The following is a 115,343-nucleotide window of genomic DNA, read 5'->3' as shown; positions in this document are numbered from 1 at the left end:
TTGATGTGCCCACACAGTCAGAACCTGTATCACCACCACCGATAACCACAATGTGCTTATCTTTAGCGTGAAGCTCTTCTGTTTTAAGATCTAAGTCGTTGGCACGGCGGTTGTTTTGACCAAGGAATTCCATGGCAAAATGAACGCCTTTAAGCTCACGACCTGGGATTGGTAAGTCGCGTGGAACCGTAGAACCACCCGTTAGCAATACCACATCAAACTCTTGGCGTAGCTGTTGAGCATTAACATCAACACCGATATGTTGGTTTACTTTAAACTCAACGCCAGCTTCAGCCATTAGGTTGATCTTACGATCAATTACGTCCATCCCCAGTTTGAAATCTGGGATACCGAAGCGAAGTAGACCACCGACTTTCTCGTCACGTTCAAATACCGTTACCGAGTGACCAGCGCTGTTTAGCTGTTCAGCGGCGGCTAAGCCAGCAGGACCTGAACCGATAACCGCGACAGTTTTACCTGTGCGAGAGCGTGGTGTCTTAGGCTTTGCGTACCCTTCACGGTACGCAGTTTCTACAATCGTTTTCTCGATATTACAGATAGTGATTGGGTCTTGGTTGATGCCAAGAACACAGGCACTTTCACAAGGAGCAGGACAAACACGACCTGTAAACTCAGGGAAGTTGTTGGTAGAGCTTAGAATGTTCCAAGCCTCTTCCCAGCTGTCACGGTAAACCGCATCATTGAATTCTGGGATGATGTTACCAATCGGACAGCCGTTGTGACAGAAAGGTACGCCACAGTCCATACAACGAGATGCTTGAGTACTGATCTTTTCACCAAACTCTTCGTTAAGTACGAACTCTTTGTTGTCTTCAATTCGAACTGACGGATCGAGCTTTTTTGGAAGCTCACGACCGTGTTCTAAAAATCCAGTAGGCTTACCCATTATACTGCCTCCACTTCTTCCGTTTGTGCCTGTTGTGCTTCAGCTTTACGCTTCTCCAGAACTGCTTTGTAGTCGCGTGGCATTACTTTAACTAGTGATGCGACACTTACTTCAAAGTTGTCTAGGAAAGACTGAGCAACTTCACTTCCTGTGAATTCAACATGCTTCGTTAGCATATCTAGTAGAAGATCTTTATCTTCTTGTTCAATTGGATCTAAGTCTACAAGTTCTGCGTTGAGCTTGGTTTCGAAGTCGCCTGCTTTATCCCAAACATAAGCGACACCGCCACTCATACCTGCAGCAAAGTTACGCCCCGTTGAGCCAAGGATAATTGCCGCGCCACCTGTCATGTATTCACAACCGTGGTCACCAACACCTTCAACTACAACCTTCGCACCTGAGTTACGAACACAGAAACGTTCGCCAGCCATACCGCGAATGAAAGATTCACCAGAAGTGGCACCGTAGAAACATACGTTACCGACCACGATATTATCTTCCGCAACGATAGATGATTTCGCATCTGGGTACAGTACCAAGGTACCGCCAGACAGACCTTTACCCCAGTAATCGTTCGCGTCGCCTTCTACTTCGAATTTTACGCCTTTCGCAAGGAACGCACCGAAAGATTGACCAGCACTACCGTAGAACTTAACGTTCATTGGTTGTGGTAAACCTTGATCTTTGTAAACTTTCGAAATTTCATTCGATAGCATCGTACCCGCAGAGCGGTCCGTGTTGATTATAGGGAAGGTCGCATTCACGGCTTCGCCTTTCTCAAGAGCTGGAATGGCAGCTTGAATCAGTTTACGGTCAAGAACATCTTCTAGGTTGTGGTTTTGTTGTCTCTGGTTGTAGATACCGTCGTCTTCACGCGCCTGCTCAATGTGCAGTACAGGTGTTAGGTCGAGGTTCTTGTACTTCCAGTGACCGATGTCATCACGAACTTTAAGTTTGTGCGATTGACCAACCATTTCGTCGATAGAACGGAAGCCAAGTTCAGCCATTACTTCTCGTAGGCCTTCTGCCATGTATTGGAAGAACGTTACTACGTCTTCTACGCGGCCGTCGAAACGCTCACGCAGGGTTTTGTTCTGTGTTGCGATACCAACAGGACATGTATTCTTGTGACACTTACGCATCATGATACAGCCTTCAACCACTAGAGCTGCTGTTGCTACGCCCCATTCTTCAGCGCCAAGTAACGTTGCGACTGCAAGGTCACGTGGTGTTTTCATCTGACCATCAGACTGAACAACGATACGGTTACGTAGGCCGTTTTTCAGTAGTGTTTGGTGCGTTTCCGCTAGACCCAGTTCCCAAGGCAGACCAGTGTGACGGATAGAAGACATCGGAGATGCACCCGTACCACCATCAAAACCTGCGATAAGTACCACATCAGCTTTCGCTTTTGCTACACCTGATGCAATCGTACCTACGCCTGCTTCTGATACTAGCTTCACGTTGACACGGCCGTTACGGTTCGCGTTTTTCAGATCGTAGATCAGCTGAGCCAAATCTTCGATTGAGTAGATATCGTGGTGTGGCGGTGGAGAGATAAGACCTACGCCCGGAGTCGAGTGACGTGTTGCACCGATCCAATCATCTACCTTATCACCAGGTAGTTGACCACCTTCGCCAGGTTTCGCACCTTGAGCCATCTTGATTTGCAGCTCATCAGCGTTAGATAGGTAGTAAGACGTTACACCAAAGCGACCAGAAGCCACCTGTTTGATTGCTGAACGTTCCCAGTCACCGTTTTCTTTACGTTCGAAACGAGCTGGATCTTCACCACCTTCGCCTGAGTTTGATTTCGCGCCAATGCGGTTCATTGCAACAGCCAGTGTTGAGTGAGCCTCATGTGAGATTGAACCAAAGCTCATTGCGCCTGTTGCGAAACGCTTAAGGATGTTCTCGATGGGTTCTACTTCTGCAAGAGGAATGGAACCAGCAGGGTTCTTGATGAAGTCCAGTTGGCTACGTAGCGTTGCTGCGTTGTCGCCTTGGTCATCGACTGCTTTTGCGTACTTCTTGAACTGACCGTAATCTTTATTACGCGTCGATTCTTGAAGTAGAGAAATCGTTTCAGGGTTGAATAGGTGCTTCTCACCACGTTGCTTCCACTGGTAAACACCGCCAACATCAAGGATCTGAGCTGGGATTTCACGAGCTGGGTAACCAACTCGGTGACGAACCAGCACTTCTCGTGCGATATCATCGATCGTTAGACCTTGGATACGAGAAACAGTACCCGTGAAGTATTTTTCAACCACTGACTTGCTTACACCAAGTGCTTCAAAGATTTGTGCACCGTGGTAAGACTGTAGCGTAGAGATCCCCATCTTAGAGAAGATCTTCAGTAAACCGCCGTTGACACCTTTACGGTAGTTATCGAATAACTCACGCGGGTGTACGTTTGGATCTAGCTTCTTCGTACGTTGCAGTTCAACAATCGTTTCAATAACTAGGTATGGGTTAACTGCGTTCGCACCGTAGCCGATAAGCGTTGCAAAGTGGTGTGTCTCGCGAGCATCGCCCGTTTCAACCACGATGTCACACTTAGCACGTAGTCCTTTACGGATTAGGTGATGGTGAACCGCGCCAACTGCCAGCATTGCTGGAATAGCGGCGTGGGTAGAGTTAACCGCACGGTCTGTCAGTAGGATGATAGAGTAGCCATCAATCACGGCGTCTTCTGCGTATTGGCAGATACGCTTAAGTGCGCGCTCTAACTTGCCATTGTCTCCGTTTGCTTGGAATACGATATCCAGCGTCTTCGCTTGAAGGTGCTCGTTATCGATTGCACGTAGCTTCTCTAATTCTGAGTTAGATAGCACAGGAGATTCAAGTTCTACTTTTTGACAGTGTTCAGGTGTTTCAGCAAGTAGGTTCTGATCTTTACCTAGGTAAGTGTTCAGAGACATAACCATACGCTCACGAATCGGATCGATTGGCGGGTTAGTTACTTGTGCAAATAATTGCTTGAAGTAGTTTGAAAGGTGCTGCGATTGATGAGAAAGAATCGCTAGCGGCCAGTCAGCACCCATTGCGGAAAGTGGCTCGTAGCCTGTTTTCGCTAGAGGTAGAATGATTTCGTTTACTTCTTCAGAGCTCACACCAAACGATTGTTGTTTGTGAAGTAACTTTTCTGGAGAAGGTTGGTTAAATTCGTTGTTCGCATCCGGTAGCTTTTTCAAGCTCAGAAGGTTCTCTTCAACCCACTTCTCGTAGGGCTGTGCTTTAGCAATACCGTCTTTCACTTCTTCGTCAGAAATGATGCGGCCTTGTTCAAGGTCAGCAACGAATATACGACCTGGTTGTAAACGACCACGGTATTCAACGTTTTCGGGAGCGATCTCAACAACACCAGACTCAGACGCCATCACTAGGAAGTCGTCTTTCGTTACTGTATAGCGAGAAGGACGTAGACCGTTACGGTCAAGTGTTGCACCAACTTGAACTCCATCAGTGAAGCAGACAGAAGCTGGGCCATCCCATGGTTCCATTACGTTCGCGTGGTACTGGTAGAACGCACGACGAGTTGGATCCATGTTTTTGTTTTCTTGCCATGCTTCAGGGATCATCATCATTAATGCGTGTGGCAGAGTACGACCTGAAAGAACAAGTAGCTCAAGCGCCATATCGAAGTTTGATGAATCCGAGCTGCCTTCCTGACAGATAGGAAGCAGCATGTCGATTTCAGCTTGTGTAAACAGATCCGACTCTAGGATTGCTTCACGTGCTTTCATCCAGTTTAGATTGCCGCGAACCGTATTGATTTCGCCATTATGAGCGATGTAACGGAAAGGCTGAGCCAGACGCCAACGAGGGAATGTATTGGTAGAGAAACGAGAGTGTACAAGTGCTAGAGCTGTCACCATAGTTGGGTTTTGCAGGTCTAGGAAGTACTGAGGAACTTGTTCTGTTGTTAGCTGACCTTTGTACACTAATGTCTTGTAAGACATAGAGTTGATGTAGAAGTCGTCACCGATGTTTGACACGCTTTCTAGGCATACACGAACCGTGTAGTTACGTAGAACATACAGTTTACGCTCAAGCTCTTCTGGTGTGATACCAGGGCCGCCAGAAATAAATACGTGTTCAAATTGAGGTTCAGTGCTTAGTGGGTCAGCACCAATCATTGAATTGTCAGTTGGAAGTTCACGGTAACCGATAACTTCTAACTCAAGGCGCTGTGCATTGCGTTCTAGAATGTCACGACACTGTGCACGTTTGTATTCATCCTTAGGGAAAAGTACAACACCAACACCATATTTTTCAAAAGATGGCAGTTTAATTCCAAGCTTTACGGCTTCTTCTAGTAAGAATTCGTGTGGCTTCTGTAGCAGGATACCTGCACCATCACCAGAACACGGATCACAGCCTTGGCCGCCACGGTGTTCCATACGTGCAAGCATATCGAGTGCTTGAGTTACTACATCATGAGATTTACGATTCTTTAGATGCGCAACAAAACCGATACCACAAGCGTCATGCTCCAATTCAGGAGTATACAGACCCTGTGAGTTCTGCTCTTGATCTACCATAGATACATCCTTCCAGTTAAATCTAGGCGCAACTTTTTTGTATAAAGTCAGCCTTGTCCTTTTATATTTATGAGTCTAAACCTGCCTGTGTTGGCGGTTTGAATCCTTTCCGTATCTCGCAGGAAAAGTATTGCGAGAAAAACAATCCTTAGTGATATCCGTTTATTTTTTACCACAAACTAGTGGTTTATATAGGTGGGGTATGGATATCACCGACTTATTGGCAAGTTTTCGATGTAAGTAAACACTCAGAATTAGCCAATATGTGTAAGTATCCTACAATTTTGTCTAGGCGAATTGCAATGAAAGTTAACCGATGTAGACCATTTTTTTCGTTTTGTTTTGAATTTAATGCCTAACAAATGTGCAACATTAGGCAAATAGAGCTTATTTTTTGCATGTTTATTGATATTTGATAGGTTGCTCGCAAAAATCCTTGAGTAAACTAATTGGTCGAATTTTGCAGGGATGTAATTTTTTTTCAAAAAAAAAGACTGATATTCATTCTTATTTACTTGAGTGCTTTGAAAATATGCAATTACACGAGTTAGTTAATACTATCGGCCAAGATCTCCAACGCCGTTATGGCGAAAAGGTCCACAAGCTAACGCTTCACGGTGGATTTAGTTGCCCAAACCGAGACGGGACAATTGGCCGTGGCGGTTGTACCTTCTGCAACGTCGCTTCTTTTGCTGATGAACAAACTCAAGTTCAAAGTATTGCTGATCAATTAACTGCTCGTGCGGGTGAAATCGCTCGTGCCAAGAAGTATCTTGCTTATTTTCAGGCGTACACCAGTACTTACGCTGAGGTGCAGGTACTCAAGAATATGTATGAAGAGGCTCTAAAAGCACCCGGAGCAGAGATTGTTGGCCTTTGTGTTGGCACGAGACCAGACTGCGTGCCGGATGCGGTACTCGATCTGCTCGCGGAATACGTTAAGCAAGGCTACGAAATTTGGCTAGAGCTCGGTCTGCAAACAGCCAATGATAAAACCCTCAAGCGAATTAACCGCGGACACGATTTTACTGTGTATGAAACGATCACCCAGCGCGCACGTGCTTTAGGAATCAAGGTATGTACTCACCTTATTGTCGGCCTGCCCAAAGAAACCAAAGCGGATAACCTTGAAACTCTAGATAAGGTATTAGCGGCTGGCACTGATGGTATCAAGCTTCACGGGCTTCATATTGTTGAAGGCAGTACCATGGCTAAAGCCTGGAAGGTAGGAAAGCTAGAAGCACCAAGCCTTGAGGAGTACATTGACATCGCGAGTGAGATCATTCAACGCACACCAGCGGACGTGGTTTATCATCGTGTATCTTCTGCGGCGAGACGCCCGACATTACTCTCCCCTTTATGGTGTGAGAACCGCTGGTTGGCGATGACTGAGATTGGTCGTTCGCTTGACAAAACCGGCGCACAAGGCATTAAAACAGGCTTTGCATTCGAGTACACACAACCTGTTTTAAACGCGACCAATTGATAGGAATGGGTGACTGTAGGTAACAGCAGATAAAACCAACAAATAGTGGTAACATTTCCCTCACAGAATTTATAAGTATAGATTGAGAGCTGATGGAACTGGTAATGACTTGGTTATGGGATAGGGCGTATGGCTACGGTATATATATCGTTGTTCTATTGCTGATAGGTCTTATCTGCTGGCATTTTTATTTACGTTACCAGTCACATATTGAACAGCTTCTTCTCGCTACGCCTTCACCGCTTTATTTTGTTGACATCCGAAGTGGCGAGATCTTGTACGCCAATCGCCAAGCCATGCAGTTGCTTGGCATCCGCCAAATCGGTACTCACTTTCGTTTTCCTACAGTGGAAGCTGAGAATAGTTTTCGTCATTACCTCACTGATCACATCAACTCTCGAACGTTTGAGTATCTCTCGTCCTGGGTTCTTTCTGAATTTGAATCTTTTAAGATCAACTTGGTGGGTCGTAAGATCCACTTTAGAAGTAGGAAGGCTTGGATGATACATGCTTCTCCTTATAAAAGTACCAACGAAGAGCTTTCCCAAGAGGTTCGTGATCTCAATGTTGCTCGTACCGCTTTGGATTCATTATCTGAGTTGGTCTATGTCATCGATCAAAAGGGTGAATTGGTCGCGAGTAATCGTGCGTTTAAAAAGTTTTGGCATGGTCGTCCTGAAGAGGGCACTTTAAGTGTGTCTAGTGGTGCCTTAAAAGGCCGCGTCAGTGAGCGATCATGGACCACAGACCAAGATGGTAAGGGGTGTCTCCTTGAAACTTATCAAAGTGTCTTGCTCTCGCAAAGTGGGGAAACCATAGGTACGCTCTCGATAAGTCACGATGTGACGGATTGGCATGACATGCAGCAACAACTGCGTGGGGAAATGGAAAAGCGTAAAGATACTGAAGTTGCACTTGCACAACGTGACACCATTTTACAAAACATCTTGGAAGCGAGCCCTGACTCGATTGGTATCTTCAACGAAAATATGGTTTACCAGGCGTGTAATAAGCCATTTGTGGCAGCGTTGGGTATTTCTGAAGTCAGTGACTTAGTGGGTAAACGTCTACAAGACGTAGTACCAAATAGTATTTATATGCGCGTCTCAGAGACTGATCACCAAGTGCTTCATCAAGGTAACTCGTTGCGTTACATCGACAAACTGGTTTCAAGTGATGGAGAGTTTACTTGGTATGACGTAGTCAAATCACCCTTTAGGGATCCTGCATCGAGTACCAATGGTGTATTGATCATGGCGCGTGATATCACCGAACGTTACCTCGCAGAACAGAAGCTTGAAGAAGCTAACCTTGAACTTGAGCGTCTCAGTTTTATGGACAGTTTAACTCAGGTGTCCAATCGACGTCGCTTCGATGAGCAGCTGTCTACATTGTGGCATCATCACGTACGTGAGAAATTGCCGTTGACGATCATGCTGTGTGACATCGATTTCTTTAAAGGCTATAACGACTTTTATGGACACCAACAAGGTGACGATGCCCTGATTCAGGTTTCTCAGGCATTCAAGCAGGTGCTTAACCGTTCATCTGATTGTGTGGCTCGATATGGTGGTGAAGAGTTTGGCTTTATTCTCCCGAACACAACCACAGAAGGTGCGCTTATGGTGGCTCAACGAATTCATGATGAAGTGCAAAAACTAGGACTCGCTCATGAGAAGTCTACTGTGTCTGACTCCATCACGGTGAGTATTGGTATTGTCTCTTATATACCAACGCCTGATGACGAAATGGAGTCTGCTGTTGCCTTGGCTGACAGTGCGTTATATCAAGCGAAATCTGATGGTCGAAATCGTTCGATAGTGCATCCATACTCTATTCACTAACTTTATAGAATGGGTAATTTAGTGACTCCGTCTTTTTCTTGTTTAGCATTGATATTACTTGGTTAATATTTATGTGGTTTGGCTAGTATTGATATTGCTTGGCTAGTATAAATATTGGCTGATTAACCTTCGATATTACCGCGAATCTCTTGCTGCGTGTGATGTAGCTAGCTTACCTACTATCTTCAAACAGGGTAGAATGTAGCTAGTCTTATCGCATGGAGCGCTAAATGAAACCCATGAAAAATCTCGCTCAGTATTACGTGGATCTACTCGTAAAACTGGGGATTGTCCGCTTTTCTATCTTACTCGCCTTAGCGCTTGTTGCTCTCGCTGTTGTTGTGCAAGTCGGTATTACCCTCGCACTCAAAGGCAATGTTGATGACATCGACATTGTTCGTTCGGTTTTCTTCGGTTTAGTCATCACGCCTTGGGCGGTTTATTTTCTATCAGTGGTCGTTGATCAGCTGGAAGAGTCTCGTCAAAGGTTGGCGAAACTGGTCTCTAAGCTTGGCGACATGCGAGAGCGAGATCAAGAACTCAACAATCAACTGCAGCTCAATATTGAAAAACTGAATCAAGAAATTGAAGATCGCGAAAAAGCGGAAGAAGCGCGTGCAGAAGCAATGCATGATCTTGAGAATGAAGTGTTCCAGCGTGAACGAACTCAGCTTGAACTCGCAGAGCGTACGGCGCTGCTGCGCTCGTTTATCGACGCCTCGCCTGACCTCATTTATTATCGCAATGAAGATGGTGTGTTTTCTGGTTGCAACCGAGCGGTTGAAGAACTCACGGGCAAAACAGAAAAAGAGCTAGTCGGTTTGACGCCTTGGGATGTTTACAGCAAAGAGGTCGCTCAACAAGTTGTTGAAACTGATAAGAAAGTCTTTGCTGACAACCAAGCTTTGACCTATGACCAATGGCTTGAATACCCAGATGGACGTAAGAGTTACTTCGAACTGCGTAAGGTGCCTTTCTACAGTAAAGATGGTCGCCACCTTGGCTTGGTTGGTTTTGGTCGTGATATTACCGAGCGTAAAGAGCACCAAGAATCACTAGAGAAAGCCAGCCGCGATAAGACCACCTTTATCTCAACCATTAGCCACGAGCTAAGAACACCGCTCAATGGCATCATCGGCTTGAGCCGCATGTTATTGGATAGCCAGCTGACGACAGAGCAGCGTAAGCAGATGCAAACCATCAAGGTGAGCGCGGTAACATTGGGTAATATTTTTAACGATATTATCGACATGGATAAGTTCGACCGCCGTAAGCTTGAGCTATTCCCAACCCCTATCAATTTTGAAGATTTCGTTGTTGAGATCGAAAGCATTTCTGCGTTAATGGCAGAGCAGAAAGGGTTGAGGTTTGATCTAGAAAGATTGTCCGATCTCCCATCTGCAGTTGAGGTGGATGGTACTCGTCTTAGACAGGTATTGTGGAATCTTGTAAGCAATGCGATGAAGTTCACCAAAGATGGTGGTGTCGTGATGACGGTCAGCGCTGAAATTGATGGCGATTTTGCTAACATCACGATGGAAGTAGAAGATACCGGGATTGGTATCCCTGAAAGTGAAATCGAGAAGATCTTCGCGATGTACTATCAGGTGAAATCGGGAACAGACAATTTACACGCTGTCGGTACCGGAATTGGTCTTGCTGTATCTCAACAGCTGATCAATATGATGGATGGTCACATTGAAGTCACCAGTGAAGAGGGTTTTGGTAGTACCTTTACGGTTTCGATTCGAGTTCCAGTTAATCACGATACTCAGGCTTTGATCAAAACGCCAAGAAAGCAGTCCAACCTTAAGATTTTCATGGTCGAAGACATTGAGCTCAATATCACAGTAGCTCGTTCTTTACTTGAAAGCCTAGGGCATGAAGTGACAGTCGTCATGACGGGTAAAGAGGCACAAATCGTTTTCAACCCGAAAGATTATGACTTGGTATTACTGGATATCCAGTTACCAGATATGACTGGTTTCGACATTGCCCAATACTACCGCGAGAAATATAGCCAATTGCCGCCTTTGGTGGCATTAACCGCGAATGTATTAAACAATAAGCAAGAGTATTTCCAGAAAGGTATGGATGAAGCGATCAGTAAACCACTGTCGGTTCGTGCAATCCAGGATGTCATCAGCGAGTTGATTGAGGATGCCCCAGAGGTTATTGAGAAAGCCGAGGGCATTGATACAGTAAAGGATGTTGAAAAAGTAGCAGGTGTTGAGAAAGTAACAGCGAGTAAGCCGGCTCTTTCAACGATTGATACCACTTTGCTTGATATTGATATGCTAGAGTCTTATGTTGACATTGTCGGGTCGAAACCTGTTTTGGATAGTATCGTGATGTTTGAAGATATGATGCCGGAATATATGGAAATATTGAATTCCAATATGGTTGCGAAAGATCAAGACAGTATCGTTTCTGAGGCACACAAGATTAAAGGTGCAGCAGGTTCCATTGGCCTGAAACGCATACAGCAAGTTGCTCAGAAAGCTCAATCTCCAGATATGCCTGCGTGGTGGGAGAACATTTCAGATTGGGTTGATGAAATAAATAACGAATACCAAAATGATATTGAAGTCTTAAAGAGTTGGTTAAATCAAAGGTAGAAGAATAATGAAAAAATTAGCATTCGCCGCATGCGTTGTGGCATTAGCGGGTTGTTCTGCACCACAAGTTGAATGGCAGCAAGACAATCAAGTCGAAGTATCTGCAGCGACAGTCACAATGAAAAGCAACCTGTGGCACAACAAAATGCCTACGATTGGGGAGGCTCAAGATAAGACTCTACATGGTGCTATCTACCTAGAATCTGACTCACAATTACCAGCAACACTTGCGGTTGAGAGTGTGACGGTTAAACAGGGTGCAGATACCTTGTTGGTAACAGCTGACGATCTAGATTTAAGAACACACAGTGAAACGCAGTGGGAAGTTGCTTTTGTATGGCAGTTAGAGATCGACAGTGATAAGCCTGTTGATGTTGCGATTGAACTCAAAGATGGCGAAACCGTGAAGTGGTTAGTCGAGAAAGACGTTAAGGTAGATACGGTTTACTAAAGCCTTAGCGAACAATGAACAATAAAAAAGGGAGAATGCGTTGGCATTCTCCCTTTTTAATAACGATTGATCACGCTTCGATTGCTAGAAGTACTAACTGGTTAGAAGTGCTATCGGTTTAGAAGTGCTAATCGACGGCAAGAACTAAACGGCCAGAAGCGCGAATCGAATTAGTCTTCTAGGTCACCACAAAAGCGGTAGCCTTCACCGTGAATCGTCGCGATGATTTCTGGCGTACCAGAAACAGATTCAAAGTGCTTACGAATACGACGGATTGTTACGTCTACAGTACGATCGTGTGGCTTAAGCTCACGGCCAGTCATCTTCTTAAGAAGGTCTGCACGTGTTTGGATCTTACCTGGGTTCTCACAGAAGTGAAGTAGAGCACGGAACTCTGAACGAGGTAGCTTGTAGCCTTCGCCATCTGGGCTAACCAGAGAACGACTGTTGATATCTAGTACCCAACCATTGAACTCGTACTTCTCAACGCTACGCTTTTCTTCTTGAACAGAGCTTGTGCTCATTGAACGGTTAAGAAGGTTACGTGCACGAATAGTCAGTTCACGAGGGTTGAAAGGCTTAGTGATGTAGTCATCTGCGCCGATTTCTAGGCCAAGGATCTTATCAACTTCATTATCACGACCAGTTAAGAACATAAGCGCTACATTTGCTTGCTCACGTAGTTCACGCGCAAGTAGTAGGCCATTCTTACCTGGAAGGTTGATGTCCATAATTACAAGGTTAACTTGGTTGTCAGATAGCACTTGGTGCATCTCTTCACCGTCGCTAGCCTCAAAAACAGCATATCCCTCTGCTTCAAAAATACTCTTTAGAGTGTTACGAGTTACTTGCTCATCTTCAACGATAAGAATCTGCGGGGTTTGCATTTGGCGGTACCTAAATTTGTGACGAAACTGTGCTAATAGAATAAATTCTAGGCAAAAACATAACATACAGGTAATGTAATTTTGATGATAACTTAAAGTTTTCAAAAAAACACTTACTTCCAGCTATCTGCCTTCCTTGAAGTATTGCCCAATAACGTAGATCCAGTACGCCTTTCAATCATTCTTTTAGTGATTTAAGAGGATTCTATAATGTTAACAGCATGCTAACAACGCGAGAATGTTAATTCCATTCACTTTGTTGATTTACATCAATTGCCGTATCGCAACAAACTTTAATAGTATGGCTACAACTTAACCAATGTTATGGTGACTATTTAGCACCAAAATAAGAATGATTATTCGAGATGTTTCGCACATCTTGCTTGCTAAAGACCGGACTATGAACCAAGGAAGCTGAAAGCTATCCTTAGAGTCTAGTAGATAAATATGCTCAATCAACTTTTATTTCGTATTAAATTGGGCATAGAGCAATGAAAACAAAGGATTAATTTTAATAATATATAAAAGCATAGAGGCTCACCTGACTTAATAGGTTTGCCTTACTCACGGAGGATATATGCACGATATAACACCTGACTTATGTGATGAGTTTGAAAGCAAAGTCACGCTACTGAATATGCCATTACAGAACTTCGGCCAGCGTGGTGCGTTCTGGGGGAAAATTGTAACAGTTCGTTGTTATCACGATAATTCCAAGGTTCGTGAGGTTTTAGAGACCGATGGCTGCGGCAAAGTACTCGTTGTAGACGGTAATGGCTCGTGTCAAAAAGCGTTACTTGGCGACCAATTGGCTATTCTAGCCATCGAAAATGGTTGGGAAGGCGTCATTGTGAATGGTGCGGTGCGTGATGTTGCGATGATGGCGCAGATGGATCTTGGTATTCAAGCTCTCGGAGCCTCTCCATTTAAAACCGAGAAGCACGGTGTTGGGCAAGTGAATGTGACGCTCTCTATACACAATCAACTGATTCAGCCCGGTGATTACATTTATGCCGATTGGAATGGTGTGTTAATTTCAACGGAATTGTTGATTGAATCTTAACGGGCTCATCGATAAAGAAGTGGGATAGATTAGAAGCGAAACCCTAATCCTACCTCAACACCTTGTTGCCACTCTTCATAATCAAGGGTGGCATGCATATCTAGATTGTCGGTTAGCTGCACGCGGCTGGAAAGCTCTGCGGCTACCGATTTATCACTGTCTTCTGTTTCATTGTTATAGGTGTGTAGAGAGCTGTTGAAAGAGACTCTTTCGGAAAACTGATAACTAACACCACTCAAGAATCCACTCTCATATTTCAGTGCAGCAGTGTTGATTCGTGTACCGACATAAAGATCCACATCAGAAAACAAGCTATAAGAATAACCACTGTCTACTGTCCAAGTATCAAAGCTTTCACTCGATGTACTTTGCGTGGAGATAAAAAACTTATGGGCAGAGCTATCGATTTGACTTGGGAGCAAAGGCAAACTGCTCAGTAGCGGTAAACTGTTAGCTGAACAAACAACAGGCATAGCAAAGACTAAAAGAATAACTAATCTCTTCATTTCCCACTCCTGATGTCATTATTATTGTTTTTCGAACGTTATTGTTCAATTAAAGCACAGGACTTGTATGTTCGCTGTACTATCGATAGAGCATTTTGTTATGACTATATATGCAACTGATTACTTCTGTTTGTTTGATGAGTTAATCCAGTCTCTGAATGGCAGGTTGATGCAGGGTGTTTTATCTCTTAAATGAAGGTTTGCTCTGAAAAACGGTGTGAATGTAAAAAAAACGCAACTTTTCATTGACGCATAGTAGTAAAAATTGATACACGTAGAGTAAAGCACAAGCAGAGAATTTGATATGCAGCATGTAAGCCACATAGTAATGACCACCACCATTATTATTACCGACATTCACATTGTTGGGGCAGGCTGCTAAGTAACGGATTTTAAAAAAAAGGCCTGTATCCAACAAGATACAGGCCTTTTTTTGTACCATTTTTATGACTTATGGAGAAAGGGATGCGCGTTTTAAAGTTTGGAGGTTCATCATTAGCTGATGCAGATCGTTTTTTACGAGCGGCTGATATCATCGCTAATAATGCCCAGCAAGAAGAGCTAGCCGTTGTACTATCGGCTCCAGGAAAAACAACCAATAAGTTGGTCGCTGTTATTGAAGCTGCACTAAAAAACGGTGAAGCTGACACACAGATTTCAGAGATCGAATCATCATTTTCTGCGCTGTTTGCAGAGATTCAAGCGGTATTGCCGTCAGTAGATGGCTCTGCGTTTCAAGAGCAAGTCGATACCTCTCTTGCTCAACTTAAGCAGTTCGTGAATGGTATTAACCTACTGGGCATGTGTCCGAATCACGTAAATGCTCGCATCATTAGTAAAGGTGAGCGAGTTTCAATCCAGCTAATGAAAGCGGTGCTGGAAGCGAAAGGCCAACCAGCAAGCCTGATTGACCCTGTGGAATACCTCTATGCTCAAGGTGATCATCTTGAAGCTATGGTGGATGTGGACATTTCAACTCAGAACTTCCGCCAATCACCGCTTCCTAAAGGTCACGTAAATATCATGCCGGGCTTTACTGCTGGTAATGAAAAAGGCGAGCTAGTAACGCTTGGCCGTAACGGCTCTGACTACTCAGCTGCAGTTCTAGCGGCATGTCTACGTGCTGATTGCTGTGAGATTTGGACTGACGTCGATGGTGTTTACAACTGTGATCCTCGCTTAGTGGATGATGCCCGTCTTCTTAAATCACTTAGCTACCAAGAAGCGATGGAGCTTTCTTACTTCGGTGCTTCAGTTCTACACCCGAAAACAATCGCACCTATCGCACAATTCCATATTCCATGCTTGATCAAAAATAGCTTCAACCCACAGGGTGCAGGCACTTTGATTGGCCAAGACACTGGGGAAGATAACCTAGCGATCAAAGGTATCACTACGCTAAGTGACCTAACGATGGTTAACGTATCAGGCCCGGGCATGAAGGGCATGGTAGGCATGGCGAGTCGTGTATTCGGCGCGATGTCTTCTGCAGGCGTTTCTATTGTCCTTATTACTCAATCTTCTTCTGAGTACAGCATCAGCTTCTGTATTGAATCGGCTGACAAAGTGAAAGCGAAGCAAGTGTTGTCAGACGCGTTTGAACTTGAACTTAAAGATGGCCTATTAGAGCCAGTTGAGTTCATGGATGATGTTGCGATTGTGACGCTGGTGGGTGACGGTATGCGTACTTCACGTGGTGTCGCTTCTCAGTTCTTCTCTTCTTTGGCTGAAGTGAATGTTAACATCGTCGCTATTGCTCAAGGCTCTTCAGAGCGCGCTATCTCTGCGGTTATCCCGGAAGATAAAATCTCAGAAGCAATCAAAGCGTGTCACGAAAACCTATTCAATTCTAAGCACTTCCTTGACGTCTTCGTTGTCGGTGTTGGCGGTGTTGGTGGTGAGCTTGTTGACCAGATCCAACGTCAACAAGGCAAACTGGCTGAAAAAGGCATCGTGATTCGCGTATGTGGTTTAGCAAACAGCAAAGGCTTGCTGCTAGACAGCGACGGTCTACCGCTAGAACAGTGGCGTGATCGTATGTCGAGTGCGACAGAAGAGTTTAGCCTAGCGCGTTTAGCGGCACTTGTTCAACGTAACCACATCATCAACCCTGTGTTGGTTGATTGTACGTCTAGCGAAGGTATTGCGGGGCAATACGCTGATTTCCTAGCGGCTGGTTTCCATGTTGTAACACCAAACAAAAAAGCCAACACGGCAAGCATGGCTTACTACCATCAGCTTCGTGAAGTGGCACGTAACTCTCGTCGTAAGTTGATGTACGAGACAACAGTAGGCGCAGGTCTACCCGTAATCGAAAACTTACAGAACCTAATCTCTGCAGGTGATGAGCTTGAGAAGTTCAACGGCATTCTTTCTGGTTCACTGTCTTACATTTTCGGTAAGCTTGATGAGGGTATGACACTCAGCCAAGCAACCAACATTGCTAAAGATAACGGCTTCACTGAGCCGGATCCTCGTGATGATCTGTCTGGTATGGACGTTGCGCGTAAGCTGCTTATTCTTGCTCGTGAAGCGGGTATGGCACTTGAGCTTGAAGATGTTGAAGTTGACCAAGCATTGCCACCGGGTTTTGATGATTCAGGTACGGTTGACGAGTTCATGGCTCGCTTGCCAGAAGCGGATGCATACTTCAAAGAGCAGTCAGCTATCGCAGCAGAAGAAGGCAAAGTACTTCGTTATGTGGGTGAGATCGCTGAAGGTAAATGTAAGGTTCGTATCGCAGCTGTTGATGGCGATGACCCAATGTTTAAGATTAAAGATGGCGAGAACGCTCTGGCATTCTACAGCCGTTACTACCAGCCAATCCCACTCGTTCTGCGTGGCTACGGTGCAGGTACTGAAGTTACAGCAGCAGGCGTATTCTCTGATGTGATGCGTACTCTTGGTTGGAAATTAGGAGTTTAGGAATGAGTTCAAGTGATATGGATGTTGTCGTTTATGCTCCTGCATCAATCGGCAATGTCAGTGTAGGTTTTGATGTGCTGGGGGCCGCTGTGTCTCCAGTGGATGGCACATTGCTTGGTGACCGAGTAATGGTTAAAGCCGGTGATGAACCATTCTCGCTAAAAACAGCAGGCAGCTTTGTTTCTAAGCTGCCAACTGAAACCAAAGAAAATATTGTCTACGACTGCTGGGTTGTGTTCTCTCGCGAGTTAGACAAGAAAGGTATCTCAGTTAAGTCTCTAGAGATGACGCTAGAGAAGAACATGCCTATCGGCTCTGGTTTAGGATCAAGTGCATGTTCAATTGTCGCGGCGCTTGATGCCTTGAACCGTTTTCATGGCCAACCGTTGAATGAAACTGAACTGCTTGCTCTGATGGGTGAAATGGAAGGTAAGATTTCAGGTGGTATCCACTACGATAACGTTGCGCCATGTTACCTTGGTGGTGTGCAGCTTATGCTTGAAGAATTAGGAATTATTAGCCAAGAGGTTCCATGTTTTGACGATTGGTATTGGGTAATGGCTTACCCGGGCATCAAGGTTTCAACGGCCGAAGCGCGAGAGATCTTGCCTTCTCAGTATCGCCGTCAAGATGTGATTGCCCATGGTCGTCATTTAGCGGGCTTTATTCATGCTTGTCACTCTGGTCAGCCGGAGCTAGCCGCTAAGATGATCAAAGACGTGATTGCTGAACCATATCGTGAGAAACTGCTTCCAGGGTTTGCTGATGCACGTAAATATGCAACGTCAGCAGGAGCATTAGCTACTGGAATTTCTGGTAGTGGCCCTACGCTATTTAGCATTTGCAAAGAACAAGATGTCGCCGAGCGTGTTGCACGCTGGTTAGAACAAAATTACGTACAAAATGAAGAAGGATTCGTCCACGTTTGTCGCTTAGATAAACAAGGTTCGATCGTTACAGGAAGTGAGTTATGAAGCTGTACAACATCAAAGAAAACGATGAGCAAGTCTCTTTTGGCCAAGCCGTTCGTCAAGGTCTAGGCCGTAACCAAGGTCTATTTTTCCCATCAGAGCTGCCTAAGTTCGATGACATCGATGCACTACTTGCAGAGGACTTTGTCCCTCGTAGTTCAAAGATTCTTTCTGCCCTAATTGGTGATGAGTTACCAAAAGAGCAGATTGATCAACTAGTGGATGCGGCATTCCAATTCCCAGCACCGATCAACCAAGTGAAAGACGGCGTTTACGCACTTGAACTGTTTCACGGTCCAACGTTAGCATTTAAAGATTTCGGTGGCCGTTTTATGGCTCAATCTTTGGCTGCGGTTTCTGATGGCGGTCAAATCACTATCTTAACGGCTACATCGGGTGATACTGGCGCTGCGGTTGCACACGCATTCTACGGCATGGAAAACATCAACGTTGTTATCCTATATCCGAAAGGCAAGATCAGCCCACTGCAAGAAAAGCTATTCTGTACGTTAGGTAAGAACATTCATACTGTAGCGATTGATGGCGATTTTGATGCGTGTCAGGCACTAGTAAAAGACGCGTTTGACGACGCTGAACTGCGCAAAGAGATTGGCTTGAACTCAGCAAACTCAATCAACATCAGCCGTTTGATGGCTCAGATCTGTTACTACTTTGAGGCGGCTTCTCAGCTAACCAAAGAGCAACGTGAAAATCTGGTTATCTCTGTACCAAGTGGTAACTTTGGTAACCTAACTGCGGGTCTATTAGCGAAAGCGCTAGGCTTACCAGTTAAACGCTTCATTGCAGCTACCAACGAAAATGACACGGTTCCTCGTTACCTAGAAACAGGTCAATGGGATCCAAAACCAACGGTTGCGACAACATCGAACGCGATGGATGTGAGCCAACCAAACAACTGGCCACGTATCGAAGAGCTTTGCCAACTGAAAGGTTGGGGACTGGATACTTTGGGTAAAGGTAAAGTATCTGATGAGCAGAGTGCTGAATCAGTACGTGATCTAAAAGCTCAAGGTTACCTATGTGAACCTCATGGTGCGATTGCTTACCGTCTATTGGAAGAGCAACTGCAAGAGAACGAGACAGGCCTGTTCTTATGTACGGCACACCCTGCGAAATTCAAAGAAGTGGTTGATGACATCTTAGGTACTGACATTGAACTTCCTGGTCCGCTAGCAAAACACGCGGTGATGGAGTTGTTGTCTGAAGATCTAGATAACGATTTTGAAGCGCTAAAAGCAGTGCTTCGTCGAGTTCAACCGTAACGTACGTCGGTATTGTTGAACAAATAAAAACGGCGCTCAATGAGCGCCGTTTTTGTATTCTAATTCAAGCTCTAAAAATTATAGAGACTCAGTGAACGTACGTGCGATAACGTCACGTTGCTGTTCAGTTGTTAGAGAGTTGAAACGTACAGCGTAACCCGATACACGGATAGTTAGCTGTGGGTAGTTCTCTGGGTGAGCAACTGCATCTTCTAGTGTTTCACGCTTAAGAACGTTAACGTTTAGGTGTTGACCACCTTCGATGCGTGGTGCTGCTTCGATAGCAACTTCACGGCTTTCGTATTCGCCTAGGTCTGCTGCTGAGATAACTTGGTCTGCTTCAAAACCAGATGTAGCAACAACACAACGAGCTTCGTTCTTCTCGTTGTCTAGTAGCCAGATTGAGTTTAGTAGGTCGTCGTTTGCTGCTTTAGTAATTTGAATACCTTGGATCATAACTATCTCCTAGTCCACTTTATGTGGTTTGATTATGGTGTTAACTTTCGAATTTTATTGAGCTGAGTAATATATACCTAGTTTGTGGTAGTTTAATATTGATTTAAGTCAAAAAACAACCAAAAACCTCAATTTTTTCAAGGTGATTACTTTGAGTTAAATCAATAAAACCTTTGAAAACAAAGTAATTACAAAATATTTTAAAGTATAAAAAATATTTAACAGTCGTATTTGTTGTAAATTTACTACATTTGTTGTGTTTTTATTGACCAGAAAGCGATACGACCCTTTATTTATTAAGCATCCTGAAAGTGTAAAGTGATTTAATGACAAACAATAATTCATCTTCAAAACCTGAAGCCAATATTAAGCTTATTGGTGCTCATGTGTCTGCTGCGGGCGGTGTTGATCAGGCGCCAATGCGTGCTCGTGAGATTGGCGCCAATGCGTTCGCACTGTTTACCAAAAACCAAAGGCAGTGGGCAGCAAAGCCGTTAGAAGCCAAAACCATCAGTGCCTTTAAAGCCAATTGCAAAGTGTTGGGCTTTAGTGCTGAACACATTCTTCCTCATGATTCCTACCTTATTAACCTAGGAGCACCAGAAGAAGAGAAGCTAGAGAAATCACGTGCGGCTTTTATTGATGAAATGGAGCGTTGTAATCAACTAGGACTCACGCTTTTGAATTTTCATCCTGGGAGTCATTTGAAGAAAATCTCAGAAAGCGACTGTTTGGCCAAGATCGCTGAGTCGATCAACTTGGCTCATCAAGCGGTACCTGATGTGATTGCGGTGATTGAGAATACCTCAGGGCAGGGCACGAACCTTGGCTGGAAGTTTGAGCACCTAGCAGAGATCATCGACCAAGTAGAAGATAAGTCACGCGTCGGCGTGTGTTTAGATACCTGCCATACTTTTACTGCCGGTTACGACCTACGAACAAAAGAAGCGTGTGAGCATACTTTTGCAGAGTTCGACCGCATTGTCGGCATGCACTATCTAAGAGCAATGCACATCAATGATTCAAAAGCTGAGTTTGCGAGCCGAGTCGATCGACACCATTCTTTAGGTAAAGGCGAGATTGGCTGGGATTGTTTTGAGTATATAGCCTCGGATTCTCGCTTTAATGGTATTCCTCTTATCTTGGAAACCATTGATTCGACGATCTGGAAAGAGGAAATTCAACAACTTAGAATGTTTCATCGATCAGCAACGCTAGCGTGCGAAGAAGCGTAATAATAGAAGGGAAAATTTATTTCCGTCTATTTCTAATAATTGGCACCTTTCTTTCATAGTATTAAAGTGAATATGTAGTTCACGATGTCTTAGAGGAGGTGCCTTTATGTATTCACAAGCCCAAACTTCAACTTCAACTTCAACTTCAACTTCAACTGTAGCTGTCGCCAGTCGTTTACCGACACCAAACCGTCACGTGCATAGCCACGGCCATTATCGTACACCGCAAAAAAGTGGTTAATCGAGATAAACACAACTTGAACTGATTATTATGATTCATCAACAAGTGAACCCTACACATCATGTTTATTGATAGCTGTATGAGGTATAACTAGAGCCTTATTTAGGACAGTTAGCCGATACAGCTATTTTTTTGTCTGGCGAAAGCCGCTAGAAACCTTGATGATTGGGAAGTAAAACGATGAGCGCACCAAAGAATTGGGAATCCATTATTAATGATGAACGTGAGAAAGCGTACTTTCAGAGTGTCCTCACGTTTGTTGAACAGCAGCGTAATAGTGGGAAAACCATCTACCCGCCACAAGAGCAGGTGTTCAGTGCCTTCGATATGACGCCTTTCGAGTCTGTGCGCGTGGTTATCCTAGGGCAAGACCCTTATCACGGTGCCAACCAAGCTCATGGCTTAGCATTCTCTGTGTTACCTGGCGTAAAAATTCCGCCCTCTTTGCGTAATATGTACAAAGAGCTTGTACAAGATATAGAGGGTTTTGAGATCCCTAGTCATGGCTTTCTTGAATCTTGGGCATCGCAAGGGGTGTTGATGTTGAATACGGTACTAACCGTAGAAGAAGCAAAAGCTCACTCACATGCTAAGTGTGGTTGGGAAACCTTTACTGATGTCATCATTGCTGAGTTGAATCAGCGTTCTGAACCGATCATCTTCTTACTTTGGGGAGCGCATGCTCAGAAGAAAGGCCAAGCGATCGATTCAGACAAACATCATGTGTTGGTCGCACCTCATCCATCGCCATTATCCGCCCGTCGTGGTTTCTTCGGTTGTCAGCATTTCTCGATGACTAACGAGCTACTCTCTTCTACTAATCAACAGCCTATCGATTGGACATTACCACTGGCACTGTAGATTGGTGTTTTTCTGAGCAGGTTCAAACCACAAATAGCCATCTTCATATACACTTGTAAATAGTAGGTGTAATGGAGTGCAATGCTATGATGATTGAAAGGATAAGACGAGAGCATGGCTATATGGCTCGCTTGCTCGCGATACTCAACAATAAGTTAGAGCTTCTAAAGCAAGAGCGAGAAATAAACTATAGCCTGATCGCAGAGGTGGTTCATTACCTCATGGATCATTCAGACAAGGTGCATCACCCTAAAGAAGATGTTATTTATCGTTACTACCTTAAGCAATATGGCAGTGATCAAGTGATTGAAGACTTGGAACTGGAACATCAATTGCTTTCTGAGAAAACGGCGGACTTTTTAGGTGTGGTCGATATGATCCTTCAAGATGCAGTGGTTCCTCAACAAGTGTTTATTGATCAGCTTGAAGCTTTTGTTAAAGCTCAACGAAAGCACATGGAATATGAAGAGAAGCATGTGTTACCAATGATTGTTGAGTCGTTCACTGTTAAAGATTGGCAAGAGGTGGAGTCTCAATGGCTTCAACCGGAAGGCGATCCTGTGTTCGGAGAGACAATTGCTGATGAGTACCGCCAACTCGCAGATCGTGTTCGACAGAATGAACAAGAGTGCGTTTAGCCAGTTGTCATGTTGAAGCGTGACTATTTTAGATGCTCTCTATATTAGATGGCTAGTTCCCAAATGACGCTTTGAGCGGATTAAATACCTCATAAAATAAAAAAGCACCTATATAGGTGCTTTTTGCTATCTGATTTCTTGTCGTGCTGATTAAAGCTTTATATCGTCAAGGCTAAAATCGAGACCTAGGTTCATCTCTCTAAGCTCTTTCTCAAGCTGTCTACGATCATTGATTGCCTCAATCTCACGCCATTTACGTTTGAGTGGTTTAGAGCGTGTTTTTTGAGTGGTACGAGGCATTTCTAGTTCTGATAATTCATCGAATTGAAAGCTATCCATAAGCATATCTCCTTCCGTGGGACTCGTTCTTACGAACCATTAAATATCATATTTAGGTTCACAATAACCTTGATTTGTTTCTCATTTGTTTCAAATGTATGAAGGTTTTGTTCTGTTTTATTATGCATGCTCACACATTGTGTGGATTTTTGTGTGCAAAAAACAAGCAAACAAACTTAAGTAAACGATTAAATTAGGGGGGATTGAATGTTAATTCATTGTGCAAATGGGATAGCATTTTGACTACAGTGCATTTGAGTGCGCATTGTGCCATGTAGTATAGGGATCTCATTACCCTAGGAAAAAACACAAATCTTCACTATACCTTGTAAAACCTAGGCTGACGTCACTTTTATGGGATGGCGTTTTTGTTTTTGTGATGCCTTGGTTTTTGTTGATATTATGTCCCGACAATGTGACTTTTATTAGGCGCTATTGTTGAGAATTGTGTTAACTAAAAGTGTATTATTGGTGAAATGTCATTTTAATATAAATTGATATGCATATTGATTTTTAGGTCGTCTCGCTGCATTATCCGCCCGTCAAAAAATACACTGATACGTAAAATGGATGCATGAAGCGACATTTACAATCTAGATCGCAGCAAATAAATATAAATCTAATGCCGACACAACTATTGACACTGGCATAGGTGATCTAGAGGAAGGCTAGGAAGCATGATCGGTGCTTAAACTCAATTACGAGGTTCACGTGACAGACTTAATCAATTTGATGAACGATCTCCTTTGGGGATCTATATTAGTTTACTTACTTGTTGGTGTGGGTATCTACTTCACTGTACGACTAGGTTTCATTCAATTCCGCCATTTCGGCCACATGTTCTCTGTTCTTAGAAACAGCCGAAAAGCAGACAGTGCTGGTATTTCTTCTTTCCAAGCTCTTTGTACTAGTCTCGCTGCTCGTGTAGGTACGGGTAACATGGCAGGTGTTGCTGTAGCATTAACCGCTGGTGGCCCTGGCGCTATCTTCTGGATGTGGCTAATTGCCATGCTAGGTATGGCAACATCGTTTGCAGAAAGCACACTAGCACAGCTATACAAAACGCGTGATAACGATGGTAACTACCGCGGCGGCCCTGCATACTACATGGAGAAAGGCCTAGGTATGCGTTGGATGGGGGTTCTATTCTCTATCTTCCTAATCATTGCATTCGGTCTTGTATTCAACGCGGTTCAAGCGAATGCGATTGCAAGCGCAATGAACACGGCATTCGACTTTGAGCGTAGCTACGTTGGTGTTGGTATCGTAATTATCTCTGCATTCGTTATCTTCGGTGGTATCCGTAAGATTGCTCGCACTGCAGAAATCATTGTTCCAATCATGGCACTGGCTTACTTAGCTATCGCTATCTACGTAATGCTAATGAACATTGAGAAAGTGCCTGAAGTTCTGGCTCTTATCTTCAAGAGTGCATTCGGTCTGCAAGAAGCAGCAGCGGGTGGCCTAGGTTACGCAATCGCACAAGCGATGATTAACGGTATCAAACGTGGTTTGTTCTCGAACGAAGCGGGTATGGGTTCTGCGCCAAACGCAGCAGCTTCTGCTACGCCTTACCCACCACACCCAGCATCACAAGGTTATGTGCAAATGCTAGGCGTGTTCATGGACACGATTGTTATCTGTTCTGCAACAGTAGCAATCATCCTGATGTCTGGTGAGTATGTACCACACGGTGAAGTAACGGGTATCGAACTAACGCAACGTGCACTAACAGCACAAGTCGGCGAATGGGGCGGCATTTTTGTAGCGGTAGCGATTTTCTTCTTCGCTTTCACTTCAATCATTGCAAACTACTCGTACGCGGAAACGAACCTTATCTTCCTAGAGCACAACAACAAGAAGGGCCTAGTGCTGTTCCGTATCGTTGTACTGGGTATGGTTATGTTTGGTTCTCTTGCGACATTACCAACGGTATGGGCACTGGCTGACGTATCGATGGGCTTAATGGCGATTGTGAACTTGGTAGCGATTATTTTGCTATCGGGTATCGTGATTAAGCTAGCGAAAGACTACAACCGTCAATTAGACGCGGGTAAAGTACCCACGTTCGATGCGGATGATTTCCCAGAGCTTAAGGCTCAATTGGAAGATGGTATTTGGGTTAACAACAAGAAGAAGTAATCTTGTTGGAGTGATTCATCACTCATCCTAAAATCATTAGAAAGGCTAAGGTTTCGACCTTAGCCTTTTTCTTTGCAAGCGAGTTATAGCTAGAACTGACTATCAAAGTAATAGGAAGAGTCATAAAGACAAGTTGATGTTTTTTCTATACTCTAGCTGCATCCAGTTAGATAACCGATTAGGGTAAAGTTATGTTAGTTGTCGTTTCTCCAGCCAAGACATTAGATTACGAATCACCATTAGCGACTGAGCGCTTCAGCCAACCAGAGTTTGTTGAACACTCTGCTGAGCTTATTGAAGTGTGCCGTAAGCTGACACCTGCTGATGTATCAGCACTGATGAAGGTAAGCGATAAGATTGCTGGGTTGAACGTAGCGCGCTTTGAGCAGTGGAGCGAGACCTTTACCCAAGAGAATGCTCGCCAAGCTATTTTGGCGTTTAAAGGCGATGTATACACAGGCCTAGATGCTGAAACACTGTCGGACGATGATTTCGATTACGCACAGAATCACCTGCGCATGCTTTCTGGTCTATATGGGTTATTGAAGCCATTAGATTTGATGCAGCCTTACCGCCTAGAGATGGGCACACGCTTAGCCAATGAGCGCGGCACTAACTTGTACCAGTTCTGGGGTAATCTCATCACAGACAAGCTGAATGAAGCGCTGAATGCTCAAGGCGACAATGTGTTGATCAACCTAGCATCGAACGAATACTTTAAAGCGGTGAAGCCGAAGAGCCTTGACGGTCAAATCATCACGCCAGTTTTTAAAGACTGCAAGAATGGCCAGTACAAGGTGATTAGCTTTTACGCCAAGAAAGCGCGTGGCATGATGGCTCGCTACATCATTGAGAACAAAATCGATTCAGTTGAAGCGCTGACCAAGTTTGATACGGCGGGTTACTACTTCGTTGAAGAAGAGTCGAACGCAAAAGAGTTAGTCTTCAAGCGTGAAGAGCAAAACTAGTAGCTCTTGGTTAATTAGTCACTCTTGGTTAATGAGTTACTCTCGGTTTGAGTTTGAAATTAGAGGCTTAGTTATTTAGCCTTATAACAAGCCAGGCAATAATAAACCAGACAAAGAAAAGCCCCATGCAGATATAACTGTATGGGGCTTTTTGTTGAATCATTGAAAGGCTGTTAGATTACTTGTTCTTAACGGCTTTCTTTTTCTTAGCGATTTTCTTTTTCTTAGCAATTTTTTGCTTCGCTACCGCTTTCTTGTCTTCTTTCTTCGGCTTTTTCTTCTTCGTTACCGCGGCTTTCTTATGCGTTGGGCGCATGCCTTCGATGAAGCGTTCTTTGATCGCATCTTCAGTGTAACGAGCCACACGTTCAATCATTAGCTGATCGTGTGCTTCAATGATAGAAACCGCGTTACCTTTTTTACCTGCACGAGCCGTACGGCCGATGCGGTGTAAGTAGACATCTGCGGTACGTGGCATGTCGTAGTTAATAACGTGGCTCACATCTGGAAGGTCGATACCACGAGCTGCGACGTCAGTTGCCAGCAGTACGTTGATAGAACCATCGCGGAAACGAGAAATTGCGTTGTTACGACGATCTTGAGGCATTTCACCTTGGATCCATACACACGGGATCTGTGCACTTTCTAATTGAGCTCGTAGGTCACCTAGGCGGTCACGAGTCTTCAAGAAGATGATGCTGCGTTCAGCTTGCTCTGTGATGATATGTTTTAGGATATCAAGCTTGTGCTTAGCTGAATCGGCGCGGTGATACCATTGAGTGATCTTCTTACGTTCACGCAATGACGATTTTGCATCGATCTCTGCTGGATTTTTCAGAAGGTCTTCAGTGAAACCTTCAATACCTTTACCTTCTAGCGTTGCTGAGAACAGTAAAGTTTGTTTACGCCAGCGACACTCTGCAGACAGACGGTCAACAACAGGACCAAAGCCCATGTCTAGCATACGGTCTGCTTCATCGAGAACTAACCATTCAATCGCACGGCAGTCAAAACGCTCGCCTTCAATGTATTCCATCAGACGACCAGGTGTTGCGACGACGATATCTTGAGTCGTGCTTAAGATATCTGCGTGCTCTTGGTACATCACACCGCCCGTGATCGTAAAGATGTTCAGGCTGGTGTATTTAGCAAGCTCACGTGCTTGTTCGGTGATCTGCATTGCTAGCTCACGTGTTGGCGTCAGGATAAGCATACGTGCAGGGCCAGATTTCTTACGCGGGAAATCCAGTAGGTATTGCAGTGCTGGCAATACAAATGATGCTGTTTTACCAGTACCTGTTGGCGCAGAAGCCAAAACGTCTCTTCCATCTAACGCTTGTGGGATTGCTTCAGCTTGTATCTGTGTTGGACGTTCGTAGCCCATTTCGTCAATTGCTTTAAGCAGCTCTTGGTTTAGATCGAGTTCTGCAAAGGTTCTGATCACTGTTGTTTCTCCACAAGCAATAAATGTTTCTGCCTCAAAAAGCAGACGATAAAAAAGAGTAGTCGGACATTATAGAAGCATTAGTGATTAGGATCACATGGTATTTGCTACATCTTGAGATAAAAATCTTTAGTAAGGGCAATAAATGCCTCGCTATAACCGTCATCGTGATGGATCGTAAGCGATTCACGCTGCAAATCTTGCTCACAAACAGGATCTTTAGATAATTCAAACAGGACTCGAATTGCCGGTTTTCTGTCTGTTGTTTTCACATCAAGGCGCTTTGCTAGGTACCAACCACATTGCTCGGCAAGCTTGATGAAGCCTTCTCCCTCGGTTGTCGGCAGGATAAAACTGGCTGTGGCGGCATCCGTCGTTATCTCGAAACAACGCTGAGCAAGCTCAAGGTGATCCAAGCTGTTGGTGTGTCTGGCGGTCGCTCTTTGGCTTTGCTGTGCCTGCTCTCCAGAGTTGAAGTAGGGCGGATTACAAATTATTGCATCAAATCGTTGCGATAAATCTGTGGTTAACACGCAGCCATGATGAAGGGAGATGCGATCTTGCCATGGCGACTGTTTAATATTGACTGTTGCTGCATCAATGGCGTGCTGATCAATATCGATAGCTGAGATAAAGGTGTCTTCAAAACGTTGTGCAGCCATTAAGGCTATTAGCCCAGTGCCAGTGCCAATGTCGAGTATGGCTTTTTTATGAGCAAGGTTCGCCCAAGCGCCAAGTAACACGCCATCGGTGCTAACCGGCATGCCGCTCTGTCCTCCGAATATAGAGAACCTCTTAAAATTGAAGCTTTTAGTCTTTATCGTTTTATCTTTCATGAATATTCTGATTATCGAGATTTTTAAGTGATTAGCTCTAATGTTAACTATTTGTGTAAATTAATATTCTAATTGTTCGTCTATTGTTGTTAATAATTGTTAGTTGATAATTATGCTCATATGCTTATATTTAGTTTAATTCACTGCTTTTTGTTTATATATGCAAATTTATATGGTGTTTTTTTACGGTGACTTGCAGCTAGCCGAGTGTTTCGTCATTATGCGCGACTATTTTAAAGATTGATTGGCAGCTATCAGCTGTAACATTCATGTAAACACAACATAAATTCATAAATATAATTAAGGATTATCTGTGAAACAGAGTCTAAAACTAACAGATATAATGGCATTGGGCTTTATGCTTTTTGCGTTTTTCTTAGGGGCGGGTAACATCATCTTCCCACCTCTTGCTGGTCAATTGGCTGGTGATCACTTTCTTCCAGCGATGTCTGGTTTCCTGCTGACCGCCGTTGGTCTGCCGTTAATCACTATCGTCGCAGTTGCAGTGGCGGGGGGCTCTTGGGGTCACCTAACGAAAGATCTTCCAAAGCAAGCTGCTACCATCATGGCCGTGTTGATCTTCATCATCATTGGTCCTGCATTTGCGGCACCGCGTACCGGTCTTGTTGCTTATGAGATGGCGGTGAAGCCGTTCTTCATTGATGCGACTCAAGTTCATCTAACTCTCTTTTCGATTGCATTTTTTGTTGTAGCGATGTTCTTCTCATGGTCGCAAGGTAAGCTTATTGACGTGATTGGTAAGGTACTTACGCCTGCACTATTCGTTGGTTTGGTTGTACTTGCCGTTGCTGTTTTCATTAACCCACAAGGTGATGTCCTTGCGGCTCACGGTGAGTACATCACTCAGCCACTGACCAAAGGTTTCCTTGAAGGCTACAACACCATGGATACGTTTGCTGCTTTGATGTTTGGCATGCTGATTGTTGACGCGATTCGCAGTAAAGGCGTGACTGACCGCGCAGCAACAACTAAGTACCTAATCAGTGCGGGTTGTATTGCCGCAGCGGGTCTAGCGTTTGTTTATATCTCTCTGTTCTTCCTGGGCGCAACAAGCGCGACAGTTGCAGCGGGTGCAGATAATGGCGGTGCTATCTTAAGCCTATACGTTCAATCACTATTTGGCCCATCAGGTCAGCTAGTACTTTCAGTTATCGTATTGCTAGCATGTCTAACGACGGCGATTGGCCTTGTGTCAGCATGTTCTGATTACTTCAGCTCGCTAACACCTCTGTCTTACAAGACCTGGGTTATCATCAACGGTGTAGCTTGTGCAACCGTAGCGAACGTTGGCCTTTCTCAGCTAATTTCTCTGTCTGTTCCTGTACTGTTTGCTCTTTACCCAGTAGCAATCGCATTGGTCGCACTAACATTCTTGCGCAGCCGTTTCCCTAATCCAAAAGCGGCTTACCGCGTAGTTGTATTAGTGTCTCTACTGTTTGCTCTTATCGATGGTGCTAAAGTGGCGGGTATGGATGTATCTGCAATGAACATGCTGCCATTGTTCGAAATCGGTATGGGTTGGTTGCTTCCAACGACTGCCGCAATCATCTGTATGTTCTTCGTTGGTAAATCAACAGAACAAGAGATGGCTGAAGAGACGGTTTAATCTTCCGTTGAGATTAAATAGTCACTCGATATGACATAGAAAAGGCCTCATTACTTCGCAGTAATGAGGCCTTTTTGTATCTAATCGATGATGTTTTTTCTGCCTGAAGCTCTTAGTTCTTAGTTCTGAACTCTAAGGAAGCAGAACTTATAGCTTTTCGCTGTACTCAACCAGTACTTGTTCAACCCAAGTTGCGATGCGTTCGTCGCTGAGTTCGTACTGTGAATCTTCATCAAGAGCTAACCCAACGAATTGTGATTGGTCTTCGGTTAGTGCTTTAGACGCTTCGAACTCGTAGCTGTCATCGTTTGGCCAGAAGCCGACAAATTCAGCACCAGCGATTTTCAGCTCATCATGCAATAATCCCATCGCATCTAAGAACCACTCGCCGTAGCCTTCTTGGTCACCTAAACCAAACAGCGCAACAACTTTGCCTTTCATTGGCGTGGTTGCAATGTCTTCCCACAGTTCATTCCAATCTTCTTGGATTTCACCGAAGTCCCAAGTTGAGATACCGAGCAGTAAAAGATCGTAGTCCGCCATCAATGAAAGAGGGGTTTCTTTCACGTTATGGATATCAACTAGGTCTTCACCAATAATGCCGCGAATTTTCTCTGCTGCCATTTCTGTGTAGCAGGTAGTTGAGCCGTAAAATAATCCAATTTTCATAGCAAACGTTCAATTTTAATTTGAGATGGCGAATTCTAACCATAAATCGACTTCGATTGCAGCGATTATCCGCTCAAGTCGTAATTTTTATGGCATTCATATTTGCTCTGGCATACTCTCAAAACAGTTTCCAATATTGTGAGTAACACTATGCAGTCGCCTCAAGGGCAGAGCGCAGACCACGGTCTAGTCGAACAGTTTTTAGATGCTATGTGGATGGAGCGAGGGTTATCGGAAAATACGCTTGTCTCGTACCGTACCGACCTATCTAAGCTTCTAGCGTGGATGGAAAAGAACAATTACCGCCTCGATTTTATTAGTCTTTCAGGGCTACAGGATTATCAAGGTTGGTTAGCTGACGCCGATTTTAAACAGACTTCTCGTGCTCGTATGTTGTCGGCGATTCGTCGCTTGTTCCAATATCTACACCGCGAGAAAGTAAGAGCCGACGATCCTAGTGCATTGTTGATCAGCCCTAAACTGCCAAAGCGCTTGCCAAAAGATTTGAGTGAAGAGCAAGTGGATTCGCTGCTTGAAGCGCCAGATCCAAACGATCCCATTGAGCTTCGCGATAAGGCGATGCTTGAGTTACTCTATGCAACCGGCTTGCGTGTTACGGAACTCGTCAGTTTGACCATGGAAAACATCAGCCTAAGACAGGGCGTGGTGCGTGTTATTGGTAAAGGTGGCAAAGAGCGCTTGGTACCAATGGGCGAAAACGCCGTCGATTGGATAGAGACTTTTATTGAACAAGGTCGCCCACAATTACTCGGTGATAACAGCTCAGATGTGGTTTTTCCGAGTAAACGCGCTAAGCAAATGACTCGTCAAACGTTCTGGTATCGTATTAAGCATTACTCGGTTATTGCTGGTATCGACACTGACCTATTGTCACCACACGTATTGAGACATGCTTTTGCCACTCATTTACTGAACTATGGTGCCGATCTCAGGGTCGTACAGATGTTGCTTGGACATAGTGACTTATCGACTACCCAAATTTATACTCACGTGGCAACTGAAAGGCTGAAGCAAATTCACGCGCAGCATCACCCACGTGCTTAAATCCATTTATTTTTAAGGTGAACTTAATGAGCGTATTACGCCGTCTTCCTCTATTAGCGCTTCCTCTCATGATTACTGCATGTAATGCATCAGAAGCGAAAGTAGAACATACATCAACAGCCGTAGAAGCTGCTCCAGCTCAAGCTATTGATACTGCAGCGTTAACTAAGCGTTTTGAAAAAATCGGTATTAAAGTCGATAAAATTGTCCCTTCAGACATCAATGGTCTTTTAGAAGTTCAAACCAACAGCGGCATTATATTTTCATCTCCAGAGGGCGATCACTTCCTCGCGGGTACTCTTTACTCGTTGGATGACAACGGCAAGTTCAGCGACGTATTGGCCGAGCGTCAAGCTCCGCTTAATGCTGAAAAAGTCGCGGCACTGTCGGATACGGTTATCGAATATAAAGCCGAGAACGAAAAGTACGTAGTGACGGTATTTACTGACATTACGTGTGGTTACTGTGTTCGTCTACACAGTCAAATGCAGGGCTACAACGACTTGGGTATTACTGTTCGTTACATGGCTTATCCACGTCAAGGCGCAACCGGAAAAGTTGCCGATCAAATGGCAGCGATCTGGGCGTCTGATGATCCAAAAACAGCTATGCATGATGCTAAAGTCAATCGTCAAATGCCAGCGTCTGGTAAAGACCTAGCAGAGCAGAAGCAGATCATCGCTAAACAATACCAACTCGGTCGTGAGCTTGGCATCAATGGTACACCTGCTATCGTACTAGCAAGTGGTGAGTTGGTAAGTGGTTACTTACCGCCAGCGCAACTTATTCAGCGTTTAGAGCAGTAATTTTCATTTTTGATTACCTATTCATTCCCCTGTTTTTGATTTAAGGAGTGGCCTGATTGATATCGGGCCCATTTTTATATGATAGAGATCCAACGCCGTCCTGAGGTCGACACTTCAGTATTACCTGCTCATTTACCTGACTTGTTAAAGCGTATTTATGTGAGTCGCGGGATCGACAGTGCTGACCAACTAGAGACAGCAGCGAAAGGCTTGCACTCTTATCAAAAACTGGGCGGTATTGATGCTGCGGTTGAATTGTTGTTCAAAGCCATCCAGCAGCAAAAACGCATCATCATTGTTGGTGATTTCGATGCCGATGGCGCGACCAGTTCGGCCTTGTCTGTGCTTGCTCTGCGAATGTTGGGCAGCTCTAATGTTGATTATCTGGTTCCCAACCGTTTTGAAGATGGTTATGGCTTGAGCCCTGAGGTTGTCGAGCAGGCTATCGAACTCGGTGCTGAAGTGATCATGACGGTCGACAACGGTGTTTCTTCCATTGACGGTGTTCGCTTCGCTAAAGAGAAAGGCCTTGATGTACTGGTTACTGATCATCACTTGCCTGGTTCTGAATTACCGATTGCAGATGCAATGGTCAATCCCAACCTAGAAAGCTGCGCATTTCCGTCAAAAGCGCTAGCCGGCGTTGGTGTTGCGTTTTACCTGATGATGGCGTTGTGTGTTCATATGCGCAAATTGAACTGGTTTGTAGAGCGCGGCATGACAGAACCCAAGTTGATGGAACTGATTGACCTAGTGGCACTGGGTACTGTCGCGGATGTGGTTCCACTTGATGAAAATAACCGAATCTTGGTCCACCAAGGTTTACAGCGTATTCGTGCAGGCAAAGCGCGTCCGGGTATTCAAGCCTTGATTGAAATTGCCAAGCGAGACGCTAAGCGTTTGGTGGCATCTGATTTTGGTTTTGCACTCGGCCCACGTATCAATGCGGCAGGTCGGTTGGATGATATGTCTTTTGGTGTTGAACTACTAATGAGCAATAACATCCATGCCGCGCGTCGAATGGCCAGCGAGTTAGATGGCTTGAACCAAACACGTAAAGAGATCGAAGAGGGCATGAAACAAGAAGCGATGGCTTTTTGTGAGCGCCTTGAATTTGGTAAAGATGATTTGCCTTCCGGTTTGGCGCTGTTTCAACGTGATTGGCACCAAGGCGTAATTGGTATCTTGGCTTCGCGTATCAAAGACAAATATCACCGCCCAGTGATCGCATTTGCTGATGGTGGTGAAGGTAGCATTAAGGGGTCATGTCGTTCGATTCCAGGTTTGCACATGCGCGATGCACTAGACAGAATCGACACTCAAAACCCTGGCCTGATCTTGAAGTTTGGTGGTCACGCAATGGCAGCCGGCTTAACCATTATGGAAAAAGACTTCGAGCGATTCAGTAAGCTATTTGATGACGTTGTGCGCAAAGAGCTCGGCGAGACGGCACTGAAGGGCATTATTTTGTCTGATGGTGAGCTATTACCAGAAGAATTTTCTATGCACACCGCTGAAACGTTGCGTTCAGGTGGTCCGTGGGGACAAGCTTTCCCAGAGCCCATCTTTGATGGTGAATTTAAAGTTCTGCATCAAAAGTTAGTGGGTGAAAAGCACCTAAAGTTAATGCTTGAGCCGCTGTACAAAGGCCACGCGACCAATGTGATGATTGATGGTATTGCCTTTAATGTTGACCTACGCCGCTGGCCTGATGCCTCAGTGAAAACGGTACATCTTGCGTTTAAGCTTGATATTAACGAGTTTCGTGGCAACCAATCGCTGCAGTTGATGGTTGACCATATTGAAGCGAAATAGTTGAAGCCAAATAGCGTTATCGTTCACTGAGTGAGGTTCATCATTTAGTGGCAAACCCAACAAGCTCTGTTCAAAAACAGGGCTTGTTTCCCTTCCTTCCCTTACAAATTTTACGTGTTTTTTCTGCCCGTCAATTTTATATCCGATTAAGTTATTGAATCTTGGTGCAGCACTCTAAAAAATTCTGTATCTCCGTCACACTTTTGAGTACAATTCTCCGGTTAAATTCTACTCATAAATAATGAGCTAAAATGTTTGAAATCAATCCTATAAAAAACCGTCTGCAGGATGTGTCTGAGCGCACAAATATCCTGAGGGGGTATCTTTGACTATGACGCTAAGAAAGAGCGTCTAGAAGAAGTAAACGCAGAATTAGAACAACCGGATGTATGGAACGAACCTGAGCGTGCTCAAGCGCTAGGTAAAGAACGTTCTGCATTGGAAGCGGTAGTAGAAACAATCGACCAACTTGACCAAGGTGTTGAGGATGTTGATGGCCTATTAGAGCTTGCGGTTGAAGAAGAAGATCAAGAAACGTTCGATGAGATTGAACCAGAACTGGCCGAGCTTGAAGCTAAGCTAGAGAAGCTGGAATTCCGTCGTATGTTCTCTGGTGATCACGATGCATCAGATTGCTACATCGATCTGCAGTCAGGCTCGGGCGGTACAGAAGCTCAAGACTGGACTTCAATGATGTTACGCATGTACTTACGTTGGGCAGATTCGAAAGGCTTCAAGACTGAAGTTATCGAAGTGTCTGATGGTGATGTTGCTGGCCTTAAAGGCGCAACGGTACGTATCTCTGGTGAGTACGCTTACGGTTGGTTACGTACAGAGACTGGTGTTCACCGTCTAGTTCGTAAGTCACCATTTGATTCAAGTGGTCGTCGTCATACTTCATTTGCTTCTGCGTTTATCTATCCTGAGATTGATGACAACATAACGATCGACATTAATCCTTCTGACCTACGTATTGACGTATACCGTGCCTCTGGCGCTGGTGGTCAGCACGTAAACACCACGGAATCGGCGGTACGTATTACTCACGTTCCGACTAACACTGTGGTTCAGTGTCAGAATGACCGTTCGCAGCATAAGAACAAAGATCAAGCGATGAAGCAGCTACGTGCTAAGCTTTTTGAACTTGAGATTCAAAAGCAAAATGCTGAAAAACAAGCGAGCGAAGAAACGAAATCAGACATAGGTTGGGGCAGTCAAATCCGCTCTTACGTACTGGATGATTCTCGTATCAAAGATTTGCGCACCGGCATCGAAAACCGTAACACTCAAGCGGTTCTTGACGGTGACTTAGACAAGTTTATTGAAGCTAGCCTGAAATCAGGTCTGTAAGCTTTATCAACTATTAAGCTTTACCAATAATATTGGTAAAAATGCCTATATTTGAAAAAATATAGCTGTCCAAATTATAAAAGCAGGGTACATCTCTAATGACTGATGCTGTTCAAAACGAAAACGCACAAGAAGCTTCTTCACCTGAAGAGAACAAACTAATCGCTGAGCGCCGCAGTAAGCTGGATCACATCCGCCAAAACTGCAAAGCTAACGGTCACCCAAATGACTTCCGTCGTGAGCACCTAGCTGGCGACCTTCAAGCGGAATTCGGTGAGAAGACTAAGGAAGAGCTAGAAGAGCTTAACCACATCGTTGCGATCGCTGGTCGTATTATGGCGAAGCGTGGTCCATTCCTTGCGATTCAAGAAACTTCTGGTCGTATCCAAGCATACGCAGCGAAAGACGTACAAAAAGTACTGAAAGAGAAGTACCAAGGCCTAGATATCGGTGACATCATCGGTGTTAAAGGTGCACTTCATAAATCAGGTAAAGGTGACCTTTACGTGAACATGGAAGAGTTTGAATTGCTAACCAAAGCACTTCGTCCTCTACCAGAGAAGTTCCACGGCCTAACTGACCAAGAGATGCGTTACCGTCAGCGTTACGTTGATCTAATCGTGAATGAAGACTCTCGTAACACATTCATCGTGCGTTCTAAACTTGTGTCTTCAATCCGTAACTTCATGAGCTCAAAAGGCTACCTAGAAGTTGAAACGCCGATGATGCACGTGATCCCTGGCGGTGCAACAGCACGTCCATTCATCACTCATCACAATGCACTAGACATCGACATGTACCTACGTGTTGCACCTGAGCTTTACCTTAAGCGTCTAGTAGTTGGTGGTTTTGACCGTGTATTCGAGATCAACCGTAACTTCCGTAACGAAGGTCTTTCTCCACGTCACAACCCAGAATTCACAATGATGGAATTCTACCAAGCGTACTCTGACTACAAAGATCTAATGGATCTAACGGAAGAGATGCTAAGCACAGCTGCGATGGACGTTCTTGGTTCGACTTCTATGCCTTACGGTGACGAAACCGTTGAGTTCGGTGGCACTTACGCTCGCATGAGCATGTTCGATGCAATCAAACACTACACACCTGAAAATGCAAATATTCAAGCTCTGACTGAAGATGATCTTCAGAACAGAGAATTGATGGTTAAAATTGCAGAAGAAGTGGGTCTGTACGTTGAGAAATTCTGGACATGTGGTCAGCTTCTTGAAGAGATCTTTGGTGAAACGGCTGAGCCTCAGCTAATTCAGCCAACGTTCATCACGGGTTACCCAGCGGACATCTCTCCACTGGCTCGTCGTAGCGACAGCAACCCATTCTTCACCGACCGCTTTGAGTTCTTCATCGGTGGCCGTGAAGTTGCGAACGGTTTCTCTGAGCTTAACGATGCACAAGACCAAGACGAGCGTTTCAAAGCACAAGTTAATGCAAAAGACGCGGGTGATGACGAAGCGATGTACTACGATGCAGACTACATTACTGCACTAGAGCATGGTCTTCCGCCAACAGCGGGTCAAGGTATCGGTATCGATCGCCTAGCAATGCTATTTACAAACACGCACACAATTCGTGACGTGATCTTGTTCCCGGCAATGCGCCCACAAGCGTAGTTCTCGCTTATGGGGTGTGACAGCCCATCTAATTTGAAAGCCACCTTCGGGTGGCTTTTTCTGTTTTTAGCGTCAAAACCTAGCTCGTACCACACTCTTGATTCGAAAAATGATTATTTATGACATAGTCTTACCATTGAGACAAAAAATCTAAGATAGTCTCATTACTATACGTATCGGATCTGAATACGATCTTGTGGCACTTTGTACCCGTATGATTCGTTTTACTCGTATTAGCCTGATTGAAATAGAAATAAAAATAGAATAAGGAAGAAGGATGGGAACTCAATTTAAGATGGATTCCTTGCCAGGTTCTCTTATCGTCGTTGGTGGTGCGTACGAACCCTGGTTATCAGTGTTAGAGCAAGTGGGTTGGCAATGCACCCAGTGTGCTGATTTACGAAAAGCCGATGCCTTGATTGCTGACATTGGCCCATGCATTGGCATTGTGGATCTTAGTCATGATGAGTTTAGCCTTAATGGTATCGCTAACCTCGTGAGCAATAACAAGCAAGTTAGATGGCTTGCTTTTATCCGTGAATCGCAATTGAGCTCAGATACCATCTGCCAATTTATCGTTAACTTCTGTATCGACTTTTTCACGGCACCAATCCCTGATGCTCAGCTATTGAGTACCATTGGTCATCAACTGGGTATGCTCAAACTTGAGCAGAAAGTATGGCCAAACTACGGTATTAACAACAATATGGGCCTACTAGGCGATTCTGTAGCGGTGAAGCGCTTGAGAGACCAAGTAAAGCGTATTGGACCCACGGATGTCAGTATCTTGATTTACGGTGAGAGCGGGACAGGAAAAGAGACGATTGCACGTTCCATTCATCAAAACTCTTCGCGCGCGCAAAAGCCATTTTTAACGGTCAACTGCCGAGCTCTGTCTGAGATGAGAATTGAGTCTGAAGTCTTCGGCATTTCAGCTCAGCTTGGTGCTGCACCTTGTATGTTGGAAGAAGCTGATGGTGGAACCATCTTACTTAACGATGTCCTTGCGATGCCACGTAATCAACAATTGAATCTTTTACGCTTTTTACAAGAGGGAAAAGTTGAAACCTCGAAGGGAGCTAAGTCTGTTGATGTTCGCATTTTGGCAGCTAACTCTTCTGATATCGAAAAGGCATTGATCGAGGGCGACTTCAATGAAGAGCTTTATCATTACATCAATGTTCTGCGTATCCATGTTCCTAGCTTGAAAGAGCGTGTAAGTGATATATCAGTACTGGCGAATCATTTTCTGCGTGAGTACTCGAAAGAGTTTAATGCACAAGCTAAGAGCTTTTCAGACGATGCTATTCGATCGATGAATCGCTACCATTGGCCTGGCAATGTTCGTGAATTGATGAATCAGACCAAACGCGTCGTGTTGATGTCAGATGCCGTGATCATTGAGGATCACCAGCTGGATTTACCAAAACAGAATGATGAACGCCGCAGTCTGAAAAGTATCCGTGAACGTTCAGAGCGAGATGCCTTACTCATTGTGTTGGAATCTCATGGTGGTCAAGTATCTTTGGCCGCTAAGGAGCTTGGAGTTTCGCGTGCAACTATGTACCGCTTACTTAATAAACATGGTCTTATCTCTGAAGGCGTTGTTTAGACTCTTTTCTACATGACTTTATTCAGTCACTGTAAATTTAAGGGCCACGTATCATACGTGGCTTTTTTGTTTCTGAAGGATAGTCCGCTGTATTATACCAATCGTAGTAAATAACTGGTCACCCTAGCTTGTTAAAAACCTCGATAACTTCGTTAGAATTTTTGATTGTAGAATAACTACTTATCAAAAAATTCTGCCTTGTTCTCAAGCTTTTTTCCTACGCTATGTTTGATCACTTACTTACTGTGATTGGTATTATAGAGAGAGCCCTAAGATAGATATGCTGTGATTTTATATAATCATAGTGAATATGTTATATGTAAAGTGATATGCAACTAATATTTCGGGTGAATAATTTGTTTTGAAATTGTTAATCAATTAGCGGTTGAATAATATACTCACTTGGTTAGAATTTAACCGTGAAAGCAGCAGTTTAACAAATACTTGTCTGCTTTTATTATCTTATTTCTTTTTGGATTTTTTAGTTAGTTTGGAGGCGTAAATGAAACATTTCGATTTTATACAGCATATTTGCGCGTCGTTTGATCCGTGTACTGACCTGGTGACTGATATGTCACAAACATCAGCCATGGCCGATCGAAACACCCAAGATAAACCTAACTAATAGATCCGTACCCTTATTTGGCTGCGGAAAAATAGCAGCTAAGTGAGAAGCCCTCATACTATCTAACACGCTATTTTTCCTCAGTTGATTCAACAACTGGAGAGTTATTATGCGTCACTCAGTCTATCTAAAATTAGCAACAGTCCTTATCCGTGCTGATCTTCGTCGTGAAGAGCGTGAATGGCAACGAAAAGTTCGCCGTAGTTCATATGATCTACCGTGGAACAATACTCACTTATTGAGAGATATTGGCCTTGAAGCCGATGGTCGACCAATTGGTTTTTCTGAACCTGAAGTCGTCACGATTGAACGTCGAGTACGTTATCTTCGTCGTGTCCTAAGTGCGCGAATACCGACGTAATCTGCGGGGTTGATAGCACCGTTCAACCCCTAAGATAAGTCGCAGTGATGGTTATGGCGTCGAAAGTGCAAACTTTTGAACTAGAACTGGCCAAAAAAGAGAAGCTCTTGCTTCTCTTTTTTGCTTTTTTAAGTCGTTATCTAGTAAAGGTAAATAGTTCGGCTAAGCTTTATAGAGCAAGGGAGGCTGGCTATGCAAAAGCATCAATTAGACATGTGGTTACATGGAGAGCACAAAGACTCTTATCAGACACCGAAAGTGTATGTTATTGGTTGCTCTGATATCTCAGAATATTTACTGGCAGTGGAGTACAAACATAAGCTGGAACCCGTAAAGCAAGATGGAGAGCCGCTTCACTTTGGATCCTTGGATCAAGTAAAAGAGGAGTTACTCCGGCTAGGCTTTGAAAAGGCATACCTTCGACTCCATAACGCGTATGACGAGTTTGGTAATGAGCCAAGCCAAAGCTACTGTGATATTGAACTGGCGCTCAAACCTCATTAAAAGAGCGTTTATCGTTAGAGATTGCTTCTAACTACAGACTGCTCTGTAACACACTGATAGTTTTGGCTATCGAGGCTCTATTAAGCGATCTATGCGTAATGGGTTGTCAGTAATCTGTGGGTGAATTGAGTTCGTAGATAGAAACCACGAGGTTTGGTTTTGATAGGTTTTCCACTTGCACCGTAAGCTTCAGTTAACACACGACTGTTGGCGGCTTTTGGGCGTAAATGCAGTGCTTCACCGTGTCTTGCTGTTATCTGTTCAACATTACCTAACACGATCAATTCCATCAGCTCTTCCCAATCTCTTTTCAATAGTTCGTCTTCAGCTTGGCTAGGTGTCCATAACAAAGGGGATCCTACATGTCTTTCTGCCAGCGGGATCTCTCTTTCTCCCTCTACCGGGATCCACAACACTTTCGACAGCTTGTTTCGAACGTGACTGGTTTCCCAAGTTATGCCTTGCACACCCATCAATGGTGCTACACAAACAAAGGTGGTTTCGAGTGGCTTCCCTGAATAGCCAATCGGGATGCTTTTTAATTCGATACCGAGCTTGGCAAAATCTTGTTCTGGTTTACTGCCAGCAGGCGCACCTAAGTGCCATTCCAATAGCTGCCCAACCCAGCCTTTATCTCGCTTTAGGTCGTTTGGTACAACCATTTCGGCTTCATCTGCGAGCTCTTTAAAGGTCATCCCTGCAATAGCATAGGCTCTGTCTAACAGCTCTTGTTGTGTTTGTGGTTCTGGTTTCATAATAAAAGGCATGATCAAAAAAATGATTTTACCAGAAGTTATCACCATATGACGACTGGTTAAGAAATGATCGCCTTGCTAGAAAAGGGATCAAACTCATGGTTATCCACAGGACATGAAGGTAATTAATTGAAATATTAATTTAGTGGATAAATAAACAGGGGTTTAAGGTCGATAAAATGCTTGCTAAATGGGGTTCAAAATGAATCTTTCACTTACCTGTGTGGATAAACATCGGAGTGGTTGATCTTTAACCATGTTGAGTTTCTAAAGGATCCTTTACATTTTTATTGTTTTTTAAAATTAAGTTTCAAATTTAATTTGTTGATTTTTAATGAAATAAAATAAAGTTGGTTGATTGGTTGTTTTTAGTGTTGATGAATCTATGGATTAAAAAAAACGATTGAAGGTAATTCTTCACATAGTTATTCACAGAAAAGGTGAATAAATGTGGTCTATGTCTCACTCTTGTGTGGGTAACTAAGATTTGAGCAAAACTTATCCATATTCGTAGTTATTATTCATAAATATAGCGCTTGTCACGTCACTAAGTTTGCTCCGATTGGGGATATGTGGAAAAATCAGTGTAATTAAAAATTTAGATAGAGGTTGGCCAGTGATAGATGGCGATGGTTACCGATTAAATGTTGGTATTGTAATCTGTAACAACCATGGTCAGGTCTTCTGGGCTAAACGATACGGGCAACATTCATGGCAATTCCCTCAAGGGGGAATCGATGAAGGTGAGACTCCGGAACAGGCAATGTACCGCGAGTTGTATGAAGAGGTTGGCCTTACTAAAAAGGATGTAAAGATCGTCGCGACAAGTCGTCATTGGTTACGCTATAAGCTGCCCAAACGACTGGTTCGGTGGGATTCTAAACCTGTCTGTATTGGACAAAAACAGAAGTGGTTTCTTTTACGCTTAGATTGCGATGAATCGCATATCAATATGCAGCGTGGAAGCACACCTGAGTTTGATGGTTGGCGTTGGGTGAGTTACTGGTACCCAGTTCGACAAGTTGTATCTTTCAAGCGAGATGTTTACCGTCGAGCGATGAAAGAATTCGCATCTTTAGCAATGCCGTTTAAAGAGCGAAAAACAAAAGGAAAGCGCAAATTGCGTAGAGGTTAAGCATGCTCAGCCAACTAAGGGAAATAGTTGAACACGTATCAAGAGTTGAAGATGTGTCGACGGCTCTTGATATTTTGGTTAAAGAGACATGCAGCGCGATGCAGACAGAATGTTGCACCGTGTATTTGGCAAATAATGATATGCAGCGCCTTGAGTTGATGGCAACTCAAGGCCTGATCTTCCAAGGTAATAGCATTCACATTGGTTTTGACGAAGGTCTGGTTGGCCTGGTTAAAAGAAGTGCTGAACCTATCAACCTTGCGCAAGCGTCTGCTCATCCTGCTTATAAGTTTTTTCCAGAACTTGGAGAAAAGGTTTATCACGCTTTTCTCGGCACTCCGATTATCCATCGCAAGCAAGTGCTTGGCGTATTGGTCATTCAGCAGAAGTCTCCTCGTTTATTCAGTGAGATGGAAGAATCCTTCCTTGTCACTCTCTCAGCTCAACTTGCGGTTATTGTGGCGCACGCTCAAACTCAAGGCCATTGGCTATTAGAGCAACAGAAGCTACCTGCGACCAAAGGTATCGCTGCTTCATCGGGCGTGGCGATTGGTGACCTGTGGTGGGACAACACTCAGCCTGAACTTACCGATGTTTATCCTGCTTCTACGCTCAATGTAGAGAGAGAACATGAGTTGTTGGCGGTAGCGGTTGAAAACGCCCTCAATGACTTTAAGCGGATGCGAAAGCGCTTAGATAGCGAAATCAATAAAGACGCGTTGGCGATCTTTGACCTGTTCACTCACTTACTCAACGATCCCATGTTGCGTAAGGATCTCAAGAGCCAAATTCAGAAAGGCGACAAAGCAGATTGGGCATTGAGACAGGTTGTTGAGAGTTACTCTAACCGTTTTGCTCGTATGTCAGATGTGTACCTTCGGGAGAGAGCGCAAGACGTCCGAGAGCTTGGGCAAAGACTGCTCTATTTCCTCCACAACTCTGAACATGAACTCCGCACATTAGATAAACCGATTATTTTGGTGGTTCGTGAGTTAACGGCCTCTGTATTAGCGTCTATTCCCAAAGAAAAACTATTAGCGGTTATTTCCTTGGAAGGGGCGGCGAACTCGCACGCAGCGATTTTATCTCGAGCTTTGGGTATTCCTTCTGTTATGGGGGTTAACCTAAATCTTGCTCAAGCTAATGGTAAGCAAGCGATTGTTGACGGGTATAGTGGTGAGATCTTTATTGAGCCGACTCAAAACCTGCTCAAAGAGTATCGGGGGCTGATTCTAGAAGAGAGTGAGCTCTCCTCTATGGTCAATCGAGAACTGTACTTACCGGCAAAAACGAAAGACGACAAGCAAGTCGAGATTCTGCTTAATGCGGGTTTGAGTGCAGACACTAACATCGCTATCAACCAAGGTGTTGATGGGGTCGGGCTGTATCGAACCGAAATTTCTTTCTTGTTGCAGCAGAGGTTTCCGTCAGAGGACGAACAATTCAAGCAATACCGTTCTGTACTCGCGAGCTACCCAGAGAAGCAAGTGGTGATGCGAACCTTGGATATTGGTGGGGATAAGGCGTTACCTTACTTCCCAATCGAAGAAGATAATCCATTTCTTGGCTGGCGTGGTATTCGTTTTACACTCGATCACCCAGATATCTTTATTATTCAACTACGCGCCATGTTGCGTGCTAGCTGTGATAGTCAGAATTTAAGTATTTTATTACCGATGATTTCAGGTGCGCAGGAGCTGGATGATGCGGTTCAGCTTATTGAACAGGCTTACGATGAAGTACACGAGCTTGATAACCGAGTGCGTATGCCTCGCGTTGGTATCATGATCGAAGTGCCATCCATGCTTTACATACTGCCGCTGATTGCTGATAAGGTCGACTTTGTTTCAGTCGGTACCAACGACTTAACGCAATATTTATTAGCGGTTGATCGGAACAATTCACGAGTCTCTGATGTCTATGAATCCATGCACCCAGCGGTGATCATGGCATTAAAACACATTCATGATACTTGTAAGCAATATCAATTGCCTGTGTGTATCTGTGGCGAGCTAGCCGGTGATCCGATGGGCGCGCTGCTATTGATTGGGTTAGGGTATGAGACGTTAAGTATGAATACTTCGAACGTCGCCAGAACCAAATATTTGATTCGCCAATCGAACTTGGTTGAATTACAGGATTTGGCAAATAAGGCACTTTCAAAACCGTATGGTAGTGACATCTATAGTATGATGCTGAACTATTTCGAAGAGCGTGAGTTTACAGGCTTCATTCGAGCAGGTAAAAAATAGGATTTAACGTGTCATATGAACTGATAGGCTTGCTAGCTGGCCTTGGTGCTATTGTTGGTGTTTTAGCTGGCTTGCTAGGCATTGGTGGTGGTTTGCTGGTGGTTCCTGCCTTACTGTTTTTACTTCCTAAAGCAGGTATTCCTCAAGAGTTTGCGATGCAAATGGCATTGGCTACTTCGCTATCAACCATCATCGTTACGTCAGGATCGTCTGCGATTAACCATTTAAAATTGGGTAACGTAGAGATATTTGTCGTTAAATGGTTGATACCAGGTGTCGTGATAGGTGGTTTCCTTGGTTCTTTCGTGGCCGATGTGATTCCAGCTCAATACTTACCAAAAGTCTTTGGTGTGATTGTCTTGGTATTGGCGTTGCAAATGCTGTTGTCTATTCGCTCTAAGAGCCAAAAGTCGATGCCGGGTTCAGCTAAAACCGTGTTGTGTGGTGGCGGTATTGGTTTGGTATCAAGTTTAGCGGGCATTGGCGGTGGGTCTTTATCGGTACCTTTCCTTAATCATCACGGTGTGGAAATGCGTAAAGCCGTAGGCTCATCTTCGGTATGCGGTTGTGTTATCGCGATTTCGGGAATGCTAGGTTTCATTTGGCATGGATCTTCTGTCGATGATCTCCCTGTGTATAGCTTAGGTTATGTTTATCTGCCGGCTTTGATCGCAATATCTTGTACTTCAGTCCTAACTACTCGAGTGGGGGCGAAACTGGCCACTCAACTGCCAACCCCTGTGCTGAAGAAATTTTTTGCGGTATTTTTAATGTTTATAGCAGCGACAATGCTGCTGTAGTGTCTTTTCTGTTAGTTATTGAGCTAACCGTTGATCAATTTAGATAGAGAGCCAAGTATGTCTCAGGGTTTTATCGAATTCCCAAATATCGATCCTGTTCTTATTGAACTAGGACCAATCTCAGTTCGCTGGTACGGCTTAATGTACCTTGTTGGCTTTATTTTTGCTCTTTGGCTAGCAAATCGCCGAGCAGATCAACCTGATAGTGGTTGGACTCGAGAGCAAGTATCAGATTTGCTGTTTGCAGGCTTTCTAGGTGTGGTGCTGGGTGGTCGTATTGGCTACGTACTTTTCTATAACTTTGACCTTTTCCTAGCCGACCCTCTTTACCTCTTTAAGGTATGGACGGGTGGTATGTCTTTCCATGGTGGTTTGCTTGGTGTTATCACTGCGATGTTTTGGTATGCGAAAAAGAACGGTCGAACCTTCTTTGGTGTGGCAGACATGATCGCTCCATTGGTTCCATTTGGTTTGGGCATGGGTCGTTTAGGTAACTTCATGAACAGTGAGCTTTGGGGCCGTGTGACTGATGTGCCATGGGCAATTGTCTTCCCTAACGGTGGACCACTTCCTCGTCACCCATCTCAACTTTATGAGATGGCGCTTGAAGGTATTGTGCTGTTCTTCATCTTGAACTGGTTTATCAAAAAGCCACGTCCTCTTGGTTCTGTATCAGGGTTATTCCTAGCAGGATATGGTACATTCCGCTTCTTAGTAGAATACGTACGTGAACCTGATGCTCACCTAGGTTTGTTCGGTGGATTTATCTCTATGGGACAAATTTTGTCACTGCCAATGGTTATCATCGGTGTGCTGATGATGGTTTGGGCATACAAGCGTGGTCACTACAAAGACGAATTACCACAACAAACGAAGTAAGGAATTGGTGTGAAACAGTATTTAGATCTCTGTCAGCGTATCGTTGATGACGGTACTTGGATTGAAAATGAACGCACGGGCAAGCGCTGCCTAACCGTGATCAATGCTGACCTTGAATATGATGTTGGTAATAACCAATTCCCACTGGTAACAACACGTAAAAGCTTTTGGAAAGCCGCAGTTGCTGAACTGCTTGGTTATATCCGTGGTTACGACAATGCTGAAGATTTTCGCAAGCTAGGGACTAAAACCTGGGATGCGAATTCAAACTTGAACGAGGCATGGCTGAATAACCCTTACCGTAAGGGTGAAGATGACATGGGTCGTGTTTATGGCGTTCAAGGACGTGCATGGGCAAAACCTGACGGCGGTCATATCGACCAACTGAAGAAGATTGTTGATGATCTAACGAACGGTATTGATGACCGCGGCGAGATCTTAAACTTCTACAATCCAGGTGAGTTCCACATGGGATGTTTGCGTCCGTGTATGTACAGCCACCACTTCTCTCTACTTGGTGACACTCTGTACCTAAACAGTACTCAGCGCTCTTGTGATGTGCCTTTAGGTCTGAATTTCAATATGGTTCAAGTGTATGTGTTCCTCGCTATTATGGCGCAGATCACAGGCAAGAAAGCGGGTGTGGCTTACCACAAGCTGGTGAATGCTCATATTTACGAAGATCAACTTGCACCAATGCGCGATGTTCAGTTGAAGCGTGAGCCGTTAGCTGGCCCAACATTCCATATCAACCCGGAGATTAAGTCTCTAGAAGATTTGGAAACATGGGTAACGATGGATGACTTCTGGGTTGAAGGTTACGAATGTCATGAAGCGATTAAGTACCCATTCTCGGTTTAATCTAATCCGCTTTGTTTGATCGAAAGGCTGCCACTGTGCAGTCTTTTTTGTATCCAAGTTGTAGTGACGAGTAATCGAGATGCGAAGAGCATGAGATGTCGTCACTCCCTAGACTGACGAAGGAGGGAGTAGGGAATCTCTTTCGTGGTGTGTTTGTGATATTCCTTATCACGCTCGTGCCTCGCTGTAGGGAATAACGGTTTTTATCTGCTTTTGCTTTTGCTTTTCGTACTCGCTACTCGAATCCCACATCTTCTTTTGCTTCCCTCATCTGCTCTTAAAAGAAAAAGCCCGCAACCTAGGAGGTTGCGGGCTTTGCTATAAGCGATGTGTCTTAGCGGTTAAGCTATCTAATTATTAAGCCGTTAGTGCTAACACGCTACCCGGCAGTACAAGGAATACAGCAACAAGATAACCAGCTACTACAGCTTTGTTTTTCACTGCCATGTCTGAAATGATGTCAGCTGCTTTCACTGGAAGTTCACGTAGGAACGGAATACCAAAGATGAATACCGTTGCCATGATGTTGAACACCAAGTGTACTAGAGCAATCTGTAGTGCGAATACTGCGAACTCACCAGATACTGCTGTCGCTGCTAATAGCGCGGTAATACACGTACCGATGTTTGCACCCAAAGTGAATGGGTAAACGTCACGTACTTTAAGAACACCTGAACCAACTAGTGGAACCATCAAGCTTGTTGTCGTTGAAGAAGACTGAACAAGGATAGTCACGATAGAGCCAGAAGCGATACCGTGGATAGGACCACGACCGATTGCGTTCTTTAGAATCTCACGAGCACGGCCAACCATTAGGCTCTTCATTAGCTTACCCATTACCGTGATAGCTACGAAGATAGTCGCGATACCTAGAACGATAAGCATAACCCCACCAACAGTGTCGCCAAACGTTGATAGTGGTTCTTTAATCGCACTGACCACAGGTTTAGTAATTGGCTTGATGAAGTTAAGACCACCCATGCTCATATCACCTGTTGCTAGCATCGGTGATACCAACCAGTGAGAAATTTTCTCTAAAATACCAAACGCCATCTCTAGTGGTAGGAAGATAGCAACGGCTAATAGGTTAAAGAAGTCGTGAATAGTCGCACTTGCGAATGCACGTTTGAACTCTTCTTTACAACGAACATGACCAAGGCTAACTAGTGTATTGGTTACTGTAGTACCAATGTTTGCACCCATGATCATAGGGATTGCTAGCTCAACAGGTAAACCACCTGCCACAAGGCCAACGATAATTGAAGTAACTGTACTTGATGATTGAATAAGTGCTGTTGCCACTAAACCAATCATTAAGCCTGCAACTGGGTGTGAAGCAAATTCGAAAAGAACCTTTGCTTGCTCGCCTGTTGCCCATTTGAAGCCTGTACCAACCATTGAAACTGAAAGTAATAGTAGGTAAAGCATGAATGCCAAGTTAGCCCAGCGTAGCCAACGAGTTGTGCTCGAGATAGGCGCTGCTGCAGTAGTAGCTTGGTTCATAATGTTTTCTCCATTGGACCGCTTTAGTCTGTGTTTGGTCTGTTTGTTTAATCTGAGCGTGATGTTAGAGAACAAATATTTCAGTAATATTACATTTTGGTTTAGGTGAGACTTTTTTGTGATGATTTGCCCTTTAAATATTAACTCTTGAAATGGAGTGTGTTTAAGTGATTGTTTTTATTTGATTTTATTCTTGTTTTTAATGGGTGATATAGATCTTAAAAGTTAGAGAAAAATTGAAAATAATCGCTGAAATATTACATTATGAAATCAGACACTTCGTAAAAATAAGTAGTAATGCTTAGTTAAGTCTGGTTTTTCCGAGTTTGTTGAGCGGTGGTGTCATATTTGATATAACAGGTCATCTACTCTTTATTACGGCACACTTATGTCGCACCTCAACTATAACCACCTTTATTACTTCTGGATGGTTTGCAAGCAAGGCTCTGTTACCAAAGCTGCAGAAGCCCTATTCCTAACACCACAAACGGTAACTGGTCAAATAAAAGCCTTAGAAGAGCGTATGGATGGCAAGTTGACCAAGCGCAATGGCCGCAGTGTTGAGCCTACAGAGCTTGGGCAGCTGGTCTTTAAGTACGCTGACCGTATGTTTGGCCTGAGTTACGAGATGTTGGATATCGTGAATTACAGCCAGCACTCCAATATTCTGTTTGATGTTGGTGTGGCAGATGCATTGTCTAAAAGGCTTGTCAGCAAGATTTTGATGTCGACCATTCCACCAGATAACAGTATTCATTTACGCTGTTTTGAGTCGACCCATGAAATGCTACTCGAACAACTCTCTCAGCATAAGCTCGATATGATTCTTTCCGACTGTCCGGTGGATTCTAGTCAAAGCCCAGGCCTGTTTAGTAAGAAACTTGGTGAGAGTGGCATGAGTTTTTTCTGTTCAGGCAAAGTCGAAGGGATTAGTTTTCCAGCCGTGTTAGAACAAAGGAAGCTTCTAATTCCCGGAAGTCGAACTTCTATGGGGAGGAAAGTACTGCAGTGGTTTGATAGGCAAGGACTTAAGCCTGATATTTTGGGTGAGTTTGATGACGCGGCATTGATGAAGGCTTTCGCTCGTTACCACCATGATGCAATTTTCTTAGCGCCTACGCTTTATATGTCGGAGGTTGAGGAGGATACCTCACTGCAATTGTTGGGTGGCATTGAAGAGTTAAAAGAGGAGTACTACGTCATATTTGCTGAGAGGATGATCCAACATCCAGCAGTAAAAAATGTATGTGACGCAGATTTTAGCAAATTGTTCGAGTGAGCTTGTTTGTTAATGAATTGATATCGATTATCATGACTTCATAATTTGCCGGAAATACTGATAGCCCGAACTTGGCTTAAAGGTTGTAGGGAGCCAAACTATGAACTTGAAAGAGATGGAGAAGAATTCAGCACAAGCTGTGATTCTACTCAAAGCTATGGCCAATGAGCGTCGCTTACAGATTCTGTGCCTATTGCATGGTACTGAGCTGTCGGTTGGGGAGTTGTGTGGCAAGTTGGAATTGAGTCAATCTGCTTTATCTCAACATCTTGCTTGGTTGAGAAGAGATGGTTTGGTCGAAACTCGCAAAGAAGCTCAAACAGTGTATTACACATTGAGCAGTGAAGAAGTAAAAGCGATGATTAACCTACTGCATGGTATGTACTGCAAGTAGTTTATTGCTGGTGGGAAAGTGATTTCTTCTCAGGGATAAGGCTGATACAAGGAAGTGTCAGTCATTCACGCCTAACGTTAGTGACTACCTATCTATCTATCTTTTTTCTTGTCTGCTTTTTTCTAGTTGTGTGTTTTTACTTGCTTAGTTGTCTATTGGTAAGCGAAATGGCTTTTAGTAAACAAGTGCTTGTCAGTTGATAAAATACCCAGCAGCCAGAAAAATCGCTGTGTTACTCAAAATTTAGATATAAAAAAACCGGCCGAGGCCGGTTTTTTTCGTTTTGCGTTGTAATCAAATTTCTATTAAAGAGCTTTGATTGCAGCAGCGAAACGAGACTTATGACGTGCAGCTTTATTCTTATGAATAAGGCCTTTAGTCGCCATGCGGTCTAGAAGAGGTGTAACTTCTACAAGAGCAGCAGTTGCAGCTTCTTTATTGCCAGCTTCAATAGCTGCAATAGTTTTTTTCATGTAAGTGCGCATCATAGAACGACGGCTAGCATTGTGCTGGCGACGTTTCTCAGCTTGGATAGCGCGCTTCTTAGCAGATTTACTGTTTGCCAAGGTCTAACTCCCAAAAACTTAGTTCGGTGACAATTTAAGGGCGAGGACTATCCCTCATAGGCGCTTAATTGTCAAATGATTTGTGCAAAAACCAATCGTAGCCAAACAAACTTTGGTATGGAAAGGTCATCGCGGTTAAGATGGCGGGGATTCTAACAGCATTTTTAGACCAATGCTAATAAATATGCTTCTTAGGACAGGATAGTATTTATCCTCGCTTGAAAGTAATCAACCAGTGTCAGAGGTTTGTGTGAGTAAACGACTATTAAAGTCAGGCCTGATTGTCAGTGCAATGACTTTTGTTTCCCGAGTGTTGGGGCTAGTACGTGATGTCGTAGTAGCAAATTTGATGGGAGCAGGAGCGAGTGCCGACGTATTTTTCTTCGCTAATAAAATTCCTAATTTCTTACGTCGACTTTTTGCAGAAGGTGCGTTTTCTCAAGCGTTTGTTCCTGTATTAACAGAATATCACGCCGCAGGTGATAAAGATAAGACGCGAGATTTAATTGCCAAAGTGTCGGGTACGCTCGGGGTACTAGTTTCTATCGTCACCGTGATCGGGGTGTTAGGCTCGGGTGTAATCACAGCGATGTTTGGCGCCGGTTGGTTTATCGACTGGTTAAATGATGGCCCAGCCGCACCAAAATTTGAGCTGGCGAGCTTTATGCTCAAGATTACCTTTCCTTATTTATGGTTTATCACCTTTGTTGCTTTATCTGGTGCCATTCTTAATACATTAGGTAAATTTGCCGTTTCCTCTTTTACACCTGTGTTCCTGAACGTAATGATCATAGGTTCTGCATGGTTTATCTCTCCTAATCTAGAGCAACCCGAAATTGGCTTAGCCATCGGTGTGTTTCTTGGTGGTTTAGTCCAGTTCCTTTTCCAAATGCCTTTCTTGATTAAAGCGGGGGTGTTGGTTAAGCCGAAGTGGGGTTGGAGAGATCCCGGTGTCGTTAAGATCCGCACGCTAATGATCCCTGCCTTGTTTGGTGTGTCAGTGAGCCAAATCAACTTGTTGTTCGATACCTTCATTGCCAGCTTTCTAGCAACCGGATCTATCAGTTGGCTATATTACTCAGATCGATTATTGGAATTCCCACTCGGTTTGTTCGGTATTGCCATCGCGACGGTTATTCTTCCTGCTTTGTCGCGTAAACACGTTGATGCTCAAGGGGAAGGGTTTGCGCATACAATGGACTGGGGCGTGCGCATGGTTTTACTGCTTGGCATTCCTGCGATGTTAGGTCTTATTATTTTAGCGAAGCCGATGCTGATGGTGTTGTTTATGCGTGGTGAGTTTTCTCCTCATGATGTTAATCAGGCTTCCATGTCTTTAGTGGCTTACGCTTCAGGCTTGCTTAACTTCATGTTGATTAAAGTGTTGGCTCCGGGCTATTACTCTCGCCAAGATACTAAAACCCCTGTGAAGTACGGCATTATCGCGATGGTCACTAACATGGTGTTCAACGCGATCTTCGCTTATTTCTATGGTTATGTTGGCTTGGCAATCGCAACGGCGTTATCTGCGTTCGTGAACATGAGTCTACTTTATCGTGGTCTACATATAGCGGGTGTTTATCGTTTAACCAAGACTACATTGTTGTTTAGCCTTAAATTATTGGTCTCTGGTACTGTGATGGTTGGCGTGATTTTATGGCAACTAGACAATATGCAGTTGTGGCTTGATTGGAGTTTCAACCAAAGAGCGTTGACGCTAACAGGGTTGATCGCACTTGGTGGCTTTGCTTATATTGTGTCGGTACTGGTTTTAGGTATCCGAGTAAAACATTTAAAAGCAGCGACAGATTAATACTGATTAGTATATAATCCGTCGGTTTCACACAATAAATGATGCAAATAACAGGTTTTAGCTGATCACAATGGAACTGATCCGAGGTATACACAATATTAAAGCACAGCATCATGGCTGTGTATTAACCATAGGTAACTTCGATGGTGTTCATTTAGGGCATCAAGAGGTTCTGAGCCAGGTTTCTAAACAAGCTACAGCACTGGGACTCCCTTCTGTTGTCATGACGTTTGAACCGCAACCTATGGAGTTGTTTGCTAAAGGTCGGGCGCCAGCACGTTTAACTCGCTTGCGAGATAAGTACGTGCAATTGAGCAAGCTAGATATCAGTCGTTTATTGTGTGTGAATTTTAATCAGTATTTTGCAAGCTTGTCTGCGGAAGCGTTCATTAAGGATCTTTTGGTTGATAAGCTTGGTGTGAAATTCTTGGTGGTTGGTGACGACTTTTGCTTTGGCAAAGGCCGAACAGGTAGTTTCGCTATGCTTAAAGAAGCGGGCGAAAAATATGGTTTTGAGGTGGTGAGCACCCAAAGCTATTGCTTAAACCAATTACGAGTAAGCAGCACTGAGATACGAAATGCGTTAGCGGCCAATGACTTGGCTTCTAGTGCTACCATGCTTGGGCGTGACTACAGTATCAGTGGTCGTGTTTCTCATGGTCGTAAACTAGGGAGAACTATCGGTTTCCCTACCGCTAATATTCCATTAAAACGTTGTGTTTCTCCTGTGTCGGGAGTGTATGTTGTTGAAGCATTAGATATCGACGGTGTTCCTGTCGGTGGTGTTGCTAATATTGGACAACGACCAACAGTTAATGGTGTAAGGCAGCAATTAGAAGTGCATTTTTTTGACTTTAAAGCCAATTTATATGGTAAACAGTTAGAAGTGCGACTTTTGCATAAACTGCGCGACGAGATAAAGTTTGAGTCGTTCGACGCATTAAAGAATCAAATAGAATTGGATGCTGAAGCCGCAAGGGTGTGGCTGCTTCAGCTAAAGAATTAGTCGGATAATTCCACCGATTAACATAATGTCTAACTTCGCCCAATATAACGGAATTAAGAATCGATGAGTGATTATAAAGATACCCTGAACTTACCAGAAACAGGGTTCCCAATGCGTGGCAATCTGGCAAATCGTGAACCAGAGATGCTGAAGCGTTGGTACAAAGAAGACCTTTACGGTGAGATCCGTAAGGCAAAGAAAGGTAAAAAATCTTTCGTACTGCATGATGGCCCTCCATACGCGAACGGCGACATTCACATTGGCCACGCGCTGAACAAGATTCTTAAAGACATTATTATCAAATCTAAGACCCTTTCTGGTTTTGATGCACCGTACATCCCAGGTTGGGACTGTCACGGTCTTCCAATCGAGTTGATGGTTGAGAAGAAGAAAGGTAAGCCTGGTCAGAAGATTTCGGCTGCTGAATTCCGCGAAGAGTGTCGTAAGTACGCTGCGGGCCAAGTTGAAGGTCAGAAAGAGAGCTTCAAACGTCTTGGTATCATGGGCGAGTGGGATAAACCTTACCGCACTATGGATTTTGGCACTGAAGCGAACATCATTCGTTCTCTAGGTAAAATCGCAGACAAAGGTCACCTTCTTAAAGGTTTCAAACCAGTTCACTGGTGTACTGACTGTGGTTCTGCTTTGGCTGAAGCTGAAGTTGAATATAAAGATAAAGTGTCTCCATCTATCGATGTTAAATTCTCTGCAGCTGACGAAGCGGCTCTACTAGAGAAATTTACTCTAGCGGAAGGTCACGCGGGTCAGGGCGAAATCTCTATCGTTATTTGGACGACAACACCGTGGACTCTGCCGGCTAACCGCGCAGTATGTCTACGTGATGATCTTGAATACGTACTTATCCAAGTTGAAGCGAATGGCGAACAGCCAGCTCAACGTATTGTTGTTGCTTCTGAACTAGCAAAAGACGTAATGGATCGTGCGGGTATCGAGCACTTCCATAACCTTGGTTTTGCTACTGGTGCTGATCTTGAGCTTTCTCAGTTCAACCACCCGTTCTACAACTTTACGGTTCCTGTTGTTCTTGGCGACCACGTTACAACGGATTCTGGTACTGGTGTGGTTCATACCGCTCCTGGTCACGGTCAAGAGGATTTCGTGGTTGGTAAGAAGTACAACCTAGAGATTGCTAACCCAGTAGGTTCTAACGGCGTTTACCTGCCAGACACTGAGCTTTTTGCTGGTCAGCATGTATTCAAAGCGAACGACTCTGTTTTAGAAGTTCTAAAAGAGAAAGGTGCATTACTGCATCATCACGCTTACGAGCACAGCTACCCACACTGTTGGAGACACAAAACTCCAATCATCTTCCGTGCAACACCGCAGTGGTTCATCTCAATGGATCAAGCAGGCCTACGTGCAAAAGCACTTGAGTCAACGAAGAATGTTGAGTGGATGCCGGAATGGGGTCAAAGCCGTATCGAAGGTATGATCGAAGGTCGCCCTGAGTGGTGTATCTCTCGTCAACGTACTTGGGGTGTGCCAATTGCTCTGTTCGTTCATAAAGAAACATCAGAACTTCACCCAGATAGCCCAGCTCTTATTGAAAAAGTAGCGAAGCTTGTGGAAGAAAAAGGCATTCAAGCTTGGTGGGATGTAGATGCTGCTGAACTGATGGGTACTGAAGATGCTGACAAGTACGAGAAAGTACTTGATACGCTAGACGTATGGTTTGACTCAGGTGTAACGCACTTCTCTGTTGTGGATTCTCGTGAAGAGTACAACTTCCCGAATGAAGAAAGAACGCACAGTGCTGATCTTTACCTTGAAGGTTCTGACCAACACCGTGGCTGGTTCCAGTCATCTTTGATTTCATCTATCGCGATGAAAGACGAAGCACCATACAAGCAAGTGTTAACGCACGGTTTCGTGGTTGATGGTAACGGCCGTAAGATGTCTAAATCTATCGGTAACGTTGTTGCTCCTAAAGATGTAACCAACAAGCTAGGCGCAGATATTCTACGTCTATGGGTTGCTTCTACGGATTACACTAACGAAGTTGCGGTTTCTGATGAGATCCTTAAGCGTTCTGCTGATGCATACCGTCGTATTCGTAACACGGCTCGTTTCTTCCTAGCGAACTTGAACGGTTTCAACCCTGAAACTGACCTAGTGCCTGCTGAAGAAATGGTTGCACTTGATCGCTGGGCTGTTGGCCGCGCTCAAGCTGCACAAGAAGAGATCGTTAAAGCATACGGTGAGTACAACACTCACGGTGTAACTCAACGTCTAATGCAGTTCTGTTCTATCGAAATGGGTTCTTTCTACCTAGACGTAATTAAAGACCGTCAGTACACAGCGAAACAGGGCAGCCATGCTCAACGTAGCTGTCAAACGGCGCTTTACTACATCGTAGAAGCTCTAGTTCGTTGGATGGCGCCTATCATGTCGTTCACTGCAGATGAAATCTGGAACGAGATGCCAAGCTCTCTACCAACTGGAGAGCAGCGCGACACGTTTGTATTCACAGGCGAGTGGTTCGAAGGCCTATTTGGTCTTGCTGACGACGAAGAGCTAAGCAACGAATTCTGGACTGAAATTCAGTCAATTCGTGGCGCAGTGAACAAGCTTCTTGAAGATGCTCGTAAAGAGAAAACAATCGGTGGTGCACTGCAGGCCGAAGTTACTCTATACGCTGACGATGCACTAGCGGCTAAAATCAACAAGCTAGAAGATGAGCTACGTTTCGTACTTATCACTTCTGCTGCGGTTGTTAAGCCAGTTAGCGATAAGTCTGATACAGCTCAAGCGACAGACGTTGAAGGTCTATACGTTGAAGTTGCAGCAACTGAAGCTGAGAAGTGTGACCGTTGCTGGCACCACACTCCAGATGTAGGCACAATTGAAGGTCACGAGAAAATTTGTGGTCGTTGTGTGTCGAACATTGACGGTGAAGGCGAAGTGCGTAAGTTCGCTTAACGACTCAGAGAAAGACTGAACTTTTTGTAAAAATCATAGCCCCAGTATCAACTGGGGTTATTTTTAATTATAGGAAATGTGTTTAGCCAAGTTTGGTAGTCAAGGTCACTTAAATTGAGTAACAGTGAATACCAGCTTCGTAAATACTAGGAATAGAAATGAGTGAAGTTTCGTTAAAACAATCTGGTGTGCGTTGGTTGTGGTTGGCCCTACTGGTCTTCCTTGCAGATATCGGCATTAAACTCTTTGTCATGGACAACATGGGTTATGGTTGGGCAAACCGCATTGAGGTGTTGCCATTCTTTAACTTTTTGTATGTGCATAACTACGGCGCAGCATTTAGCTTCTTGAGTGATCAAAGTGGCTGGCAGCGTTGGCTATTTACGGGTATCGCATTCGTAGTCACGGGTATGCTGACGTACTGGATGAGCAAGCTACCAGCAACAGATAAGTGGAACAACATTGCTTATGCGATCATCATTGGTGGCGCTGTTGGTAACGTGTTCGACCGTGTTGTACATGGCTTTGTTGTCGATTACTTAGACTTCTATTGGGGCACTTACCACTGGCCTGCATTTAACCTAGCGGATATGGGAATCTGTATCGGCGCAGCGATGATCATCTTAGATGGTTTTCGCAAGAAAGATGAAAGCAAATAGACTACTCAGACATTAATGAGTAGTCAGTAAATCGCTTTGTAATAGTTTGTCCTAAAGTCAGTCTATGACTCACAGATTAGAATAGCCCTAAGCGCTGTCGGTTGATTCCGACGGCGCTTTTTTTTATGCTGCAATTAATAAGGGAGCAAAGCAGAATGCGTTCTCAAATAATAAAGAAATCTAAGGAAAGTAACGTGGCAGCAATTAAAAATGATTCAGCAGTAACTCTACATTTTACGATTAAAATGAAGGATGGTTCAGTTGCCGATAGCACCGAAAATATGGGTAAGCCTGCAAAGTTCGTAATGGGTGATGGCAGCCTAAGTGAGAACTTTGAACAGTGCCTGATTGGCCTTGAAACGGGCACTGAAAAGTCTATTGAATTGAAGGCGGAAGACGCGTTTGGTATGCCTAATCCAGATCATATTCATCATATGGATCGTGCTAAGTTTGTTGGCGATTCTGAAGTCGAAGTTGGCACTATTATGGCTTTCTCTGGTCCTGACGGTATGGAAATTCCAGGTATTATCACTGAGATCGCGGGTGATTCCGTGACGGTTGATTTTAATCACCCATTAGCCGGCCAAGACGTTACGTTTGACGTCAACATCTTAGCTGTGGAACAACGATAGACTAACATCACCTTACAGCTGTGATGTAACCCAGAGCTTCACTGTCTAGACGCTTCACTGTAGAATGCGAACCTCGCTGACAGCGAACTCTATAGAAACAACCTTAGTACCGCGGTAAATGATGAGCAATGAAATGAAAATAATGTTAGCTAACCCTCGTGGCTTTTGTGCAGGTGTCGATCGTGCGATCAGCATCGTAGAGCGCGCTCTTGAACTGTATCAGCCACCGATTTATGTTCGCCATGAAGTGGTGCATAACCGCTTTGTTGTTGAAGGGCTAAAGCAACGTGGTGCTATTTTTGTCGAAGAGTTAAGTGAAGTACCAGACGATAACATCGTAATTTTTTCGGCTCACGGTGTTTCTCAAGCGGTTCGTAAAGAAGCGAAAGAGCGCGAGTTAACGGTATTTGATGCGACGTGTCCTTTGGTGACTAAAGTTCATATGGAAGTTGCTCGTGCGAGCCGCAAACATATGGAAGTGGTACTGATTGGTCACGCTGGTCACCCTGAGGTTGAAGGCACCATGGGTCAGTACGCTAGCCAAACCGGTGGTATGTACTTGGTTGAAAGACCAGAGGATGTACAGAACCTCGTGGTGAATGATCCAAGTAACCTGCATTACGTTAGCCAAACCACGCTATCAGTTGATGAAACTGCAGACGTGATTGAAGAGCTGCGTCGAGTGTTCCCTGAAATCCAAGGCCCACGTAAAGACGACATCTGCTACGCGACTCAAAACCGTCAGGACGCTATTCGTGAAATGGCCGGTGATGTCGATGTCGTGATTGTTGTCGGTTCTAAGAACTCATCGAACTCAACTCGTTTAAAAGAGCTGGCTGAGAAGCTAGGCACGCCAGGTTATCTAACCGATTGTCCTGAAGACATTCAAACTGAATGGGTTGAAGGGAAAAAGAAAATCGGTGTAACTGCCGGTGCTTCTGCTCCTGAAGAGTTGGTAAACCAAATCTTAGATCGTATTCGAGAGCTAGGTGCGACTGACGTTGAAGAGATTCAAGGTCGTGAAGAGAACATGTTCTTTGAAGTACCGAAAGAGCTGCAGATTAAGCAAATCGACTGATCTCTATTGATTTGTGACCAGATCGAGTCGTAAGTACTCTCGATTCGTAAGCGCTCTCGATTTGTAAGTACTATCGATTTGTAAACAGCAGAAAGCCAACGTTGATGCGTTGGCTTTTTTGATCGTGCTTTGGAAAAATAGTCGAAGTTTATGGGGTTATTGAAGACCGAGCTGCTCTTTTAAGGTTTTTAGATAGCGGCGACTGACAGGCACTTCAAAGCCGGTCAGCGTGATGATCTCCGCTAGTCCATTCTCCAACAGTTTGATCTCTTGGATCGATTTTATGTTGATCAAATACTGTCGATGACAACGGATCAAATCGGTTTTTTCTTCCAAGATCTTTAGTGTCAACTGTGAGGTCGCCGTTTGTGAGGAGCTGCGTACGTGGACTCCACTGATATCTGAGTAAGCGCATTCGACAGTTTGGCTTGCCATGATCACAATGCGGTTATGGCCGATACACGGGATCTGCTCTAAGTGACAGGGAGCAATTGCTGAGATATCTTGTTCCGGCGCTTTGTGGTTTTGTTTGATGACCTTATTCAGGCGACAAACACTCTTGTTTAATCGGCAAGGCTCAACCGGCTTGAGTAAGTAATCAAAAGCGTTGTCTTCAAATGCTTGAATTGCATATTGGTCGTAGGCGGTAACGAATACCACGTAAGGCATGGTGTCTGGATCAAGCATGCTTAACAGTTCAATTCCGGTAACCTGCGGCATCTGGATATCCAAATACACCACATCTGGCTTGAGCAGATTGATCTGCTTAAGCCCTTCGATCGCGTTACTCGCTTGGCCGATGACTTGTACTTCTCCGGTTTCAGTGAGTAGTTCAATCAGCTCTTCGCGAGCAAAAAGCTCATCATCGACAACTAATGCCTTTAACATCCTAAAATCTTCATCTTGATTCCATCCCTGCTTGATTCACGTTTTGCTTTAAATGTCTGCTTCTAAATGTTTCAACTCGGAGCGATTCGTCTCCGAAAATACCATTATTTTAATATAGGTATGATAAAGCTCATTCGAGTAAATTGCTGCGGTTGAGATTCTATTTTTAGCGCTGAATCTTGTCCAAAGAAATTAGTGAGTCGTTTATCAACAATTTCCATGCCTAATCCAACGTGATCTTGAGATGGCTTCTGATAATTACCGGCATTGTCTTCAACGGTTAACTTGAATCCCCCCTCGAAAGCCTCGCTATAGATCTTCACTTTTCCGCCTTCCAACATGTTAGATATCCCATGTTTTATGGCGTTTTCTACCAGTGGTTGCAGAGTAAAGCTCGGCAGTTGCGACTCGTATAGTTGTGGGTCGATATCCCATTCGACTTCTAAGCGGTCAGTAAAACGTGCTTTTTCAATAGTTAGGTACGCATTGACGTGTGCCAGTTCATCTTTGAGTTTCACGGTATTGATGTTCTGCTTCAGATTACTTCTAAAGAAGTGAGAGAGATGCTGAATCAGCTCTCGAGCTTTGTCGGGATCACGGCGTGTAACGGCACTGATGGTGTTGAGTGCATTAAACAAGAAGTGTGGGTTCACTTGAGCGTGCAGCAGTTTGATTTCCGCTTGGGTGAGCAGTGTTTGCTGCTGCTGATAGTTGCTAAACAATATCTGGCTCGATAAGAGTTGAGCGATACCTTCACCCATCGACATGTTGATGGTCGAGAACAGCTTCAGCTTTGGCTCATACAACTTGATGGTACCGACCACTTCATTACCCGCGCGCAATGGGATAATAAGTGCAGAGCCTAATTTACAATCTTGTGAAAGAGAGCATTGATACGGGTTCTCTTTCCCATCGAGGTAGATGATGTCGTTCTGTTCCATCGAAGTGAGTGTGCTTTGCGATGAAATAGGCGTATTGGGAATATGGTGTTCATCGCCAATGCCGACGAACGCGAGAATTTTTTCCCGGTCGGTAATCGCTACCGCCCCAACATTGGTCTCTTCGTAAACGATACGTACGATTTTTTGTGCGTTATCGGAATTGAAGCCGCCATGCAAAATACCCACCGAACGTTCGGCGATGGTTAATGCGCGGCGTGAGAAGGTAGCTGAGTACTTCTCGAAGATGGTTTTCCGGTCTTGGATGATGCTCATGAATAGCGCAGCACCGACTGAGTTTGCAATGATCATTGGCGCGGCAATATCAGAAACCAGAGCGTAGGATTGTTCGAAGGGTTTAGCTACCGCCAGTAGAATCAGCATCTGAATAATCTCTGCAAACAGGGTTACCGAGAACACCACCATCGGATTAAACAGCTGGCTGGCTTTGTTCTTTCTTACTAGATAAACGTGTAACAAGCCGCCAATCAAGCCTTCTGCTGTGGTTGAAATGGCACAAGCTAGATCGGTGAATCCACCCAAAGAGTAACGATGGATACCGCCAGTAAAGCCGACGGCAAAGCCGACTACTGGGCCGCCAAACAAACCACCCATGACCGCTCCCATCGCGCGCGTGTTGGCGATGGCGTCATTAATCTGCAATCCGAAATAGGTGCCCATAATACAGAACAGGGAAAACAGAATGTAACAGCTGACTTTATGACTTAAGCGCGAAGATATGCTCAATAAAGGGAGAATCAGTGGGGTCTTACTTAGCATGTAAGCAATCACTAAGTAGACACAGGTTTGTTGCAGCAGAGAGAGAATGAGTTCCATATTTTCACCTATTGAGACGCTGGTTAAGTGTAAAGCTCATTGAGGCTGAAAGGTAGCTTTGCTTTTTTGCAGGTTGTCTTTCTTTTGTTTAGTGGAAACTAATGTATTCAGTGGTTATGGATAAAATAATAAAGCCCATCATACATGATGGGCTTTGATCTTAGATTCCAGTTCATCAAAGATGATGGTGGAACAAGCGAAGTGTTTTTGGCTTACTTATTCTCCTCTTTCTATGAAGAGTGAGAATATTTAGGGGAAAGCTAAGCTGTTTTTGTTACGGGCTTTGCTTCCTTTTCTACTTCTTCATCAGCAAGGTCGATATCACCTTTGCCTTTTGAAATCTTGATAACGTAAGCCGCAATACCGAATGCACTTACCACGCCAATGATGGTTGAAATTTGCATTGGTAGACCGAAGCCTAACTGGCTATTGTTCAGGATGAATGTAATACACACAGACGTCATGAACACAGCTGGAACCGTGGTTATCCAGTGGAATTTATTGTGACGAAGTAGGTAAGCCGAAGCTGTCCATAACATCATGACTGCCGTTGATTGGTTAGCAAAACCGAAGTAGCGCCAGATAATACCGAAATCGACTTGAGTCAGGATGCCACCAAGAACGAACAATGGTAGAGCCATTAGTAGACGGTTACGTAGAGTTTTCTGTTCCATGTTGAAGTATTCAGCAAGGATAAGACGGCTTGAACGGAACGCAGTGTCACCTGAAGTGATTGGCAGGATAACCACGCCAAGGAAAGCAAGGATACCGCCGAACACACCCAATAGACCAAATGAAGCGCTGTATACCACGTTACCTGGGCCGCCGTTTGCAATCGCGTCAGACAAAGACTCAACAGAACCGAAGAACGACAGAGCAAGTGCACACCAGATTAGGGCGATGATGCCTTCACCAATCATTGCACCGTAGAATACGAAGCGACCATTTTTCTCGTTTTCCATGCAACGCGCCATCAAAGGAGATTGAGTTGCGTGGAAGCCAGAGATAGCACCACAAGCGATGGTGATGAATAGAGCCGGCCAAAGCGGTAGATCGTTAGGGTTCATGTTAGTGAACATGTCTTTCATCTCGAAGCCACCCATGATTTGGTGCTCGTCAGATAGACCAATCGCAGTGATTAGGCCAACAGACATAAAGATAAGCAGTGCACCGAACAGTGGGTAGAAGCGACCAATGATTTTATCGACAGGGACAATCGTTGCGATGATGTAGTAAGCAAAGATGATGACAACCATAGTGCTTGTAGACATCACGAAATCAGTTTGGTCGTTCACTAGGTTGGTGATCATGCCTGCTGGAGCAGAAACGAATACCACACCAACAAGAAGCAGTAGAACAATGGCAAAGATGTTCATAAAGTGTTTTGCGCCATTGCCTAGGTAACGTCCAGTGATAGTTGGAACCGAAGCACCACCATTGCGTATAGATAACATACCTGAGAAGTAGTCGTGTACGGCACCTGCGAAGATACAGCCTAGCACGATCCAAAGCATTGCTGCTGGGCCGTAAAGGGCACCCATGATAGGGCCGAAGATTGGACCTACACCTGCAATGTTAAGCAGTTGAACTAGGTAAACCTTTGGCGTCGACATTGGAACAAAGTCCACGCCATCTTGTTTGGTATGGGCTGGTGTTTGACGCTTTTCATTGATGCCGAAAATCTTCTCGATAAAAGCACCGTAAATAAAGTAGCCACCAATGAGTGCTGCAACACAGGTAAGAAACCACATCATAATTTGTTATCCCTGAATGTATTAATTAAGTCAGGGTGTATATTAAAGGAGTGCATGAGAAGAAACTTCCGCTACTGGAGTGAGTGGTCGAATAGCCAATTAAGTGGTGTTATAACCGGTTTAGTGGTTTGTGACCTTTGCGGAGTGGTTGGTTACTGCTGTTGATAGGTGTCTTGCTCCTAGTTAGTGGTGACTTATCAGCTTTAAGCGGTAACGAATAGATATCAGTGGCAGATAACAGACATAAGTGGACATCAGTACGTGTTCAGCGGAGAATCGCTACTAAGGCAGCGCTTCGTCAGGAAGTGGTGAAGTAAATATAAAGGATTGAAATGAAAAAAATAATCGCACTATTCGCCGTGGCATTTAGCCTTGCAGGATGCAGCGCCAATGTTCAAGATTTAGCGGCCGAAGGCAATTGGCAAGAGATTGGTTATCGTGATGGTATCAAAGGCCACACCCAGCGATCTTATTCAGATATGGCCGAGCTTGGTGGAGTCGATCAAGCGAGTTACACAGAAGGCTACCACTTAGGTGTGACTGAATATTGTAATCCTAACCATGCTTATCAGATTGGTTTATCTGGTCAGGTGTATGAAGGCGTGTGTTCTGGTACGGAAGACGCTCAACGTTTCCGTATGGAATGGCAGCGTGGCTGGGATGAGTTCTCGAACGACTATTAAGCCCAAGCTAGCGATAACAAATTAAAACTAAAAAAGACCAGTACCGCATGCGTACTGGTCTTTTTGTATGTAGTTAAAGCCATACTCTAAATGAGAAGCTACAAACAGAATTGAGATTACTGATTATTCTCGACCGCTTTTCTCAAGAAGCCATTTTGCTGATCAAGCTGAGCCTTGGCCAATTCTAAATCTAGCCCTGTTAGAATCATCAAAATCGATAACTTCACATCGTAATCAGTCGTTTTAAGTGTCGAGACTGCCAGTGCCTTATCACACTCTGTTGCTTGGATAACGATACGAGCTGCGCGGGCAACTAGCTTTTCATTGGTCGCTTTTACGTCGACCATCAGATTTTGGTAGCTTTTACCGATACGAATCATGCTGGCAGTCGTCAGCATATTTAGCACCAATTTTTGCGCTGTACCTGATTTGAGTCGTGTTGATCCAGTCAAGGCCTCCGGGCCAACCACTGGGCTTATCGCGATTTGAGCGATCTCGGCTATCGGTGAATCTGGATTACAAGACAGCGCAACCGTTACTGCACCTATTTGATTTGCGTAGTTGAGAGCACCAATTACGTAAGGCGTGCGACCGCTAGCAGCGATGCCTACCACTACATCATTTTCTGAAAACTGAATCGCTTTGAGATCTTCAATTCCGAGAGTCAGCGAGTCTTCCGCACCTTCTTTGGCTTTTAAAATCGCTTCTGGCCCGCCAGCGATGAGGCCGATAACCATCTTGTCTGAAACACCGAAAGTCGGTGGGCATTCTGATGCATCTAACACGCCTAATCGACCACTGGTTCCTGCGCCCATGTAAATCAATCGGCCACCATGTTGAAAGGCGTGAGCGATCTTATCAACCGCTTTCGCGATCTGTGGCAGCTCTACTTCGATTGCCAATGGGACTTGCTTATCTTGTTGATTAATCTTTTCGACCACTTCGAGAGAGGTGAGTAGATCAATATCCATAGTGTCAGGGTTTCTCCCCTCCGAAACGAGGTGCGAGAGCGCTGATATGAGAGCGTCGTTACTCATAATGATCCTTAAATGATAATTCTAAAATTGTTTAGACAGCATCGCGAAGTCAGTATTGTTACTAAGTTAGCACGGCTATCAAGTTAATCTGCACGATAAAGAACGCCTAGAGAGGCCGCTCTGCTTGCGCCAGTTACTTCTGGTAAATTGCTTGGCAGTTGATGAACATGACGTTGAGCAAGCCACGCAAAGGCCATCGCTTCCATATAATCGGCATCAACGCCTTTATTGGTCGTTGAATCAACTTCCCAACTCGGAAGCAGTTCTACCAACCTTTTCATCAACAATGGGTTTCTCGTCCCACCACCACACACGTACAACGCAGGTTTGTCGCCCAAGCGATAAGCTTCGACTTCATTGGCTATCGTCAATGCGGTGTATTCACAAAGCGTGCGCTGAACATCTTCTGCTGCCAGATCTTTAAACCCGGTAAGTTGTTGCTCTAGCCATGGCAGGTTGAACAGTTCTCTACCGGTACTTTTCGGTGGAGTTTGAGATAGATAAGATTCATTTAACAGCTGTTCGAGCAAGGCTTGATTGAGTTGGCCTTTTAGCGAGAATTGCGCATCACGGTCAAACTTCTCACCTGTGTGTTTATCAACCCAAGCGTCCATCAACATATTGCCTGGACCTGTATCATAGCCAAGCGTTAGATGATTAGGGCGTAGTACTGAAATGTTCGAGATACCACCAATATTCAACACCACAACCGAGCTGTCTTTTGGGTGGAAAATCGTATGGTGGAAGGCGGGGACTAATGGTGCGCCTTGCCCGCCAAGCGCCATGTCTTTGCGTCGAAAATCAGCGACTGTTTGAATCTGTGTTTTAGCTGCAATGATATTGGCATCACCCAACTGCATAGTAAATGGAGAATCGCCAGTTGGCTGGTGGAACACCGTTTGACCGTGATTACCAATCGCAGTCACAGAAGATGCAGGTGTACCTGACTTGTCGAGAAGTTGCAGAACCGCATCAGCAAACAGATGGCCAAGCTGGTGGTCGAGTTCGCCAATAGCAACCAAATCGGTTTTCTGACCAATACAAACTTCAAGCAGACGTGCTTTGAGATCATCAGGCATTGGGAACTCATCATGATTAAGCAATGTAATGCTATCGTCTTCAATCGAGACTAACGCTGTATCAACGCCGTCCATACTCGTCCCCGACATCACCCCGATATACAGTTCTTTATGATCCATTCCTAAGCTCTTGCCCTGCATTCTTAAAGTCTTCCACAGATTGGTTTAAAAACATTGTAAAGCAAATTTAAAGAGAATAATCTCGGGAAGTTTATGAAATTAGGTTTAATAAGGGATAAATATGGGACCGTTGTGGGTTGATGTTGCGGGCTACGAGCTAACAGCTGAAGACAGAGAAATTTTAGAGCACCCAACAGTTGGTGGTCTCATCCTATTTGCTAGAAACTACCACGATAGCAAACAGCTATCGGCGTTAAACAAAGAGATCCGCAAGGTCGCAAAACGTCCTATTTTGATTGGCGTTGACCAAGAAGGTGGCCGAGTTCAGCGCTTCCGCGATGGATTTTCAATTATCCCTGCCGCTCAAGAGTTCGCGACTAAGAATAATGGTGATCAGTTAGCAGAACAAGCCGGTTGGTTGATGGCGGCGGAATTGATTGCCCATGATATCGATCTGAGCTTTGCGCCTGTATTAGACAAAGGCCATCAGTGTAAAGCGATTGGTAGCCGAGCGTTTGGTGAAGATATTGATACTATCGTTCGCCACAGTAGTGCTTTTATTAAGGGCATGAAATCGGTTGGAATGGCGACAACAGGAAAACACTTCCCAGGACACGGTGGCGTGATTGCTGATTCGCACCTTGAAACGCCTTACGATCCTAGAGACGATATCTTTGAAACTGATATGGCGATCTTCAAGGCTCAAATTGAAGCTGGAATATTAGATGCGATGATGCCTGCGCACGTGGTTTTTTCTCACTATGATGATCAGCCAGCGAGTGGCTCTGAGTATTGGCTGCAGAAAGTATTGAAGCAGCAGCTTGGATTTAAAGGCTTGGTATTCTCTGATGACTTAACGATGGAAGGCGCTGCAATTATGGGTGGGCCAGCCGACAGAGCGAAGGCTGCTCTGAATGCGGGTTGCGACATGGTGTTGATGTGTAATAAACGAGATGCACAAATTGAGGCTCTTGATCACTTAGCGATTCAAGAGGTGCCTTTAGCCAACTCATTGCTTAAAAAGCACAACTTTGATTTGTCGACGCTTCACTCAGATAGCCGATGGAAAGAGGCCTCAGAGCAAATTAAGCGAATGTTAAACGCTGAGTGAGAAATAAACACTCTATAAGTTTGAAGAAGGCGATATGAGAATTATCGCCTTTTTTGTATGTGTGTGGCGCGGTTTAAACTGGTTTGTCTATTAGAGCTAATTAAAGTGAGGGTGTAAATTTTAATTTACAGTAAATGGTTTTTATTGTTTACACTTGCAATCGTTTTTGTAGCTGTTATTGTGTTTTTAAAGATTGCTAGTCCAAATGGAAACATTGGGTGTAAAAATAAATATACAGGTTGAGTTATGCAGAAAAGTGAATTAAGCAATGTCAATATCATCGACGAACAGGTACTGATTACTCCTGAGGAGTTAAAAGCAAAACTGCCTTTGAGTGATAATGCTCGTCGTTTCATTCAAGAGTCTCGTCAAACTATTGCAGACATTATTCATAAGAAAGATCATCGCATGCTTGTAGTATGTGGCCCATGTTCTATCCATGATATTGAAGCGGCAAAAGAGTACGCGAAACGACTAAAAGCTATATCTGAGCAGCTTAGCGACCAACTGTATATTGTAATGCGTGTTTACTTTGAGAAGCCTCGTACCACTGTTGGCTGGAAAGGCTTGATCAATGACCCTCACCTAGACGGCACGTTCGATATTGAGCATGGTCTGCATGTAGGTCGCGAGCTTTTAGTTGAGTTAGCTGAGATGGAAATCCCACTTGCGACAGAAGCGCTAGATCCAATCAGCCCACAATACCTAGCAGATACATTCAGCTGGGCAGCAATCGGCGCTCGTACGACTGAATCACAAACCCACCGCGAAATGGCGAGTGGTCTTTCAATGCCAATCGGCTTTAAGAATGGTACAGACGGTAACTTAGGCACTGCAATTAATGCGATGCAGGCGGCTTCTTCTAGTCACCGTTTCATGGGCATCAGCCGTGAAGGCCAAGTCGCACTACTCACGACGCAAGGTAACCCTAATGGTCATGTCATTTTACGTGGCGGTAAGCAGACGAACTACGATTCAGTATCTGTGCATGAATGTGAGCAAGAGCTGGGTAAGTCTGGCTTAGAGGCGGCACTAATGGTCGACTGTAGTCATGCGAACTCTCGTAAAGATTTCCGTCGTCAACCGCTGGTGGCTGAAGATGTCATCCATCAGATTCGTGAAGGCAATAAGTCGATTATCGGCCTGATGATTGAGAGCCATATTAACGAAGGAAACCAATCTTCAGATATACCTCTCAATGAGATGAAATACGGTGTATCTATTACCGACGCGTGTATCAATTGGGATTCAACTGAGGCACTATTGAAACATGCACATACGGAATTAGTCCCGTTCTTAGAGAACCGCTTGAAAGGTTAGTCAGAGTTTAAATTTAAGTGCCTCATCTAATGGGGCATTTTAAGATCTGTTGCTAATGAACCTGCATCAATCAGTGCGGGCTTTTAGATTAGTACGGGCTTATAGGTTAGCACGGGCTTATAGATGAGTAAGGAATAAAATGGCCGTTGAACTGAACGAATTACGCGACCAAATCGATGCTGTCGATAAACAAATGTTGGATTTACTGGCTCAACGACTGGCTCTAGTAGAGAAAGTCGGAGAAGTAAAAAGTGAACATGGTTTACCTATTTATGTACCGGAACGTGAAGCCGCGATGTTGGCATCTCGTCGTCAAGAAGCCGAGAAAATAGGGGTTCCACCGCAGTTAATCGAAGATATTTTGCGTCGTACGATGCGTGAGTCTTATGCCAGTGAGAAAGATTCGGGCTTTAAGTGCCTTAATCCAGAGTTACGTTCAGTGGTTATCGTTGGTGGTAATGGTCAACTTGGTGGTCTGTTTGGTCGTATGTTCAAGCTTTCTGGTTACGAAGTGAAAATTCTTGGCAGCCAAGATTGGGATAGAGCCGACGAGATCTTAGATAATGCTGGCCTTGTGGTTGTTACGGTTCCAATTCACCTGACAGAAGGTGTGATTGCGAAACTGGGTAACCTACCAAGCGATTGTATTCTTTGTGATTTGACGTCGATTAAATCCAAACCTCTTCAAGCCATGTTAGACATGCACCAAGGCCCAGTGGTTGGGTTGCACCCAATGTTTGGTCCAGATGTTCCAAGCCTTGCGAAACAAGTGATTGTTTACAGTGACGGCCGTGGCTCTGAAAGCTACCAATGGTTACTGAATCAATTTGGTATTTGGGGCGCGAGCCTTTGCCAGATGGATGCTGCTGAACACGATCACGGCATGACATTGATTCAAGCACTGCGCCACTTCACCTCTTTTGCTTACGGCTTGCACCTAAGTAAAGAGAACCCGAACATTGATCAGCTTCTGAAGCTAAGCTCGCCAATCTACCGACTTGAGATTGCGATGGTTGGTCGTCTGTTTGCTCAAGACCCGAATTTGTACGGTGATATCATTCTCTCTTCAGATGAGAACATTGAGATGATTCGACGTTTCCATAGTCGTTTCGGTGAAGCATTAGAAATCTTAGATGGCAAAGATAAAGCCAAGTTTGTTGAGAGCTTTAATCAAGTGAGCGATTGGTTTGGCGACTATTCGCAACAATTCTTGCAAGAGAGCCAAAGCCTTCTAAAACAAGCACATGACTCGATTCATCGTGGTTAATACGATTTGAAATCATAAAAAAAGAGCGACCATCTGGTCGCTCTTTTTGTTTGTGCTGAACGCTATGAAAGTAGTTGGCCTACAGTAGGCTAAAAGCAATTAGATCATCATAGGCCAAACCAACTAGTCCTAATAACTAATGGTTAATAACTAATGGTTAATAACTAATGGTTAATAACTAGTTAGTCGTGATAGGTTTTTTGCTATCTTCACTCGATACGGTGTCGATAGTCGAGCTAATGTAAGGCACGTTCGTTAGGTTGATCTGCAAGCGAACTACATTATCAATCAGCTGAACCAATGGGCCCCACTTAACCTTTTTCTCTTTCTCGAACACGTAGTTGAAGTTCTCAGGTGTCCAATCCATCAAGTATTGAGGGTTCAGTGAACGACCAAGGAAGCGTACCTCATAATGCAAGTGTGGGCCGGTTGAGTTACCTGAGTTACCACAGCTCGCAATAACATCGCCTTTACTCACAAATTGACCACTACGTACTTTGAATTTTTGTAGATGCGCGTAAGAGCTCATGAAACCAAACGAGTGACGCATAGTTATAAAGTTACCGAAGCCTTTTTTGCTTGGGCGTACGGTTTCAATGACGCCATCAGCGGGCGCTATAATATCTTCACCACGCTTACACGTTAGGTCGATACCAGTATGAACGTGGCGTTTACCTGTTATAGGGTTAGATCGGCGACCATAAGAGGATGATATACGTTGATAAGCCATAGGGCTGTCATTTGGAATTAAGCGAAACATTGTCGCTCGGACTGCCGAATCTACCGCCGCTGCATCAATTCGGTCTTCTAAAGAGACGTCATCAGTAAGCTGCTCTTCATCGGTCAGGCCAAGCACTGATTCCACATCAAATACACGCTTACCAAGTAACTGAATAGTGCCTTCTTTTTCGGTTAATGCTTGAGACAGTGAGTGATTGGTTTCTACCTGCTCAGCGTATAGAAAGTCAGTTTGTTCTTTTTCAACGATCAGTGTTTCAATTAATTGTTGTGCATCACCGGCTTGTAGGGCGAGTTCTTGTTTGCCTTCAACGTGAAGGTATGCAGCACCGCCAATCAATAGAGGCACTGAAAAAAGGGCTGTGGTACATATTAGTACGGCTTTTCGACCGAAATAAAACGTCTGATCCCCTTGGTTTAAGGGAATAGTAATGGAAACTTTTTTAGACATGGTTGTGTATTAACTAAATGCTTCTAATAGAAAAAGGGGAATGGAGATATCACTCATTACCTAAATCGGTAAGGTGTTCAATCTCTCTATAAAGCAGTACATCGTCGCCAACGTTAAGTTCCACAAGGCGCTTAAGGTGGCTGATACTATCAATATCTAAATGCTCTATACGTAAACGCATTGAGGTATTGATGGTCGAGACTATCGTTGCTTCTAACTGAATATTGATATCACTGTTTTCGAGCTTAAAGCTGATTTGAACAGGAATGTCCGTTCTGAGTTGCTGACATTTATCGCATTGAATGAGTAGGCCATGAAGAGATAAGTCTTGTACTGAGCCTGATACATTTACGTTCCCTTGTGATATGTCAGTCGGGGTTTGATAAACAACTCGTGAAAATTGACGTCTTTCAATCATAACTAATCTCTCTATATCAATACGTAGCATATAACCAGATATATCAAAGGCCGCTATTATCGCGGCCTTTGTTCAAAATACAAGCTTATTTACTTTGCAATACGTTTGTATTTGATGCGGTGAGGTTCTGCCGCTTGTGCACCTAGAGTCTTTTTCAGCCACTCTGTGTACTCAGTATAGTTACCTTCGTAGAAGTTAACTTGACCTTCATCACGGTAGTCTAAGATATGGGTCGCAATACGGTCAAGGAACCAACGGTCATGCGAGATAACCATTGCACAACCAGGGAACTCAAGCAGAGCTTCTTCAAGAGCACGTAGTGTTTCAACATCAAGGTCATTGGTTGGTTCATCGAGTAGCAGTACGTTACCACCCGCTTTTAGCAGTTTCGCTAGGTGAACACGGTTGCGTTCACCACCTGAAAGCTGACCGATGATCTTCTGTTGGTCGTTGCCTTTGAAGTTGAAACGAGAACAGTATGCACGAGCAGGGATTTCGAAGTTGTTGATCTTAATGATATCAGCGCCTTCAGAGATCTCTTGGAATACTGTTTTTGTGTCGTCCATGCTGTCACGGAACTGATCAACAGAAGCAAGCTTAACCGTTTCGCCAAGTTCAACTGTGCCTGAATCTGGTTGTTCAGCGCCACTTAACATCTTAAACAGTGTTGATTTACCCGCACCGTTGGCACCAACGATACCGACGATAGCGCCTTTAGGCATGCTGAATGATAGGTCGTCGATAAGAACGCGATCACCAAATGACTTAGTTAGGTTCTTAACTTCAAGTACCTTGTCACCCAAACGCTCACCTGGTGGGATGAACAATTCGTTGGTTTCGTTACGCTTCTGGTATTGGCCAGTCGTCATTTCTTCAAAACGAGCCATACGAGCTTTAGACTTAGCTTGACGACCTTTAGGGTTTTGACGAACCCATTCAAGTTCTTTCTCAATCGTTTTTTGACGTGCGCTTTCGCCAGCTTTTTCTTGCTTCAAACGCTCATCTTTTTGTTCTAGCCAAGAAGTGTAGTTACCTTCCCATGGGATACCTTCACCACGGTCAAGTTCTAGAATCCAACCTGCAGCGTTGTCTAGGAAGTAACGGTCGTGGGTAATTGCCACAACAGTACCGCTGTAATCAACAAGGAAGTGCTCAAGCCAAGCAACTGATTCTGCATCCAAGTGGTTGGTTGGTTCATCAAGAAGCAGCATGTCAGGCTTCTCAAGAAGTAGACGACAGATAGCAACACGACGACGTTCACCACCTGACAGGAATTCGATTTTCGCATCCCACTCAGGAAGACGAAGTGCATCTGCAGCTCGCTCTAGAGCTGTTTCTAGGTTATGACCGTCTTTTGCTTGGATCAGTGCTTCAAGCTCACCTTGCTCTTTCGCTAATGCATCGAAATCTGCATCAGGTTCTGCGTAAGCGGCATATACTGCGTCGATGCGCTTAAGTGCGTCAGCAACATCTGAAACCGCTTCTTCTACGATTTCACGAACGGTTTTTGATTCGTCTAGTACAGGTTCTTGAGGTAGGTAACCGACTTTAAGACCTTGTTGTGCACGTGCTTCACCATCAATATCAGTATCAATACCAGCCATGATACGTAGTAGGGTAGATTTACCTGAACCATTTAGACCCAAAACACCGATTTTAGCGCCAGGAAAAAAGCTAAGAGAAATGTCTTTAAGAATTTGACGCTTAGGTGGAACAGTTTTGCTCACCCGAGACATGGTATATACGTATTCAGCCATTGCCGATCGATCCTAATTATTGTTCAAAATTGTTTGCTATTTTATACCAATATCCTCAAAGATGTTACTCCTTGGGTAGAAAAGCCATTCTTGAACTAATCCTCACCTATTATTGTCACAATAATCAGTAAAGCTTTATTTAATAGGCTTCTGAGGCGATGTGTTAAATATTAACAATATTTACACTCAAATCCTTTACATTTGATGTGATGTCGGGCGTAAATAGACTTCACGTATTCATACACGCACTAAGGAAAGAGCGAATGTTTTTCCGCATTGGTAATACGAAAATTGCTGTCGCTGCATCGGCAATTTTGTTTTCATTTTCACAGGCTCCGATGGCTATGGCCAGTAATGCTACCGAGCTTGAAATGCAGCGTGATGTTTATGACAGAGCGCAAGAGGTTTTAGATAACCGTGACCTAAACGCTTATTCAGCACTTCGTAACAAAATTCAAACATACCCGTTAACTCCTTACACTGATTATCGCGCCTTTTTATTGGGCTTAGGTGATCGAACGCCAAGCGAGGTGGATGCTTTTATTGAAGAGAACAAAGCACTGCCGTTTTCCAATCGTATACGAGCGCCTTATTTAGATTTATTGGCGGCTCAAAAACAGTGGAAGACCATCCTTGAGTTTCAAACCAAAGAGCCTGTTGGTGAAAAATATCAATGTATCTATTACCGCGCTAATTATGAACAAGGCAATCAAGATCTCGCCTTTAAAGGTGCGAAACAACTTTGGTTAAGTGGCAATGGTGTCGATGATAGCTGCGACCCGCTCTTCGAAAGTTGGGATGAAGCGGGTTTGAGAACGGATGAACTGATATTACAGCGAATGCTATTGGCGTTTGATAAACGAAATGGCAAGTTAATGACCTATCTGATCAAGCAATTAGATCATGATGAGTCAATTACTCAAGCGAAGCAGATGAAGGCGTTGTACAACAAGCCTGAAGATGTGCTCGTATTTGCCAAGAAGCATCAAGTGAATGAATTTTACCAAGCTCAAACCGAGTTTGCTTTCGAGAAGCTAGCGAGGAAGTCGGCAAGCAGTGCTCAAGAGGTGTTTGATGGTGTCGTCAAGGCTCAGAAATTGTCGAAAGAGCAATCTCAAGATCTCGCGGATTACTTAACGTTTCGCTTGATCAATACTGACTCTGAAGAGTTGGTAGCGTGGCGAGACAAAATGCTCGCGAGTTCATCAAAGCAAGTTTTGCTTGAGCGACGTGCTCGTTTGGCTATTCAACATGCCGATTGGACGGGCTTAAAAGAGTGGATAGCACGCTTAGATGATAAACATCAAGCTTCGCTTCGTTGGCAGTATTGGTTAGGTAGAGCGGAGATTGCTACGGGGAACACCGCTAATGGGAACAAACGTTTATCTGACATTTTGGGTCAGCGTAATTTCTACAGTGTGGCCGCCGCTAAGCAATTAGGTAAGCCAGTTCATTACCCTACATCAACATTAAAATACAATGCGGAAACCGTAAAACCATTCGACACTTCTTTGGTTCGTATCGGTGAGCTGATTGAACGAGATAAAATAGCGGCTGCAAAGAGTGAATGGCGCTGGTTGTTAGCCAATGCAGACAACGATCAAAAAGCGATGCTTGCTGCTCATGCTGCGACACAGCGTTGGAATCACCTAACGGTAACGGCCAGTATCTCGGCGAAAATGTGGGGTAACATAGCCTTACGTTTCCCGGTTGCTCATAAGTGGTGGTTTAACTTCTATGCTGAAAAGCATGATATTGACCCAATCACCTTGATGTCTTTAGCGAGACAAGAGAGTGCGATGGATTCTGAGGCTCGCTCTCCTGTTGGCGCACGCGGTATCATGCAAATTATGCCGAAGACAGCTCAGTATACGGCTAAAAAACATAGTATTAAGTATCAGGGTAGCGATGATCTTTATGATGTAGGTAAGAATATTGAGATAGGCAGTCATTATTTAGATGGCTTACTTGCTCAGTATGATGATAACCGCATCTTCGCATTTGCCGCGTATAATGCAGGCCCTAGTCGTGTGAAACAGTGGCGATCACGCAGTAATGAAAAGCTCGATGCATTTGCTTTTATCGAAATGATTCCATTCAAAGAGACTCGTGGTTACGTTCAGAATATCTTGATGTTTGAGACTTACTATCGAGATATCTTGGGTGAGAAAGGGACGTTTTTGGCACCCCATGAGGCAAAAACGAAATACTAAGTTTTCTGCATTTTTCTCCAAGCTGAGTAATATTAAAGGCAGTGAGTGCGAACCATTTCGACTTACTGCCTTTTTACATTGGATCACATCAAGTATTTCGGTATAAAGTGTTCAACGCTTTCAATCGTTAAGCGACTCTTTAAAGTCAGAATTTAAAAGTAAGTGTAGAGATATGGCATCACAACCTGAATATGAGAATTGGCAACAACTGATGGACTTGGTAAAGACGGCTGTCGAAAAAGATCAGCATGAACTATTGTTGACCATGATGATGACACCAGACGAGCGAGATGCTTTGGTTGCTCGAATTAATATCTTTTGTGAACTGATGAAAGGTGAGATGTCGCAACGACAGGTGAGTCAAATGCTGGGAGTAGGCGTCGCGACGATAACCAGAGGCTCGAATGAGTTAAAGGCCAAATCTGAACAAGAGAAATCAGTGATCGCCGATCTATTGCTAAAACAATAACGAAGTTAAGCAACCACTAAATAGTGCGTATATGAATTCGATAAAAACGCTAACTGAATGTTAGCGTTTTTGTTTCTGATGATTATTCTCAGAGTCTTTCGAAGTTTGGCGAAGCTCTAGATAGGAAAGTGCTCAGGGTTCACAAATGGGATCAGCGCTAAAATTAAAGCCTGATGATAGACAGAGCTGCGTGACAGTTGGTTATGTGTCAGTAGGCCAATCGCACCGCCTTTCTGTTTGATATTATCGGTGCCAAACACTTCATCCATCACATCCCCTAACTCGTTCGCATGCTCTAGTTTTTCAAGCACGGCAGGTGGCAGCATGAGGCTTGCTGAACGCGACTCACCACGTTGGCCGTTTGCTTCGATCACCATCCATGCAAAGGTAACGTTTTTTTCTATCCCAGCTTCTAATCCCACATAAAAGTCAGCATTAGGCTGAGCTTGGAGCGTGTTGTGAACACGATTTACGGCACCTTGGTAGGTTTCTTCATTACTCATTGGTTGATCGGCAACGCCACTAGGGACGCTGATGCCTTTGAAATCAAACTGAGTATCAGGAAAAGCCGATAAGAATGCACTTTTTACGGCGTTAATTTTAGCTGGGTTCAGCGATGCAATGATTACAGATTTCATGTGGTGGATTCTTTTTTTTATCGACAAAATTGATTTGATGCTGTCGGTACCATTCAGGCAGCTCTTCTAATGGCATCGGTTTACCAAAATAATAGCCTTGCAGCATATCGCACTGAGCATCTTGCAACCACTTATGCATGTATTGAGTTTCAATGCCTTCGGCTGTGACCTTTTTTCCTTGCGCGTGACATAGCCCGATAATGGGTTTCACTATGTTCTGGTTATCTGTCTTAATCAAGGTGTCTAAAAAGGTTTTATCCAATTTGATCTTTTGAGTTGGATACTGAACCAGTTGAGTGATGGAGGTGTAACCAGAACCAAAGTCGTCAATTGCCAATCTATAGCCCATGTATGATAACTGGTTAAGTAATGGGAAACCTTGAGAGTTTGAGTAAAAGGTTTCTGTAATTTCAAAGTCGATCAAGCTTGGTGGAATCTGATTGATTTTCGCATGCTCTTTGATGAAATCGGCAAGGTGAGTGGTTTTAATTCCAGCTGAAGATAAGTTAATCGATAGCTGAATTGAGTGATCGAATTGATCTTGAAGTCGATGAAACGAAGCAAAGGCATTCTGGATCACCCAGCGATCAATTAATTCAAATAGTCCGGTTTGTTCAGCAATAGGTATGAATTCATCGGGTGGTACCAAACCAAGGTGTTTCGAATGCCAACGTAACAATACCTCAACGCCAATAACATAGCTTCCGGTTGAATCCATGTAAGGCATATAAACGAGCTTAAACTCTTCATCAAAGTTATTTTCTCGAAGGGCGCTCTCAATACTGGCTTGGCGCTGAATGGTTTTATCTAAGTCTAACGAGTAATCTGCGAACTGGTTTTTACCCGCACGTTTGGCTTGATACATCGCGGTATCAGCATTCGAGAGAAGCTTCTCGATTGTATCGCCATCATTCGGGTGGGTCGCGATACCAATACTGACCGTAATCGGGAAATTGCCTGATTCGGTAACAAACCCTTTTTGTATTGGTGTGAGTAAATCATTCGAAAATCGATGCGCGATATTTTCTTTGTGAGTTGGAGCATTAATGTATACAACGAACTCGTCTCCAGAAAGTCGGGCGGGAAGACAGTGGGCGTCTAATTCTGTTTTATAGTGGTTACAAATATCGGAAATACGCTGAGCAAAACTGACCAGGATTGAGTCGCCGATTTGATGTCCGTATTTGTCGTTCACAAATTTGAAGTTATCTAAATCAAAGTAGAGAACCCAGGTTTCGGTATTCGAACTTGGTTTCGACAGCGACTTCTGGACGAAGGTTTGAAACTGGTGCCTATTGGCTATTTGGGTCAACTGATCATTTTCTGCCAACAACTTAGTCTGCTGATATGTGTCATCTAACTCCTGGTACATATCATAAAAGCGCTGAGATAAGCGGCCTAGTTCATCATTAGTTCCTAGGCGCTCAATATTTTTTCTCTGTTTTTTCTCAACCTCTTGAAGCTGTCTATCTAAACGGGTAATGGGGTTTATTACACAGCGAGATAGCAGGATAAGCAGCAAGGTAACACTGACAAATGCAGAAAGGGCAAAGGATAGGCTGAGTTCATTCCAGAGAGATTTGAGTTTGTTGTCTAATAGTAATGGTGCGGGATCGAGCGTGGCGTAGAGCTCAGGTGCTAGCTTTATAGATTGTGTTAACTCTCTCCCTTGTGTCACCAACGCAGGAGTAAAGAACAAGCTGGTTTGATAGTCGAACTCTATCTGTTTTCGAAGATAGTTAAACTTATCAAGAGAGACAGAAACAACCACAAAAAATACATTGTTGGGTTGAGCGCTTGTTGGTATCGAAACTGTATTTTTATCAATAGCGTCATAATGAACTAATACGCCTTCGCCTTGGGAATTCTGTATATAGTCGGTGCTCGAAGGGGCTAACGTTTTTTGATATTGATGATCAATGAACTCTAATATCTTGGGGTCCATTTTTGCGAAAGGGTCATTGGTATTATCAGCGTAATATTTAAGGGCTCGGTCGCCATCAAGCAATGCGACCCTTGTAAAACTGTCGTTACCATCTTGCAGTAACTTAATCGTTTCGTTTAGGTTATCAACCAGTTCACGTTGGGAGGCGGTACTTTCATCAACCATAAAATAACGCTTAACCAGATCACTATTGGCGAGGGTATAAGAGTAGCTGTTGAGGAAAGAGCGAGACTGTTGAAAATAACTGGCTAATTTTTCCATGCTTAATTGCAGCGCATTGTCTTCACGTTTGATAAAGCTGCTTTTTTGCGTGGAGTAGATGATATAACTAGAAGCCGCTGTACTGAGCAGTATTACGGGGGCAATCACAAGTAATATTTTAGTACTGAGCTTCATGGTTATTCACAACATGGTTTATAAATTTAGCACGCAAGTTTATGTTATTTAGACAGTTCTCGCCATCAATTATATTGTGTTTGAAGTGTTTTGTTTGGGTTTTAAGTTTTTGTATTTAGTGATTAAATTATCAGTAAAAGGTGTCGGAGTAGGTTGGAAGGGAATGATGGAAGTGGATAGGAATGCGAACCAGTAACACAACCAATTCATTTTTAAGGTATACAGACTTTGAGTCTTCCTTAGTTCGAGTACGACTCCATTTGTTGCTTTCTTTAAGCATTTGGCCTGTAGTAGGCCAAATGCTTAAATTAGTGAAAAGCTAGTGGCAGTTAAAGCGAGTGTCAGATAATAAAAAGCTAAGACAACTTAACCTGAGTCGCCTTAATGTTCTCACTTGGGTAGCAACCTAATACTTTAAGATGACGAGTAATGGCTGTTAGTTCCGTTATCGCTTGTTGCATGTTATCTGCGCCTAAATGTGCTTCTAGATCGACATAGAACATCTCTTCCCAAGGGTTACCCATGATAGGACGAGATTCCAGCTTGGTCATGTTAATGCCTAAGCGTTGCAGAATCAGCAGTGTTTCAACCAAAGAACCGGCTTCTTGAGAAGTCGACATGATGAGTGTCGTCTTAGCTGGGATTTGAGCTGATACTTCAACGGGCTTACGTGCCACAACGATGAAGCGAGTGTGGTTCTCAGTTTGGTTTGCAATGTTACCTTGGATTGGTTGAAGTCCATAAAGCTTGCCGCTCGATGCATTACCAATCGCTGCCACATCATCCCCCTCTAGAACTTTCACCTTTTTCATAGCATCAGCTGTGCTTGCACAAGATTCAAGGCTGACATCTTTAAGGCGGCTTAAAAACTCACTGCATTGTTGATGAGGTTGTGGGTGTGAATAGAGGGTTTTGATGTCTTCTAAACGAATATCATTTTTTGCAACCAAGCAGTGTTCAATTGGTTGAGACAGTTCACCAACGATATAAAGCGTTGTGTGTTGTAGCAGATCGTAGACTTCGTTAATTGACCCTGAGCTGGTGTTCTCAATCGGCAGTACACCATAGTCGGCATGGCCTGATTCTACAGTCGATGCGACTTCTTTGAAGTGATTACAGTTCAGCTCAATCAATTCCATATTCTTGCGGCTGAAGTATTCGCGGCTCGCAAGGTGAGAATACGATCCCTTAGAACCTAAGAATGCAACGCGAGCGAGTGGTTTACGGCTTTGCGGATTCGCTAGGTTTTGTAAGTATGACTGCTGCAGTAAAACGGAATCTTCGATGATGGTGTGAAACAGCTTAGTAATGTACTGAGCATCCAATTCGTACTTGTCTTTACCGTTGTTGATCAGTTTGACTAGTAGTTGTTGCTCTCGTACTGCATCACGAACGGGTTTTGATGTTTCTACCTTGCTTTTAGCGACTTCGATACTTAGCTTACGACGCTCTGAAAGTAATTTTAGGAGTTCGTCGTCTAAATCATTAAGACGAAGGCGGATATCATCTAGTGAAATTGTTCGGTCAGTCATAAATGTGTCCTTATAAAAAAGCCCCCCTAGTGTGGGAGGCTTCTTGTTCGTTTTTGACTTGTTTTTCTAAAACGACTTAGCCTCCGATTTACGGAAGAAAAAAGAAGTCAAAAATAAACAAAGAGTGAGAGTGCATAAAAAGTGATTGTTTTATGAATGTTTAAACACAATAAGCAAGCGAGCTACGAGCGTCAAGCAAAAAAATAGCGCCCTGAGGCGCTATTTTTTAATCTGTTCTCTTTCCTTATTCTACTTCAGCTTCTAGCTCTTCGATTTCAGGCTTTTCAGCGCGGCGCGCTTCAGGTTTATGGCGTAGCTTGTTGAGTTGACGCTCTAGTTTTTGTTCTACTTCGTTGATCGCTACGTAGAGGTCGTCATGAATTGATGAAGCAACAAGTTGGCCTTTTGGTACCGTTAGAACGGCTTCAAATTTTTTCTTCTTATTTGGTTCTTCGCTAAAGCTCGCTTGGCAGCCAATGATGTCTACTTGCCATTTATCCAGCTTCTTAAATTTGCTTTCTATGTGATCACGGATTGCAGAGGTAATGTCGATATTTTTACCAGTGATGTTCATTTTCATAGAAGTTTTCCTCTGTTGTATCCCTCATGGGTTAACTTCAGATTACGACTTTTAGGAATAAAGAATGTGATCTAGATCTTGTTTTGGTTGGGTGGGATAAGCATTAAAATCAAATGTGATCTCACGCAAGTCTTGATATCTTTTTGTCGAAAAATACTTGTTATCCCTATGAAAAACGATAAGTTGGAGACAAGGCTTCGCTAAAAATTAAACCAGTTTTTAGGGGCGGACTACAGCCTATAGAAAGTGCTTGATTGAAATTTACTCAATAGTGTTTTGTGATATAGCTATCATGATGTCGATCGCTATGTAAGCTTCTTCCGAATTATAAACAAAAGCCGCATAAGTTTTCTTATGCGGCTTTTGTGTTTTTAACCTTATCTAATACCAATCGTAGTAAATAACTGGTCACCCTAGCTTGTTAAAAACCTCGATAACTTCGTTAGAATTTTTGATTGTAGAATAACTACTTATCAAAAAATTCTGCCTTGTTCTCAAGCTTTTTTCCTACGCTATGTTTGATCACTTACTTACTGTGATTGGTATAACACCTTTGTTCCTCAAACTCTGATGTTGAGGGGGAAGTTAATCGTTAGTGTTCAGTAATCTCGCTGTACTGTCCTCTCGGATGGCATTGATTGCTTGCAATTGTTTGTAAATGACGAAGTAACGATTGATGTTGGCGACATAGGTTACGGGTTCTTTACTCACGTACTTACGAGTGATGATTTCGACGTTTTTAAACCAGATGTTTGGGTTATAACCCTTCTTTTTAGCAATGTTCCGCATCTTTCTTATCTTAGCGGGGCCTGCATTGTAAGAAGCTAAAGTGAAGTAGATTTGATTGTCAGGCGATATCGCTGGATCGTCAAAATATCGGTCTTTGATAAAGCGCATATACTTCACACCAGCATGGATGTTGTTATCCACCTTATGTATGTTTTTTATATTGACGTTTTTGTCTTTGGCGGTACTTGGCAACACCTGCATTACACCGATGGCGCCGCGGTGAGAAACCCTGCTTTGATCAAGTCCAGACTCTTGGAAACCTTGAGCTGACATCATCAAAGGGTCGAATTCGTATTCATTCGAATATTTTTCAAAGACATCTGCCAGTTTAGCCACTCGATCTACTTTATTTGGGTTGAGTGCTCGTCCTAACCAACGAGTGTTGTCGATGTATTTATTATAGATAACGTTCCCAAGTAGAGTTCCTGTTCGTGCGGTCTTTACGTATTTGTTGATCTCTTTCTTTAGCTGAGGGCTGTCTTTTCTCAGTGCCCAAGCAATTTGACCATTTTCACGCAGCGGCAACTCAGTGTGTACCTGAATGTTTTCCATAACATCGAGCCAGAGCTTAGCTTTGTGGCTATCTAGAACTGTACCTTGTATATAACCCTGATTAACCAGTTCTATCAGCTCGTAGTCTTGTAATGATTCCTCGATAAAGTGGACATGCAGAGGTGGTAAACCTAGTGCGTTAAGCTCTTTGTTGACTCTTTGAACACTCTCGAAGTAACTCGAGCTAGCTCGGATCCAGACCTCTTGATCACTCAATTGCTTGATTTCGGTGATAGGGGCAGAATTTTTTCCGGTGATAATCAGTTCTTTCCCATCTTTGATCATTGGATCGGAAAAATCGATGACACTTAATCGCTTGTCGGTGATCGTTAGGTTGGCGACAGCGACATCACCGTAACCAGATTCTAACGAGGGGAGTAGATCATCTCGTTGCACGGGGATGATTTGAACGTTGAGGTAGCGGTGCTTCTTACGAAGACTTTTCTCAAAGTGGTAGAGCATTTCTGCCACAATACCTTTTGGCTTGCCATCTTCTATGTAGTAAAAGCCCAGATCAGCCGATACCAATACTCTCACGGTTCCTTTTGTTTTGAGTACATCTAAGTCTCCCATGTAAGGTTGATTGCTCAATGGGGACAGTTCTAATGCGTTGGAAAGTTGGCTAAATAACCCGATCCAGATAAATAATAACATCCTGCTCACACCCACACTCCATGTTGATGTTTTGTTAAAAGTTATCTATTGAAGATACTGCTTATGCTGCCATTCATCAAGTTTACCAGACGAAGTTCAAAAAAAATCGCGCTAACAAATTAGCGCGATTTTGAAGTGATTGTTTTAGTTAACGACGAGTATGATTCGCTGACTAAGGTAGTGGATTGAGCTCGATTAACTTTTCTGTTCGTAACACTGCGTCTTCTAAGCCTAGTTGTTCATAAGCTTCTAATTGAATGTCTAAAGACTTACGTGCAGCAATGGTGTCAGGGTAAGTCTTCTGCAACTCTTGTGTTCTGTTTATAGCTGCAATCCAAGCTTCACGACGCAGGTAGAAATCAGCTGTTGCTAAGTCATACTCCGCTAGGCGGTTTTTCAGTGCGAACATGCGTTTTTGTGCATCTTCAGCGTATGGGCTTGCAGGGAAACGTTCTAACAGTCGTTTGAAATCAGCAAATGCAAGTTTCACTGGCTCTGGATCTCGGTCGCTACGATCGATATTAAAAATATCATGCATGAAGTTTCGGTCTTGTGCCATATGCGTTAAACCGCGCATGTAAAGAACCCAATCTTGTTTCTCATGAGTTGGGTTTAAACGTAGGAATCGCGAAATAGTCGCAAGGCCAAGCGCCAAGTCATCATTTTTGTAGTAAGCGTAAATCAGATCCAGTTGTACTTGTTCAGAATAGGCGCCGAATGGGTAACGTGAGTCTAAGGCTTCTAGCTTTTCGATTGCAGAAAGCCAGCTACCACTCTGCAGTGATTCTTGGGCGTCAGAGTAAAGAACCGATGGCGGTACATCCGGTACTATTTCTTCACTACTTGAACAACCAACTAAGAGTGATACGGCTAATAGACCCGTTAAAGTAAGGTGTTTCATGTCAGGCGTCGATTCCTTGAATTAAATATTTCGTAAGCTTCCGTTACTTTCTAACCAGTAACAGATACAATGATGCAATTATTCTATTTTATCCATACTAATGGGTATTAGTCTCACGGTTTTTAAAAAAGTTCGATATGGCTCAGCAGATAACATTAACAGACACAGTAAAAAGCAGCCAGTTAGGTCAACGTTTAGACCAAGCTGTCGCTGAACTATTTACCGATTTTTCTCGCTCTCGTATTAAAGAGTGGCTTCTTGACGGCAAAATCCAAGTGGATGGCGAAGTTATCACTAAACCGCGCACCATAGTTTTGGGCGGTGAAGCGATCATCTTACAAGCAGAGCTTGCGGATGAAGAGCGCTGGGAAGCACAAGATATTCCGTTAGACATTGTCTATGAAGATGATGATTTATTGGTTATCAATAAACCTCGCGATCTGGTTGTACACCCAGGTGCAGGTACGCCGGATGGAACCATACTAAACGCATTGCTTTTCCATTACCCTCAGATTGCTGAAGTACCTCGTGCGGGTATTGTGCACCGTCTTGATAAAGACACAACTGGTCTTATGGTTGTGGCTAAAACGGTTCCAGCTCAAACTCGCCTTGTACGAGCTCTTGCTAAACGTCGTATTACTCGTGAATATGAAGCAATTGCTATTGGTAAAATGACCGCTGGTGGTGTGGTTGAGAAAGGCATTAGCCGTCATGCAACTAAGCGTACGTTAATGGACGTTAATGAATTGGGTAAGCCTGCGGTAACTCACTACCGTGTTGCTGAGCACTTCCGCGAACATACTCGTATTCGTCTGCGCCTAGAAACGGGTCGTACTCACCAAATCCGTGTTCACATGTCATACCTTCAGCACCCGCTGTTAGGTGATATTGCGTACGGTGGTCGTGCTCGTATTCCAAAAGGTGCATCTGAAGAGCTAACGACAATGATTCGTTCTTTTGATCGCCAAGCGTTACACGCGGTTATGCTGAAGTTTGTTCACCCGATTACTGGTGAAGAAGTAGAGTTCCACGCACCTGTGCCAAATGACATGGTTGTGATGGCTGAAGCGTTGCGTGTTGATGCTCGCGAAAACATAGAAGACGACATTTAATCGTGTCAATGATCATCCCTGACTGGAATGCACCAAAAAACGTGAAAGCATTTGCTTCGACTCGTTTTGATGGTTGTTCTACAGGTGCCTATCAAGGGTTAAACCTTGGTATGCACGTTGGGGATGATGCTTTACTTGTTGAAAGCAATCGAACATGGCTAAAGCAACAATCTAATATGCCCACGGCTCCGGTATGGCTAAATCAAACTCACTCAACGGGTGTCGTTACGGTTTTAGAGCCTGTGGCGAATGTGCTTGATGCGGATGGTGCATTTACCACTGCAAAGGGTGTTGTGTGTTCTGCGATGACAGCCGATTGCTTACCGGTCATCCTTACCGATACCAAAGGCACTCAAGTTGCTGCCGTTCATGCGGGTTGGCGTGGTCTTGCTGGTGGCATTCTTGAAAATGCCGTCGCAAAGTTTTCAAACCTAGATTCAGATAATCAGATCATTGCTTGGTTTGGTCCCGCTATTGGTAAAGATGCGTTTGAGGTGGGCAACGATGTGTTGGACGCTTTTGTTCGTTTTGACCCTCAAGCGAAATTAGCATTTAAAGCTAAATCTGAACCCGGCAAGTGGTTAGCAAACATGTCTCAACTTGCGACTCAACGATTAATGAACGTTGGCGTGACTTCGGTGACAGATTCGAATCTATGCACATACGCAGATTCAGATGCTTTCTATTCTTATCGTCGTGATGGTATTACTGGACGTCAGGCGACATTTATTTGGTTAGAGTAATCTCTGAGTAGCATAACCACTCATCCAGTTCATTTATATTTTCATATCAGCTCTATTCTTCATCCTTATCCCTTGAAAATCTGCGTTACCGTATCCATCTTCTAACCATAAGATAAACATATCTAAGAGTAGGAAGGTTGGCATGCGTCTCGATCGATTCACTAGTAAATTCCAAATTGCGATATCTGATGCTCAGTCGCTCGCATTAGGTCGTGATCACCAATATATAGAACCTGTACACCTAATGGTGTCTTTGCTTAATCAAGATGGCAGTGCGATTCGTCCATTGCTCACCATGTTGAATATTGATGTTGTTCAATTGCGTTCTAAATTAAGCGAAATATTAGACCGAGTCCCAAAAGTAAGCGGTATCGGTGGTGATGTTCAGCTTTCTAACGCAATGGGAACGCTATTCAACCTATGTGACAAGGTCGCGCAAAAGCGTCAAGACAGTTATATATCTTCAGAAGTATTCCTACTCGCTGCAATAGAAGACAAAGGACCTCTAGGTAACTTACTTAAAGAGTTAGGCCTTACTGAGCAAAAACTATCTCAAGCTATCGAGCAAGTTCGTGGTGGTCAAAAGGTTGATGACCCGAATGCGGAAGATAGACGCCAAGCTTTAGAGAAGTTCACCATTGATCTGACCGAGCGAGCAGAGCAAGGCAAGCTAGATCCTGTGATTGGTCGTGATGATGAAATTCGTCGCACGATTCAAGTCCTTCAACGTCGTACTAAGAACAACCCTGTCATTATCGGTCAACCCGGTGTGGGTAAAACTGCGATTGTCGAAGGTTTGGCTCAGCGTATTATCAATAATGAAGTGCCTGAAGGCTTAAGAGGCCGACGAGTGCTTTCATTAGACATGGGCTCATTAGTTGCGGGTGCTAAATATCGTGGTGAATTCGAAGAGCGTCTAAAATCAGTGCTTAATGAATTATCGAAAGAAGAAGGCAATGTCATTCTCTTTATCGATGAAATTCATACTATGGTCGGTGCGGGTAAAGGTGAAGGCTCTATGGATGCGGGTAACATGCTGAAACCAGCATTAGCTCGTGGTGAACTGCATTGTGTCGGCGCAACAACGCTCGATGAATACCGACAATATATAGAGAAAGACCCGGCTTTGGAGCGTCGATTCCAAAAAGTGATCGTGGATGAACCCACCGTTGAAGACACGGTAGCGATTCTTCGTGGTTTGAAAGAGCGCTATGAACTTCACCATCATGTAGAAATTACCGATCCTGCTATCGTAGCGGCGGCAACGCTATCTCACCGATACGTTTCAGATCGTCAGTTACCAGATAAGGCGATTGATCTCATTGATGAAGCGGCTTCGAGTATTCGAATGCAGATAGATTCAAAGCCCGAGTCATTGGATAAGTTAGAGCGCAAAATCATTCAGTTGAAGATCGAACAGCAAGCTCTGACGAATGAAAATGATGAGGCCAGTGAAAAACGCCTGCGCACGCTACAAAGCGAACTTTCTGAGAAAGAACGAGATTTCGCAGAACTTGAAGAAGTTTGGAACGCTGAAAAAGCGGCGCTGTCTGGTACGCAACATATTAAATCAGAGCTAGAACAAGCTCGAATGGATATGGATTTTGCACGACGCGCTGGTGACCTTAACCGTATGTCTGAATTGCAATATGGTCGAATCCCAGAATTGGAGAAGCAGTTAGATCTCGCGACTCAAGCTGAAATGCAAGAAATGACCTTATTACGTAATAAGGTGACCGACGCTGAGATCGCCGATGTCCTTTCAAAGCAAACCGGTATTCCTGTTTCTAAAATGCTAGAAGCAGAAAAGGAGAAGCTTCTGAAAATGGAAGGTGTTCTGCATAAGCGGGTTATCGGTCAAGCGGAAGCGGTCGAAGTGGTATCGAATGCGATTCGTCGTAGCCGTGCTGGTTTGTCTGATCCGAATAAACCGATTGGTTCGTTCTTGTTCTTAGGGCCAACAGGTGTCGGTAAAACGGAACTGTGTAAAACATTAGCTAACTTTATGTTCGATAGTGAAGATGCGATGGTTCGTATCGATATGTCTGAGTTTATGGAAAAACACTCTGTTGCTCGTTTAGTTGGTGCGCCCCCTGGTTATGTGGGTTATGAAGAAGGTGGGTACTTAACCGAAGCTGTTCGTCGAAAACCTTATTCTGTCATTCTGCTTGATGAGGTAGAGAAAGCTCACCCAGATGTTTTCAATATTCTATTGCAGGTTTTGGATGATGGACGATTAACTGACGGACAAGGTCGCACGGTCGATTTTAGAAATACCGTGGTAATAATGACATCGAACCTAGGTTCAACTCGTATTCAAGAGAACTTCAATACATTGGATTACCAAGGGATTAAAAATGAGGTTATGGAAGTGGTAGGTAAACATTTCCGTCCTGAGTTTTTGAACCGAGTTGACGAAAGTGTCGTGTTCCATCCATTAGGCCAAGAGCACATCGAGTCAATTGCCGCTATTCAGCTTGAGCATTTGAAAAAGCGAATGGAAGACAACGGTTATGAACTCGAAGTTTCAGAAAAAGCACTCAAGCTAATTTCTCAAGTTGGTTTTGACCCTGTGTATGGTGCAAGGCCCCTTAAAAGAGCAATTCAACAAACTGTAGAGAACCCGTTAGCGAAAGCGATACTGGCTGGGAAAATAAATCCAGATAAGAAAGTGCAGCTACTAGTGAATAACGACCGAATTATTGCTCACCAATAACCAAGCTATGAATAATAGGTACGACTAACCGAAATTAAGGCTTGATCGTACCTATTTTGAACGCTTTGTGTAATTAGTGTCCGAACGATCGCCTGTGGCGGTCTTTTTTCGTTTTTGGCCTTGTGCAAAGGGGGATTCTCTCTATAATGCGCCTCCGTTGCCAGGGATAACCAAGCGATTTGAACTAAGTAACGAGACGACATTAAGCATCTAAGATGCTTTGAAAAATTAGCTGGAAAAAGTGTTTGACACTGGAACCCAATTCGCTAGAATGGCCGTCCACTTAGAGAGGCTCCTTACTAAAAGGAACGCTCAATAAGTAAAGCTCTTTAACAATTTAAACCTATCAATCTGTGTGGGCACTCGTTGATGAATATCAAAACGTTATTGGTTCTTTTTCGAAAGAGCGTAATAACAGTTACTTCGGTAACAAACTTGATTTCAATGAACTGAGTGACCAATACAAAATTAAGTTTACTTAATTTTGGCACAGTCAATTCATTACCATTCTGTTCCTATTTATTTAAGAAGAGAGGGGTAATAGCTTTAGAATTACATGTTTACTTCGGTAAATATTAGTTTTGAAGTCAGTATTCGTTGAGTCACACCTATTAATTTAGGTAATCAAAACTTTAAATTGAAGAGTTTGATCATGGCTCAGATTGAACGCTGGCGGCAGGCCTAACACATGCAAGTCGAGCGGAAACGACACTAACAATCCTTCGGGTGCGTTAATGGGCGTCGAGCGGCGGACGGGTGAGTAATGCCTAGGAAATTGCCTTGATGTGGGGGATAACCATTGGAAACGATGGCTAATACCGCATAATGCCTACGGGCCAAAGAGGGGGACCTTCGGGCCTCTCGCGTCAAGATATGCCTAGGTGGGATTAGCTAGTTGGTGAGGTAATGGCTCACCAAGGCGACGATCCCTAGCTGGTCTGAGAGGATGATCAGCCACACTGGAACTGAGACACGGTCCAGACTCCTACGGGAGGCAGCAGTGGGGAATATTGCACAATGGGCGCAAGCCTGATGCAGCCATGCCGCGTGTATGAAGAAGGCCTTCGGGTTGTAAAGTACTTTCAGTTGTGAGGAAGGGTGTGTAGTTAATAGCTGCACATCTTGACGTTAGCAACAGAAGAAGCACCGGCTAACTCCGTGCCAGCAGCCGCGGTAATACGGAGGGTGCGAGCGTTAATCGGAATTACTGGGCGTAAAGCGCATGCAGGTGGTTCATTAAGTCAGATGTGAAAGCCCGGGGCTCAACCTCGGAACTGCATTTGAAACTGGTGAACTAGAGTGCTGTAGAGGGGGGTAGAATTTCAGGTGTAGCGGTGAAATGCGTAGAGATCTGAAGGAATACCAGTGGCGAAGGCGGCCCCCTGGACAGACACTGACACTCAGATGCGAAAGCGTGGGGAGCAAACAGGATTAGATACCCTGGTAGTCCACGCCGTAAACGATGTCTACTTGGAGGTTGTGGCCTTGAGCCGTGGCTTTCGGAGCTAACGCGTTAAGTAGACCGCCTGGGGAGTACGGTCGCAAGATTAAAACTCAAATGAATTGACGGGGGCCCGCACAAGCGGTGGAGCATGTGGTTTAATTCGATGCAACGCGAAGAACCTTACCTACTCTTGACATCCAGAGAAGCCAGCGGAGACGCAGGTGTGCCTTCGGGAGCTCTGAGACAGGTGCTGCATGGCTGTCGTCAGCTCGTGTTGTGAAATGTTGGGTTAAGTCCCGCAACGAGCGCAACCCTTATCCTTGTTTGCCAGCGAGTAATGTCGGGAACTCCAGGGAGACTGCCGGTGATAAACCGGAGGAAGGTGGGGACGACGTCAAGTCATCATGGCCCTTACGAGTAGGGCTACACACGTGCTACAATGGCGCATACAGAGGGCAGCAAGCTAGCGATAGTGAGCGAATCCCAAAAAGTGCGTCGTAGTCCGGATTGGAGTCTGCAACTCGACTCCATGAAGTCGGAATCGCTAGTAATCGTGAATCAGAATGTCACGGTGAATACGTTCCCGGGCCTTGTACACACCGCCCGTCACACCATGGGAGTGGGCTGCAAAAGAAGTGGGTAGTTTAACCTTTCGGGGAGGACGCTCACCACTTTGTGGTTCATGACTGGGGTGAAGTCGTAACAAGGTAGCCCTAGGGGAACCTGGGGCTGGATCACCTCCTTATACGAAGATACTTACGATGAGTGTCCACACAGATTGATTAGGTTTAGAAAAGTTAAGAGTAGAAATACTTTTCCAGATGGGGCTATAGCTCAGCTGGGAGAGCGCCTCGCTGGCAGCGAGGAGGTCTGCGGTTCGATCCCGCATAGCTCCACCATCTTTAAGTGTTTTTCTTTGAAAATATTTAAAAATGGTTCATTAGTTTGAATCAAGCTCTTTAACAATTTGGAAAGCTGACTGATTAACTGACTTACGAGTCATGTTAATCAAATTTAAAAGTTCTCAATGTTTATCTTTCATTAGGTAAACACAACAAACACATTCAAGTGTCTTGTATTCGAATGATCAGAAATGATTGTTCATTTTTTGATTCTACTTTTTATTAAAAAGTGGAAACAAAAAGTAAATTGAGTCCGGCAAACAGTTATCAAGAATTAACCCTTCTTGATGACAACCAAAAACCTTGGTTAGTTGCCATACGCTTATTTGTCTTCATTTCTTAAAGTGAAAGCAAATAGAAACCCTTTCGGGTTGTATGGTTAAGTGACTAAGCGTACACGGTGGATGCCTTGGCAGTCAGAGGCGATGAAAGGCGTAATAACTTGCGATAAGCCCAGATTAGGTAGTAATAACCTTTTGAGTCTGGGATTCCTGAATGGGGAAACCCACTTGCATAAGCAAGTATCCTGTTGTGAATACATAGCAGCAGGAGGCAAACCGGGGGAACTGAAACATCTAAGTACCCCGAGGAAGAGAAATCAACCGAGATTCCGAAAGTAGCGGCGAGCGAAATTGGATTAGCCCTTAAGCTTTTAATGAGACAAATGAAGGCTCTGGAAAGTGCCGCAATAAAGGGTGATAGCCCCGTAATCGACATCTCATAATCAGTGAAAACGAGTAGGGCGGGACACGTGATATCCTGTCTGAATATGGGGGGACCATCCTCCAAGGCTAAATACTACTGACTGACCGATAGTGAACCAGTACCGTGAGGGAAAGGCGAAAAGAACCCCTGTGAGGGGAGTGAAATAGAACCTGAAACCGTGTACGTACAAGCAGTAGGAGCACCTTCGTGGTGTGACTGCGTACCTTTTGTATAATGGGTCAGCGACTTAATTTTAGTAGCAAGGTTAACCGTTTAGGGGAGCCGTAGGGAAACCGAGTCTTAACTGGGCGTACAGTTGCTAGGATTAGACCCGAAACCAGGTGATCTAGCCATGGGCAGGTTGAAGGTTGAGTAACATCAACTGGAGGACCGAACCGACTAATGTTGAAAAATTAGCGGATGACTTGTGGCTAGGGGTGAAAGGCCAATCAAACCTGGAGATAGCTGGTTCTCCCCGAAAGCTATTTAGGTAGCGCCTCGGACGAATACTACTGGGGGTAGAGCACTGTTAAGGCTAGGGGGTCATCCCGACTTACCAACCCTTTGCAAACTCCGAATACCAGTAAGTACTATCCGGGAGACACACGGCGGGTGCTAACGTCCGTCGTGGAGAGGGAAACAACCCAGACCGCCAGCTAAGGTCCCAAAGTATAGCTAAGTGGGAAACGATGTGGGAAGGCTCAGACAGCCAGGATGTTGGCTTAGAAGCAGCCATCATTTAAAGAAAGCGTAATAGCTCACTGGTCGAGTCGGCCTGCGCGGAAGATGTAACGGGGCTAAGCTATACACCGAAGCTGCGGCTACGTACCTTAGGGTATGTGGGGTAGGGGAGCGTTCTGTAAGCCGTTGAAGGTGGTCTGTAAGGGCTGCTGGAGGTATCAGAAGTGCGAATGCTGACATGAGTAACGATAAAGGGAGTGAAAAACTCCCTCGCCGGAAGACCAAGGGTTCCTGTCCAACGTTAATCGGGGCAGGGTAAGTCGACTCCTAAGGCGAGGCCGAAAGGCGTAGTCGATGGGAAACGGGTTAATATTCCCGTACTTCTTACAATTGCGATGGGGGGACGGAGAAGGCTAGGTGGGCCTGGCGACGGTTGTCCAGGTTCAAGTACGTAGGCGGAAAGTTTAGGTAAATCCGGACTTTCATTAACGCTGAGATACGATGTCGAGCTACTACGGTAGTGAAGTCATTGATGCCATGCTTCCAGGAAAAGCCTCTAAGCTTCAGATTGTAAGGAATCGTACCCCAAACCGACACAGGTGGTCGGGTAGAGAATACCAAGGCGCTTGAGAGAACTCGGGTGAAGGAACTAGGCAAAATGGTACCGTAACTTCGGGAGAAGGTACGCTCTTATCAGTGAAGTCCCTTGCGGATGGAGCAGACGAGAGTCGCAGATACCAGGTGGCTGCAACTGTTTATTAAAAACACAGCACTGTGCAAAATCGTAAGATGACGTATACGGTGTGACGCCTGCCCGGTGCCGGAAGGTTAATTGATGGGGTTAGACTTCGGTCGAAGCTCTTGATCGAAGCCCCGGTAAACGGCGGCCGTAACTATAACGGTCCTAAGGTAGCGAAATTCCTTGTCGGGTAAGTTCCGACCTGCACGAATGGCGTAATGATGGCCACGCTGTCTCCACCCGAGACTCAGTGAAATTGAAATCGCTGTGAAGATGCAGTGTACCCGCGGCTAGACGGAAAGACCCCGTGAACCTTTACTACAGCTTGGCACTGAACATTGAACCTACATGTGTAGGATAGGTGGGAGACTATGAAACCGCGTCGCTAGATGTGGTGGAGTCGTCCTTGAAATACCACCCTTGTAGTTTTGATGTTCTAACGTTGGTCCCTGAATCGGGATTACGGACAGTGCCTGGTGGGTAGTTTGACTGGGGCGGTCTCCTCCCAAAGAGTAACGGAGGAGCACGAAGGTGGGCTAAACACGGTTGGACATCGTGTGGTTAGTGCAATGGCATAAGCCCGCTTGACTGCGAGAATGACAATTCGAGCAGGTGCGAAAGCAGGTCATAGTGATCCGGTGGTTCTGAATGGAAGGGCCATCGCTCAACGGATAAAAGGTACTCCGGGGATAACAGGCTGATACCGCCCAAGAGTTCATATCGACGGCGGTGTTTGGCACCTCGATGTCGGCTCATCACATCCTGGGGCTGAAGTCGGTCCCAAGGGTATGGCTGTTCGCCATTTAAAGTGGTACGCGAGCTGGGTTTAGAACGTCGTGAGACAGTTCGGTCCCTATCTGCCGTGGGCGTTGGAAAATTGAAAGGGGCTGCTCCTAGTACGAGAGGACCGGAGTGGACGAACCTCTGGTGTTCGGGTTGTCATGCCAATGGCATTGCCCGGTAGCTAAGTTCGGAATCGATAACCGCTGAAAGCATCTAAGCGGGAAGCGAGCCTTGAGATGAGTTTTCCCTGGCGCTATAAGCGTCCTAAAGGGTTGTCGTAGACTACGACGTTGATAGGCAGGGTGTGTAAGTGCTGCGAGGCATTGAGCTAACCTGTACTAATTGCCCGTGAGGCTTAACCATACAACACCCAAGGGGTTTTGTGGACTCAAAGACAGACCTTGAATGAGTTTGAAGAGACTTTTAAATCAGTTTTCCGAATTATTAATTGCCGCTAACGCGTCAATTAGACAAAATTTGCTTGGCGACCATAGCATTGTGGACCCACCTGATTCCATGCCGAACTCAGAAGTGAAACACAATAGCGCCGATGGTAGTGTGGGGCTTCCCCATGTGAGAGTAGGACATCGCCAGGCTTTAAATTAAATCTTTAGGTTGACCAACCTGGAGATATGGACGCTCACTTAGTGAGTTGACCACTGCGGAGTGGTAGTTCAGTTGGTTAGAATACCGGCCTGTCACGCCGGGGGTCGCGGGTTCGAGTCCCGTCCACTCCGCCACTTATTAGAAAAGCCCTGCTAGAAATAGCAGGGCTTTTTTACATTTCAAGAAAAGTGTTATGCTTTTAGATTGTATGAGTGCCGTAAAGGAATCGAGCCCCTGCACTTCACGCTATGCCGGCACATATTAGAAAGCCTAGTCTGACGGCTAGGCTTTCGTCGTTTCAGAGCTGTGAGTTTTGCCTTCGACTACGACAGTATCGCCCCAGATTGAGAAGCCTCGCTAGGAACAGTGAGGCTTTTTCACATAAATATCTCTAGCTCTCAAGCTATCCCCAAAATATCACTCTCGACATACACCTATTCCCTAATGACGACTAGTATAGAAACAGTGATCATTTATTTGGAATTGTTATGAGGTTATTTTGTACATTGGCCCTTATCTTTTTTTCGTTTTTTGTATCGGCAACTCCATGGGAAAAAGAAAAGAGCCCGACAAGAAATTCAACCTCATCAATCGGCAGTTACGCTAATGGCTGTCTAGACGGCGCGCAGGCTTTGCCGATTAATGGCCAAGGTTATCAAGTGATCCGCCCTCAGAGAGAGCGCTATTATGGCCATACAGAGGCCATTCAGTTTATTGAGAGGCTAGGTGTGACTGCGAGCGAACAGCTCAACACTAATTTATTGGTGGGTGATATCTCTCTGCCTAGAGGAGGTCGCTTTTCTTCTGGTCATTCAAGTCACCAGACAGGGTTGGATATTGATATCTGGTTAAGGCTCAGTGATAAGAGGCTGTCCGAGAATGAACTCGCAGTTCCTAAGCCTATGAGCGTTGTGGATCTTACCAATTACAAACTTCGCAAATCGAATTGGACCGATGATCATTTTCAAATGATTCGCTATGCAGCCCAAGATAAAAAAGTGGTACGTATTTTTGTCCATCCAGTGATTAAACAAGCCCTTTGTGATCAAGAAGGTTCTGATGCCAACGGGAGAGCTTGGTTAGGTAAAATTAGGCCTTGGTGGGGGCATCATTCTCATTTTCATGTTCGTTTAAAATGCCCAGAAGGCAGTTCAAACTGTATAGCTCAAGCACCCCCTCCAAAAGGTGATGGCTGTGGAGATGAACTTGCAAGTTGGGCCCCACAGACTATTCCAGTTCCTCCACCTAAAAAAGTGGCTAAAAGTAAGAAAAAAAAGAAAGTTAAAGTGATACCTAGCCAGTGTTTTGCTTTGATATCGAATAAGTAACGCGTTTATCGGGGCGTTTTAAAGTGGTAATGACACTGCTTTTATCGTCTCAAAAACTGGAGAAATGTCACACTTTTGTCTAGAGTTTATAAACACGTGGTTAAGAACATCGTTTGATATTAACAAAACTAATTACGACTGTAGCAATAGCAATGGCGAATTTGACAAGGCTTGGTTAGGAATGGAGTGTTTTTGGGGTGAAAGATGCGGCTTATGTTCAGTATGTAAAATCAGAGTCTGATACCCGTCGACAGATAATTCAAGGATAAAACTATGACTATGATTTGTGCGAAGGAATTTTCAGAATGGTTAAGACATAGGTTCAGCGCAGAAAATTCAGGTATCTCTATCTCAAGAGATGACATTAACCATCTAACAGGTAGACAACGTCTAGACCCTAGTTTTGTTAATGATGTTCACTATGAATTGATGCAGTATGGAATGGCATTTGTGACAGATACCAGTAGGGAAAATTTTTATCTTGTTCCTATATCTCAAGCAATAAATTGGCGAGAACGACTCGAATATCAATTTGAAAAAGAACTTTTCTGCAATATCTATCCAATCGGAAAATCAGGTTAAAAAAAAGGTTCAACTTACAGTAAGTTGAACCTTTTCTCTTTTAGGTCAAGCCTTGAATGATGACAAACTTCTCTAGTAGTTCGTCGTCAGTTTCAATATGGTTAGGGTCAGTGATTATGCACTTTGTAATAGGGCACACTGACTGACATGTTGGCTTCTCATAGTGACCTTTACACTCAGTACATAAATCAGGATCGATTTCGAAGATACTGTCACCCATAGTGATTGCGCCATTGGGGCATTCTGGGTCACACATATCGCAGTTTATGCACTTGTCAGTTATTAACAGAGCCATTGCTATCTTCTCAGTAGAGTTTCTAAGTAAAGTTACTTACCTGAAGCGTTACGTGTATCTTGGCCTGCGCTCAAGTTACGCATTAACAAACCAAATTCTAGATCAAGATCAGCAGGTACAGGAATAAACACAAAGTGTCCGTTACCTTTCGCATCGTCTACTGCTTCAGATTTACGGTTTTCCATAACTTCTAGTTTGAAAACAATGTTACCTTTAGGTGTCATCATTTCTAAGCTATCGCCAACTAGGAATTTGTTCTTAACTTCGACTTCTGCTAAGTCACCACGGCGATTACCAGTGAATTCACCAACAAACTGTTGAGTATCAGAGATAGAGTAACCGTACTCGTAGTTTTGGTATGTGTCGTGAGTGTGACGACGCAAGAAACCTTCAGTGTAACCACGGTGAGCTAGGCTCTCTAGCGTACCCATAAGGCTCTCATCGAATGGTTTGCCTGCAACAGCGTCGTCGATAGCTTTACGGTAAACCTGTGCTGTACGTGCACAGTAGTAGAAGGACTTAGTACGGCCTTCAATCTTCAATGAGTGAACACCCATCTTAGTTAAGCGCTCAACGTGTTGGATTGCGCGAAGATCTTTCGAGTTCATGATGTAAGTACCATGCTCATCTTCAAACGCCGCCATTTTCTCTTCTGGTTTGTGTGACTCAGAAAGTAAAACGACTTCATCCGTTGGTTTACCAAGGCCTAGTGTGTTGTCTGGGCGTTCGTCTTGAACTTCAATACCTTGAGTTTCTACTTCTTGAATAGCAACACCTGTTGGGTTTGCTTCAACGATCTGACCGTTTTCGTCTTCTTTCGCAGCTTCGGTTTTGTATTCCCAACGGCAAGCGTTAGTACAAGTACCTTGGTTTGGATCGCGTTTGTTCATGTAGCCAGAAAGTAGGCAACGACCAGAGTAAGCCATGCATAGAGCACCGTGAACAAAGATTTCTAGCTCTGTTTCTGGGCAGTGTTCGCGAATCTCTTCGATTTCTTCAAGAGATAGCTCACGAGATAGGATCACACGTTCAACACCTTGGGTAGACCAGAATTTCACAGTCGCCCAGTTTACAGCGTTTGCTTGAACTGAAAGGTGGATCGGCATTTCAGGGAACGATTCACGTACCATCATGATAAGACCAGGATCTGACATGATAAGAGCGTCAGGGCCCATCTCAACAACTGGCTTAAGGTCGCGAATGAATGTTTTTAATTTAGAGTTGTGTGGCTGAATGTTACATACAACATATAACTTTTTGCCTTGAGCATGAGCTTCATCGATACCGATTTGTAGGTTTTCGTGATTGAACTCGTTGTTACGAACACGAAGGCTGTAACGTGGCTGGCCAGCGTAAACTGCATCTGCGCCGTAGGCGAATGCGTAACGCATGTTTTTAAGGCTTCCTGCCGGTGATAATAGTTCAGGTACAAATGGTTTTTGTGTAGTCATTGCTTCGTTCTCTAATCTGATCTCAAGTCAGGTTGATACCACCAAGTGATATCAAAGGGGCGCAAATTTTACGCTAAAACGAGTTTGGTTGATAGCCCTAAAGATAACAATGGTATTAAGAAGCGAGTTGATAGGTATTGATAAAGGGGAGCAGGGAAGAAAACAAGCTCAGATATCGTCGACACCTGAGCTTCAAATCGGAACAATTAAGCGTTAGGTTGAGTTAACCCGCCTAATGATTCAAATAGGTTTGGTAGGAAAACACTGAATTCACCACATAGCAGTGAGAAATCTGCATCAAAGCGCGCTGCTTGATCTTCGCGAGGAATGTCGTCGTTCTCATCTTTTAGTTCATCACTGAATTTCAGGCGCTTGATGCTGCCATCTTCAGCAAGAATGAACTCAATGCGATCTTGCCAGTTGATCAGAAGTTTAGTCACAACTTTATTGGCTTCGATGTGGTTTTTAATCTCATCAGCTTCTAGTTCTTGCTTCTTAACTCGGACAATACCGCCGTCTTCTTGGATTGATTTAAGCTCTGCTTCATCGAGCATAGTGATACCTTTAGGTGTATCACCAGATTTCACCCACTCAGTCAGAGTCGTTTCAATCGCTTGCTCTGGAATAGCAGGCACTACTGGCAAGCTACCCATTGTTTTACGTAGTAATGCTAGTACGTCTTCTGCTTTTTTGTAGCTGCTCGCATCAACAACAATAAAGCCTTCTTTCGGCATGATCAGTGCGTAAGTGAAGTTACTGCGGCTGAAAGCGCGAGGAAGAAGATCGATGATGATGTCTTCTTTTAGGCTGTCTTTCTCTTTCTTTTTCAGAGGAGTACCAGACTCAGCCTCAAGCGTTTCTACTTTTGCATTCAATGAATCTTTGATCACAGAAGCTGGAAGCATTTTCTCTTCTTTCTTTGCACAGATGAGAATGCGGTTTTCTGATACGTGCGTCATCATATCGCCGTGTCTACCCATCGCATTTACCCAACCAAACTTCTGTTTGTCTTGGCTGCCACAAGGGGTAAAACGGAACTCTTCAAGTTGTTTCTCTAGCTGATCTGCGTTGAAGTCTATATCACGATTAAAGCGATAGACGAGGCAATTCTTAAACCACATAAATATTTCTCATACCTTTATCTGAAGACGCTCATCATAGGAGATTTCGATCCATTTGTCTTATACCTGCAATAAAAATTAAAAGTGAAATGTTTGAGACAGTTATATGAAAATTTGTTTTCAAAGGTCACAAAAGTGTCATAATTAAACCAGATAATGCAATGCGTTGATTAAATACTAAGGCTATTCAATTATGTCGAGAAGGATTCTGGTCGTTGAAGATGAAGCACCTATTCGTGAGATGCTGTGTTTTGTACTTGAACAAAAAGGCTACCAAGCAGTAGAGGCTGAAGATTACGATACAGCGGTAAACAAGCTATGTGAACCTTTCCCAGATCTAGTATTACTAGATTGGATGCTACCTGGTGGTAGCGGGATAAACTTTATCAAGCACATGAAGCGTGAAGAGTTAACTCGCAACATCCCAGTGGTGATGCTGACAGCTCGTGGTGAAGAAGAAGATAAGGTTCGCGGTTTAGAAGTTGGCGCTGACGACTACATTACCAAACCATTTTCGCCAAAAGAGTTGGTCGCTCGTCTGAAAGCGGTTATTCGCCGTGTAACACCAACGGCATTGGAAGATGTGATTGATGTCCAAGGGCTTAAATTAGATCCTGTATCTCACCGTGTTACAGCAAGCGAAGGTCCAGTTGATATGGGACCAACCGAGTTCAAAATGCTGCATTTCTTTATGACTCACCAAGAGCGAGTATACAGCCGAGAGCAACTACTGAATAACGTTTGGGGTACCAACGTTTATGTTGAAGATCGTACGGTTGATGTTCATATTCGACGTCTACGCAAAGCACTTGAATCTGCAGGTCATGACAAATTAATTCAAACGGTTCGCGGCGCAGGCTACCGTTTTTCTACAAAGGCTTAATGTGGCTTCACTGCCCAGTTTATGGAGTCCTGAATGGTTGAGAAGTTAACCTGGAAAAAGCTGGCTTGGGAGCTGGCTTTTTTTTACGCACCATGGGTTTTAGTCGGATGGATATTCGGTTACCTACCTTGGTTACTGCTGGCTGCTACGGTATTGCAGCTCGGCTGGCATTTACACAATCAAATGCGTTTGTCCGCATGGTTGTGGGATGAGAAGCGTCTAACACCACCTTCAGGCTCAGGAAATTGGGAATCTCTGTTTAACGGTATCTATCGTATGCAGCAGAGACAGCGTCGCAAGCGCAAAGAATTGACCAACCTTATCCGCCGTTTCAGAAACGGTGCTGAATCCCTTCCCGATGCCGTTGTGGTGTTTCGCGGTGAAGGCAATATTGTTTGGTGTAACAAGCTTGCTCAGTATTTACTGGGTTTTCGCTGGCCAGATGATTCAGGTCAACCGATCTCGAATTTGATCCGAACTCCGGACTTTATCAAATATCTCAATAAACAAGACTTCTCTGAGCCGTTAGAAATGCCATCGCCACTCAATGTGGAACGTATGCTTGAGCTGCGTATCGTGCCTTACACCGAAGGTGAGCACTTGATGGTCGTACGTGATGTAACTCAGCTTAAGCAGCTGGAAGGCATGCGTCGGAACTTCTTTGCTAACGTTTCTCACGAGCTACGTACTCCTATGACCGTACTTCAAGGTTACCTTGAAATGACGGAAGACCCAGACATGATTGTTGGCCCAATGTGGACTAAAGCTCATGGTGTGATGACTGAGCAATTGAATCGCATGAACAGTTTGGTCAATCAGCTGCTAACGCTTTCTAAGATAGAAGCGGCACCAATGCATGAGTTGGATGAGGTGGTTAACGTTCCGGCTATGTTAGAAGTTCTTGAAAAAGAAGCGGCTAGCCTAAGCGGGGATCGTGAACACAAGCTGGAATTTGATATTGATAAGAGCCTGCGTGTATTAGCTGATGAAGATCAGATGAGAAGTGCGATATCGAATTTGGTTTATAACGCGGTGAAGTACACTCCGCCGGGTGCCACCGTCAAGGTCCGTTGGTATCAAACCAGTCAAGGTGCGTGTTTGGATGTGTCAGACACCGGTGATGGCATAGAACCTCAGCACTTGCATCGACTCACCGAACGTTTCTATCGAGTTGATAAGGCACGCTCTCGTGATACGGGTGGCAGTGGTCTCGGGTTAGCTATCGTAAAACACGCACTTAGCCATCATGACTCACACTTAGAAATTCAAAGTGAAGTCGGTGTTGGTAGCCGATTCCATTTCACACTGCCTAGCCGATTGACAGTGTCATGAGTTGTTTAACACACTGGATGCGTTTGCCAGTCAGCTTATTCTTAGCGTTTGCTTTGGCTAACTCTGTTCATGCCGAACAGGGTGTCGATTCTCTTCCTGATTATTCTAAGGTTCCGGGTATTTCTGGGAGCTTATTATCGGTAGGTTCGGATACCTTAGCGGGCATGACGACGTTATGGGTGGAGGAGTTTAAATCTTACTACCCGAATGTGAATGCTCAAGTTCAAGCATCCGGTTCTTCTACTGCTCCTCCAGCCTTAACCGAAGGCACAGCTCATCTAGGGCCAATGAGTCGCCCTATGCGCTTGCGAGAAATTGAAGCGTTTGAAAGAGAACACGGCTATAAGCCGACAGCACTTAGAGTTGCTATCGATGCGATTGGTCTTTTTGTGCATCGTGATAATCCTATCGAGGGGCTTAATTTTCGCGAAATTGACAGCATATTTTCAGAGACATTGCGCTGTGGCGCGACTAAGCCGCTAAATAATTGGCAAGATTTAGGTGTCGACCAGCCTTGGGCAAAACATCGATTCCAACTGTTTGGCCGTAATTCTGTTTCGGGAACCTACGGTTATTTCAAACAAAATGCGTTATGCGGTGGCGACTTTAAGAACCGAGTCAATGAGCAGCCAGGTTCTGCATCGGTTGTACAGTCGGTCGCTTCATCAATCAGCGGTATTGGCTATTCGGGTATCGGCTATCGAGTGGCTGGCGTTAAGTTAATTCCTATTACCGAGCATGGTTCAGATTATGTAGAGCCGACTCGAGCGAATATCTTGAGCGGTGATTACCCTCTATCACGCTTTCTTTATGTGTATGTGAATAAGCATCCGGATAAACCGCTTTCTCCTGTTGAGAGAGAGTTCCTGACTTTTGTGTTCTCAAAGCAAGGGCAAGAACTGGTAGAGAAAGATGGTTATTTAGCGATACCGTCAGAGTTCGCAGAGCAAGAGTTGGCAAAGATTGGACTCTGATTTAGGTACAATGAACGTAGAAACTTAACGTATAAACAGCTTGCTAGCCGCAGGCTGTTTTTATTTTGTCGGCGCATCATTCAAGTTTCAACGACCATCCAGCGTCTTGCCAACGTTGTTGTTCATCTTTGAGTTCATAGGCAATCAGTTGGTTTTTTGCTAACCAGTCGATTGCGTCTCCTTCTAAGTACCAATTCTCATTTTGCTTAATGGTTAATTTTACATTCGGTATTGGCGATTGGCTTCGCTGTCGATTGAGCAGGATTGCAATCCTCAGTATTCGAATTAACAACGCTATCTGCCCTGTATTGAATAGCGTAAGATCTGGTAAGTCACTAAGCTTAATCGCTTTTCTTTGGTGGCGAACCAATGTCGAGATAAGACGTTGTTGCTCAGTATTGAAACCGGGCATTGTCGTGTGCTTAAGCAGATAAGCCGAATGGCGGTGATAGCCTTGGAATGCGATGCTTTGCCCTACTTCATGAAGTAATGCAGCCCACCCAAGTAGATCATAAAGTTCATTATTTAGTTCAGTTGTCACCTGAGGTTGCGCTTGTTTCAGCAATGCAATAGCGAGTACTTTCACTTTCTGGCCATGAGCTACGTCAACATGGTATCGAGAGACGAGTGTTTCGGCGGTTCTTATTCGAACATCAATATCTTTAAATCTATCCTCCATGTCATAAAGAACACCTTCTCTTAGGGCACCATTGGAGAAGTGTAACTCTTTGATGTTTAGCATATCCATGGTTGCTGAAAGAATGGTGACGCCAGCAGCAAACACCGGCTTTCTCTCATCGCTTAAACCTGAAAGATTCAACGCTTTGGATGATGGAAACTCGCATAAGTGGTTCTTCAAATAGGATAGGCGTTGCGGCGTAATGAGACCATCGGTGAACCCTAAGCCAATGAGTACCTCTTTTATTGATTTAGCCGTCCCTGATGAGCCAAAAGCAACTTCCCAAGAGATTTGTTTGTATTCTTCAATTAATGGAGCTAACAGGTGAGTAGCAGCGGCATAAGCATCGGAGAAGTGTTGTGAACTTAGCCCCGCGTCAGCAAAGAAACGTTGAGTGAAGCTGACACACCCCATAGGCAAGCTACGCATAACCTTGGGGGTAAAGCCTTCTCCTGCGACTAATTCAGTACTCCCTCCGCCGATATCAATAACCAATTTGGACTCGGAAGCAGCCTGAGTGTGCTCTACGCCGTTATAGATAATTCGAGCTTCTTCTTGACCTGAGATGATCTCTATTGGAAAAGGGAAAAGTGGTTTGGCTTGCTCTAGGAAGTCTTTAGCGTTTTTGGCCTTTCTTAGAGTATGAGTCGCAACAACTCTGACATCATCAAGTTCAAAATCCGCTAGTCGTTCAGCGAATACCTTGAGGCACTCCAAGCCTCGCTCGATAGCGCTTTTGGATAAGAAGTTATACTCATCCAACCCGTCGCCCAATCTTACTTTCTGTTTGTGTCTGCTGACTAATTGCAGGTGTTGATCGAATACTCGGGCAACTACCATATGAAAGCTGTTCGAACCTAAATCGATAGCGGCAATACATCGAGAATGTTTGTTATCCATTAGCGGCATGATTTCTTCTCTTGTTTGTACTTCTTGCGAGCAAGTTTCTCCATACGTTTAATATAGTGGTAAGTGGAGAGTTGTGACGTCGGGTAATCGAGTGGGTTTGTTGGAGCTTGTATGTAAGGGTTGCTCATCGATTGGTCTAGCACTCGAGCTTTGTTGATGTCATCGAAATGAAACTCGGTGATATCGATAATGGTTTGCTTGATCTTTGGATCTAAAATTGGGGTGGAAACTTCGATCCGATGATCGAAGTTTCGTGTCATCCAGTCAGCTGAGGATATATAGACTTTTGGATTTCCGGCGTTACCAAAGATCATCACTCTTGGGTGTTCGAGAAAACGATCGACCACACTAACAATTTCAATCTGCTCACTGATGTTGGGTATGCCTGGGACAAGAGAGCACATACCACGAATGACCATTCTCACTTTTACATTGGCTTGGCTGGCTTGATAGAGCTTCTCTATGATCTCTCGGTCGACCAAATTGTTGAGTTTGAGAGTGATGCTTGCAGGCTTGCTCTCCATCGCGTTTTGTATTTCATTATCTATCAGTTGATACAGGCGTTTTCTTGTATTTTTTGGTGACACAATAAGTTGCTTGAACTGTGATTTTTGATAAGGGTTTTCAATATACTTAAAGACTTGTCTCACCTCTTGGGTCAAATCTTCATTCGCAGTGAGCAGAGAAAAATCGGTATACACCCGCGCTGTAACTTCATGAAAGTTGCCAGTGCCGATATGGGTATAATGCACAGTATGCTTGTCTTCTCTTCGTTTGATGAGCAGTAGCTTGGAGTGGATTTTTAAACTTGGGATGCCATGGATGACTTTTATACCGGCTTCTTGAAGTTTCTTGGTCCATTGAATATTGGCTTGTTCATCAAAGCGCGCTTGCAGCTCGATAACCACGGTGACCTTTTTTCCATTGTGTGCAGCATCAATGATCGAACTGAGGAGCTTTGAGCCTTCTGCGACACGGTAAACGTTTATTTTTATGGAGGTTACCTTGGGATCAAAAGAAGCCTGCCTCACGAGTTCGGTGATGTGATTAAAAGTGTGATAGGGGTAATGCAATAAGATGTCACGAGCTTTTATCGCTTCGAAATAGTTTGGGTAGTGGCTGAAATGCGCACACTTAATCGCGGGTAACGGGCGATTAACTAAATCACGTCGGTTAAGGCTTGGAAACTCACAGAAATGCTTGAAGTTATGGTAGCGACCTCCTGCGATAACACTGTCATAATCAGATAGCTTAAGTCGGACTTGTAAGAAGTTGAGCATGTCAGCAGGCATTTCTGACTCATAGATGAGGCGTATCGGCAATGCGGTTAAGCGCTGTTCTAAACCTAGAGACATCAATTCTAATAGACTATTTTCATTGTTCTTTTGAAGGTCATAATCGGCGTCGCGAGTCATTTTTATCGCGAAACAACGTAATGAATCATACTCAAAGAACCCTTTAAGCAAGTCATCTAAACAAAACCGGACTATATTATCTAACAAGATCAAAGTAGTACGCTGTGAACCTGATGTATCGGGTAACTTAACAAACCGAGGGAGTGCGTCTGATGGAATTTCGAGTAATACGTATTGAGAAGAAGCCTCACGCTCGATGTCGATGGCCAAGTAACTTTGCTCGTCTTTCAGAATATTGAGTAATTGATTCTCTTCGTTCAAAAGGTACGGAGTTAAGTGTGGCAATACTTTTTTCTTAAAGTACTTTTTGACCCATTCATGCTGCTCATCAGTGATTTGCTGTTCGTTGACCAGAAAAATTCGATTACGTGCCAGTTCCAATAATAGGTCGCTATATAGTTCATGGAATCGAGTATCGAGCTTACTTGCTTTACTCTGCATTTGAGTCAGTAAGGTTTTTTGCGGGCTGGCTGGCTGTTGTGGATCTTGAAGTAAGATCTTTCGTTTCACATCAGCAAATCGGACTTTGTAAAACTCATCGAGGTTTTTCGAGTAAATACCTAAAAAACGAACTCTTTCGATTAAGGGTACTGATTTGTCGGCCGCTTCTTGGAGCACTCTTTCATTGAAGGATAACCAGCTAAGTTCTTTTGTGACATAGTCTTTTTCCATCGAAATGATAATCCTTGAGTGCTGTCTATAGAGATGATTACTTTAATTTAGAATGACAAAATTCACAAAATCTATGATCTTACTTTAAGAAATATGGTCAACAAACTTGTTATTAGTTTCAGTTGTTTAACGTAACTTGTAATATAATTGTCATCTAACGTACATATTATGTCAGTAGCTAAAAAAAGGTAGATAAACAGATGGCTTCAGCCCAATTTTCATTGAAAGAGCGCGACAAAAAAAGATGGTTGAAAGATCGTCTCGTTCGTTTTTCGGTGACATGTGGCGCGGTCAGTGTTCTAGCTGCTCTAGTGCTGATCTTTGTTTACTTGGCGATGGTCATTTTACCGGTATTTTCTGATACTGGTTTAGATACTGACCAAGCCGTGAAGACCGTAGCCATAGAAAAGCCTATCGCCTTATCCGTAGATGAATACGGTCAGCATGCGTTTACTATCGAAAAATCCGGTTTGGTTCAGTTTTGGGATTTAGAGTCTCAAAATACACATTCTTACTTTGAGCGTAATGTTTTAGCTAACCCCATCGCTTTTTCTCGAAATACCCCATCTGAAAACTGGTTTGCCTTTGCCGATAGCGCAAGCAACCTTACTTTTTTCTATCCTGAGTATAGTGCGCCTGTGCTGCAAAAGGGCAGTGAAGCCGAACCTAAAATTAAGCAAATCGATCTCCCTGAACCATTTTTAAGTGATGAATCATCAAACGGGACGACAATCGACAAATTCGCGTTCTCTAAGAGTAAGCGTGGTATCACGGTGGCCGCTCAACTAAGTGACCAACGAGTCTTAGTGAAGTGGTACCAAAGTGATGTTACGGATCAGTATGTTTTTCAGAAGAGCCAATGGCTTTCGGATAAGTTGGGTTTGCAGCAGCAATTGATCGTCACACCTGATGGGCAGACTTTGTATCTCCGAGCACAGTCGGATTTGGTTGTTTTGAAGCTATCAGATAACGGTTTTGATGTTCGTGAAGTGATCGATCTTAGCTTAAATGATGCGAAGCATTCCGTTAAAAGCATCGATTTATTGTCTGGCGCATACTCGTTGTTGGTTACGCATGAGGACGGACAAGTTTCCCAATGGTTTGATGTACTCAAAGATGAACAGCGTAGTCTGACTCATATTCGAGACTTCCAGCTCGCTGAAGAAGTGCAATTTATTTTACCTGATACTTACCGAAAAGGTTTCTACAGCTTTTATAAGAATGGCACATTACAAAGCCACTATACGACCAGTGAAAAGCTGTCGTTGTTTGAACGAGCCTTTAATAAATCACCACAATTAGCGGCTATGTCTGCCAATGAACTGCATCTGGCGACGCTGATTGATGACACCATCAGTGTGGCTAAAGTCGATAATGAATACCCGCAAATATCATTCTCATCACTTTGGCAAAAAGTCTGGTACGAAAGCTATCCTGAGCCACAATACGTTTGGCAATCAACGTCGGCGAACGATGACTTTGAAGAAAAATTCAGTTTAGTCCCTATCACGTTTGGTACCATCAAAGCCGCTCTGTTTGCGATGATGTTTGCCGTGCCGGTTGCTGTGCTCGGAGCCATTTACACCGCATACTTCATGTCCCCACGTATGCGAAGAGTGGTTAAGCCTTCGATTGAGCTGATGGAAGCGCTTCCGACCGTTATTATAGGATTCTTAGCCGGGCTTTGGTTTGCTCCCATTGTTGAAACGCATTTAACTGCCGTCTTCTCACTAATGGTGCTATTACCACTGAGCACGCTACTGACTGGGCTTGTTTGGTTTTGTTTGCCAAAGATGGTGACAAGCCGTTTTACTAATGGTTGGCATGCTCTGATATTGATCCCAGTATTGGTGATTACTGTAATGGCCGTTTTTGCTGGTGAAAATGGTATGGAAGCCTTGTTGTTTGGTGGTGATATTCGTACTTTCTTGGCTAGTTATGGCATCGACTTTGACCAGCGTAATGCGCTGGTGGTCGGTTTTGCTATGGGTTTCGCTGTCATCCCAACTATTTTTACTATCGCAGAAGATGCTATTTTCTCTGTGCCTAAACATTTATCTGATGGTTCATTAGCGCTAGGTGCAACAGCTTGGCAGACCCTTATTTATGTTGTGTTATTGACGGCTAGCCCAGGTATCTTTTCTGCAATCATGATGGGGCTAGGGCGAGCGGTTGGCGAAACCATGATCGTCTTGATGGCTACAGGTAACACACCAATTCTTGACTGGAATATTTTGGAAGGGATGAGGACGTTATCTGCAACGATCGCTGTCGAGTTACCAGAATCCGAGGTGGGTGGTTCTCACTTCCGCTTGTTGTTCTTAGCGGCACTCTTACTGTTTATTTTTACGTTCGCGGTGAACTCAGTCGCAGAGTGGGTTAGACAAAGACTGAGAGATAAATATCGTGCGTTGTAGTTATAAAGGTCTCCCTCAATGTATATCAATGGCTTTTAGTGATTTGGCTAGCGTATCTCGCGAACTTGACTGTTTCTTGGTTTCAGCTCGTCAAGAGCAAGGTCGGCCATGATGAATAAACTGAAGTCATTATTGTCTTGGGTTAAATCAGGCTCTCCCTGGATATGGCTTACGGGCGGGGCAGTGAGCATCAGTATGCTTTCTGTTCTTGGCCTAATGCTGTTGATTGGCTGGAAGGGCTTAACCTATTTTTGGCCTGCTCCTTTGTATCAATGGCAAGTCGACTCCAAAGACTTATCGTTAGTTGTTGACCTTGATGAAACGGTATCAAAGCAAGATGTATTGATTGGGCAGTTGTATGAACGCAAATACATCCCGATAGAGCAAGTGCCACAAGCTCATGATCTTTTGTCACCTAAAAATCTGTCGACCGGGCTAATTCAGCGCTTAAGTATCAAAGTTGCGAACAGAGAACTGTACCCAGCGGATTTTGTTTCCATTCTGGATGTTAACTTACGTGAACCAACAACGCCGCTTGATTGGATTGTGATTGAACGAAGTCGAGGTGGTTATTTCTTTGGTAAGCCAGTGGGGTTTAAAACCGCTTCTGGTACATTCGATTCGAACATAGACCAAAAGCTCGAACAAGGCTTAGCGTTCGCTGATACGTTACGTAAAGAAACGTCACGTGTTGTGAACCAAGAAATCCGTAATATCAGCTGGCAATTGGAAAACTTGCGTTTAGAAAAGCGTAAGCTTGAACTCAATGAGTCAGTGAGTGATGAATACCTTAAAACCTATACTCAAACTAAACTGGAATTAAATCGCCAGTTAGCTGAAGCCGAAGTAAAGCTTGAGCATCTTAGAACACAGCTCAATGTCGAAAGCTTGTTGGTGGAAGATATGACAGGAGAGCAGGTTGAAATTTCGCTCAGTCATATTTTGGATTATTGGTACCCGAATAATATGTCTTATCTTGAAAAGGTTGGGCATTGGGGCAAACAGGTTTGGAAGTTCTTATCGGAGAATCCACGAGACTCAAACTCTGAAGGCGGCGTGTTTCCTGCGATTTTCGGCACGGTACTGTTGGTTATTCTCATGTCGATTGTCGTGATGCCTCTTGGTGTGGTTGCTGCGATATATCTTCATGAATACGCAAAAAACAACGCACTAACACGTTTGATCCGTATTGCCGTAATTAACTTAGCGGGTGTTCCGTCGATTGTGTATGGCGTATTCGGCTTGGGGTTCTTTGTGTATACCATCGGTGGCTCAATCGATTCCTTGTTTTATGCAGAGCGATTACCCGCTCCCACATTTGGTACGCCGGGCCTATTATGGTCTGCTCTGACCTTAGCGGTATTAACATTACCCGTTGTTATTGTAACAACGGAAGAGGGCTTAACGCGTATCCCTAGCTCCGTGAGGCACGGTTCATTAGCGCTTGGTGCTACTCAATTTGAGACGCTTTGGCGCATTGTTTTACCGATGGCAAGCCCTGCGATTATCACCGGTTTGATTTTGGCAATCGCGAGAGCTGCGGGGGAGGTTGCCCCACTTATGCTGGTGGGTGTGGTGAAACTCGCATCAAGCTTGCCTGTGGATGGTCAGTTCCCATACCTGCATTTAGACAGAAAGTTCATGCATTTAGGCTTTCATATCTATGATGTTGGTTTTCAAACCTCTAATATCGAAGCGGCACGACCTTTAGTGTATGCGACTTCATTTTTACTGGTTACTGTGATTGTTGGATTGAATTTAACCGCCATCAATATCCGTAATAACTTGCGTGAAAAATACCGAACCTTAGGACAAGATTAGATGTTCTCGATTAATGAAACCTTGGGTTACCAAGCACCACTTGATGTTCACAACCTGAAGGATGAGCAGATCGCTATCTCGATTGAAGGGCTGAATCTTTATTATAAAGAGAGCCAGGCACTCGATGATATTTCAATGCAGATCCCGAAGGGGCAGGTGACGGCTTTTATCGGTCCATCAGGGTGCGGTAAGTCGACTCTTCTGCGCTGCATTAATCGCATGAACGATCTTGTTGAAGGCTGCAAGGTTTCCGGGAAAGTGAAGCTTCATGGCAAGAACGTCTATCACCCTAAGGTGGATGTCGCGACCTTGCGACGCCGTGTCGGCATGGTGTTTCAACGTCCGAACCCTTTCCCTAAATCTATCTATGAGAATGTGGTTTATGGTTTGAGGCTACAAGGCGTGAGCAACAGCCGAGATCTGGATGATGCGGTTGAGCGCTCTTTGCGTGCAGCTGCGTTATGGGATGAAGTGAAAGACCGTTTGCATGAGAACGCCTTTGGTTTATCGGGTGGTCAACAGCAGCGTTTGGTTATCGCTCGTGCGGTTGCTATCGAACCTGAAGTGCTTTTATTAGATGAGCCGACGTCGGCACTCGATCCGATTTCGACATTGACGATTGAAGAGTTGATTAACGAGCTAAAAACACAATACACCGTGGTTATTGTTACTCATAACATGCAACAAGCGGCGCGTGTGAGTGACCATACTGCTTTTATCCATATGGGTAAGTTGATCGAGTACTCAGATACTGATTCTATATTTACTTCGCCATTGAAAAATCAAACGGAAGACTACATTACTGGTAGATATGGCTAACGTTTTAGTTCGTGCCATCTAGAGCTAAGTCACTCTGAAATAAACGACTTTATTCATTTCTTTTAAGGAGCTGACATGCATTTTGGTCGCCACATCTCAGGACAGTTTAATGTCGAATTAGAATCGATCCGTACTCATGTATTGACCATGGGCGGGTTAGTGGAGCAGCAACTTTCGTTTGCAATGCAAGCTCTGCATAAAGATGACGCGGAACTGGCCAAGAAAGTGATTCGTGATGACCACAAAGTGAATGCGATGGAAGTTTCAATCGATGAAGCATGTACTCGTATTATTGCTAAGCGTCAGCCGACAGCAAAAGATCTACGTTTGATTATGGCGATCATCAAAACCATTACTGATCTTGAACGAATTGGCGATGTTGCCTCTAAAATAGCGCAAGGTGCTATCGAGATCCCTTCAACCAAAGAGCAGAAATTCCACGTCTCTTTAGAGCCTCTGTGTCGACAAGCGATTACTATGCTGCATCAGGTTTTGGATGCGTTTGCCCGTATGGATGTAGATGCGGCGGCAGAAGTACATAAACTTGATGATAAGCTTGATGCGGAATATGAAGCCGTCATTCGTCAGTTGATGACCTACATGATGGAAGATCCTAAGAATATCCCCAACATCCTACAAGTGATGTGGTCAGCTCGCGCGATTGAGCGAGTGGGAGATCGTTGTCAGAATATTTGTGAATACATCATCTATTTCGTGAAGGGTAAAGATGTACGCCACCTAGGCGATCAAAGCCTTGATGACGCACTGAAGTAGGTAGAGCTTTTAAAAGCTAATAATGGCACCAAGATTGAAATTGACCGTTGTGTCGTAAGGCACAAAGGTTTTATTGTGATCAAAGATATTCATATCAACACCAGCACGTAATCCAAGCACTGATGTTGCTTGGTAAACGTGGATACCTCCTAGGCTAAACCATGTGCGAACCCCGATAAATAACTGGATAACGGTGAATATTAATTGGGCGTTGGCAGAATTTGTTAATTTACACTAATAACTTTAGTGATAATGTACGCTTAATATCTATCGTTATTCTTAAAAATCTTAGCGGCCAGTCTTACGTAATCTTACAAAATTAGCTTGATTACCACACGTTAACTAACCTTATGTTCTGTAATGACTTTTTTTTACTTACATGAACAAGGAGCCTTTAAGTTCGAAGTGCGCGACGGGAGAGCGCTATATTCCTATAGGTCTTTTGATTTATCCTATTGCTGAATTTATCACTTACACTCATTTACTAGGTAGATATCAGTATGAAGAAGTTTCTTTTGGTTGTGACTCCTCTTTTAACGTTAACTGCATGTGGTAGCGTTGCTATCATGGACAAATCAGATGCGGTTAATCAGCAGCCTGAACTCATTGTTAAAACCGATGGTGATTTTTGGGGATTAGGGCAAGAAGGAACGTTTGATCTTGCTGGGATGTATCAAGGTAAATACAGTCGAAATTCATCAGGTTCAACCTGGTTTGAGACGGTCTCATTTAAAGAAGGTGAGCTTGCTGCTGAGATTACAAGAAACGATAATAATCAGGTATGGAGCTTAGTTTGTTCTGGCGGTGGTACTTCTGTGAACTATATGGGGGTTGATTTTGGTGGCAATAAACCTTACCGCTGTTCTGTATCTCAAAAGAATGAGAAGGTAGGAGAGTTCGTTTTAGAGCCTCAATCTGGGATGATCAGCGTTAGCTTGGAAAAGAAAGAAGCTGGCTACATCCGAGTCGGGTCGAATAAATACGACGTAGAAACTGTTCATTCAAGTAAAGACCTTTTAATGTCGGTGGAGAAACCACTAGGATATAGCTTTAAAAAGGCTTCTAAAGAAGTGGCGGCTGCACAGACAAACGGAATGATAACGCTACAGATGTTACCTGAACTTAGTGACGCTGAAAAAGACACACTAGTTATCGGTACTATCGCGAGCGCACTGAGCTGGCGTCCAGAAGACTAGAATTCAATCTATCATTTTTAGCTGAACTTATTCAGAGAAAGCGGTGGGTTGTCACCCACAGTGGACTTTAAACAATGAATATACTGAGTTTCTGGTTTTTACTAGAGGCGTAACATCAGTGTTTAGTCCACTCTAGGAGTCTACCTATTTATCGAGGGTCGCTCTCAGTTCTTTAATCTTTTGACTACTCGTGACTGGGATTAAGTAATCATCCACGTCGCCGTGTCCCATCTGAGCCTGGGATGCTTGTGTCATTAGACTTGGCCTTGTCGATTTTGCTGATAAGTGAAGAGCCTGAACCTTAGTCTGCTTTAGAATTTCGTAACCATTATTAGCGGTTACGCCTGCTCCAGCCATAATATCTAATCGACCTTGGGTTCGTTTGACCATGTCTTGGATAATATCTTTTCCTAGCTCGGCATTACTTGCCAGTCCTGACGTTAAAACACGCTCACAACCAAGCTCAATAATCTGCTCTAGCGCTACTTTATAATCCCGAAGTTGGTCGATTGCACGGTGGAAGGTGATTGCTAGTTTGAGTTGGTGAGCCTTGGTCACGAGCGTTTGCATTGCCGGCATATCAATCTCACCATCAGGTGTGAGTACCCCTAGAACGACGCCATTCAACCCCGCATTCGCACAAGCTTCAATATCTTCGAGCATACAGAGTATATCGTCATAATCGAAAATGAAGTCGCCTTGTCTCGGTCTGATCATCGCATAGACAGGAACTGACGAAATCTTTGCTGCTTGCTTCATCATTCCGAAGCTTGGAGTTAGCCCGCCAAGTGCCAATGAAGAGCAAAGCTCAATTCGATTCGCGCCACCAGATAGTGCGTTATGTAGAGATTCTAAGTTATCGATACAGACTTCAATTTCGGTGTTCATCGTGTTTATCCGTTCAAAAAGATACGGATGAAATCATAACAACCTAGATACGGATATGAATAGGTGGTAGCAGAGGAAAATAGGGGTAAAGTTTGTTTATGTAACTGCCTCAATTAAATTTTGCAGAGGCGATTTAGGGCAAGTGAATGGTCGTTGGATAGATATGAAAAAAGCCCGAAGCGTTAACTTCAGGCTTTTAATAGGACTTTACTTCTTAACTGATTGGCGGTGCGCTTTGCGCTATTAGCTTATGCTTTATTTCTCTTTGTAGAGAGTCTTCCAACCATTAACCCGCGTTGAGTTCGGGCTTAAGAGGTAATTACTTGCTTAGGTCGTCAGCGTGCTCAGATAGGAATGCTGCAACACCTTGTGGAGATGCGTCCATACCTGATTTACCTTCTTCCCATTGTGCAGGACAAACTTCACCGTTCTTCTCGTGGAAGTTTAGTGCGTCTACCATGCGTAGCATTTCGTCGATGTTACGACCTAGTGGAAGATCGTTAACTACTTGGTGACGTACAAGGCCGTCAGCATCGATTAGGAAAGAACCACGGAAAGCAACACCTGCTTCTGGGTGCTCAACATCGTATGCTTTGCAGATCTCGTGCTTAACGTCAGCAATTAGAGGGTATTTAACTTGACCGATACCGCCATCAGCGATAGCAGTGTTACGCCATGCGTTGTGAGAGAATTGTGAATCGATAGAAACACCGATTACTTCAACGCCTTTAGCTTGGAAATCTTCTAGACGGTTGTCGAAAGCGATTAGCTCTGAAGGACAAACGAAAGTGAAGTCTAGTGGGTAGAAGAAAACTACAGCTTTCTTACCTTTAGTGAATTCTGCGAAGTTGAAGTTATCAACAATCTCACCGTTACCTAGAACAGCTGCTGCAGTAAAGTCAGGGGCTTGACGACCTACTAGTACCATTTGGAATCTCCTAAAAAATTAGTTGGCCCAACACATCTTTGTTTGGGCTCCGTTTCTACGGGACAAACTATAGTACAATCGGTACTATAGAAAAAA

87 protein-coding genes, 2 tRNA genes, 3 rRNA genes and 2 other annotated features (1 of these 94 running past the window's edge) are annotated in these 115,343 nt (G+C 44.1%); of the genes, 59 read left to right on the top strand and 33 right to left on the bottom strand.

All coding sequences use genetic code 11. From position 1 onward, the window contains the following. A protein-coding gene (locus OCV44_RS12105) for a glutamate synthase subunit beta (RefSeq protein WP_139683846.1) crosses the window boundary here: on the bottom strand, positions 1-907 show its 5' portion. The gene continues 563 nt to the left of window position 1, outside the view; only the first 907 of its 1,470 coding nucleotides appear in the window; the start codon lies at positions 905-907; its stop codon lies beyond the left edge, outside the window. Further along, positions 907-5,454, bottom strand: a complete 4,548-nt coding sequence (gltB, locus tag OCV44_RS12100; protein WP_135382880.1) for a glutamate synthase large subunit — start codon at positions 5,452-5,454, stop codon at positions 907-909. Before gltB ends, OCV44_RS12105 begins: the two co-directional genes overlap by 1 nt. A gap of 532 nt (positions 5,455-5,986) precedes the next feature. Here gltB and OCV44_RS12095 point away from each other — a divergent pair. The 4 genes from OCV44_RS12095 (at position 5,987) to OCV44_RS12080 (ending at position 11,853) form a co-directional block, all read left to right on the top strand. Further along, entirely contained in the window at positions 5,987-6,940 is a 954-nt protein-coding gene (locus OCV44_RS12095) for a TIGR01212 family radical SAM protein (RefSeq protein WP_139683847.1), read from the top strand. Positions 6,941-7,032: 92 nt separating this feature from the next. Continuing rightward, positions 7,033-8,784, top strand: coding sequence for a sensor domain-containing diguanylate cyclase (locus OCV44_RS12090; protein ID WP_139683848.1), 1,752 nt, complete (start codon positions 7,033-7,035; stop codon positions 8,782-8,784). Positions 8,785-9,014: 230 nt separating this feature from the next. After that, the gene (arcB, locus tag OCV44_RS12085) at positions 9,015-11,402 is read left to right on the top strand and encodes an aerobic respiration two-component sensor histidine kinase ArcB (RefSeq protein WP_139683849.1); all 2,388 of its coding nucleotides are present in this window, start codon (positions 9,015-9,017) and stop codon (positions 11,400-11,402) included. A 7-nt stretch (positions 11,403-11,409) separates the two neighbouring features. After that, complete coding sequence (locus OCV44_RS12080) at positions 11,410-11,853, top strand: hypothetical protein (RefSeq protein WP_012603236.1); 444 nt, start codon at positions 11,410-11,412, stop codon at positions 11,851-11,853. A 170-nt stretch (positions 11,854-12,023) separates the two neighbouring features. Here the strand turns inward: OCV44_RS12080 and arcA are convergent, their stop codons facing one another. Continuing rightward, positions 12,024-12,740 carry a two-component system response regulator ArcA gene (gene arcA, locus OCV44_RS12075; protein WP_004741534.1) on the bottom strand — a complete coding sequence of 239 codons (717 nt, stop codon included), beginning with the start codon at positions 12,738-12,740 and terminating at the stop codon, positions 12,024-12,026. Between the two features lie 577 nt (positions 12,741-13,317). Between arcA and OCV44_RS12070 the strand changes: the two genes are divergently transcribed. Beyond that, on the top strand, positions 13,318-13,803 hold the full coding sequence (locus OCV44_RS12070) for a putative 4-hydroxy-4-methyl-2-oxoglutarate aldolase (RefSeq protein ID WP_017098326.1): 486 nt from the start codon (positions 13,318-13,320) through the stop codon (positions 13,801-13,803). A gap of 29 nt (positions 13,804-13,832) precedes the next feature. On the opposite strand, the gene OCV44_RS12065 is transcribed toward OCV44_RS12070, so the two are convergent. Beyond that, positions 13,833-14,309: a ribonuclease regulator gene (locus OCV44_RS12065; protein ID WP_139683850.1), complete on the bottom strand. Its 477-nt coding sequence runs from the start codon at positions 14,307-14,309 to the stop codon at positions 13,833-13,835. Positions 14,310-14,626: 317 nt separating this feature from the next. Then, positions 14,627-14,745, top strand: a sequence feature (Thr leader region). A gap of 29 nt (positions 14,746-14,774) precedes the next feature. On the opposite strand from OCV44_RS12065, the gene thrA reads away from it, so the two are divergent. From thrA to thrC, 3 genes are read left to right on the top strand one after another with little or no spacing between them, the layout of a single operon-like run. Beyond that, on the top strand, positions 14,775-17,234 hold the full coding sequence (gene thrA / locus OCV44_RS12060; RefSeq protein WP_139683851.1) for a bifunctional aspartate kinase/homoserine dehydrogenase I: 2,460 nt from the start codon (positions 14,775-14,777) through the stop codon (positions 17,232-17,234). Positions 17,235-17,251: 17 nt separating this feature from the next. Beyond that, positions 17,252-18,208, top strand: a complete 957-nt coding sequence (thrB, locus tag OCV44_RS12055) for a homoserine kinase (protein ID WP_009848413.1) — start codon at positions 17,252-17,254, stop codon at positions 18,206-18,208. Further along, a complete protein-coding gene (gene thrC / locus OCV44_RS12050; protein WP_017098329.1) occupies positions 18,205-19,488 on the top strand; it encodes a threonine synthase in 1,284 nt (427 codons plus the stop codon). The genes thrB and thrC overlap by 4 nt, the downstream gene beginning before the upstream one ends. A 78-nt stretch (positions 19,489-19,566) precedes the next feature. On the opposite strand, the gene grcA is transcribed toward thrC, so the two are convergent. Further along, positions 19,567-19,944 (bottom strand): autonomous glycyl radical cofactor GrcA, encoded by a 378-nt coding sequence (gene grcA, locus OCV44_RS12045; protein ID WP_139683852.1) that lies wholly within the window; start codon positions 19,942-19,944, stop codon positions 19,567-19,569. A gap of 326 nt (positions 19,945-20,270) precedes the next feature. Between grcA and nfo the strand changes: the two genes are divergently transcribed. From nfo to OCV44_RS12030, 3 genes are all read left to right on the top strand, one after another. After that, complete coding sequence (gene nfo, locus OCV44_RS12040) at positions 20,271-21,179, top strand: deoxyribonuclease IV (protein WP_139683853.1); 909 nt, start codon at positions 20,271-20,273, stop codon at positions 21,177-21,179. A 421-nt stretch (positions 21,180-21,600) separates the two neighbouring features. Then, positions 21,601-22,281, top strand: a complete 681-nt coding sequence (ung, locus tag OCV44_RS12035) for a uracil-DNA glycosylase (RefSeq protein WP_139683854.1) — start codon at positions 21,601-21,603, stop codon at positions 22,279-22,281. Between the two features lie 86 nt (positions 22,282-22,367). Further along, positions 22,368-22,919: a hemerythrin domain-containing protein gene (locus OCV44_RS12030; protein WP_139683855.1), complete on the top strand. Its 552-nt coding sequence runs from the start codon at positions 22,368-22,370 to the stop codon at positions 22,917-22,919. Between the two features lie 150 nt (positions 22,920-23,069). On the opposite strand, the gene OCV44_RS12025 is transcribed toward OCV44_RS12030, so the two are convergent. Next, a complete protein-coding gene (locus tag OCV44_RS12025; RefSeq protein WP_009848419.1) occupies positions 23,070-23,258 on the bottom strand; it encodes a DUF3545 family protein in 189 nt (62 codons plus the stop codon). A gap of 711 nt (positions 23,259-23,969) precedes the next feature. Here OCV44_RS12025 and OCV44_RS12020 point away from each other — a divergent pair. Together OCV44_RS12020 and yaaA are read left to right on the top strand one after the other, a co-directional pair. After that, a complete protein-coding gene (locus OCV44_RS12020) occupies positions 23,970-25,400 on the top strand; it encodes an alanine/glycine:cation symporter family protein (protein ID WP_009848420.1) in 1,431 nt (476 codons plus the stop codon). A gap of 191 nt (positions 25,401-25,591) precedes the next feature. Continuing rightward, positions 25,592-26,368: a peroxide stress protein YaaA gene (yaaA, locus tag OCV44_RS12015; protein WP_139683856.1), complete on the top strand. Its 777-nt coding sequence runs from the start codon at positions 25,592-25,594 to the stop codon at positions 26,366-26,368. Between the two features lie 178 nt (positions 26,369-26,546). Here yaaA and srmB read toward each other — a convergent pair whose 3' ends face one another. Together srmB and OCV44_RS12005 are read right to left on the bottom strand one after the other, a co-directional pair. Then, positions 26,547-27,812, bottom strand: a complete 1,266-nt coding sequence (srmB, locus tag OCV44_RS12010) for an ATP-dependent RNA helicase SrmB (protein ID WP_009848422.1) — start codon at positions 27,810-27,812, stop codon at positions 26,547-26,549. Between the two features lie 107 nt (positions 27,813-27,919). Continuing rightward, a complete protein-coding gene (locus OCV44_RS12005; protein ID WP_139683857.1) occupies positions 27,920-28,648 on the bottom strand; it encodes a tRNA1(Val) (adenine(37)-N6)-methyltransferase in 729 nt (242 codons plus the stop codon). A 313-nt stretch (positions 28,649-28,961) separates the two neighbouring features. Here OCV44_RS12005 and brnQ point away from each other — a divergent pair, with 313 nt between their 5' ends. Continuing rightward, a complete protein-coding gene (gene brnQ, locus OCV44_RS12000) occupies positions 28,962-30,275 on the top strand; it encodes a branched-chain amino acid transport system II carrier protein (RefSeq protein ID WP_065680310.1) in 1,314 nt (437 codons plus the stop codon). A gap of 147 nt (positions 30,276-30,422) precedes the next feature. Here the strand turns inward: brnQ and fldB are convergent, their stop codons facing one another. Beyond that, positions 30,423-30,944: a flavodoxin FldB gene (fldB, locus tag OCV44_RS11995; protein WP_139683858.1), complete on the bottom strand. Its 522-nt coding sequence runs from the start codon at positions 30,942-30,944 to the stop codon at positions 30,423-30,425. A 150-nt stretch (positions 30,945-31,094) separates the two neighbouring features. Here fldB and xerD point away from each other — a divergent pair, with 150 nt between their 5' ends. From xerD to OCV44_RS11955, 8 genes are all read left to right on the top strand, one after another. Then, a complete protein-coding gene (gene xerD, locus OCV44_RS11990) occupies positions 31,095-32,009 on the top strand; it encodes a site-specific tyrosine recombinase XerD (RefSeq protein ID WP_139683859.1) in 915 nt (304 codons plus the stop codon). Between the two features lie 26 nt (positions 32,010-32,035). Next, positions 32,036-32,815 (top strand): thioredoxin fold domain-containing protein, encoded by a 780-nt coding sequence (locus tag OCV44_RS11985; RefSeq protein ID WP_139683860.1) that lies wholly within the window; start codon positions 32,036-32,038, stop codon positions 32,813-32,815. A 78-nt stretch (positions 32,816-32,893) separates the two neighbouring features. Then, positions 32,894-34,630 carry a single-stranded-DNA-specific exonuclease RecJ gene (gene recJ / locus OCV44_RS11980; RefSeq protein WP_139683861.1) on the top strand — a complete coding sequence of 579 codons (1,737 nt, stop codon included), beginning with the start codon at positions 32,894-32,896 and terminating at the stop codon, positions 34,628-34,630. Positions 34,631-34,881: 251 nt separating this feature from the next. After that, positions 34,882-35,980 (top strand): peptide chain release factor 2 gene (gene prfB / locus OCV44_RS11975; RefSeq protein WP_100208942.1). Its coding sequence is split into 2 segments (ribosomal slippage): positions 34,882-34,956 and positions 34,958-35,980, totalling 1,098 coding nucleotides; the frame shifts between segments, so codons are not numbered across the junction. Between the two features lie 98 nt (positions 35,981-36,078). Next, positions 36,079-37,611: a lysine--tRNA ligase gene (gene lysS, locus OCV44_RS11970; RefSeq protein ID WP_009848430.1), complete on the top strand. Its 1,533-nt coding sequence runs from the start codon at positions 36,079-36,081 to the stop codon at positions 37,609-37,611. Positions 37,612-37,888: 277 nt separating this feature from the next. Continuing rightward, positions 37,889-39,223 (top strand): cyclic-di-GMP-binding transcriptional regulator VpsR, encoded by a 1,335-nt coding sequence (vpsR, locus tag OCV44_RS11965; RefSeq protein WP_139683862.1) that lies wholly within the window; start codon positions 37,889-37,891, stop codon positions 39,221-39,223. A gap of 734 nt (positions 39,224-39,957) precedes the next feature. Continuing rightward, positions 39,958-40,209 (top strand): DUF1127 domain-containing protein, encoded by a 252-nt coding sequence (locus tag OCV44_RS11960; RefSeq protein WP_139683863.1) that lies wholly within the window; start codon positions 39,958-39,960, stop codon positions 40,207-40,209. Positions 40,210-40,401: 192 nt separating this feature from the next. Beyond that, a complete protein-coding gene (locus tag OCV44_RS11955; RefSeq protein WP_004735016.1) occupies positions 40,402-40,713 on the top strand; it encodes a DUF6482 family protein in 312 nt (103 codons plus the stop codon). Positions 40,714-40,802: 89 nt separating this feature from the next. Here the strand turns inward: OCV44_RS11955 and mutH are convergent, their stop codons facing one another. Continuing rightward, positions 40,803-41,468, bottom strand: a complete 666-nt coding sequence (mutH, locus tag OCV44_RS11950) for a DNA mismatch repair endonuclease MutH (RefSeq protein ID WP_139683864.1) — start codon at positions 41,466-41,468, stop codon at positions 40,803-40,805. A gap of 616 nt (positions 41,469-42,084) precedes the next feature. Between mutH and rppH the strand changes: the two genes are divergently transcribed. The 5 genes from rppH to OCV44_RS11925 are packed head-to-tail and all read left to right on the top strand — an operon-like array spanning position 42,085 to position 47,395. Beyond that, entirely contained in the window at positions 42,085-42,603 is a 519-nt protein-coding gene (gene rppH, locus OCV44_RS11945) for an RNA pyrophosphohydrolase (protein ID WP_009848435.1), read from the top strand. A gap of 2 nt (positions 42,604-42,605) precedes the next feature. Next, entirely contained in the window at positions 42,606-44,855 is a 2,250-nt protein-coding gene (ptsP, locus tag OCV44_RS11940; RefSeq protein WP_139683865.1) for a phosphoenolpyruvate--protein phosphotransferase, read from the top strand. Between the two features lie 8 nt (positions 44,856-44,863). Then, positions 44,864-45,655 (top strand): sulfite exporter TauE/SafE family protein, encoded by a 792-nt coding sequence (locus tag OCV44_RS11935; protein WP_139683866.1) that lies wholly within the window; start codon positions 44,864-44,866, stop codon positions 45,653-45,655. Positions 45,656-45,712: 57 nt separating this feature from the next. Further along, a complete protein-coding gene (lgt, locus tag OCV44_RS11930) occupies positions 45,713-46,534 on the top strand; it encodes a prolipoprotein diacylglyceryl transferase (RefSeq protein ID WP_139683867.1) in 822 nt (273 codons plus the stop codon). Positions 46,535-46,543: 9 nt separating this feature from the next. Further along, entirely contained in the window at positions 46,544-47,395 is an 852-nt protein-coding gene (locus OCV44_RS11925) for a thymidylate synthase (protein ID WP_010434826.1), read from the top strand. A gap of 357 nt (positions 47,396-47,752) precedes the next feature. Here OCV44_RS11925 and OCV44_RS11920 read toward each other — a convergent pair whose 3' ends face one another. Continuing rightward, complete coding sequence (locus OCV44_RS11920) at positions 47,753-48,898, bottom strand: Na/Pi symporter (protein ID WP_139683868.1); 1,146 nt, start codon at positions 48,896-48,898, stop codon at positions 47,753-47,755. Positions 48,899-49,286: 388 nt separating this feature from the next. Here OCV44_RS11920 and nhaR point away from each other — a divergent pair, with 388 nt between their 5' ends. Further along, complete coding sequence (nhaR, locus tag OCV44_RS11915; protein WP_086050040.1) at positions 49,287-50,177, top strand: transcriptional activator NhaR; 891 nt, start codon at positions 49,287-49,289, stop codon at positions 50,175-50,177. 100 nt (positions 50,178-50,277) lie between these two features. Beyond that, positions 50,278-50,571, top strand: coding sequence for an ArsR/SmtB family transcription factor (locus OCV44_RS11910; protein ID WP_009848443.1), 294 nt, complete (start codon positions 50,278-50,280; stop codon positions 50,569-50,571). Positions 50,572-50,876: 305 nt separating this feature from the next. Here the strand turns inward: OCV44_RS11910 and rpsT are convergent, their stop codons facing one another. Further along, a complete protein-coding gene (gene rpsT / locus OCV44_RS11905) occupies positions 50,877-51,137 on the bottom strand; it encodes a 30S ribosomal protein S20 (protein WP_012603273.1) in 261 nt (86 codons plus the stop codon). A gap of 250 nt (positions 51,138-51,387) precedes the next feature. Here rpsT and murJ point away from each other — a divergent pair, with 250 nt between their 5' ends. The 6 genes from murJ (at position 51,388) to ispH (ending at position 59,265) form a co-directional block, all read left to right on the top strand. Next, positions 51,388-52,950, top strand: coding sequence for a murein biosynthesis integral membrane protein MurJ (gene murJ, locus OCV44_RS11900; RefSeq protein WP_139683869.1), 1,563 nt, complete (start codon positions 51,388-51,390; stop codon positions 52,948-52,950). A gap of 70 nt (positions 52,951-53,020) precedes the next feature. Continuing rightward, entirely contained in the window at positions 53,021-53,956 is a 936-nt protein-coding gene (gene ribF, locus OCV44_RS11895) for a bifunctional riboflavin kinase/FAD synthetase (protein WP_086050038.1), read from the top strand. Positions 53,957-54,019: 63 nt separating this feature from the next. Continuing rightward, the gene (gene ileS, locus OCV44_RS11890) at positions 54,020-56,896 is read left to right on the top strand and encodes an isoleucine--tRNA ligase (RefSeq protein ID WP_139683870.1); all 2,877 of its coding nucleotides are present in this window, start codon (positions 54,020-54,022) and stop codon (positions 56,894-56,896) included. Between the two features lie 158 nt (positions 56,897-57,054). Continuing rightward, the gene (gene lspA / locus OCV44_RS11885) at positions 57,055-57,555 is read left to right on the top strand and encodes a signal peptidase II (protein WP_139683871.1); all 501 of its coding nucleotides are present in this window, start codon (positions 57,055-57,057) and stop codon (positions 57,553-57,555) included. 194 nt (positions 57,556-57,749) lie between these two features. Beyond that, a complete protein-coding gene (fkpB, locus tag OCV44_RS11880) occupies positions 57,750-58,187 on the top strand; it encodes an FKBP-type peptidyl-prolyl cis-trans isomerase (RefSeq protein WP_139683872.1) in 438 nt (145 codons plus the stop codon). A 121-nt stretch (positions 58,188-58,308) separates the two neighbouring features. Beyond that, a complete protein-coding gene (ispH, locus tag OCV44_RS11875; protein WP_139683873.1) occupies positions 58,309-59,265 on the top strand; it encodes a 4-hydroxy-3-methylbut-2-enyl diphosphate reductase in 957 nt (318 codons plus the stop codon). Between the two features lie 156 nt (positions 59,266-59,421). Here ispH and btsR read toward each other — a convergent pair whose 3' ends face one another. The 3 genes from btsR to OCV44_RS11860 form a co-directional block, all read right to left on the bottom strand. Next, positions 59,422-60,153: a two-component system response regulator BtsR gene (btsR, locus tag OCV44_RS11870; protein ID WP_139683874.1), complete on the bottom strand. Its 732-nt coding sequence runs from the start codon at positions 60,151-60,153 to the stop codon at positions 59,422-59,424. 104 nt (positions 60,154-60,257) lie between these two features. After that, positions 60,258-61,928, bottom strand: coding sequence for a sensor histidine kinase (locus OCV44_RS11865; RefSeq protein ID WP_139683875.1), 1,671 nt, complete (start codon positions 61,926-61,928; stop codon positions 60,258-60,260). A 260-nt stretch (positions 61,929-62,188) separates the two neighbouring features. Continuing rightward, on the bottom strand, positions 62,189-63,682 hold the full coding sequence (locus OCV44_RS11860; protein ID WP_139683876.1) for a carbon starvation CstA family protein: 1,494 nt from the start codon (positions 63,680-63,682) through the stop codon (positions 62,189-62,191). 332 nt (positions 63,683-64,014) lie between these two features. Here OCV44_RS11860 and OCV44_RS11855 point away from each other — a divergent pair, with 332 nt between their 5' ends. Further along, positions 64,015-64,365: a DUF2799 domain-containing protein gene (locus tag OCV44_RS11855; protein WP_009848451.1), complete on the top strand. Its 351-nt coding sequence runs from the start codon at positions 64,015-64,017 to the stop codon at positions 64,363-64,365. A 116-nt stretch (positions 64,366-64,481) separates the two neighbouring features. On the opposite strand, the gene murQ is transcribed toward OCV44_RS11855, so the two are convergent. Further along, on the bottom strand, positions 64,482-65,402 hold the full coding sequence (gene murQ, locus OCV44_RS11850) for an N-acetylmuramic acid 6-phosphate etherase (protein WP_139683877.1): 921 nt from the start codon (positions 65,400-65,402) through the stop codon (positions 64,482-64,484). An 83-nt stretch (positions 65,403-65,485) separates the two neighbouring features. Further along, positions 65,486-66,601 (bottom strand): anhydro-N-acetylmuramic acid kinase, encoded by a 1,116-nt coding sequence (locus OCV44_RS11845; RefSeq protein WP_139683878.1) that lies wholly within the window; start codon positions 66,599-66,601, stop codon positions 65,486-65,488. Between the two features lie 121 nt (positions 66,602-66,722). Between OCV44_RS11845 and nagZ the strand changes: the two genes are divergently transcribed. From nagZ to tyrA, 3 genes are all read left to right on the top strand, one after another. Continuing rightward, complete coding sequence (gene nagZ, locus OCV44_RS11840; protein ID WP_139683879.1) at positions 66,723-67,712, top strand: beta-N-acetylhexosaminidase; 990 nt, start codon at positions 66,723-66,725, stop codon at positions 67,710-67,712. Positions 67,713-67,958: 246 nt separating this feature from the next. Further along, positions 67,959-69,032, top strand: coding sequence for a 3-deoxy-7-phosphoheptulonate synthase (locus OCV44_RS11835; RefSeq protein ID WP_139683880.1), 1,074 nt, complete (start codon positions 67,959-67,961; stop codon positions 69,030-69,032). Between the two features lie 139 nt (positions 69,033-69,171). Next, the gene (tyrA, locus tag OCV44_RS11830; protein ID WP_139683881.1) at positions 69,172-70,299 is read left to right on the top strand and encodes a bifunctional chorismate mutase/prephenate dehydrogenase; all 1,128 of its coding nucleotides are present in this window, start codon (positions 69,172-69,174) and stop codon (positions 70,297-70,299) included. A 178-nt stretch (positions 70,300-70,477) separates the two neighbouring features. Here tyrA and OCV44_RS11825 read toward each other — a convergent pair whose 3' ends face one another. The 3 genes from OCV44_RS11825 to ettA form a co-directional block, all read right to left on the bottom strand. Beyond that, a complete protein-coding gene (locus OCV44_RS11825) occupies positions 70,478-71,488 on the bottom strand; it encodes a M23 family metallopeptidase (protein WP_139683882.1) in 1,011 nt (336 codons plus the stop codon). Positions 71,489-71,537: 49 nt separating this feature from the next. After that, on the bottom strand, positions 71,538-71,906 hold the full coding sequence (locus OCV44_RS11820; RefSeq protein WP_139683883.1) for a PilZ domain-containing protein: 369 nt from the start codon (positions 71,904-71,906) through the stop codon (positions 71,538-71,540). Between the two features lie 89 nt (positions 71,907-71,995). After that, positions 71,996-73,663, bottom strand: coding sequence for an energy-dependent translational throttle protein EttA (ettA, locus tag OCV44_RS11815; RefSeq protein ID WP_009848459.1), 1,668 nt, complete (start codon positions 73,661-73,663; stop codon positions 71,996-71,998). Between the two features lie 263 nt (positions 73,664-73,926). Here ettA and OCV44_RS11810 point away from each other — a divergent pair, with 263 nt between their 5' ends. Both OCV44_RS11810 and trpR read left to right on the top strand, forming a co-directional pair. Continuing rightward, positions 73,927-75,876: a transglycosylase SLT domain-containing protein gene (locus tag OCV44_RS11810; protein ID WP_139683884.1), complete on the top strand. Its 1,950-nt coding sequence runs from the start codon at positions 73,927-73,929 to the stop codon at positions 75,874-75,876. A gap of 172 nt (positions 75,877-76,048) precedes the next feature. After that, positions 76,049-76,345 carry a trp operon repressor gene (trpR, locus tag OCV44_RS11805; protein ID WP_139683885.1) on the top strand — a complete coding sequence of 99 codons (297 nt, stop codon included), beginning with the start codon at positions 76,049-76,051 and terminating at the stop codon, positions 76,343-76,345. Between the two features lie 116 nt (positions 76,346-76,461). Here trpR and yjjX read toward each other — a convergent pair whose 3' ends face one another. The 6 genes from yjjX to OCV44_RS11775 form a co-directional block, all read right to left on the bottom strand. Continuing rightward, a complete protein-coding gene (yjjX, locus tag OCV44_RS11800) occupies positions 76,462-76,983 on the bottom strand; it encodes an inosine/xanthosine triphosphatase (protein ID WP_139683886.1) in 522 nt (173 codons plus the stop codon). Further along, a complete protein-coding gene (locus OCV44_RS11795) occupies positions 76,946-79,324 on the bottom strand; it encodes a putative bifunctional diguanylate cyclase/phosphodiesterase (protein WP_139683887.1) in 2,379 nt (792 codons plus the stop codon). Before OCV44_RS11795 ends, yjjX begins: the two co-directional genes overlap by 38 nt. 356 nt (positions 79,325-79,680) lie before the next feature. Further along, positions 79,681-80,856, bottom strand: coding sequence for a prephenate dehydratase (gene pheA / locus OCV44_RS11790; RefSeq protein ID WP_139683888.1), 1,176 nt, complete (start codon positions 80,854-80,856; stop codon positions 79,681-79,683). 12 nt (positions 80,857-80,868) lie between these two features. After that, positions 80,869-80,990: a sequence feature (Phe leader region), on the bottom strand. Positions 80,991-81,100: 110 nt separating this feature from the next. Further along, positions 81,101-81,436, bottom strand: a complete 336-nt coding sequence (gene hpf / locus OCV44_RS11785; protein WP_004735034.1) for a ribosome hibernation-promoting factor, HPF/YfiA family — start codon at positions 81,434-81,436, stop codon at positions 81,101-81,103. Between the two features lie 585 nt (positions 81,437-82,021). Beyond that, positions 82,022-83,446: an MltF family protein gene (locus OCV44_RS11780; protein ID WP_315973213.1), complete on the bottom strand. Its 1,425-nt coding sequence runs from the start codon at positions 83,444-83,446 to the stop codon at positions 82,022-82,024. A gap of 157 nt (positions 83,447-83,603) precedes the next feature. Continuing rightward, on the bottom strand, positions 83,604-84,332 hold the full coding sequence (locus OCV44_RS11775; protein ID WP_009848466.1) for an outer membrane protein assembly factor BamD: 729 nt from the start codon (positions 84,330-84,332) through the stop codon (positions 83,604-83,606). Positions 84,333-84,469: 137 nt separating this feature from the next. On the opposite strand from OCV44_RS11775, the gene rluD reads away from it, so the two are divergent. From rluD to OCV44_RS11725, 10 genes are all read left to right on the top strand, one after another. Then, positions 84,470-85,444, top strand: a complete 975-nt coding sequence (rluD, locus tag OCV44_RS11770) for a 23S rRNA pseudouridine(1911/1915/1917) synthase RluD (RefSeq protein WP_009848467.1) — start codon at positions 84,470-84,472, stop codon at positions 85,442-85,444. A gap of 8 nt (positions 85,445-85,452) precedes the next feature. Continuing rightward, positions 85,453-86,187, top strand: a complete 735-nt coding sequence (gene pgeF / locus OCV44_RS11765; protein WP_139683892.1) for a peptidoglycan editing factor PgeF — start codon at positions 85,453-85,455, stop codon at positions 86,185-86,187. Between the two features lie 142 nt (positions 86,188-86,329). Continuing rightward, the gene (gene clpB / locus OCV44_RS11760; RefSeq protein ID WP_102434720.1) at positions 86,330-88,903 is read left to right on the top strand and encodes an ATP-dependent chaperone ClpB; all 2,574 of its coding nucleotides are present in this window, start codon (positions 86,330-86,332) and stop codon (positions 88,901-88,903) included. A gap of 634 nt (positions 88,904-89,537) precedes the next feature. Further along, positions 89,538-91,092 (top strand): 16S ribosomal RNA (locus OCV44_RS11755). Positions 91,093-91,170: 78 nt separating this feature from the next. Continuing rightward, positions 91,171-91,246 (top strand) — tRNA-Ala (locus OCV44_RS11750). A gap of 380 nt (positions 91,247-91,626) precedes the next feature. Further along, positions 91,627-94,520 (top strand): 23S ribosomal RNA (locus OCV44_RS11745). Between the two features lie 117 nt (positions 94,521-94,637). Beyond that, positions 94,638-94,753: ribosomal RNA gene (gene rrf / locus OCV44_RS11740) — 5S ribosomal RNA — on the top strand. Together the 16S, 23S and 5S rRNA genes with 2 tRNA genes alongside form the textbook arrangement of a ribosomal RNA operon. 67 nt (positions 94,754-94,820) lie before the next feature. Beyond that, positions 94,821-94,897: transfer RNA gene (locus OCV44_RS11735), tRNA-Asp, on the top strand. A gap of 354 nt (positions 94,898-95,251) precedes the next feature. After that, positions 95,252-96,091, top strand: coding sequence for a penicillin-insensitive murein endopeptidase (gene mepA / locus OCV44_RS11730; protein ID WP_139684153.1), 840 nt, complete (start codon positions 95,252-95,254; stop codon positions 96,089-96,091). 273 nt (positions 96,092-96,364) lie between these two features. Beyond that, complete coding sequence (locus OCV44_RS11725) at positions 96,365-96,673, top strand: hypothetical protein (RefSeq protein ID WP_139684152.1); 309 nt, start codon at positions 96,365-96,367, stop codon at positions 96,671-96,673. 40 nt (positions 96,674-96,713) lie between these two features. Here the strand turns inward: OCV44_RS11725 and OCV44_RS11720 are convergent, their stop codons facing one another. From OCV44_RS11720 to rdgC, 3 genes are all read right to left on the bottom strand, one after another. Then, positions 96,714-96,968 (bottom strand): YfhL family 4Fe-4S dicluster ferredoxin, encoded by a 255-nt coding sequence (locus OCV44_RS11720; RefSeq protein ID WP_004735061.1) that lies wholly within the window; start codon positions 96,966-96,968, stop codon positions 96,714-96,716. A gap of 32 nt (positions 96,969-97,000) precedes the next feature. Continuing rightward, the gene (trhP, locus tag OCV44_RS11715; protein ID WP_139684151.1) at positions 97,001-98,419 is read right to left on the bottom strand and encodes a prephenate-dependent tRNA uridine(34) hydroxylase TrhP; all 1,419 of its coding nucleotides are present in this window, start codon (positions 98,417-98,419) and stop codon (positions 97,001-97,003) included. 206 nt (positions 98,420-98,625) lie between these two features. Further along, complete coding sequence (rdgC, locus tag OCV44_RS11710) at positions 98,626-99,540, bottom strand: recombination-associated protein RdgC (RefSeq protein WP_009848262.1); 915 nt, start codon at positions 99,538-99,540, stop codon at positions 98,626-98,628. A gap of 193 nt (positions 99,541-99,733) precedes the next feature. On the opposite strand from rdgC, the gene phoB reads away from it, so the two are divergent. The 3 genes from phoB to OCV44_RS11695 are packed head-to-tail and all read left to right on the top strand — an operon-like array spanning position 99,734 to position 102,729. Beyond that, the gene (gene phoB, locus OCV44_RS11705; RefSeq protein WP_004735064.1) at positions 99,734-100,423 is read left to right on the top strand and encodes a phosphate regulon transcriptional regulator PhoB; all 690 of its coding nucleotides are present in this window, start codon (positions 99,734-99,736) and stop codon (positions 100,421-100,423) included. 33 nt (positions 100,424-100,456) lie between these two features. After that, positions 100,457-101,755: a phosphate regulon sensor histidine kinase PhoR gene (phoR, locus tag OCV44_RS11700; protein WP_139684150.1), complete on the top strand. Its 1,299-nt coding sequence runs from the start codon at positions 100,457-100,459 to the stop codon at positions 101,753-101,755. Next, the gene (locus tag OCV44_RS11695) at positions 101,752-102,729 is read left to right on the top strand and encodes a PstS family phosphate ABC transporter substrate-binding protein (protein ID WP_139684149.1); all 978 of its coding nucleotides are present in this window, start codon (positions 101,752-101,754) and stop codon (positions 102,727-102,729) included. The genes phoR and OCV44_RS11695 overlap by 4 nt, the downstream gene beginning before the upstream one ends. A 76-nt stretch (positions 102,730-102,805) precedes the next feature. Here OCV44_RS11695 and ppx read toward each other — a convergent pair whose 3' ends face one another. Together ppx and ppk1 are read right to left on the bottom strand one after the other, a co-directional pair. Then, a complete protein-coding gene (ppx, locus tag OCV44_RS11690; RefSeq protein WP_139684148.1) occupies positions 102,806-104,317 on the bottom strand; it encodes an exopolyphosphatase in 1,512 nt (503 codons plus the stop codon). Beyond that, positions 104,308-106,404, bottom strand: a complete 2,097-nt coding sequence (gene ppk1, locus OCV44_RS11685) for a polyphosphate kinase 1 (protein ID WP_139684147.1) — start codon at positions 106,402-106,404, stop codon at positions 104,308-104,310. Before ppk1 ends, ppx begins: the two co-directional genes overlap by 10 nt. Before the next feature lie 200 nt (positions 106,405-106,604). Here ppk1 and OCV44_RS11680 point away from each other — a divergent pair, with 200 nt between their 5' ends. From OCV44_RS11680 to OCV44_RS11660, 5 genes are all read left to right on the top strand, one after another. Then, positions 106,605-108,821 carry an ABC transporter permease subunit gene (locus tag OCV44_RS11680; RefSeq protein WP_139684146.1) on the top strand — a complete coding sequence of 739 codons (2,217 nt, stop codon included), beginning with the start codon at positions 106,605-106,607 and terminating at the stop codon, positions 108,819-108,821. Positions 108,822-108,932: 111 nt separating this feature from the next. Further along, positions 108,933-110,642: a phosphate ABC transporter permease PstA gene (pstA, locus tag OCV44_RS11675; protein ID WP_139684156.1), complete on the top strand. Its 1,710-nt coding sequence runs from the start codon at positions 108,933-108,935 to the stop codon at positions 110,640-110,642. Next, on the top strand, positions 110,643-111,461 hold the full coding sequence (pstB, locus tag OCV44_RS11670) for a phosphate ABC transporter ATP-binding protein PstB (protein WP_004735071.1): 819 nt from the start codon (positions 110,643-110,645) through the stop codon (positions 111,459-111,461). A 75-nt stretch (positions 111,462-111,536) separates the two neighbouring features. After that, positions 111,537-112,235: a phosphate signaling complex protein PhoU gene (gene phoU / locus OCV44_RS11665; protein ID WP_004735072.1), complete on the top strand. Its 699-nt coding sequence runs from the start codon at positions 111,537-111,539 to the stop codon at positions 112,233-112,235. A gap of 500 nt (positions 112,236-112,735) precedes the next feature. Further along, positions 112,736-113,431, top strand: coding sequence for a VV20781 family protein (locus OCV44_RS11660; protein WP_139684145.1), 696 nt, complete (start codon positions 112,736-112,738; stop codon positions 113,429-113,431). A gap of 144 nt (positions 113,432-113,575) precedes the next feature. Here the strand turns inward: OCV44_RS11660 and OCV44_RS11655 are convergent, their stop codons facing one another. Next, a complete protein-coding gene (locus OCV44_RS11655; protein WP_139684144.1) occupies positions 113,576-114,319 on the bottom strand; it encodes a copper homeostasis protein CutC in 744 nt (247 codons plus the stop codon). 319 nt (positions 114,320-114,638) lie between these two features. Further along, the gene (locus OCV44_RS11650; RefSeq protein WP_009848275.1) at positions 114,639-115,247 is read right to left on the bottom strand and encodes a peroxiredoxin C; all 609 of its coding nucleotides are present in this window, start codon (positions 115,245-115,247) and stop codon (positions 114,639-114,641) included. Between the last annotated feature and the right edge of the window lie 96 nt (positions 115,248-115,343).

It is taken from the genome of Vibrio tasmaniensis (assembly GCF_024347635.1).
Classification (GTDB): domain Bacteria; phylum Pseudomonadota; class Gammaproteobacteria; order Enterobacterales; family Vibrionaceae; genus Vibrio; species Vibrio tasmaniensis.
Note: the sequence above shows the minus strand (reverse complement) of the source record. Positions and strands in the feature narration are given on the sequence as shown.

What these genes read in the sequence shown, in the direction of transcription:
- gltB (WP_135382880.1), bottom strand. Translation starts at nt 5,454, where the DNA reads ATGGTAGATCAAGAGCAGAACTCACAGGGTCTGTATACTCCTGAATTG.
- OCV44_RS12095 (WP_139683847.1), top strand. Translation starts at nt 5,987, where the DNA reads ATGCAATTACACGAGTTAGTTAATACTATCGGCCAAGATCTCCAACGC.
- OCV44_RS12090 (WP_139683848.1), top strand. Translation starts at nt 7,033, where the DNA reads ATGGAACTGGTAATGACTTGGTTATGGGATAGGGCGTATGGCTACGGT.
- arcB (WP_139683849.1), top strand. Translation starts at nt 9,015, where the DNA reads ATGAAACCCATGAAAAATCTCGCTCAGTATTACGTGGATCTACTCGTA.
- OCV44_RS12080 (WP_012603236.1), top strand. Translation starts at nt 11,410, where the DNA reads ATGAAAAAATTAGCATTCGCCGCATGCGTTGTGGCATTAGCGGGTTGT.
- arcA (WP_004741534.1), bottom strand. Translation starts at nt 12,740, where the DNA reads ATGCAAACCCCGCAGATTCTTATCGTTGAAGATGAGCAAGTAACTCGT.
- OCV44_RS12070 (WP_017098326.1), top strand. Translation starts at nt 13,318, where the DNA reads ATGCACGATATAACACCTGACTTATGTGATGAGTTTGAAAGCAAAGTC.
- OCV44_RS12065 (WP_139683850.1), bottom strand. Translation starts at nt 14,309, where the DNA reads ATGAAGAGATTAGTTATTCTTTTAGTCTTTGCTATGCCTGTTGTTTGT.
- thrA (WP_139683851.1), top strand. Translation starts at nt 14,775, where the DNA reads ATGCGCGTTTTAAAGTTTGGAGGTTCATCATTAGCTGATGCAGATCGT.
- thrB (WP_009848413.1), top strand. Translation starts at nt 17,252, where the DNA reads ATGGATGTTGTCGTTTATGCTCCTGCATCAATCGGCAATGTCAGTGTA.
- thrC (WP_017098329.1), top strand. Translation starts at nt 18,205, where the DNA reads ATGAAGCTGTACAACATCAAAGAAAACGATGAGCAAGTCTCTTTTGGC.
- grcA (WP_139683852.1), bottom strand. Translation starts at nt 19,944, where the DNA reads ATGATCCAAGGTATTCAAATTACTAAAGCAGCAAACGACGACCTACTA.
- nfo (WP_139683853.1), top strand. Translation starts at nt 20,271, where the DNA reads ATGACAAACAATAATTCATCTTCAAAACCTGAAGCCAATATTAAGCTT.
- ung (WP_139683854.1), top strand. Translation starts at nt 21,601, where the DNA reads ATGAGCGCACCAAAGAATTGGGAATCCATTATTAATGATGAACGTGAG.
- OCV44_RS12030 (WP_139683855.1), top strand. Translation starts at nt 22,368, where the DNA reads ATGATGATTGAAAGGATAAGACGAGAGCATGGCTATATGGCTCGCTTG.
- OCV44_RS12025 (WP_009848419.1), bottom strand. Translation starts at nt 23,258, where the DNA reads ATGGATAGCTTTCAATTCGATGAATTATCAGAACTAGAAATGCCTCGT.
- yaaA (WP_139683856.1), top strand. Translation starts at nt 25,592, where the DNA reads ATGTTAGTTGTCGTTTCTCCAGCCAAGACATTAGATTACGAATCACCA.
- OCV44_RS12005 (WP_139683857.1), bottom strand. Translation starts at nt 28,648, where the DNA reads ATGAAAGATAAAACGATAAAGACTAAAAGCTTCAATTTTAAGAGGTTC.
- fldB (WP_139683858.1), bottom strand. Translation starts at nt 30,944, where the DNA reads ATGAAAATTGGATTATTTTACGGCTCAACTACCTGCTACACAGAAATG.
- xerD (WP_139683859.1), top strand. Translation starts at nt 31,095, where the DNA reads ATGCAGTCGCCTCAAGGGCAGAGCGCAGACCACGGTCTAGTCGAACAG.
- OCV44_RS11985 (WP_139683860.1), top strand. Translation starts at nt 32,036, where the DNA reads ATGAGCGTATTACGCCGTCTTCCTCTATTAGCGCTTCCTCTCATGATT.
- recJ (WP_139683861.1), top strand. Translation starts at nt 32,894, where the DNA reads ATGATAGAGATCCAACGCCGTCCTGAGGTCGACACTTCAGTATTACCT.
- lysS (WP_009848430.1), top strand. Translation starts at nt 36,079, where the DNA reads ATGACTGATGCTGTTCAAAACGAAAACGCACAAGAAGCTTCTTCACCT.
- vpsR (WP_139683862.1), top strand. Translation starts at nt 37,889, where the DNA reads ATGGGAACTCAATTTAAGATGGATTCCTTGCCAGGTTCTCTTATCGTC.
- OCV44_RS11960 (WP_139683863.1), top strand. Translation starts at nt 39,958, where the DNA reads ATGCGTCACTCAGTCTATCTAAAATTAGCAACAGTCCTTATCCGTGCT.
- OCV44_RS11955 (WP_004735016.1), top strand. Translation starts at nt 40,402, where the DNA reads ATGCAAAAGCATCAATTAGACATGTGGTTACATGGAGAGCACAAAGAC.
- mutH (WP_139683864.1), bottom strand. Translation starts at nt 41,468, where the DNA reads ATGAAACCAGAACCACAAACACAACAAGAGCTGTTAGACAGAGCCTAT.
- ptsP (WP_139683865.1), top strand. Translation starts at nt 42,606, where the DNA reads ATGCTCAGCCAACTAAGGGAAATAGTTGAACACGTATCAAGAGTTGAA.
- lgt (WP_139683867.1), top strand. Translation starts at nt 45,713, where the DNA reads ATGTCTCAGGGTTTTATCGAATTCCCAAATATCGATCCTGTTCTTATT.
- OCV44_RS11920 (WP_139683868.1), bottom strand. Translation starts at nt 48,898, where the DNA reads ATGAACCAAGCTACTACTGCAGCAGCGCCTATCTCGAGCACAACTCGT.
- nhaR (WP_086050040.1), top strand. Translation starts at nt 49,287, where the DNA reads ATGTCGCACCTCAACTATAACCACCTTTATTACTTCTGGATGGTTTGC.
- OCV44_RS11910 (WP_009848443.1), top strand. Translation starts at nt 50,278, where the DNA reads ATGAACTTGAAAGAGATGGAGAAGAATTCAGCACAAGCTGTGATTCTA.
- ribF (WP_086050038.1), top strand. Translation starts at nt 53,021, where the DNA reads ATGGAACTGATCCGAGGTATACACAATATTAAAGCACAGCATCATGGC.
- ileS (WP_139683870.1), top strand. Translation starts at nt 54,020, where the DNA reads ATGAGTGATTATAAAGATACCCTGAACTTACCAGAAACAGGGTTCCCA.
- lspA (WP_139683871.1), top strand. Translation starts at nt 57,055, where the DNA reads ATGAGTGAAGTTTCGTTAAAACAATCTGGTGTGCGTTGGTTGTGGTTG.
- ispH (WP_139683873.1), top strand. Translation starts at nt 58,309, where the DNA reads ATGAGCAATGAAATGAAAATAATGTTAGCTAACCCTCGTGGCTTTTGT.
- btsR (WP_139683874.1), bottom strand. Translation starts at nt 60,153, where the DNA reads ATGTTAAAGGCATTAGTTGTCGATGATGAGCTTTTTGCTCGCGAAGAG.
- OCV44_RS11865 (WP_139683875.1), bottom strand. Translation starts at nt 61,928, where the DNA reads ATGGAACTCATTCTCTCTCTGCTGCAACAAACCTGTGTCTACTTAGTG.
- OCV44_RS11860 (WP_139683876.1), bottom strand. Translation starts at nt 63,682, where the DNA reads ATGATGTGGTTTCTTACCTGTGTTGCAGCACTCATTGGTGGCTACTTT.
- OCV44_RS11855 (WP_009848451.1), top strand. Translation starts at nt 64,015, where the DNA reads ATGAAAAAAATAATCGCACTATTCGCCGTGGCATTTAGCCTTGCAGGA.
- murQ (WP_139683877.1), bottom strand. Translation starts at nt 65,402, where the DNA reads ATGAGTAACGACGCTCTCATATCAGCGCTCTCGCACCTCGTTTCGGAG.
- OCV44_RS11845 (WP_139683878.1), bottom strand. Translation starts at nt 66,601, where the DNA reads ATGGATCATAAAGAACTGTATATCGGGGTGATGTCGGGGACGAGTATG.
- nagZ (WP_139683879.1), top strand. Translation starts at nt 66,723, where the DNA reads ATGGGACCGTTGTGGGTTGATGTTGCGGGCTACGAGCTAACAGCTGAA.
- OCV44_RS11835 (WP_139683880.1), top strand. Translation starts at nt 67,959, where the DNA reads ATGCAGAAAAGTGAATTAAGCAATGTCAATATCATCGACGAACAGGTA.
- tyrA (WP_139683881.1), top strand. Translation starts at nt 69,172, where the DNA reads ATGGCCGTTGAACTGAACGAATTACGCGACCAAATCGATGCTGTCGAT.
- OCV44_RS11825 (WP_139683882.1), bottom strand. Translation starts at nt 71,488, where the DNA reads ATGTCTAAAAAAGTTTCCATTACTATTCCCTTAAACCAAGGGGATCAG.
- OCV44_RS11820 (WP_139683883.1), bottom strand. Translation starts at nt 71,906, where the DNA reads ATGATTGAAAGACGTCAATTTTCACGAGTTGTTTATCAAACCCCGACT.
- ettA (WP_009848459.1), bottom strand. Translation starts at nt 73,663, where the DNA reads ATGGCTGAATACGTATATACCATGTCTCGGGTGAGCAAAACTGTTCCA.
- OCV44_RS11810 (WP_139683884.1), top strand. Translation starts at nt 73,927, where the DNA reads ATGTTTTTCCGCATTGGTAATACGAAAATTGCTGTCGCTGCATCGGCA.
- trpR (WP_139683885.1), top strand. Translation starts at nt 76,049, where the DNA reads ATGGCATCACAACCTGAATATGAGAATTGGCAACAACTGATGGACTTG.
- yjjX (WP_139683886.1), bottom strand. Translation starts at nt 76,983, where the DNA reads ATGAAATCTGTAATCATTGCATCGCTGAACCCAGCTAAAATTAACGCC.
- OCV44_RS11795 (WP_139683887.1), bottom strand. Translation starts at nt 79,324, where the DNA reads ATGAAGCTCAGTACTAAAATATTACTTGTGATTGCCCCCGTAATACTG.
- pheA (WP_139683888.1), bottom strand. Translation starts at nt 80,856, where the DNA reads ATGACTGACCGAACAATTTCACTAGATGATATCCGCCTTCGTCTTAAT.
- hpf (WP_004735034.1), bottom strand. Translation starts at nt 81,436, where the DNA reads ATGAAAATGAACATCACTGGTAAAAATATCGACATTACCTCTGCAATC.
- OCV44_RS11775 (WP_009848466.1), bottom strand. Translation starts at nt 84,332, where the DNA reads ATGAAACACCTTACTTTAACGGGTCTATTAGCCGTATCACTCTTAGTT.
- rluD (WP_009848467.1), top strand. Translation starts at nt 84,470, where the DNA reads ATGGCTCAGCAGATAACATTAACAGACACAGTAAAAAGCAGCCAGTTA.
- pgeF (WP_139683892.1), top strand. Translation starts at nt 85,453, where the DNA reads ATGATCATCCCTGACTGGAATGCACCAAAAAACGTGAAAGCATTTGCT.
- clpB (WP_102434720.1), top strand. Translation starts at nt 86,330, where the DNA reads ATGCGTCTCGATCGATTCACTAGTAAATTCCAAATTGCGATATCTGAT.
- mepA (WP_139684153.1), top strand. Translation starts at nt 95,252, where the DNA reads ATGAGGTTATTTTGTACATTGGCCCTTATCTTTTTTTCGTTTTTTGTA.
- OCV44_RS11725 (WP_139684152.1), top strand. Translation starts at nt 96,365, where the DNA reads ATGACTATGATTTGTGCGAAGGAATTTTCAGAATGGTTAAGACATAGG.
- OCV44_RS11720 (WP_004735061.1), bottom strand. Translation starts at nt 96,968, where the DNA reads ATGGCTCTGTTAATAACTGACAAGTGCATAAACTGCGATATGTGTGAC.
- trhP (WP_139684151.1), bottom strand. Translation starts at nt 98,419, where the DNA reads ATGACTACACAAAAACCATTTGTACCTGAACTATTATCACCGGCAGGA.
- rdgC (WP_009848262.1), bottom strand. Translation starts at nt 99,540, where the DNA reads ATGTGGTTTAAGAATTGCCTCGTCTATCGCTTTAATCGTGATATAGAC.
- phoB (WP_004735064.1), top strand. Translation starts at nt 99,734, where the DNA reads ATGTCGAGAAGGATTCTGGTCGTTGAAGATGAAGCACCTATTCGTGAG.
- phoR (WP_139684150.1), top strand. Translation starts at nt 100,457, where the DNA reads ATGGTTGAGAAGTTAACCTGGAAAAAGCTGGCTTGGGAGCTGGCTTTT.
- OCV44_RS11695 (WP_139684149.1), top strand. Translation starts at nt 101,752, where the DNA reads ATGAGTTGTTTAACACACTGGATGCGTTTGCCAGTCAGCTTATTCTTA.
- ppx (WP_139684148.1), bottom strand. Translation starts at nt 104,317, where the DNA reads ATGCCGCTAATGGATAACAAACATTCTCGATGTATTGCCGCTATCGAT.
- ppk1 (WP_139684147.1), bottom strand. Translation starts at nt 106,404, where the DNA reads ATGGAAAAAGACTATGTCACAAAAGAACTTAGCTGGTTATCCTTCAAT.
- OCV44_RS11680 (WP_139684146.1), top strand. Translation starts at nt 106,605, where the DNA reads ATGGCTTCAGCCCAATTTTCATTGAAAGAGCGCGACAAAAAAAGATGG.
- pstA (WP_139684156.1), top strand. Translation starts at nt 108,933, where the DNA reads ATGAATAAACTGAAGTCATTATTGTCTTGGGTTAAATCAGGCTCTCCC.
- pstB (WP_004735071.1), top strand. Translation starts at nt 110,643, where the DNA reads ATGTTCTCGATTAATGAAACCTTGGGTTACCAAGCACCACTTGATGTT.
- phoU (WP_004735072.1), top strand. Translation starts at nt 111,537, where the DNA reads ATGCATTTTGGTCGCCACATCTCAGGACAGTTTAATGTCGAATTAGAA.
- OCV44_RS11660 (WP_139684145.1), top strand. Translation starts at nt 112,736, where the DNA reads ATGAAGAAGTTTCTTTTGGTTGTGACTCCTCTTTTAACGTTAACTGCA.
- OCV44_RS11655 (WP_139684144.1), bottom strand. Translation starts at nt 114,319, where the DNA reads ATGAACACCGAAATTGAAGTCTGTATCGATAACTTAGAATCTCTACAT.
- OCV44_RS11650 (WP_009848275.1), bottom strand. Translation starts at nt 115,247, where the DNA reads ATGGTACTAGTAGGTCGTCAAGCCCCTGACTTTACTGCAGCAGCTGTT.